Source organism: Streptomyces sp. NBC_01431, from assembly GCF_036231355.1.
In the GTDB taxonomy this organism is placed as follows: domain Bacteria; phylum Actinomycetota; class Actinomycetes; order Streptomycetales; family Streptomycetaceae; genus Streptomyces.
Genome location: NZ_CP109496.1, coordinates 1,718,528 through 1,833,870 on the forward strand (window position 1 = coordinate 1,718,528; position 115,343 = coordinate 1,833,870).

The 115,343-nt window shown below is 68.6% G+C and carries 105 protein-coding genes and 8 pseudogenes (1 of these 113 cut by a window edge); 50 read left to right on the forward strand and 63 right to left on the reverse strand.

What is annotated here, in order from left to right; all coding sequences use genetic code 11:
• The 3 genes from OG522_RS08040 to OG522_RS08055 all read right to left on the reverse strand — a co-directional run.
• A protein-coding gene (locus OG522_RS08040; protein WP_329462248.1) for a hypothetical protein crosses the window boundary here: on the reverse strand, positions 1–86 show its 5' portion. The gene continues 481 nt to the left of window position 1, outside the view; 86 of the gene's 567 nt are visible here — the first part of the coding sequence; its start codon is at positions 84–86; its stop codon lies off the left edge, out of view.
• Positions 87–1,317: 1,231 nt separating this feature from the next.
• Positions 1,318–1,977: a hypothetical protein gene (locus OG522_RS08050; protein WP_329462249.1), complete on the reverse strand. Its 660-nt coding sequence runs from the start codon at positions 1,975–1,977 to the stop codon at positions 1,318–1,320.
• A 717-nt stretch (positions 1,978–2,694) separates the two neighbouring features.
• Positions 2,695–3,318, reverse strand: coding sequence for a response regulator transcription factor (locus OG522_RS08055; RefSeq protein ID WP_329462250.1), 624 nt, complete (start codon positions 3,316–3,318; stop codon positions 2,695–2,697).
• A gap of 621 nt (positions 3,319–3,939) precedes the next feature.
• On the opposite strand from OG522_RS08055, the gene OG522_RS08060 reads away from it, so the two are divergent.
• The gene (locus tag OG522_RS08060; protein ID WP_329462251.1) at positions 3,940–4,590 is read left to right on the forward strand and encodes a TMEM175 family protein; all 651 of its coding nucleotides are present in this window, start codon (positions 3,940–3,942) and stop codon (positions 4,588–4,590) included.
• 221 nt (positions 4,591–4,811) lie between these two features.
• On the opposite strand, the gene OG522_RS08065 is transcribed toward OG522_RS08060, so the two are convergent.
• The gene (locus OG522_RS08065) at positions 4,812–5,444 is read right to left on the reverse strand and encodes a helix-turn-helix transcriptional regulator (protein ID WP_329462252.1); all 633 of its coding nucleotides are present in this window, start codon (positions 5,442–5,444) and stop codon (positions 4,812–4,814) included.
• 405 nt (positions 5,445–5,849) lie between these two features.
• Between OG522_RS08065 and OG522_RS08070 the strand changes: the two genes are divergently transcribed.
• The gene (locus OG522_RS08070) at positions 5,850–7,115 is read left to right on the forward strand and encodes a PucR family transcriptional regulator (RefSeq protein WP_329462253.1); all 1,266 of its coding nucleotides are present in this window, start codon (positions 5,850–5,852) and stop codon (positions 7,113–7,115) included.
• A gap of 723 nt (positions 7,116–7,838) precedes the next feature.
• Here the strand turns inward: OG522_RS08070 and OG522_RS08075 are convergent.
• Together OG522_RS08075 and OG522_RS08080 are read right to left on the reverse strand one after the other, a co-directional pair.
• Positions 7,839–8,381: a PadR family transcriptional regulator gene (locus OG522_RS08075; RefSeq protein ID WP_329462254.1), complete on the reverse strand. Its 543-nt coding sequence runs from the start codon at positions 8,379–8,381 to the stop codon at positions 7,839–7,841.
• A gap of 423 nt (positions 8,382–8,804) precedes the next feature.
• A complete protein-coding gene (locus OG522_RS08080; RefSeq protein ID WP_329462255.1) occupies positions 8,805–9,104 on the reverse strand; it encodes a hypothetical protein in 300 nt (99 codons plus the stop codon).
• Positions 9,105–9,263: 159 nt separating this feature from the next.
• Here OG522_RS08080 and OG522_RS08085 point away from each other — a divergent pair, with 159 nt between their 5' ends.
• Together OG522_RS08085 and OG522_RS08090 are read left to right on the forward strand one after the other, a co-directional pair.
• On the forward strand, positions 9,264–9,623 hold the full coding sequence (locus OG522_RS08085) for a PadR family transcriptional regulator (protein WP_329462256.1): 360 nt from the start codon (positions 9,264–9,266) through the stop codon (positions 9,621–9,623).
• 252 nt (positions 9,624–9,875) lie between these two features.
• Positions 9,876–10,868 (forward strand): hypothetical protein, encoded by a 993-nt coding sequence (locus OG522_RS08090; RefSeq protein ID WP_329462257.1) that lies wholly within the window; start codon positions 9,876–9,878, stop codon positions 10,866–10,868.
• Positions 10,869–10,910: 42 nt separating this feature from the next.
• Here the strand turns inward: OG522_RS08090 and OG522_RS08095 are convergent.
• Positions 10,911–11,216: pseudogene (locus OG522_RS08095) on the reverse strand (IS5/IS1182 family transposase); the annotation flags it as partial.
• A 474-nt stretch (positions 11,217–11,690) separates the two neighbouring features.
• On the opposite strand from OG522_RS08095, the gene OG522_RS08100 reads away from it, so the two are divergent.
• Positions 11,691–13,694, forward strand: coding sequence for an aldehyde dehydrogenase family protein (locus OG522_RS08100; protein ID WP_329462258.1), 2,004 nt, complete (start codon positions 11,691–11,693; stop codon positions 13,692–13,694).
• Here the strand turns inward: OG522_RS08100 and OG522_RS08105 are convergent.
• A complete protein-coding gene (locus OG522_RS08105; RefSeq protein ID WP_443074672.1) occupies positions 13,616–13,906 on the reverse strand; it encodes a transposase domain-containing protein in 291 nt (96 codons plus the stop codon). The two genes, OG522_RS08100 and OG522_RS08105, sit on opposite strands and share 79 nt — an antisense overlap.
• A 631-nt stretch (positions 13,907–14,537) precedes the next feature.
• On the opposite strand from OG522_RS08105, the gene OG522_RS08110 reads away from it, so the two are divergent.
• Positions 14,538–16,106, forward strand: coding sequence for an MFS transporter (locus tag OG522_RS08110; protein WP_329462259.1), 1,569 nt, complete (start codon positions 14,538–14,540; stop codon positions 16,104–16,106).
• A gap of 131 nt (positions 16,107–16,237) precedes the next feature.
• Here OG522_RS08110 and OG522_RS08115 read toward each other — a convergent pair whose 3' ends face one another.
• On the reverse strand, positions 16,238–16,411 hold the full coding sequence (locus OG522_RS08115) for a hypothetical protein (protein WP_329462260.1): 174 nt from the start codon (positions 16,409–16,411) through the stop codon (positions 16,238–16,240).
• 582 nt (positions 16,412–16,993) lie between these two features.
• A complete protein-coding gene (locus OG522_RS08120; RefSeq protein ID WP_329462261.1) occupies positions 16,994–18,103 on the reverse strand; it encodes an IS110 family transposase in 1,110 nt (369 codons plus the stop codon).
• Positions 18,104–18,517: 414 nt separating this feature from the next.
• Here OG522_RS08120 and OG522_RS08125 point away from each other — a divergent pair.
• Positions 18,518–18,982, forward strand: a pseudogene (locus tag OG522_RS08125) (restriction endonuclease); the annotation flags it as partial.
• Positions 18,983–19,409: 427 nt separating this feature from the next.
• Here OG522_RS08125 and OG522_RS41225 read toward each other — a convergent pair.
• Entirely contained in the window at positions 19,410–19,565 is a 156-nt protein-coding gene (locus OG522_RS41225) for a hypothetical protein (protein ID WP_443074673.1), read from the reverse strand.
• A 705-nt stretch (positions 19,566–20,270) separates the two neighbouring features.
• Here OG522_RS41225 and OG522_RS08135 point away from each other — a divergent pair.
• Positions 20,271–20,597: a hypothetical protein gene (locus tag OG522_RS08135; protein ID WP_329462262.1), complete on the forward strand. Its 327-nt coding sequence runs from the start codon at positions 20,271–20,273 to the stop codon at positions 20,595–20,597.
• 51 nt (positions 20,598–20,648) lie between these two features.
• Here the strand turns inward: OG522_RS08135 and OG522_RS08140 are convergent, their stop codons facing one another.
• The 5 genes and pseudogenes from OG522_RS08140 to OG522_RS08160 all read right to left on the reverse strand — a co-directional run.
• Entirely contained in the window at positions 20,649–21,596 is a 948-nt protein-coding gene (locus OG522_RS08140) for a sporulation-delaying protein SdpB family protein (RefSeq protein ID WP_329462263.1), read from the reverse strand.
• A 29-nt stretch (positions 21,597–21,625) separates the two neighbouring features.
• Positions 21,626–22,171, reverse strand: coding sequence for an SdpA family antimicrobial peptide system protein (locus OG522_RS08145; RefSeq protein ID WP_329462264.1), 546 nt, complete (start codon positions 22,169–22,171; stop codon positions 21,626–21,628).
• Between the two features lie 159 nt (positions 22,172–22,330).
• Complete coding sequence (locus OG522_RS08150) at positions 22,331–22,990, reverse strand: hypothetical protein (RefSeq protein ID WP_329462265.1); 660 nt, start codon at positions 22,988–22,990, stop codon at positions 22,331–22,333.
• A 206-nt stretch (positions 22,991–23,196) separates the two neighbouring features.
• Positions 23,197–23,577: an SdpI family protein gene (locus OG522_RS08155; protein WP_329462266.1), complete on the reverse strand. Its 381-nt coding sequence runs from the start codon at positions 23,575–23,577 to the stop codon at positions 23,197–23,199.
• 379 nt (positions 23,578–23,956) lie between these two features.
• A pseudogene (locus OG522_RS08160) lies at positions 23,957–25,204 on the reverse strand (sensor histidine kinase); the annotation flags it as partial.
• A 161-nt stretch (positions 25,205–25,365) separates the two neighbouring features.
• Here OG522_RS08160 and OG522_RS08165 point away from each other — a divergent pair.
• Complete coding sequence (locus OG522_RS08165) at positions 25,366–27,240, forward strand: RICIN domain-containing protein (protein ID WP_329462267.1); 1,875 nt, start codon at positions 25,366–25,368, stop codon at positions 27,238–27,240.
• A gap of 98 nt (positions 27,241–27,338) precedes the next feature.
• Here OG522_RS08165 and OG522_RS08170 read toward each other — a convergent pair whose 3' ends face one another.
• Both OG522_RS08170 and OG522_RS08175 read right to left on the reverse strand, forming a co-directional pair.
• Complete coding sequence (locus tag OG522_RS08170) at positions 27,339–27,806, reverse strand: hypothetical protein (protein WP_329462268.1); 468 nt, start codon at positions 27,804–27,806, stop codon at positions 27,339–27,341.
• A 132-nt stretch (positions 27,807–27,938) separates the two neighbouring features.
• Positions 27,939–28,064, reverse strand: coding sequence for a hypothetical protein (locus OG522_RS08175; RefSeq protein ID WP_329462269.1), 126 nt, complete (start codon positions 28,062–28,064; stop codon positions 27,939–27,941).
• 202 nt (positions 28,065–28,266) lie between these two features.
• Here OG522_RS08175 and OG522_RS08180 point away from each other — a divergent pair, with 202 nt between their 5' ends.
• From OG522_RS08180 to OG522_RS41230, 4 genes are all read left to right on the forward strand, one after another.
• Positions 28,267–30,069, forward strand: a complete 1,803-nt coding sequence (locus OG522_RS08180) for a hypothetical protein (RefSeq protein ID WP_329462270.1) — start codon at positions 28,267–28,269, stop codon at positions 30,067–30,069.
• Positions 30,070–30,094: 25 nt separating this feature from the next.
• Positions 30,095–31,189, forward strand: a complete 1,095-nt coding sequence (locus tag OG522_RS08185) for an IS630 family transposase (RefSeq protein WP_329460845.1) — start codon at positions 30,095–30,097, stop codon at positions 31,187–31,189.
• 114 nt (positions 31,190–31,303) lie between these two features.
• Positions 31,304–32,611 carry a tetratricopeptide repeat protein gene (locus tag OG522_RS08190; RefSeq protein ID WP_329462271.1) on the forward strand — a complete coding sequence of 436 codons (1,308 nt, stop codon included), beginning with the start codon at positions 31,304–31,306 and terminating at the stop codon, positions 32,609–32,611.
• Between the two features lie 725 nt (positions 32,612–33,336).
• Positions 33,337–33,903, forward strand: a complete 567-nt coding sequence (locus OG522_RS41230; protein WP_443074822.1) for an SMI1/KNR4 family protein — start codon at positions 33,337–33,339, stop codon at positions 33,901–33,903.
• A 442-nt stretch (positions 33,904–34,345) separates the two neighbouring features.
• Here OG522_RS41230 and OG522_RS08195 read toward each other — a convergent pair whose 3' ends face one another.
• Positions 34,346–36,043, reverse strand: coding sequence for an IS701 family transposase (locus tag OG522_RS08195; protein ID WP_329462272.1), 1,698 nt, complete (start codon positions 36,041–36,043; stop codon positions 34,346–34,348).
• Between the two features lie 249 nt (positions 36,044–36,292).
• On the opposite strand from OG522_RS08195, the gene OG522_RS08200 reads away from it, so the two are divergent.
• The 5 genes and pseudogenes from OG522_RS08200 to OG522_RS08220 all read left to right on the forward strand — a co-directional run.
• A complete protein-coding gene (locus OG522_RS08200) occupies positions 36,293–36,607 on the forward strand; it encodes a trypco2 family protein (RefSeq protein WP_329462273.1) in 315 nt (104 codons plus the stop codon).
• Between the two features lies 1 nt (position 36,608).
• Entirely contained in the window at positions 36,609–38,771 is a 2,163-nt protein-coding gene (locus OG522_RS08205) for a VMAP-C domain-containing protein (RefSeq protein WP_329462274.1), read from the forward strand.
• Entirely contained in the window at positions 38,768–39,778 is a 1,011-nt protein-coding gene (locus tag OG522_RS08210) for an AAA family ATPase (protein WP_329462275.1), read from the forward strand. The genes OG522_RS08205 and OG522_RS08210 overlap by 4 nt, the downstream gene beginning before the upstream one ends.
• Positions 39,779–39,794: 16 nt before the next feature.
• Positions 39,795–44,252 (forward strand): NaeI family type II restriction endonuclease, encoded by a 4,458-nt coding sequence (locus OG522_RS08215; RefSeq protein WP_329462276.1) that lies wholly within the window; start codon positions 39,795–39,797, stop codon positions 44,250–44,252.
• 624 nt (positions 44,253–44,876) lie between these two features.
• Positions 44,877–45,014 (forward strand): annotated as a pseudogene (locus OG522_RS08220) (transposase); the annotation flags it as partial.
• A gap of 43 nt (positions 45,015–45,057) precedes the next feature.
• Here OG522_RS08220 and OG522_RS08225 read toward each other — a convergent pair.
• Positions 45,058–45,381, reverse strand: a pseudogene (locus tag OG522_RS08225) (transposase); the annotation flags it as partial.
• Between the two features lie 379 nt (positions 45,382–45,760).
• Between OG522_RS08225 and OG522_RS08230 the strand changes: the two are divergent.
• The 6 genes and pseudogenes from OG522_RS08230 (at position 45,761) to OG522_RS08255 (ending at position 50,765) form a co-directional block, all read left to right on the forward strand.
• A complete protein-coding gene (locus OG522_RS08230; RefSeq protein WP_329462277.1) occupies positions 45,761–45,919 on the forward strand; it encodes a hypothetical protein in 159 nt (52 codons plus the stop codon).
• A 158-nt stretch (positions 45,920–46,077) separates the two neighbouring features.
• Positions 46,078–46,437 (forward strand): hypothetical protein, encoded by a 360-nt coding sequence (locus OG522_RS08235; RefSeq protein WP_329462278.1) that lies wholly within the window; start codon positions 46,078–46,080, stop codon positions 46,435–46,437.
• A gap of 212 nt (positions 46,438–46,649) precedes the next feature.
• Entirely contained in the window at positions 46,650–47,717 is a 1,068-nt protein-coding gene (locus OG522_RS08240) for a PD-(D/E)XK nuclease family protein (protein WP_329462279.1), read from the forward strand.
• A 53-nt stretch (positions 47,718–47,770) separates the two neighbouring features.
• Positions 47,771–48,148, forward strand: a complete 378-nt coding sequence (locus OG522_RS08245; RefSeq protein ID WP_329462280.1) for a hypothetical protein — start codon at positions 47,771–47,773, stop codon at positions 48,146–48,148.
• A 972-nt stretch (positions 48,149–49,120) separates the two neighbouring features.
• Positions 49,121–49,447, forward strand: a pseudogene (locus OG522_RS08250) (transposase); the annotation flags it as partial.
• Positions 49,448–49,748: 301 nt separating this feature from the next.
• Positions 49,749–50,765, forward strand: a complete 1,017-nt coding sequence (locus OG522_RS08255) for an acyltransferase family protein (RefSeq protein ID WP_443074674.1) — start codon at positions 49,749–49,751, stop codon at positions 50,763–50,765.
• A gap of 141 nt (positions 50,766–50,906) precedes the next feature.
• Here the strand turns inward: OG522_RS08255 and OG522_RS08260 are convergent, their stop codons facing one another.
• Together OG522_RS08260 and OG522_RS08265 are read right to left on the reverse strand one after the other, a co-directional pair.
• Positions 50,907–51,737 (reverse strand): FG-GAP repeat domain-containing protein, encoded by an 831-nt coding sequence (locus OG522_RS08260; RefSeq protein WP_329462282.1) that lies wholly within the window; start codon positions 51,735–51,737, stop codon positions 50,907–50,909.
• Entirely contained in the window at positions 51,622–52,539 is a 918-nt protein-coding gene (locus tag OG522_RS08265) for an FG-GAP-like repeat-containing protein (protein ID WP_329462283.1), read from the reverse strand. Before OG522_RS08265 ends, OG522_RS08260 begins: the two co-directional genes overlap by 116 nt.
• Before the next feature lie 152 nt (positions 52,540–52,691).
• Between OG522_RS08265 and OG522_RS08270 the strand changes: the two are divergent.
• Positions 52,692–53,624: pseudogene (locus OG522_RS08270) on the forward strand (IS701 family transposase); the annotation flags it as partial.
• 34 nt (positions 53,625–53,658) lie between these two features.
• Entirely contained in the window at positions 53,659–53,901 is a 243-nt protein-coding gene (locus tag OG522_RS41235) for a transposase (RefSeq protein ID WP_443074823.1), read from the forward strand.
• A gap of 29 nt (positions 53,902–53,930) precedes the next feature.
• On the opposite strand, the gene OG522_RS41240 is transcribed toward OG522_RS41235, so the two are convergent.
• Both OG522_RS41240 and OG522_RS08275 read right to left on the reverse strand, forming a co-directional pair.
• Positions 53,931–54,275, reverse strand: a complete 345-nt coding sequence (locus OG522_RS41240; RefSeq protein ID WP_443074824.1) for a bulb-type lectin domain-containing protein — start codon at positions 54,273–54,275, stop codon at positions 53,931–53,933.
• Complete coding sequence (locus OG522_RS08275; RefSeq protein WP_329462284.1) at positions 54,260–55,042, reverse strand: FG-GAP repeat domain-containing protein; 783 nt, start codon at positions 55,040–55,042, stop codon at positions 54,260–54,262. The genes OG522_RS41240 and OG522_RS08275 overlap by 16 nt, the downstream gene beginning before the upstream one ends.
• Before the next feature lie 298 nt (positions 55,043–55,340).
• Here OG522_RS08275 and OG522_RS08280 point away from each other — a divergent pair, with 298 nt between their 5' ends.
• Positions 55,341–55,829 (forward strand): hypothetical protein, encoded by a 489-nt coding sequence (locus tag OG522_RS08280; protein ID WP_329462285.1) that lies wholly within the window; start codon positions 55,341–55,343, stop codon positions 55,827–55,829.
• A gap of 456 nt (positions 55,830–56,285) precedes the next feature.
• Entirely contained in the window at positions 56,286–57,011 is a 726-nt protein-coding gene (locus OG522_RS08285; RefSeq protein WP_329462286.1) for an RNaseH domain-containing protein, read from the forward strand.
• A 207-nt stretch (positions 57,012–57,218) separates the two neighbouring features.
• Here the strand turns inward: OG522_RS08285 and OG522_RS08290 are convergent, their stop codons facing one another.
• The 3 genes from OG522_RS08290 to OG522_RS08300 all read right to left on the reverse strand — a co-directional run bounded on the left by OG522_RS08290 (position 57,219) and on the right by OG522_RS08300 (position 59,439).
• Entirely contained in the window at positions 57,219–57,857 is a 639-nt protein-coding gene (locus OG522_RS08290) for a transposase (RefSeq protein ID WP_329467516.1), read from the reverse strand.
• 149 nt (positions 57,858–58,006) lie between these two features.
• Positions 58,007–59,101, reverse strand: a complete 1,095-nt coding sequence (locus tag OG522_RS08295; RefSeq protein WP_329460845.1) for an IS630 family transposase — start codon at positions 59,099–59,101, stop codon at positions 58,007–58,009.
• 44 nt (positions 59,102–59,145) lie between these two features.
• Entirely contained in the window at positions 59,146–59,439 is a 294-nt protein-coding gene (locus OG522_RS08300; protein WP_329462287.1) for an IS110 family transposase, read from the reverse strand.
• 419 nt (positions 59,440–59,858) lie between these two features.
• Between OG522_RS08300 and OG522_RS08305 the strand changes: the two genes are divergently transcribed.
• Entirely contained in the window at positions 59,859–61,082 is a 1,224-nt protein-coding gene (locus tag OG522_RS08305) for a hypothetical protein (RefSeq protein WP_329462288.1), read from the forward strand.
• Between the two features lie 406 nt (positions 61,083–61,488).
• Here OG522_RS08305 and OG522_RS08310 read toward each other — a convergent pair whose 3' ends face one another.
• The 5 genes from OG522_RS08310 to OG522_RS08330 all read right to left on the reverse strand — a co-directional run bounded on the left by OG522_RS08310 (position 61,489) and on the right by OG522_RS08330 (position 65,137).
• A complete protein-coding gene (locus OG522_RS08310) occupies positions 61,489–61,788 on the reverse strand; it encodes a tyrosine-type recombinase/integrase (protein WP_329462289.1) in 300 nt (99 codons plus the stop codon).
• 68 nt (positions 61,789–61,856) lie between these two features.
• Positions 61,857–62,093, reverse strand: coding sequence for a hypothetical protein (locus tag OG522_RS08315; RefSeq protein ID WP_329462290.1), 237 nt, complete (start codon positions 62,091–62,093; stop codon positions 61,857–61,859).
• Positions 62,081–62,698, reverse strand: coding sequence for an Arm DNA-binding domain-containing protein (locus OG522_RS08320; RefSeq protein WP_329462291.1), 618 nt, complete (start codon positions 62,696–62,698; stop codon positions 62,081–62,083). The genes OG522_RS08315 and OG522_RS08320 overlap by 13 nt, the downstream gene beginning before the upstream one ends.
• A 762-nt stretch (positions 62,699–63,460) precedes the next feature.
• Entirely contained in the window at positions 63,461–63,952 is a 492-nt protein-coding gene (locus tag OG522_RS08325; RefSeq protein WP_329462292.1) for a hypothetical protein, read from the reverse strand.
• Between the two features lie 351 nt (positions 63,953–64,303).
• Complete coding sequence (locus OG522_RS08330) at positions 64,304–65,137, reverse strand: transposase family protein (protein ID WP_329462293.1); 834 nt, start codon at positions 65,135–65,137, stop codon at positions 64,304–64,306.
• Positions 65,138–65,241: 104 nt separating this feature from the next.
• Between OG522_RS08330 and OG522_RS08335 the strand changes: the two genes are divergently transcribed.
• Positions 65,242–66,297, forward strand: coding sequence for a protein kinase family protein (locus OG522_RS08335; RefSeq protein ID WP_329462294.1), 1,056 nt, complete (start codon positions 65,242–65,244; stop codon positions 66,295–66,297).
• 14 nt (positions 66,298–66,311) lie between these two features.
• On the opposite strand, the gene OG522_RS08340 is transcribed toward OG522_RS08335, so the two are convergent.
• The 5 genes from OG522_RS08340 to OG522_RS08360 form a co-directional block, all read right to left on the reverse strand.
• A complete protein-coding gene (locus tag OG522_RS08340) occupies positions 66,312–66,764 on the reverse strand; it encodes a hypothetical protein (protein WP_329462295.1) in 453 nt (150 codons plus the stop codon).
• A 71-nt stretch (positions 66,765–66,835) separates the two neighbouring features.
• Entirely contained in the window at positions 66,836–67,807 is a 972-nt protein-coding gene (locus OG522_RS08345; protein WP_329462296.1) for a hypothetical protein, read from the reverse strand.
• Positions 67,808–67,817: 10 nt separating this feature from the next.
• Positions 67,818–68,198, reverse strand: coding sequence for a hypothetical protein (locus OG522_RS08350; RefSeq protein ID WP_329462297.1), 381 nt, complete (start codon positions 68,196–68,198; stop codon positions 67,818–67,820).
• Between the two features lie 246 nt (positions 68,199–68,444).
• Positions 68,445–68,777: a hypothetical protein gene (locus OG522_RS08355; RefSeq protein ID WP_329462298.1), complete on the reverse strand. Its 333-nt coding sequence runs from the start codon at positions 68,775–68,777 to the stop codon at positions 68,445–68,447.
• A 28-nt stretch (positions 68,778–68,805) separates the two neighbouring features.
• Positions 68,806–69,528, reverse strand: coding sequence for an outer membrane protein assembly factor BamB family protein (locus OG522_RS08360; RefSeq protein WP_329462299.1), 723 nt, complete (start codon positions 69,526–69,528; stop codon positions 68,806–68,808).
• A gap of 336 nt (positions 69,529–69,864) precedes the next feature.
• Here OG522_RS08360 and OG522_RS08365 point away from each other — a divergent pair, with 336 nt between their 5' ends.
• On the forward strand, positions 69,865–70,014 hold the full coding sequence (locus tag OG522_RS08365) for a hypothetical protein (protein WP_329462300.1): 150 nt from the start codon (positions 69,865–69,867) through the stop codon (positions 70,012–70,014).
• A gap of 88 nt (positions 70,015–70,102) precedes the next feature.
• Positions 70,103–70,270, forward strand: coding sequence for a hypothetical protein (locus OG522_RS08370; protein ID WP_329462301.1), 168 nt, complete (start codon positions 70,103–70,105; stop codon positions 70,268–70,270).
• Positions 70,271–70,596: 326 nt separating this feature from the next.
• On the opposite strand, the gene OG522_RS08375 is transcribed toward OG522_RS08370, so the two are convergent.
• Positions 70,597–71,736, reverse strand: a complete 1,140-nt coding sequence (locus tag OG522_RS08375; protein ID WP_329462302.1) for a HoxN/HupN/NixA family nickel/cobalt transporter — start codon at positions 71,734–71,736, stop codon at positions 70,597–70,599.
• Between the two features lie 211 nt (positions 71,737–71,947).
• Between OG522_RS08375 and OG522_RS08380 the strand changes: the two genes are divergently transcribed.
• Both OG522_RS08380 and OG522_RS08385 read left to right on the forward strand, forming a co-directional pair.
• Entirely contained in the window at positions 71,948–72,277 is a 330-nt protein-coding gene (locus tag OG522_RS08380) for a hypothetical protein (protein WP_443074675.1), read from the forward strand.
• A complete protein-coding gene (locus tag OG522_RS08385) occupies positions 72,277–72,846 on the forward strand; it encodes a GNAT family N-acetyltransferase (RefSeq protein ID WP_329462303.1) in 570 nt (189 codons plus the stop codon). The genes OG522_RS08380 and OG522_RS08385 overlap by 1 nt, the downstream gene beginning before the upstream one ends.
• A 64-nt stretch (positions 72,847–72,910) precedes the next feature.
• Here OG522_RS08385 and OG522_RS08390 read toward each other — a convergent pair whose 3' ends face one another.
• Positions 72,911–73,504 carry a sigma-70 family RNA polymerase sigma factor gene (locus OG522_RS08390; protein ID WP_329462304.1) on the reverse strand — a complete coding sequence of 198 codons (594 nt, stop codon included), beginning with the start codon at positions 73,502–73,504 and terminating at the stop codon, positions 72,911–72,913.
• Between the two features lie 155 nt (positions 73,505–73,659).
• Positions 73,660–74,511 carry a hypothetical protein gene (locus OG522_RS08395; protein WP_329462305.1) on the reverse strand — a complete coding sequence of 284 codons (852 nt, stop codon included), beginning with the start codon at positions 74,509–74,511 and terminating at the stop codon, positions 73,660–73,662.
• Positions 74,512–74,771: 260 nt separating this feature from the next.
• On the opposite strand from OG522_RS08395, the gene OG522_RS08400 reads away from it, so the two are divergent.
• Positions 74,772–75,935 carry an MFS transporter gene (locus tag OG522_RS08400; RefSeq protein ID WP_329462306.1) on the forward strand — a complete coding sequence of 388 codons (1,164 nt, stop codon included), beginning with the start codon at positions 74,772–74,774 and terminating at the stop codon, positions 75,933–75,935.
• Between the two features lie 150 nt (positions 75,936–76,085).
• Entirely contained in the window at positions 76,086–77,096 is a 1,011-nt protein-coding gene (locus OG522_RS08405) for a sugar ABC transporter permease (protein ID WP_329462307.1), read from the forward strand.
• On the opposite strand, the gene OG522_RS08410 is transcribed toward OG522_RS08405, so the two are convergent.
• Complete coding sequence (locus OG522_RS08410) at positions 77,093–78,229, reverse strand: acyl-CoA dehydrogenase family protein (protein WP_329462308.1); 1,137 nt, start codon at positions 78,227–78,229, stop codon at positions 77,093–77,095. The genes OG522_RS08405 and OG522_RS08410 overlap by 4 nt on opposite strands.
• Before the next feature lie 187 nt (positions 78,230–78,416).
• Between OG522_RS08410 and OG522_RS08415 the strand changes: the two genes are divergently transcribed.
• Both OG522_RS08415 and OG522_RS08420 read left to right on the forward strand, forming a co-directional pair.
• A complete protein-coding gene (locus OG522_RS08415) occupies positions 78,417–80,171 on the forward strand; it encodes a CoA transferase (RefSeq protein ID WP_329462309.1) in 1,755 nt (584 codons plus the stop codon).
• On the forward strand, positions 80,168–81,832 hold the full coding sequence (locus OG522_RS08420; RefSeq protein ID WP_329462310.1) for a class I adenylate-forming enzyme family protein: 1,665 nt from the start codon (positions 80,168–80,170) through the stop codon (positions 81,830–81,832). Before OG522_RS08415 ends, OG522_RS08420 begins: the two co-directional genes overlap by 4 nt.
• A gap of 61 nt (positions 81,833–81,893) precedes the next feature.
• On the opposite strand, the gene OG522_RS08425 is transcribed toward OG522_RS08420, so the two are convergent.
• From OG522_RS08425 to OG522_RS08475, 11 genes and pseudogenes are all read right to left on the reverse strand, one after another.
• Positions 81,894–82,715, reverse strand: a complete 822-nt coding sequence (locus OG522_RS08425; protein ID WP_329462311.1) for a metal ABC transporter solute-binding protein, Zn/Mn family — start codon at positions 82,713–82,715, stop codon at positions 81,894–81,896.
• Positions 82,673–83,539 (reverse strand): metal ABC transporter permease, encoded by an 867-nt coding sequence (locus OG522_RS08430; RefSeq protein ID WP_329462312.1) that lies wholly within the window; start codon positions 83,537–83,539, stop codon positions 82,673–82,675. Before OG522_RS08430 ends, OG522_RS08425 begins: the two co-directional genes overlap by 43 nt.
• A 174-nt stretch (positions 83,540–83,713) precedes the next feature.
• Positions 83,714–84,388: a metal ABC transporter ATP-binding protein gene (locus OG522_RS08435; RefSeq protein ID WP_329462313.1), complete on the reverse strand. Its 675-nt coding sequence runs from the start codon at positions 84,386–84,388 to the stop codon at positions 83,714–83,716.
• Positions 84,389–84,460: 72 nt separating this feature from the next.
• Positions 84,461–85,102, reverse strand: a complete 642-nt coding sequence (locus tag OG522_RS08440; protein WP_443074676.1) for a DJ-1/PfpI family protein — start codon at positions 85,100–85,102, stop codon at positions 84,461–84,463.
• 160 nt (positions 85,103–85,262) lie between these two features.
• Positions 85,263–85,820 (reverse strand): copper chaperone PCu(A)C, encoded by a 558-nt coding sequence (locus tag OG522_RS08445; RefSeq protein WP_329462315.1) that lies wholly within the window; start codon positions 85,818–85,820, stop codon positions 85,263–85,265.
• Positions 85,817–88,015 (reverse strand): heavy metal translocating P-type ATPase, encoded by a 2,199-nt coding sequence (locus OG522_RS08450; RefSeq protein WP_329467517.1) that lies wholly within the window; start codon positions 88,013–88,015, stop codon positions 85,817–85,819. The genes OG522_RS08445 and OG522_RS08450 overlap by 4 nt, the downstream gene beginning before the upstream one ends.
• Before the next feature lie 86 nt (positions 88,016–88,101).
• Positions 88,102–88,326 carry a hypothetical protein gene (locus tag OG522_RS08455; protein WP_443074677.1) on the reverse strand — a complete coding sequence of 75 codons (225 nt, stop codon included), beginning with the start codon at positions 88,324–88,326 and terminating at the stop codon, positions 88,102–88,104.
• 210 nt (positions 88,327–88,536) lie between these two features.
• Complete coding sequence (locus OG522_RS08460; protein ID WP_329462317.1) at positions 88,537–89,280, reverse strand: YcnI family protein; 744 nt, start codon at positions 89,278–89,280, stop codon at positions 88,537–88,539.
• A gap of 35 nt (positions 89,281–89,315) precedes the next feature.
• Positions 89,316–89,897, reverse strand: a complete 582-nt coding sequence (locus OG522_RS08465) for a hypothetical protein (RefSeq protein WP_329462318.1) — start codon at positions 89,895–89,897, stop codon at positions 89,316–89,318.
• A gap of 41 nt (positions 89,898–89,938) precedes the next feature.
• On the reverse strand, positions 89,939–90,163 hold the full coding sequence (locus OG522_RS08470; protein WP_329462319.1) for a heavy-metal-associated domain-containing protein: 225 nt from the start codon (positions 90,161–90,163) through the stop codon (positions 89,939–89,941).
• Positions 90,164–90,548: 385 nt separating this feature from the next.
• Positions 90,549–91,115, reverse strand: a pseudogene (locus OG522_RS08475) (IS701 family transposase); the annotation flags it as partial.
• Positions 91,116–91,130: 15 nt separating this feature from the next.
• Here OG522_RS08475 and OG522_RS08480 point away from each other — a divergent pair.
• The 7 genes from OG522_RS08480 (at position 91,131) to OG522_RS08510 (ending at position 97,986) form a co-directional block, all read left to right on the forward strand.
• The gene (locus tag OG522_RS08480; protein ID WP_329462320.1) at positions 91,131–91,358 is read left to right on the forward strand and encodes a hypothetical protein; all 228 of its coding nucleotides are present in this window, start codon (positions 91,131–91,133) and stop codon (positions 91,356–91,358) included.
• The gene (locus OG522_RS08485) at positions 91,342–91,479 is read left to right on the forward strand and encodes a hypothetical protein (RefSeq protein WP_329462321.1); all 138 of its coding nucleotides are present in this window, start codon (positions 91,342–91,344) and stop codon (positions 91,477–91,479) included. The genes OG522_RS08480 and OG522_RS08485 overlap by 17 nt, the downstream gene beginning before the upstream one ends.
• Before the next feature lie 863 nt (positions 91,480–92,342).
• Positions 92,343–93,635: a helix-turn-helix domain-containing protein gene (locus tag OG522_RS08490; RefSeq protein WP_329462322.1), complete on the forward strand. Its 1,293-nt coding sequence runs from the start codon at positions 92,343–92,345 to the stop codon at positions 93,633–93,635.
• A 13-nt stretch (positions 93,636–93,648) separates the two neighbouring features.
• Entirely contained in the window at positions 93,649–94,407 is a 759-nt protein-coding gene (locus OG522_RS08495) for a toll/interleukin-1 receptor domain-containing protein (RefSeq protein ID WP_329462323.1), read from the forward strand.
• Positions 94,404–96,419, forward strand: a complete 2,016-nt coding sequence (locus OG522_RS08500; RefSeq protein WP_329462324.1) for a hypothetical protein — start codon at positions 94,404–94,406, stop codon at positions 96,417–96,419. The genes OG522_RS08495 and OG522_RS08500 overlap by 4 nt, the downstream gene beginning before the upstream one ends.
• A complete protein-coding gene (locus OG522_RS08505; protein WP_329462325.1) occupies positions 96,416–97,492 on the forward strand; it encodes a hypothetical protein in 1,077 nt (358 codons plus the stop codon). The genes OG522_RS08500 and OG522_RS08505 overlap by 4 nt, the downstream gene beginning before the upstream one ends.
• 44 nt (positions 97,493–97,536) lie before the next feature.
• Complete coding sequence (locus OG522_RS08510; RefSeq protein WP_329462326.1) at positions 97,537–97,986, forward strand: hypothetical protein; 450 nt, start codon at positions 97,537–97,539, stop codon at positions 97,984–97,986.
• A gap of 544 nt (positions 97,987–98,530) precedes the next feature.
• On the opposite strand, the gene OG522_RS08520 is transcribed toward OG522_RS08510, so the two are convergent.
• From OG522_RS08520 to OG522_RS08560, 9 genes are read right to left on the reverse strand one after another with little or no spacing between them, the layout of a single operon-like run.
• Entirely contained in the window at positions 98,531–99,166 is a 636-nt protein-coding gene (locus tag OG522_RS08520) for a LutC/YkgG family protein (protein ID WP_329462327.1), read from the reverse strand.
• Positions 99,163–100,662 carry a LutB/LldF family L-lactate oxidation iron-sulfur protein gene (locus OG522_RS08525; protein ID WP_329462328.1) on the reverse strand — a complete coding sequence of 500 codons (1,500 nt, stop codon included), beginning with the start codon at positions 100,660–100,662 and terminating at the stop codon, positions 99,163–99,165. Before OG522_RS08525 ends, OG522_RS08520 begins: the two co-directional genes overlap by 4 nt.
• Positions 100,659–101,399, reverse strand: a complete 741-nt coding sequence (locus OG522_RS08530) for a (Fe-S)-binding protein (protein WP_329462329.1) — start codon at positions 101,397–101,399, stop codon at positions 100,659–100,661. Before OG522_RS08530 ends, OG522_RS08525 begins: the two co-directional genes overlap by 4 nt.
• Positions 101,390–102,298: an amidohydrolase family protein gene (locus OG522_RS08535; RefSeq protein WP_329462330.1), complete on the reverse strand. Its 909-nt coding sequence runs from the start codon at positions 102,296–102,298 to the stop codon at positions 101,390–101,392. The genes OG522_RS08530 and OG522_RS08535 overlap by 10 nt, the downstream gene beginning before the upstream one ends.
• The gene (locus tag OG522_RS08540; RefSeq protein ID WP_329462331.1) at positions 102,295–102,606 is read right to left on the reverse strand and encodes an L-rhamnose mutarotase; all 312 of its coding nucleotides are present in this window, start codon (positions 102,604–102,606) and stop codon (positions 102,295–102,297) included. The genes OG522_RS08535 and OG522_RS08540 overlap by 4 nt, the downstream gene beginning before the upstream one ends.
• The gene (locus OG522_RS08545; RefSeq protein WP_329462332.1) at positions 102,603–103,631 is read right to left on the reverse strand and encodes an aldo/keto reductase; all 1,029 of its coding nucleotides are present in this window, start codon (positions 103,629–103,631) and stop codon (positions 102,603–102,605) included. The genes OG522_RS08540 and OG522_RS08545 overlap by 4 nt, the downstream gene beginning before the upstream one ends.
• Positions 103,628–104,386: an SDR family NAD(P)-dependent oxidoreductase gene (locus tag OG522_RS08550; RefSeq protein ID WP_329462333.1), complete on the reverse strand. Its 759-nt coding sequence runs from the start codon at positions 104,384–104,386 to the stop codon at positions 103,628–103,630. Before OG522_RS08550 ends, OG522_RS08545 begins: the two co-directional genes overlap by 4 nt.
• Positions 104,383–105,720: an L-fuconate dehydratase gene (locus tag OG522_RS08555; RefSeq protein WP_329462334.1), complete on the reverse strand. Its 1,338-nt coding sequence runs from the start codon at positions 105,718–105,720 to the stop codon at positions 104,383–104,385. Before OG522_RS08555 ends, OG522_RS08550 begins: the two co-directional genes overlap by 4 nt.
• A 13-nt stretch (positions 105,721–105,733) precedes the next feature.
• On the reverse strand, positions 105,734–106,585 hold the full coding sequence (locus tag OG522_RS08560) for a fumarylacetoacetate hydrolase family protein (RefSeq protein WP_329462335.1): 852 nt from the start codon (positions 106,583–106,585) through the stop codon (positions 105,734–105,736).
• An 854-nt stretch (positions 106,586–107,439) separates the two neighbouring features.
• Between OG522_RS08560 and OG522_RS08565 the strand changes: the two genes are divergently transcribed.
• The 4 genes from OG522_RS08565 to OG522_RS08580 all read left to right on the forward strand — a co-directional run bounded on the left by OG522_RS08565 (position 107,440) and on the right by OG522_RS08580 (position 112,142).
• Complete coding sequence (locus OG522_RS08565) at positions 107,440–108,480, forward strand: sugar ABC transporter substrate-binding protein (RefSeq protein WP_329462336.1); 1,041 nt, start codon at positions 107,440–107,442, stop codon at positions 108,478–108,480.
• Positions 108,481–108,693: 213 nt separating this feature from the next.
• The gene (locus OG522_RS08570) at positions 108,694–110,307 is read left to right on the forward strand and encodes a sugar ABC transporter ATP-binding protein (RefSeq protein WP_329462337.1); all 1,614 of its coding nucleotides are present in this window, start codon (positions 108,694–108,696) and stop codon (positions 110,305–110,307) included.
• 2 nt (positions 110,308–110,309) lie between these two features.
• On the forward strand, positions 110,310–111,353 hold the full coding sequence (locus OG522_RS08575) for an ABC transporter permease (protein ID WP_329462338.1): 1,044 nt from the start codon (positions 110,310–110,312) through the stop codon (positions 111,351–111,353).
• 87 nt (positions 111,354–111,440) lie between these two features.
• Positions 111,441–112,142: a FadR/GntR family transcriptional regulator gene (locus tag OG522_RS08580; RefSeq protein WP_329462339.1), complete on the forward strand. Its 702-nt coding sequence runs from the start codon at positions 111,441–111,443 to the stop codon at positions 112,140–112,142.
• A 126-nt stretch (positions 112,143–112,268) separates the two neighbouring features.
• Here OG522_RS08580 and OG522_RS08585 read toward each other — a convergent pair whose 3' ends face one another.
• On the reverse strand, positions 112,269–112,484 hold the full coding sequence (locus OG522_RS08585; protein ID WP_329462340.1) for a DUF6243 family protein: 216 nt from the start codon (positions 112,482–112,484) through the stop codon (positions 112,269–112,271).
• Between the two features lie 525 nt (positions 112,485–113,009).
• Between OG522_RS08585 and OG522_RS08590 the strand changes: the two genes are divergently transcribed.
• Positions 113,010–114,698 (forward strand): purine-cytosine permease family protein, encoded by a 1,689-nt coding sequence (locus OG522_RS08590; protein ID WP_329462341.1) that lies wholly within the window; start codon positions 113,010–113,012, stop codon positions 114,696–114,698.
• Positions 114,699–114,952: 254 nt separating this feature from the next.
• On the opposite strand, the gene OG522_RS08595 is transcribed toward OG522_RS08590, so the two are convergent.
• Positions 114,953–115,138: a hypothetical protein gene (locus OG522_RS08595; RefSeq protein ID WP_329462342.1), complete on the reverse strand. Its 186-nt coding sequence runs from the start codon at positions 115,136–115,138 to the stop codon at positions 114,953–114,955.
• Positions 115,139–115,343 lie beyond the last annotated feature (205 nt).

Below are 115,343 nucleotides of genomic sequence, written 5' to 3' on the forward strand. Positions count from 1 at the left end.
AGGGCACCCAGAGATGCCCACTGCCATCCAAAAGCGGACATCCCACCAAAAGCCACCCAGGGAAGAAATCCCTTAGCGAATTGCATTTCATTCCTTATTTGTTCAAGAGAGCCGATGACGTTTCTGCTCCGGCGAACGGAGATCTGCTGCCGAGGTGGGCGATCCTGACCCACCGCCGTTCCGCATCTCCTGAACGAAGTCGGCCAGCTGTTCATCGTGGGCTTCGAATGTCACATCACCTTTGTTGCACGGTGCGGCACGGCCGATCCCGCCACCGAAGCGCGTAACCGCTGGGTTCATCCGGACTGCGGTCCCGGGATGAGGAGACCACTCGCCGCCACGGCCGCCCGGGGTTCCCGGCGACCGTCACCGTTTCCGGCCGAACATGAAAGTTCAATGCCACCCGTGGCGGAAATCAGAATACGATCCCGAAAGCAGCGAGTGCCGAAAGAACAGCGGACTCCCCGAGTGGCGATACCGTTTGCCGAAACTGATCTGACGCCGGAACAACAATAGACCGATCGACGGAAGAGTCGCGCCACCCTTGGGCCTTTCGGCCTCTCTTATATGCCCTTTGGTGCATCCATGCACATGTTCTCCAATTCTTCTCCGCGCTATGGGCCGGAGAAAGGGATACGACCCCCGCCCGCCCTTCTCGCGCATGGGTGTCCGCAGCGGTCCAAGCGGTCGTATGAGGCGTCGAGAGCACCGCCTCGGGGGTGGGCCGGAGCGCGGAGATTCGGCGCGGTGATCGTGACGTGAGGCGGCCTGAAGGCGATGGGGCGTTCCAGGTGGTGGCGCGCGTAGCGGGTGGTCGCGATCCGATCCCCGGAACCCGCCCTGGAGAAGAAACGGTTGATGTGGGTCTTCACGGTGTTCGCGCTCAACTACCGCTCGCCGACGAGGAATCGAAGGCTGCGAGTCCAGCCGCAGCGCTGTGCGGCACGCGCGCGATACGCAACTGGTCGGCGTCCTGAGGGCTGTCCCGTAATCCTTGGTGGATCAGCGCCCACCAGGGATTACGGAGCAGCCGGCCCTGAGGCCAGACAGGCGCGCGCACCGGCAGGCAGCGTCCGAAGAACCGAAGCGTCATCGGCATACGTAGTACGCACCACCACCAGCGCATCCGGATGCTCCGCAACCCGCCGCCTCGTGGCCTCGACCCCGTCCGTCACCGGCATGTCAGATCCAGCAAGATCGCATCCGGCCCATGCTCGGCGACCATGGCGTTTTCCTCGGGTCAGGGGTGCCGTGAATGTCCGTCAACGAGACCTCACGCGCCGCGTGGTGAGGGTGCCGGCCTCACCATCGCCGTCCTCATCGCCAGTCGTTGTACCTGCGTGCCCGGCGCTGCTGCCTGCGGCTGCGAAGAGAGTCCAGTCCGTCGCCCTGTGGGTAACGGGTGTACGGCGGCGGCTGGTCGGCGCCGTACACCCGCCCGGGAGGCTGATTGTCCAGCGGCGGAGGGGTGAATCGCTGCGCCATCTGATCCGGGAACGTCCGACCGTCCCGCTCCGGGGCGAACTCCATGCCGGAGGACAGCAGGCGTGGGACGAGAACGGCGGCCTGGCCGAGCCGGTTGATACCAAGTGCCAGGAAGATGGTCGCCGAGGACGCCGCCACCTTCGCGTCGAGTGTGTGCGCGATGGCTGTTAGGCCCAGGCGCGTGACCACCAGCAGCGCCCACAACCACAGCCCGGCGGCAGGCATGCGGGCCCACGTCACACCGCCCCGCGGTTCCAGCCGGGTCATCGCACCCTGCCCTGCTCCGATGCCCGCGGCAAGCAATCCGCCGGCGACGAGGCACGTGACGTCGGTGGAGGTCGGATGCTCATGCCTCAGCAGAGCGAGGCCGATCACCGTCAGGACGACCGGCAGCACCATCAGTCGCCGGCCCGTGAGCGCTTCTCCCCGCAACTGACGTGCGATGACGGCTACGACGATGACTATCGCCACCAGGATCACGATGTAGCTCATACTTCTTCCTGTCCGTGGGTTGGAATTGGTGTCACCGAGGGCGGACCGGACCCCGAGGAGCGGGCTGACCAGTGGCGGGCGTCCACGGCCAACCGGAAGGGCGATTCGGCCGGTGTGCTCGGATGCGACGCCGCGCCGGCACCGGCAGCCTCACTTCGGGCGGTGACTCCTGGTGCCGGGCGTGGTGCCATCGGGGCCCGCGTAGGCCGCCCGCTCACACCCGATGTCGCCCGTTCCACTGCCTGGAGGTCGTCGCCACCCTCGCGGGACTGCTGCTCGGCTTGCCGACGGCGGGACAGACGACGGTGTACGACAGGCCGCACACCGGCCGGCCCGTCAGCCGGGCCGAGTGGGCCTACGCGTTCCTGTGGATCGTCGCGGTGGGGGCCCGTGCTGCGTTCTCCTACGGCTCCGTCCACTGGTTCCACGATGAGCTGGAACGGTGCATGGTCGACAACTGCGTGGCCGCAGCCGGCATCGCCGACTCTCTGCTGCTGATGGCTGTGGCCATGACACTCACCCGCACCGTCAGTCTCCCGGGCCGCGTCTCCGCTGTCCGCCACCGCGCTTTCGGACACCCTGTGGCGTGCCGGGGTACCAGCCTGTCTCCCGAGCAACGACGGTCGGCCGCAGCGGCGTTCCACATGTCTGGCCGACGGAACGTCATCCTCGGCGAAGACCGCCTTCGAACTGATTCGAGCCAGCCCGACGCCCGCATCAGAGAGCGCCAGATCGCATCGCGTAAGCGATGGCGTGGGCACGGTTGCGCAACCCCAGGCGGTCCATCATTCCCGCCAGGACGTTCTTGATGGTGCGGTCCGAGTAATTCAAGGCGTCCGCCACCTCCGCGGTGTCGAGGCCCTCGGCGAGCAGTTTCAGGACCACCACCTCGCGTTCCTTCAGCCGAGCCATGCAGAGGCCTTGCGACTCCTGAGGCCCGTCCCGGAGGGTTCTGATCTGATCCATCAACGACCGTACGAGCACGTCGGGCGGCTCGGCCCGTCTCTTCCGGCTGTCCAGCACGGCCTGAAGCACGCTCTCCATGCCGGCCTGCGAGCGCGGCACGAAGCCCACCAGTCCGTACCGCACAGCCCGCAGCATCCTGGCCTCGCTGATGCCGTCAGCACTGAGCACGATCCACGTCCGCGACCTCGATGGCGCGGCCGACAACCGCCGCATCGACATGAGTGTTTCGTCTGTGACCTGAGTGGCGAACATCGCGACCACTTCGGCCTCTGAGGGACGACCGGACGCGACAAGTCTCACCTGGCCGCACGCTTGGAAGTACGCCTGGGCCCCTTCACAAGTGATCGGGTCGCTGGCAAGCACCGCCAAGGGCATTCCAGCCATGGTGTCCCCCCTACGTGGCGCTGCGCATTCCCTCAAGCCTCCGCCACGCACTACACCCTGGATCACGTTCAAACTCCTTGGCCGCTTCATCCATGCCGACGGATTCGACTGCCACGGGACCGGGCAGCACCTGCATCACATCCATAGCCGGAAGCCTACATGTAAGTTTCGACAGGTGAAGTATGGCACTTCTCGAGACATCTTCGGGACCCGTGGCGCGGCACCACGACCGGCGGTCCCCGACGGGCGGAACGGGCGGCGGACTGCCCCGACGCAACCTTGAGCACCTCTCGACCAGAGTCCACGCACTCGCGGCCCCCGCCTCCCGGCATGGCAGGCATCGATCACCCCCGAACCGGCTCCCGGTGCCGTTCCACAGCCGCGAAGACGCCGACCGCCGAACTCCTGACACCCCGATTGGGAGAATCTCCGCAACTTCATCACGAAACACGCTACGAAATTGACATGTCGAGACCGACAAGTGCAAAGTCCCTTCGAGCGACGGCCAGAACGACCCCGAGCGACCACGCTTCGGGCCGTACGCCGCGCTTTCCCTGCACCGAGGCAAGGCCCTCATGGGCTGAGCACGGAGAAGAACGAGGAGCCCTGCCAGTGAGACCTCTGCACGGAATCGACGTCGAGCGGGTACGAGCGTTCGCCGACGCCGTCTTCGCCATTGCCATCACGCTCCTCGCGCTGGAAATAAGCGTCCCGGAGGACCTGCCTTCCGCCGAACTGGGGCATGCCCTCAAGGAAACACTCCCGTCCGTCGCCGGCTACCTGCTGAGTTTCGCCGTCGTCGGGGCGCTGTGGATCTCCCATCACCGCCTGTTCCGGGCAGCGGAACAGTTGGACGGCCCGCTGATGTACCTCGACCTGGCGCTGATGGCCCTCGTCGCCGCACTGCCGTTTCCCACGAAGCTCATCACCAGGTACCACAGCAACCCGTTCGCAACCTCGCTGTACGCCGGCACGATCGCCTTGTCCGCTCTGCTCATCACGGTGATGGCGCTGTGGCTCCGCAGGCACCCGGCATTGCGCAGCCCCGAGGCCCCGCACGAACTGATCACCAAGCCGCTCCACAGCGCGGTGGGTGTCACAGTCATCTTCGGAAGTTCACTGCCGGTGGCCCTGATCTCGCCCGACGCGGCGGAGTACTGGTGGGTCGGGCTGGCCATCCCCGTCCGACTCTGTCTCGCATGGCGCCACAGCAGGACGGCCAAGCACGCGGCGGCGATGCCGCCCTTCCGCCCCAACGGCTGACTACTGGCGCGACTGGGCCCGGCCGGCCACAGCCGTGACCTCCACGGGCCCATTCCGCCGACGTCCGACCAGGAAGAGGATGCCGAGGGACGCAGACGGAGGTCACACGACAGCCCCCGAAGCCGCCGAAAACCCCTCCGGACGCCGGGGTGACAAGGGCTGGGCGGACTTTCGTCGTGCTCGTGCAACGAGCGTCGCGGCAGGTCGCACTTCGCGACGCATCAGATCACACCGGCTCGCATCGCGTACACGATGGCCTGGGTCCGATTGCGCAGGCCGAGGCGGAACAGAAGCCCGGCCAGGATGTTCTTGATGGTGCGCTGCGAGTAGTTCAGCTGCCGTGCGACTGTCGCGGTGTCCATCCCCTCGGCCAGAAGCCTGAGAACCTCGATCTCCCGGTCCTTGAAACCGGCTATGTTCAGGCCGCACGGTTCCAGAATGTCCTCCTGCAATCTCCTCACCTGGTCGATCAAGGACTTGACGAGTACGTCCGGGAACTGGACCCCTCCCTCCCGACTCCTCAGTACGGCCCGGAGAACCTGGTCCATACACCCCTGCGAGCGAGGCACGAAGCCGACGAGGCCGAATCGGACGGCACGTATCAGCTCCACCTCACTGATGTGGTCCGCGACCAGCACGAACTTCATCACCGGCTTCGCCGCCTGTTCCACAAGGTGACGCATGGCCGCCAAGGTGTCCTCGGCCACCTGATGGGCGAAGAGAACAGTGACATCGGCATCAGCCACTACACCGGGCGGGAGCAGTCTCACCAAGCCGCTCGCACGGAACCAGGAACACACTCCGTCGCGCGTGACCGGGTCACTGGCAACGACAGTCAGCGCTGGTGGCGGCACGGCTTCTCCCCTTGTCCGGTTCCATGCCGTTCCACGGGACCGTGCTTGCGATCCCGTCCGCTCCGGAAGCGCCGGCATGGCTGCTCACTGCCTGAACGGTATGCGGCATCAGAGCCAGGCATCATGTCGCCGACGCACAGAAGTCAGGCCAGTCGGTGTCAAGTCCCCACCGACCAGACCCCATAGAGGGCGTGAAGGCATGCCTCCACGGAACGACAAGCCGGGTCGGCCCACGGTGTCCCGGCCCCATGGAGACAAAGCACCTGGACCAGGCTCTACCGGCTCAGACCCTCGCACGCCAGCCCGGCTTTGCATCAGGGACGACTGAATTGACTCATCCAGAGGAATATTAATATTCTATTTTCAACATGTCGGCTCAATAGTATTGGATATGAGGTGTCGACGGTGGGCGCGTGCGCTGACGCAGAGTTGCTCAAGGAAGCATGCGGACCGAAGGTGGCGCCCGGTACGCGGGACTTCGGGATCACCTGGATCGATCGGCTCTGCAACGAGATCACCAGCGAGATCACCAAGGACGTGTTTCCTACCCGACAGGGCAGCGTGCCGTTCCACAACGGGCTCAGGCGTTTCGTCCGGACGAACGTGCTGTCGGTCGCGAAGGCCCACAACGTCGCGTCCCCTCCCATGGAGGATGTCACGAGCCAGGTCCGCGACTTCGGCGTATGGGTCGCCGAGCAGGGGTTTTCCGTGGTCTGCATACGGCAGGCCTACTGGACCGGCACGCGCGAACTCATCGACCGGTGGGGCAGGATGGGCTGGCCCGGGCTTGCACCGGACCCTGCCGCCAACGGCGGGCGCATCGCGGTGTCGGGCGAGATGGTCTCGCGGGTGGCATTCTGCGCCTTCGACTTTGCCGAGCGCGCCATGCGCGAGTCGGTGCTCGCCCACCAGGAGGCCACGGCTGGCCTCCCCCTCGGTGGGGATCTACGCCGACGTGACGTGATCACCACGATCCTCGCCACCGACGACGGGCGCGTGAACCCGGCCTGGGACGCCACGCTCGGCTACCGGTTGGGCGGCACCCACATCGGCCTGCTCATCAATGCGACCGACCGCGCACACGCCGAGAAGGTCCTTCAGCGCGCGAAGACCGCCACCTCGGCACGCGAGCACCTGTTGCTGCCGCCGTTCGCGACCCACTGGACCGCCTGGCTGGGATACCGGAAAGCAGTCTCGGTGGGCGTCTTGGACACCCTACGCCGGACGCTGCTGGGGTCGGATACGCAGACGGCGATGGGCAGGCCCCGACCGGGGGTCGCGGGATTTCGCGCGAGCCATCGTGAAGCCGTGCGAGCCGAGGACATCCGCGAGAAGTTCAATGACGCACCCCGCTGTCTGTCCTTCCACGACCTCTCGCTGGAGGACCTGTTGTTGCACGATCCGCCTTCCGCCGCCGTGTTCGTCCGGGACGAGCTGGGCCCACTCGCGGACCGTACCAATCGAGCGGCTCGCATGCGGGAGACCCTCTCCGTCTGGTTGTCCTGCGGCACGCACACGGCGACGGCGGCCAGACTCAGCATCCACGAGAACACCGTCCGGCTGCGGCTGAACACGGTCACCGAAATGCTGGGTGCCGGGTACCTCGAACGGAAGGCGGAACTGCTCGTCGCCCTCCGCCTCTGCGATGTGTTGACCGCTCCACGACCGTGACCTGCGCGCCACGCCGAATACCGACGCGTCCCTCTGTGCAGCAGGCTGCCCCGACCGGCCAGCCACTCCGCCTTGCAGCGGTGCCTGCGAGGTGTCAGCTCCCGCGTGCTGCGCCCTTCGCATGCAAGGAAAGCCGGTGCCCGAAGCCAGGAGGCATCTCCCTTGGACGGGCGCCACCGGGTCCGGAGTGCGCGGTCCCTGACGACGGCCGTGCTGGGCTTCGTCAGCCGACTCCGGCAGTCGGGCAGGTACCGGAAGGTGTCTGGTGCTCGTTGTCCTGGCAGCATGTGATCGACATGCTCTCGGGGCTTGGCCGACTCCTCCGACCGACAGCCCGGGCCCCCGCAGGTGTCACAGCCGCCGCAGGGCGGCCCTCCGAGAGCTGCCGGCCTGTCCCTCATCGCTGCCGCGAGGGAATCACGCGAGGGTTCGGTCGCCGTCGCCGCCAGGCATACCAGCGAGGAATCCCAGCACCTTTGACGATTGCCAGCAGCGCGGGCACGCGCATGCGTTCACCCAAGGGTGCCTCCTTTCCCGGGGCGTGCGTCCTTCCCTCTCACAGCCTCGGCAACGTTCTCGTGTCGAGCGGACACTGACAGCGCGCCACCGCAGATCGTTGCCTCGCTGTCGGTGCGGGTCCTCCTTGCGGAGTGTCCTGTCGCCAGGAAGATCCGCCCACTCGGGCTTTCCGAGTGTGCCCTGTGCGAGAGCTGGGCGAGATCATCAGGCCGAACGAGCCGTGCGGCGCCGGTTCAGGTGATCGAGGGCCCACAGCGCCCAGTCGTACATAGCCTGGTACTGCCGCAGGCCAAACTCAGCCGCCAACTGCCCCAGCACCTCACGGCCGTCGGGCGGCTCGGCCTCCCGCCTGGATCGGTGTTCCCGAAGTGCGGAGACATTCTGTTCGGCATACTCGATGACGCCGCGCAGCGCGGTGGCCGCCTCCTCCGGCTCCAGCGCCTCCAGGAGGAACATGCGCAAAACCTGCTCGTTGCGTACGACTCCCTGTCCCCAGGGCGCCTGTAGCCACGCTCGCAGTTCCTCGCGCCCCTTGGCTGTCACCTCGTATGTCTTTCGCCGGCGAGGGCCTTCTTGAGCGACTTCGACAAGGCCGCGTTCAGCCATGCGAACGAGCTCCGGATACACACTCGGGTGTGCAGCCTGCCAGGCCCACCGCCCGATGTCCCCCTCGAACTCCTTCGTCAGCTCGTACCCGCTGGCGGGCTCCACCGCCAGCAGCCCCAGTAGTGCCTGTGTGAGTGACATGTCATTACTTTACATGTCACTCTCGAAGTCTCCACGGCCGCCTCGTCGCAGAGGTCGGGATCCCACCGAAGGCTGAGGCTTCGCGAAACAGGCATGGCGCCGGGCGCGGACCATGTCTACCAGGCGCTCAGACCGCAAAGTCCCGCCCGGAGAAACCGGCAGCCACACCTGCGGCCGGGACGGACGAAGGGCTCAGCTCCTCGACAGGCAATCACTGACATGTCAATAGCTGTAGAACATCACGAACGCCCGTACCGGACCGGTGCGCGGCACAGGAAGTCCCCAGACCGGCGGCCACACCCGTCCCGTGCCCGGCCGGCCTCGGGACCCCACCCCACAGCGGCCTCATGCACCGTGTCGGCCGAGTTTTCCGTACCCGATGCGCGCCCAGCGCTGCGTACGCACGACGCGCCGTCACGTCGATCAGGCCGCCGGAGTCCGGGACCGGCGCTCGCACTCACTGGAGCCGTCCGCCGTTCCGGCCGGGCCGCCGACCTGCGCGACGGCCCGGAGCGCCCAGCCCTCCTCCATGGCGCGCAACCGCAGCCCGTACTCCAGGGCAAGCCGACCACCGGCACTGAACGGGGCGCCGTCGTCCCAGTCGATCGACGCTTCGATGTCGACAAGTGCCGCACGCTGCTTGGCGGCGATCTCGGCTTGCCGAGCGAGGCGTTGGACGACCTGTTCCCGTGGGAGCAGCCCGAAGAAGACCTTCAGGAGCATCTCGTGGCGTGTTTCGGGAATCCCGTCTGCTCGTCGAACTCGCCATCGATGGCGGTGTCCTGCCGAACGCCACCGCCAGCCTCGACCCGGGGCGGGCCAAGTGGGCGCTTATCGCGTTACTATACTGGCAACATGTAGACTGCGACATACGCTAGAGGTGTGACCCTCAGATATGCAGTGATGGGCCTGCTCATGGACCATCCCGGCAGTGGTTACGACCTGATGAAGCGCTTCCGGCGCTCGCTCGGCAACGTCCGGGTCGCTTCACAGGGCCAGGTCTACGGCGAGCTGAATCGCCTTGCCGATGCCGGGGTGATTGAGGCCACTTCGGAAGGTCCCCGCGGTCGCCAGGAGTACGCCCTCACCTCGCCGGGCGAGGCGGACCTGCTGAGATGGCTCGCCCGTACGGAAGGCAGAAAGCCGCAAGCACGGTTCTTCCACCGCCCGCCCGCCCCGGTCGGCGGTCAGGGTCACACCACGCCGACAACCAGCAGGCGCCTTCCAAGTCACTGCCGTTGAGGCCGGCCCGGTCGAGCGAGACCCCGATCACGGATAGCACCCCCTCGCACTCCCACGCGCGCAACCTTCCCACACAAGTAAGTATTGACATGTAGAAGTCGACATGTGCAGGATCAGGGCGACGACGGAGCGGCGCATGCCTGCCAACCGCCGCATGGGGCACGGGGATACGGGCCAGGAGCCTTCCCATCGCCACCCACCCCCGAACAACTCACGTGCACAAGAGAACACACACCGCAGAAGGAGAAACCCATGGCGATGCCCCGGGGCCTGACACGGCCCACGCTGACAGGCAAACCACGCAAGGCGGCCGTCGCGGCCCTGCTGACGGCCCTCGCCGTCCTGGGCCCCATGGGCATGCAGCCGGCAGCCGCGACCGAGGGCGACTGGCAGCTCTTCGGCGACCCCCACGCGCGAACGCCCGACACGCCCGCCGGGGCCGACACCGCCTCCGTGATGCGGGGCGAGGACAACAGGATCTGGTGGTCGCCGGGCGGGGCCAACCCCGCGCGGCCCATTCCCGGCGATTGGCGGACGAGCGACGCACCCGCCGCAGTCATACACGACAGCCGGCTGTTCGTCTTCATCCGCGGCAACGACCACCGCCTGTACTACGCCCAACTGACCGACACAGGCCGGAATCTGTGGACCAGTTGGACTGCAGTTCCGCAGTCAAACGCCCTCGGCACTCCCTCGGTAGTCAGCACCGGCGACCAGTTGTCGGTGTTCTACACGAACAGCAACCACCAAATCGTGTGGAGCCTGTACCACTCGTCGGCACCGACGGGCTGGGAATTCCTCAACCGTGCCGTGCCGGGGAATGCGACGACCGACTCCTCTCCGGCGGCCGTGGCCTACTCTCCGGGCCAGGAGAACCTCGCCGTCTTCCACCGTGGCACCGACAACCACATCTACCGGCAGAACTACTACGGGGCCAGCGAGCTGTGGGACAACCGCTGGACGCGCGTCGGCGGCGCCATCACCCACTCGCAGCCCGCTGCCGCCGTCAGCGGAACCCTGTCCGACACCATCGTGCTCGCGGTGCGGGGTGACGACAACTATCCCTGGGTGACGACGATCGAGGCCGGCCGGACCACATACGACTGGCACCCGCTCCACGGCGCGCAGCTCACCCCCCACGCGCCCTCCCTGTGGCCATCGCTCGCCCGGACCTACATCTACCTTGCCATCTCGGCCGCCACGCAGATCGGCCATGACATCCCGCTGTACAAGCGAGTGAACTAGGGCGCGTATCGAGTTCCTCCGGTTGGCGGTGTAGTCCCTCTACTCCGAGATGACTGCCTTGCTTCCGCGTTTGCGCAGATGGGCCCGGTTACCGGGGGACGATTAGGCATCGTCCCCGGCGACCGCGTCCGGCCAGGTGCGGGGCGGCCGACGGGCCCGCGGACCCGTACCTTCTTGAGCACGGGGGATGAATTGCGGTCCGTCCGCGGTCTGTCGCACAGTCAGGACGGACACCAACGGGCGACGCTTCCGGTCGGCGGCCGAGTGCGCCTTGCTGGTCTGCCCGCCCCTGGAGCGTCCGAGGAGGGCAGCCTTCAGCCGAAGTTCGCGTCGACGCCGGATGTGTCGTCACTCTTTCCGCCGGACGGTTCGCGGAACGCCTATACAGAAGACCCTGACCAGGGGCTCCGTTTCCGTCGGCCGGTGTTCCGTTGCGGGATCCCCTTACGGAACACCTCGGCAGGTCGATTGTCGGCGCTGTCATTGAGCGGGCAGTCGCCATGCCCCCCACGCACGAACGGTAAGCAGCAGCCAGCTCGCCTCTCACCTCTGAATGGATTTGGGTAGCCCCGACCAGGCAGGCTCAACCGGGGATTGGTGGAGGATTGAGCTTTAAGGTCACTCAAGAGCCCTCAGTTCATCTGCTGCGTTGCGCGGCGAGGTAAGCGCCCTTACTCACTGTGGGCCGCAATCGACTTCGACCGCGCCCTCATCACCGTTTCGACGAGAGCCCCGTCAGTGCACCGTCTCAACCATTTAGGACTTCAAGCCTCCGGCCCGCGCGGCCGGACCTCAACCATTGCCAAGCCTGGAGCATCACTCATGACCTCCGTTCTGTTCGTCGTCACCGGCGCCACCCACTGGACCCTGGCCGACGGCACCGCGCACCCCACCGGCTTCTGGGCCGAGGAACTCGCCGAGCCGCACCGGATCTTCAGCGAGGCGGGCTACCTGATCACCGTCGCCACCCCCGGCGGTGTCGCTGCCCCGGTCGACCAGGGCAGCCTGAGCTCCACCGTCAACGGCGGCCAGCCCCGGGCCGACCGCCTCGCCACCTACCTGGAGAGCATCGGCGAGGTGCTGACACATCCGGCCGTGCTGGCGGAGGTCGACCCGGACGACTACGACCTGGTGTTCTACCCGGGCGGCCACGGCCCGATGGAGGACCTGGCGGTGGACGAGGACTCCGGCCGGATCCTCACCCGCACCCTGGAGTCGGGTCGGCCGGTGGGCGTGGTCTGTCACGCACTCGCCTCGCTGCTCACCGCCCGCCACGAGGACGGCACTTGGCTGTTCGCCGGCTACCGGATGACCGCCTTCAGCAACGCCGAGGAGACCGCGGTCGGCCTCGCCGAGAAGGCCCGCTGGCTGCTCCAGGACCGCCTGGTCGAGCTCGGCGCCGACTTCGTGGCAGGCGCGCCGTTCACCCCGCACACCGTCGTCGACCGCAACCTCTACACCGGCCAGAACCCCGGCTCCTCTGCCGAGCTGGCCCGGCTGCTGGTCCGGGCCGCCGCCACAGACCCGGCTGACGTGGTGGCGCGGCTGCGCGGCGCCTTCGACACCGGGCGGACCAGGCCGCCGGCCTGGCGACTGGCCCAGCTGGGCGCCCTGCGTACGCTGCTCACCGAGCAGTCCACGGAGTTCATGGCCGCGCTCCACGCCGACCTGGGCAAGGGCGATACCCAGGCGTACGGCGAGGTCAGCTTCCTGCTGAACGAGGTGGACCACACGGTGGCGCACCTGGAGGAGTGGCTGGCCCCGCGCCCCGCCGCCGTCCCGGCCGCCTTCCAGCCCGCCGAGGCCCGGGTGGTCCGCGACCCGCTCGGCGTGGTGCTGCTCATCGCGCCGTGGAACTACCCGCTGCACCTCGCCCTGGCCCCGATGGTAGGCGCCCTGGCGGCCGGCAACACCGTGCTGCTCAAGCCCAGCGAGATGGCCCCGGCGACCTCGGCAGCACTGGCCCGGCTGCTGCCGCGCTACCTCGACCGGGAGGCCGTCGCTGTGGTCGAGGGCGCCGTGCCGGAGACCACGGCGCTGCTGGAACAGCGATTCGACCACATCTTCTACACCGGCAACGGCGCCGTCGGACGGATCGTCATGGCGGCCGCCGCCAAGCACCTCACCCCGGTCACCCTCGAACTCGGCGGCAAGAGCCCCGCGGTGGTCGAGCCGGGCGCCGACCTTGCGGTCACCTCGGAGCGGATCGCCCGCGGCAAGTTCCAGAACGCCGGCCAGACCTGTGTGGCCCCCGACTACATCCTCGCGATCGGCGACACAGCCGCCGCGCTGGAAACGGAACTGACCGCCGCCGTCCAGACGTTGTACGGCCCGGACCCGGCGGCCAGCTCCGAGTACGGCCAGGTCATCAACGAGCGCCACCACGACCGGCTCACCGCGCTGATAAGCGACGGCCGCCTGGTCACCGGCGGCGCGCACGACCGGGCCACGCGCTACATCGAGCCGACCGTCCTCGCCGACGTCCCCCCCGAGGCACCGGTGATGCGGGAGGAGATCTTCGGGCCGGTTCTGCCGATCATCTCCGTGCCCGACCTCGACGCAGCGATCGCCTTCATCAACGAGCGGGACAAGCCGCTCGCGCTGTACGCCTTCACCACCTCAGAGCAGACCAAGCAGCGGCTGACTCGGGAGACTTCCTCCGGCGGCCTCGTTTTCGGCCTGACCATCTCCCACCTGTCCGTCCCCGAGCTGCCGTTCGGCGGCGTGGGTGAGAGCGGCATCGGCCGCTACCACGGTGAGTACTCCGTCGAAACGTTCAGCCACCTCAAGGCGGTACTGGACAAGCCGCTGACCAGCACTAAATAGACCACCACCCGCGGCGGCAGCCGATTACGCCGCCCCCCCCGCCCGCACTGGGCAACCACCCGGTCCACCGACTCCGGCGGAAACGTACGCGTCAACAGCCCGACCGTGATCCGGTCCCACAACCGCTCATCCGTCGCCGGCTCGGCCTGCCCAGGGCGTGGCGCCCAAGCGCCTCCTGGACGCCCCGCTGCCAGCCGAGCTCCTGCTGTCACTGGTATTGAGGCCAAGTGGCCGGCTCCGGAAGTACTTCGAGGATTGACTCTAAGTCAGCTCCCGAACAACGGACAGGGGGCACCCATGCCGCATGAGTCCGTGCGGGTTCAACTCAGCAGCAGGCTTCGCAGATACCCTTGAGCCAGTCACGGATTACGCCTCTCCACTCCGGTGTGAACGCAGCTTCCGATTCGGCTTCACAGCGGTCGACTGCGATGCGGGTTTCCAGGCGTGCCCGCCCGGATTCGGTGACATGAATCTGGTGACCGCGCCGATCGGTCGGATTCGGGCGCCGCTCGATCACGCCCTCCAGTTCGAGACTACCGAGCATCTCATTGGCGGCTCGCCGAGAGCTTGCTACTTCCCGGACGACGTCCGAGGCCGACAGCCCAGGCTGTGCCTCGCCAATAGCAGGGTGGCGTACTGCGGGGTCGACAGCTCAAATGCCTTGAGTTCTGCGGCAACTGCAGACCGCATGTTCAGCCAGACCTTGCGGACCATGAAGGTCAGCGACCCGACCGCATCCTGAATGGGGATCCGACGCCCAGCCTTCGTCAGGGATCGTCAAGAGCCTGACGAGTACGCCATGACCCAATCGTCAGGTTCTTGACGATCGAATCGAAAGTTCCCATGACGACGCCTCCGACGTTGCCGAAGTCCAGGCAGCAGTTGATCCTCGCCGTACTCCTGTTGTCCTCGCTGCTGATCTGGCTGGACAACACCATCCTCACCACCGCCTTCGAGACCCTCGCCGATCCGGTCCGCGGACTGGGCGCCAGCCCCGCCCAGTTGCAGTGGGCCACCGGCTCGTACACCTTGGTCTTCGCCACCTTGATGTTCACCTCTGGCGCCCTGGGCGATCGCTTCGGACACCGGAACGTGCTCGTCACCGGGATGGCGGTCTTCGCCGGCGCCTCGGTGTGGGCGGCGTACGCGGGCGACGCGGACCAACTGATTGCCGCTCGGGCCGCGATGGGCGTGGGGAGCGCGCTGATCATGCCCGCGCAGATGGCCATCCTCATGTGGACCTTCAGCGGTCCCGCCCGGGCGACCGCGATCGGCATCTCCTCGGCGTCCGCCGGTGTCGGAGTCGCCGCGGGGCCGCTGCTGGCCGGCGTCCTCCTCGGCCACTTCTGGTGGGGCTCGATCTTCCTGGTCAACATCCCGATCGCGGTGCTGTCGCTGATCGGAATCGCCACGCTGGTCCCGAACTTCCACAGCCCCACCCCGCGTCCGCTGGACCCGGCCGGGCTGCTGCTGTCGATCAGCGGGCTCGCCTTCCTGGCCTACGGGCTGATCCACGCGGGGCAGGTGGTCTCCTGGAACTCGGTGTCGATCTGGGGCACGATCGCCGTCGGAGTGGTCCTGCTGGCCGGCTTCGTGCTCGCCGAACTGCGCCACCGGCAGCCCAGCTTCGACCCCCGGCTGCTCGCCCAGCGCATGTTCGGCCTCGCCAACGCGGCGCTCGGGCTACTGCTGTTTGCCATGACCGCCGCCAGCTTCTACAGCGCCTTCTACCTGCAGGGCGCACGCGACTTCTCGCCGCTGCAAGCGGGCCTGGCGTTCGCCCCGAGCGCGCTCGGGACGATTGCCGGGGCGCCGCTCGGCGTCCGGCTGGCCCGCCGCTGGACGCTCCGCGTGGTCACCGCGACGGCGCTGACCACGGCGGGGCTGGCAATGGGCTGCAACATGCTCTTCAGGCTGCACACCCCGCTGATCTTCAACGAGATCGCCTACAGTATCCAGGGCCTGTCGATCGGCATGGTGATCGGCCCGGTGACGGGGGGACTCATGAGCGCCCTGCCGTTGGAACGGGCCGGCGCCGGGTCGGCCGTCATCAACACCGCGCGACAGGCTGGCAGCCTGCTCGGAATCGCGATAGGTGGCACGATCATGTCGATCGCTTACCGGCACGCGATCGAAGGCTCCCTGCATGAGTACGCCGGCCCGGTGCAGGATCAGGCGCGGGTATCCGCGGAACAGGCCCGGCGCACTGCCACGGCGATCCACCAGCCCGCCTTGGCGCACGCCGCCGATGACGCGTTCATCCACGCCATGCACGTCAGCGCGTTCTGGACCATGCTGATCGCACTCTCCGGAGCGGTCCTGCTGGCGACCGCCTTGCGTCCTACCAGAAAGCCCACCGCGGTGCCCCCGGAGTGTGGAAGATTGCCGGACATGGCCGCCGGTGGGCAGTAGGGAGCCCTCATGGCGGTCGCTACCGGCATGATAGAAGGCGAAACCGCATCTGCTGAGGGTCCGTCGTAACGCAGACGCGTCAGCTCTACCACCTCTCGGCTGGCCAGTTCTCCTCCACATGGGCGACGCCCCTACGGTGGCGGATGTCCAGCCATCCGGGAGCAGCGGGACAGGGCATTGCGCAGCGCGGGATCCCAGGCCGCCGACCAGCCGGAGATGACCAGATTGTAGTCGGCGAAGATGCGGCCCAGGATCTCGTCGACCGCCGGATCGTACGGGCTGAGTCCTTCCGGGGTGTTGAGCATGCCGGTGGGGTGGAGGTCCAGGCCGGGTAATTGGCGTTTACACAGGTCACGCAAGGCGTGTTGACGGGTTCTCGACGTGGGTTAACGGAACACGTTGGTCCAGGCAGTCATCCAGGACAGCTTGTCCCGCAAGGGGCTCCGTTGCTTGTTCATTGTGTCTCGCCGTCGCCGCTGACGGCCGTCACCCGTGCGGTGACTGAGGCCGCGGGCCGGTTCGCTCCCGGACATCTGGGAGAACCGACGCCGATCATGCCGTTGGAGCAAAACGGCGAGCGTCGAGGATGCCGCCCAGGCGTTCGGCTTGTCGAGGTGGAAAAGCTGCGACCTTGTCCGCCGTGACGAATTCCCATGCCGCGCGCTCTGTCGATGGGCTGCAGCGCCCGCGTCGTCACGTCTCGCTCCTCCGCGTACTCGAGCGCGGCAAGCCAGAGTACAACAGAGCCCCGATCGTCATGCCCCACTGCACAACGACGCCCCATCGGAGCCGGCGGGGCGTCGCCCATCAGGTCTACGCCTACGCGGGACACCCGCCGGAGCATGCCGACAGAGGTCCTCACGTGTCACGAGCGATCACAGACGCCCCTATAACGGGGGGTCGGTCGAGACCGTCCTGACCAGGTTGAAGACCTCGCGGGCGGCATATCGCTTGAGGCATCGGATGATCTCACGCCGAGTCTTGCCCTCCCGGGTGCGGCGTTCGTAGTACGCCTGGGTGCGCGGGTCGTGGCGCAGCCGGGTGAACACGATGCGGTGCAGAGCGGCATTCGCCTGCCGGTCGCCACCATGGTTGAGCCGCCGCGAGCTCCGACCACCCGAGGAGTACTCGATGGGGCTCACTCCGCACAGCGCGGCGAAAGACGCCTCAGTGCTCAGCCGCTCGGGATTGTCGCCCATGGTGATCAGGAGCGTGGCAGCGGAGTCCGGGCCGATACCCACCGGCGCGAGCAGCTGCGGGGCATGGCGCTCAACGAGCCCGGTCAATCGCTGATTCAGCTCATCGATCTGCCCGGTGAGCTGCTCGATGCGCTGAGCCAGCATGCTCAGCGTCATGAGAGTGGCCTCAGCTACAGGGTCCTCATCGCTCTCGCCGGCCTCGCCCTCGCGCGGGCTGAGGCGTGCGCAGGTGCGGAACAGTTCGCGGTTGCCCAAGCCGGACAGCCGTTCCCGCAGGGCTGGGTCGGCTACGACCAGGACGGCCTTGAGCTGGTTGATCGCCTGAGTGCGGGCCTTGACCGCAGAATCCTTGGCGATTTTGAACATCCGGGCGCTCTGCACCGGGCCGTCGCCGGTCTTGGCGCGGGCCCTGGCGCGACCGCTGAGCACGGCCCGCGCGGCGGCCTGTGCGTCGAGCGGGTCCGACTTCCCGAGCAGTCGACGAGCCGAGCGGTCGGGCCGGTTCACCTCGAACACCACGACCTGCTGTGCCAGCAGGTAGCGGGACAATCCCGCGCCGAAGGTACCGGTGCCCTCCACCCCGACCCGCCGCACCGTCCCTAACTTGCGAGCCCAGGCGAGCAGCCGACGGTAGCCGACCGCCGTGGCCGGAAAGGACTTGATGCCCAGGATCTGACCCAGTGGGCCGACCACCGCGGCGACATGAACCTCGCCGTGCGTGTCCACACCCAGGACAACCTCGCCCCGAGCGGGCGGGCCCGTGCTGGTGGAAGAGGTGCTGCGCTGTCTGGTCGTCATGCTGGTCCGCCTCCCGCGTGGTGATGTGCTGGGTGGCTGGCACCTGCCGGGTCGGGCGGTCTGAACCGTGATGGCGCCTGAAAGACAGCAAGGCCCCTATGGGGACACGCCCTGTGGCTCGGTGACAGCAAGCACCATCCGCAACGGCAGTCGACATGCCTGTGACAAGACACTTCGGTCAAAAAAGTCATGAGTCAGCCCCCCCCGAACGGTGCTACGCAACCGTCCCACTGCCCCCGGCACAACCGCATGCCCCGACCGCTCCCGGGAGACTTCGTCCGAACCGGCACCGAACCTGCTCTGGACGGGATAACGATGAGTTGACTCCTCGTCCGCCCGTGATTGGCATTGACGGACTGCCCAGTGGCTCGCCCTACCGGCTGACCCTCGCCCGGCTTCCTCCCGCTCTTCCACCGTCGCGACCGTGCGCGCCGGGCGGCTCTGTCCTTCCGAGCGGATCAGCTCGACGCCATAGACGATCGCGCCTTCGAGGAGGCGCTGCGCGACCTGATGATCCGTGATGGCTGGCGCGCGCGGCGGGTTGGAGGAGGTGGCGACCAGGCCGCCGACGTGATAGCCGAGCACCCGCTTCTTGGACGTGCGGTGCTCCAGGCCAAGCACACCCGCACCGGGGCCAAGGTCGGCGCTCCCGCCCTGTACGCGGTCAACGGTACCGCCGGGCCCGTTCACGGCGCACAGCATGCGGTGGTCGTGACCAACGGGGACTTCACCCGCGACGCGCGTGCCTGGGGTGCGCGCCACCACATCCATCTGGTCGACCGCGAACGGCTGCACCAGTGGGCCCAGGACGGTGCCGCGCTGCACGAACTGCTCTCCCTGCCTACCCGTACGCGCCGCACGCCTCGCCGCGCCGCCTGATCCCACAGCCTCGTTTCGGCTCTTCAACTCGCCCCGGAGGGTGGTCGTGTTCGACGCGGACGGCCGTCTCGACCGTTTCTCAAAACACTGCTCTGCGGCGTCTTCGCCCTCGCACTCGGCAAAATGCTGTGGGCGTGGCTGACCGGCACAGCCGTGGTGTGGATACTCAACGGACCCTGGGCATGGCTCACCGGCCATCCATGGTGGGCCGCCCTCATCGGCGCCAGCGCGCTGGTGATACTCGTAGGCGCGGCTAATAGGACTCCGTTAGGTCTGTCTTGATCTTGGTGTGTATGGCTTGCGGGGCAGTGGGTGGTGGCAGGTTGTGCGGATACCGGCCCAATATCTCAGTACGTCCTGGAGGAGATCGAGGACGCGGTAGAGCGTGAGGTCGGCGTGGGCGCTTTCGGGGAGAGCCTTTGTTCTGTCAGGAGGCGTGGGTGGCGGTCACCAGGGAGACGTGGTGGTGCCAGCCCGGCCAGGAACGCCCCTCGAAGTGGTCCAGTCCCAGGCCGTGTTTGAGTTCTCGGTAGTGGTGTTCGATGCGCCGGCGTAGTTTCGCCCGGCCGACCAGGTCCTGCAACGGAGTGTCGGTCGGCAGGTTGGAGAACCAGTACTCGGTGGGTGCTTGTGCATCTCGGGGCCACTCGGTCAGCAGTCACAGGTCCGGCAGGACGCCGTCCCACCAGCCCTGTCCGACCGAGGCTCGGGCCCGCAGGGGCCGCGGGCTATGGAGTTGCCCGCCGGGCGAACCCGCAGCGCCGCGAACTGCGAGCGCATCAGGCCGCGGGAGTCCTGGCCAGGTGATGTCGGTGAAGGCGTCGTGTCCCAGGCCGGTGGCGTGGGCGACCACGGACGGCGGGGTCTGACGGAAGGGGGCTGGGACCAGCAGGCGTTGCTTGCCTTGCGGGCAGGGGCCTCGGGTGCCGAGCCGAACGGATGGGCGGTGACGTCGGCGCGGATGGAGAGCACATAGCCCGGGCCACGCTCAGAAAGCGCCGTCCGCAGATTCGCGTTGGTCCCGGAGGCGGCGTCGGCGAGCCCGACACGGGGCGGTTAGGCCCCAGAGGGTGAGGTCGTCGAGGATGTCCAGGGCAAGCCGCCGCTTCTCGCGGTGCCCGATGTCGGCCGGTACTTTGCATGCCGTACGGCGCTCGGCATCGTCGGCCCGCACACTCAACATGCTCCCGAACCCGTCCAGCCAGGAAGACCTCACGGAGTCTTACCAATACGGAATTCCTCCCCCTGCTGGCGTATGAGTTGCCGGGCTGATTGCTAGGATCAACTCATGCATGATCAAGGGGCAGTTGTCTCGGTCAATGTCACACCGTCGCTCGTCGCCATGTGGTTTCACCGGCTGTTCACCCATCCCGTGGTCGAGATCGACGGGCAGGAACAGGCCACGCGATGGGGCACCACGGAAATAACGGTCGCGCCGGGCGAGCAACGCATGAGCGTGTTCTTCCGCTATCGCAGGCAGCACCATACGCGTCTCGCCGAGACCACCCGGGAATTCTCCACCGATTCGGACGTAAGGCGTGTGGACATCACCGCGAGGCTCGGCCCGCGCAATGGGAGCAGGTTCTGCATAGGCACACCGGCGGTGCACCGGTAAAGGTGAAAACGCCCGTCCCAACCGACGGGCGTTTTCACGTACTTGGCAACGTCACGGGACGGCGGCGACCGTGGGCCGCGCACCGCATGTCGCGCACTGCGGCACTTCCGGCTCGGCCGGTGGTACGCCCGGCGCCCGCTCCGGCCGGGCCCACTCCGGCGTCGCGCAGACGATCGCGGAGCCGATCATCACCACCGCGAAGCTCCACAGGCCCATCGTGAGGATGATCGAACCGTGCAAGACGATGTCCATCACCATTCCGGCCTTGCGTCGGCGGTCGGATGACAGCACACACACGCCGATGGCGATCTCGATGAGCAGCGCACCCCAGGTCAGGGCGGTAACGACGGGGGCGCTTCTGGACATCCACAGAAACAGCGAGTCCCACGGCTGTCCCACGCCGAACATGTTGTCGCGCAGGAAGTAGTACTCGGCGGTGCCGTTGGCCCAGTCAGCCACGCCGAACTTGCTGACGGCGCTGTCGAGGTACAGGTAGGCGATCTGCACCCGTATGGCCAGGAAGGCGACGAAGGACACCGTCCGCCATGAAGGTGTCTGTTCCTGGACCGGCTGCTGCCAGTGCCAGGTACGGCCGTCGGCCAGAGCGATGGGAATCATCAGCAGGCTCATGATCATGCCTATCGACTCGCCGCCGTCGGGCACTGCGATGCTGACCGCGACCGAGTACGAGGCCCACGCATGGGGAATGGCCGTCCAGCGAGGGCGGTAGCCACTGGCGACCACCACCAAGATGGCGATCAACAGCCACCGTCTCGGCTCCATGCCCAGCGCGTCACCGCCGAGGCACAGTGCCGACGCACCGCGGACGGAATCGCAGCGGGGGTATTCCCCCATGGCGACGACCGGCACGAGCAGTGCCTTGACCGGAGTCAGCAACAGCACGCTCAACTGGGCCAGCGCGATGACGGTGCGCCCCACACCGAACCAGCGGGACCGCAGATCGTGCCGCGCGGTGCGCCTGGCCAACCGGTCGGCCATTTCCTGTACGGAATTCCTTACGGCGGGCATCACTTGCATCGGACGTCCAGGTGCACGATCCGCAGCACGCGTTTTTCGTAGGAAACCTGGTTGCGGAAGCTCCACGGCACCGTCTTCTCCTGGGTGAGGTACGAATCACCGCACACGGTCGGCACCGGACTGGTGTTGTCCACCTTCACCGCCAGTTTCCTGGACGCCTCCTTCATGCAGTCGTCCAGATAGCCCCCGCAGTCGGACCAGTGCCCGGTCGCCGCCGCGTTGAAGAAACCCAGCTCGGGCCCTTGTGCGCGCTGCGTACGCGACAGCCCGAACACGTTCGAGGGATTGCCCTGCGGCGTGTGCAACAGGTTCCGGGGAGAGCCGTCGGCGCCCAGCGCGTAGGCGCCGGTCTGCTCGGACTGGGGATTCCGGGTGAAGAACGCCCAGTTCTCCGGAGTCAGGATGTTCAGGGCCGACCGGGCGCCCTTGGAGTGCCGGCTGCTCAGCGCATTGCTCGGCAGGGTGTAGAAGAGCGCGGCGGCCAGGTAGCCGAAGACCACCAGGCAGGCGACGGAGAACAGGGCAAGTTGGCGCATCGATCCGGTCCGGGGCTCCCCCGGTCTCGAATGCGTGTCGGTGGACGTGCTGGCCATATGGGCGCGATCCCTATGCGGTGCGGAAAGGTGTCGGATGCGTCACCGGAGGCTCTGCCGCGCCGCTCCGGTAGCGAATACGGCGCGGCAGAGCGGTCGTTGTCAGAGGGCCGCCGCCACGGCGGAGACCATGTTGTCGGCGTCCAGGCTGTTGGGCTGGCTCATGTCGAAGCCGTAGCTCACGGCGGCCGGGACCACCACGAGCGTGACGACGGCCTCGGTCGCCCCGGCCACGTTCGCGTAACCGATGGCGTTGATGGCGCCCACGGCGTTGATCTCGATCGCGATGTAGGCGTCGTGCCAGAACCAGCCGTTGGCGCGGTTCGGGCTCTTCATGGCCGGCGACTTGTGCTGGGTCATGAAGGTCTTGAGGTCATCGTTGAGCCGCTCCATGCCGGCCTTGGCCTGGAACGGGTCGTTGATCTGGACCGCGACTGTCACCTTGTCGTGGAAGTCCTTGTCGACCGCCTTGAGGTCCTTGGTGAACACCGCGATCTGCTCAAGCGTCACCTGGCTGGTCTGGGGGGACCGGCGCGACCGGATCTGCTTGGCCAGGTCCGGGTGCTCGTCCGCCGCCTTGCCCTTGGCGAAGACGAGGAGACCGACGATGTCGTCGTCGGAGTACTTGACGTGGTGCGCAGCCGGCTTGACCGCGGTGCGGACGGCCACCGGGGCGGCGGAGGCGGACGCGGAACCGTAGGCGACGCCGACGGTCAGCACCGCTGCCACGCAGGCGAGCGCACCGGTCTTCTTCAGATTCATGGGGAGTACCTTCGAATAGTCGTTGTATGCGTGCTCTGCCGTTTCCGGGCAGGCGACATCCACGCTCCGGTCACGGCAAGCCAGACGGAGCGCGGTCGGCTTGAGTGATGGCGGCGGGGCCGCAGGAGCCGAACGGGCACCCCCGGCAGCGGCGTTGGAGCCCGGTGGCGGAGATCCTCACCGCCACCGGAGCAGGTGGGGCGGGCTCAGACCGGCCGGTGACGCTCGCGGCGGGCCGCGGAATTGGCCGCGGCGGCGGACGAGGTGGCGATCGCCAAGTCAAGGGCGCCACTCACCGCCACAATCACCGCGAACCCCCAGAACGGCCCTTCGGCAAGGGCATTGACCAGCGAAGCGATCGCGGCCCCGGCCAGCACCGGTACGAGGCGCACATAGCGCCGTCGGGCCTCGCGCTGACCGGCCCTCCAGGACGAGTCGTCGCCGAGCGTTTCCCTCGTCCGTACACCCACGAACGGATTCCTGGGGAGCGTGCCGTTGCGGCTCTTGCGGGCGATGGTCAATACGCCCACGGATACCGCCACATAGATGACGGCGAGAACGGTCCCCACCACGAGATGGGTATTCATAAGCGTCGAACTCATTTCCCCCGGCTGAGCCCACTGGTGCTGTTACTTGAGCATCCTTGCACCCCAGTTCGAGGCGGACAACGCCGAGTTGATCGATTTAACGGCGCCCTAACCTCTCCCCCTTTTCCGCCCTGAGCGGCACGGCCAGCGATCGCCGGCAAGATTGTCGGCGAGCTGGCTCTCCTTGGCGGCGCCGACAACCAGGACGATCGGGCCGGTCACACCGCACAGGGTCCGGCTGGTACGGCCCGCTGCAGACGACGTCCGTTCGCGCTCTCAGCATCGTGGCCGGCTCGACACTGGAGTCGGCCGGTGCGCAACAAGCCCCCGCGCAGGGGAGATCCTCGAAACCGCACAGGAGGTGCCAGGCGTGCGAGACCTACGACGTGGTGATCGGCGACAGGTCCGGGCTCACGCGCGACTGGTCGGCCGTCTGTTGCAGTGTGATGACCATGGTCATGCCGCCGCCCGGGGTGTCCTCGGCGGTCAGCGTGCCGCCCATCGCTTCGGCGAAGCCGCGGGCCACCGCGAGGCCGAGGCCGACTCCGGCGCCGCGCGGGGCGTCACCGTAGCGCTGGAACGGCGCGAAGATGCGGTCCTTGGCCTCGTCGGGGACGCCAGGGCCCTGGTCAGCGACGCGGACTTCGACCCGGTCGGCCATGGCGCTCGCGGACACCAACACCCGCTCGCCGAGCGGGCTGTACTTGACCGCGTTCTCCACGACGTTGGCCACCGCGCGCTCCAGCAGCCCCGCGTCGACCGCCACCATCGGGAGATCCTCCGGGATGTCGAGGACCACGCTGTCCTCGGGGACGCCGCCCAGTGCCATCGGGATGACCTCGTCGAGGTCTGTCTCGCGAATGATCGGTGTGACCGTTCCGGTCTGGAGGCGGGACATGTCGAGAAGGTTGCCCACCAGGTGGTCGAGGCGGTCCGCGCCCAGCTCAATGCCCGCCAGGAGTTCGGCCTCGTCCTCCTGCGACCAGTCGACGTCGTCGGAGCGGAGGGACGTCACGGACGCCTTGATGGAGGCCAGCGGGGTGCGCAGGTCATGGCTGACAGCGGCGAGCAGCGCGGTGCGGATGCGGTCGCCCTCGGCATAAAGGCGTGCCTGGTCGGCCTCCTCCTGGAGCCGCCGGCGGTCGAGGACGACGACGGCCTGCGCGGCGAACGCGCCCAGGACGCGGCGGTCCTCGGCAGGCAGTACGCGTCCGGAGAGGGCGAGGGCCATGTGGTCGCCGACCGGCATGTCCACATCGGCGTCCTCGGGGCGGGGCACGGGGTGGGGCCCGACGCTGCCCGCGCAGTTCCACGGGCCGGTGTCGTTCTCCCGCTCCAGGAGGGCGACGGACTCCATGGCGAAGGTTTCACGGACGCGTTCCAGGAGGGCGTCCAGGCTGGTCTCGCCGCGCAGCACGCTGCCCGCCAGGAACGAAAGGATCTCCGACTCCGCGCGCAGCCGGGCCGCCTGCTGCGTGCGCCGGGCAGCGACGTCGACCACCGAGGCCACCGACACCGCCACGAGCACGAAGATGACGATGGCGACGATGTTCTTCGGGTCGTAGACCGTCAACTCGTGCACAGGCGGGGTGAAGTACCAGTTGATGAGCAGCGACCCGACCGCGCCCTCGACCTGGCTGGCAGTCGCCCCGCACGGACATCGGTCACTGTTCTCACTTTTCCAGCCATTCGAGACCATTCCGAGTTCGAACTAACACTCGAATCAGGTAGATCTTGCTCCCTACTTGGCGTCCAGAATCCACGGGCGTCATCTGAAGGGGGTACGTCATGCCTGCAAGAACCCTGCGGCGTCACACTGTTCGAATACGGGCCGTGGCGCTGCTGGTCGCCGCCGTTTTGATCCCACTGGCTGTTCCGGCGGCCGCAGCCGATGGCACTCCGGATCTGACCACGGCCACCCTGGTGCTGCCACCTGGCGCCGCGGCGCCCACCATCGCCGATCTCCAGGATGCGTCCGCCCGCAAGCGGCTGGAGCGCGCCGCGCAGGCTGCCCAGCAGTCGCAGACCGCTCGGGAGACGACCGGGCCGGCCGCCAGGGGCGCCGCGGTCGCCGACACGCCCTCGGCCGTAGCCCCGCCGCCGTCGGCGCGCCGTTCGGTGAGAGCGATGGCGGTCCAGTACCCGGAACCGGCGCGCACGATGACGATGGCCGAGTGCAAGGGCCAACTGGGCGGGGACACGCAGTTCTATCTCAAGTCCCGGTTCGCCGTGTGCAGCGGGAAGCAGGTCACGGTCATTTGGAAGCGCAAGAACTCCAACGCGCCTGTCGGGGCCAGCACGTTCAAGCTGTATGTGGTCGGCACGGTTCCGCAGGAGGCTGATCGCAGCATCCACTTCGACTACTACTTCACCGACTTCGCCAAGAGCGGGACGACGGAGACCAGCGGGCAGGTCCATCTGGTGAAGGGAGATCTCCCGCAGATCTGGCCGGCCGCCGCGCAGCCGATGTTCGGAGGCAACCTGCCGACTACCTATATGAGTTGGGACCAGCTTTCTCAGGGCGGTGGCGCCACGTTCCAGCACACCGTGCGTTTCGCGCCGGGCCAGGGCACTGGAGCGGGTGCTGCCGACGTGGTGTTCGCGGTGTACCAGCCAGTGCTCACCTCACTGCTCCCTCAGGGATGGGACAACGGCAGGGGCGGCCAGGACCTTCCCGATGTCAAACCGTTCATGCTGGCCCCGCGCTGGGACTCGGCCTCCTATCTCCGTAACTCAACCGGCTCCGGCAACCCCGCGAACAAGGGCGGAGCAGCCTTCAGCTACCTGGCCACGCTGAACTACAGCGCCCAGGCCGGAGCGCCCGAGCAGGCCGTGGCCCAGCACATCCAGTTGGCGTTCACCAACCCGACGGCGACCAAGCCCCTCAACGCGCTGAAGAAGATCCCCGGCAACAGTGCCGACCACTCGCTGCATCGGCTCTACCTCGATCAGAAGCGCCGGGACCGCAACCGTGCAGTGGCCGTGCGCGAATGCACCCGCTACTGGGGGCCCAACTACACCGATGGCGGCAAGGAATGCGACGAGTTCCCCTTCGCCACCACCTACGAAGGCTCCGCATTGGAGGAGTACGACGTACACGCCGAGAAGCTGAACTACTCGGCCATGCCGCTGGACGGCACCCAGAACGGCGCCGCTGGCAACCTGCTGAGCGGCTTCTACACCAGTAACCGCATCATCGACGGCCTGGAAGACGGCTTCACGGTCAGCATCACCGGCAGCGCAGCGGAGCGCCGCGGCCTGCTGACCAATCAGAACAGCAACAAGTGCCTGGAAATCGATGGCTCCAGCGCCGCCAATGGGGCTCGCGCTCAGCAGTGGGACTGCAACGGCCAGCCGGGCGCTGTGTGGGTGACGAAACCGACCTCCGACGGCTCCTACGTGAACCTCGTCAACGCCAGCAGCGGGAAATGCCTGGAGGTGGCCGACTCCCGCAAGGACAACGGCGCCCCCGTTCAGCAGTGGGACTGCGCCGGTGTCACCACCCAGGAGTGGGAGCTGCAAGGCACCCCGGACAGCCGCATCCTGAGGAATGTCAACAGCGGCAAGATCCTCGAAATCGACAACTCCAGCACCGCGAACGGCGCGCGGGTCCAGCAGTGGGACAACGTGGGCCAGCCGTCCGGCAAGTGGCGCGAGAGCTGACCGCAAGCCCCTCACCCCACGGAAGCGACTAACGGCGCAGGCTTCCCAGGGCCTAAGCGTCGGTGCGGCCCGCAGCAATCGGGCCGCACCGGCACTCCTCAGATTTCTTGGGGCCAGAACTCCACCAGGTATCGCTCCACCCCGTGGGCAACACCCTCGGTCCGCGTGATCCGTTCCACCTCGGCACGGCCCGAGCAGGAAACCCTCACCCGCCACCGTCCTCCCCCTTCGGCAAGGGTGATCACGTCCTTGGCGCGCCCCAGGGTCAGCGTCCAGACGGCGACTTCGCCTGTTGTGGTCTCGAAGTCGACCTCACCCTGCTCATCCCACACGCTGCCGTCGTCCAAAGGCGGCTCCGCGTCCCAGACCTTCACCGAGACGGCGGCCGTGTGCGTGTGACCGGCGCTGAACAGATCGAAGCGCCGAACATGGGGGTTGAGGAACACCCCCCACTCGTGACCGTCATTGAACGGGACAGGCACCGCGCTGTCGTCGGACTCCTGAAAGCAGAACCCGCGGTACGCGACTTCAACATCAAGGGCCTGCTGTCGCACCAGGTTTGCCACGCTCACGCCTCCGTACAGAATTTCGCAGGACTGCTCGATCCTATGCCGCAACTGCGAGCCGTCGCGGAGCAGATCGCCCCCGCCGCGGCCGTAGCCCGCATCGCATCAAGTTCTGCCCTGCCTGATGTGCGGTCAGAGCAATTCGTGGAGTCGGTCAAGGAGGAAACGGACGATGCCGGAAGCCAGGCCGCGGACGGCCGCGCTGAGCAGGATCTCGCGCAGCCGTATGTGTCGGGCCTCTGAAGTGGATTGGGGCATGGTGATGTCCTGACGTCGAGTCGGGCGGGACAGCCGGCCGGCTTGGGTATCACCTTCAGGGCCCCGGGGTGCCTCCCACTGAGTTGCGATGGATGTCGAATGCTCGCTGTGGTTTCCGCAGTCCAGAGACGCATCACGAACGAGGCGGGCACGATAGTGCGATGAGACGCGACGGGAGAGTAGGGGTCCGGGTGGTGGGGGGATGACGACAGCCAAGCGACTTATTCCTCGACCGGTACTGCCGCCCGGCCCGCTGCGGACGCTGAAGACGTTGCTCTATGAGGCGTACGTCGCCGCCGGGGCACCGACCCTGGACGAGATAGCAAGAGCTGTGGCCGCGGATGACCGGCTGACCGGTAATCCGTCCCGGGACACGGTCAACCGGCTGATCGGCGAGGCGACGGTTCCCCCTAAGCAGGCGGACGTAGTCGCCCTTGTCACAGTGCTTACCGGGATGAGCGGTGGCGACGCCGAGCAAGCAGGCCGCGACGCGGCCGCACTCTGGACGCGAATACAGCTGACCGAGCGTCTGGGCAGGCCCATCAAGGGGCTCGATGCGTATGACCTAGAGGTACATCACGCCATCACGGTGGACGGCGCCACAGGGCTCCCCACCTATGTGGAGCGCATACACGACATCGAGCTGCGCCGTCTGGCCGCTGAAGCCGCTGCCGGAGCGAGCCGTTTGGCGATGTTGGTCGGTACATCATCGACCGGCAAGACCCGTGCCTGCTTCGAAGTCATCCAGCGCCTGCCAGACGACTGGCGACTGTGGCACCCCATCGACCCGGAACGCCCTCAGGCAGCACTCGCCGATCTCCCCAGGGTCGGCCCGAAGACAGTGGTCTGGCTCAACGAGGCTCACCACTATCTTTTGCATCCGCAGCACGGGGAACCCATTGCTGCGGGCATTCGTACGCTGCTCAGCGATGCAAGCCGGGCTCCCGTCCTGATCCTGGGGACCATTTGGCCGGGTGCCGGCTACTACGAAGATCTTCGGATCACACCGCCACCCGGCTCACCAGATCCGCATGCGCAGGCTCGTGTGCTGTTGACGGGGCGGGTGCTCAACGTTCCATCCTCGTTCGCCCCTTCCGAGGTCTCAGGGCTACAGAAATTGGGGGACCCGCGTCTCGCCGCCGCTGCGGCTTCCGCAGAAGACGGGCAGATCACCCAATACTTGGCGGCCGGCTTCGAGCTGATGGATATGTACGCGGCAGCACCCCCGGGGCCCAGGGCGCTACTCGACGCGGGAATGGATGCCCGGAGGATCGGTCATCCCATCAATCTACCTGTCGCGTTTCTCGCTCTGGCCGCCGAGGCGTATCTAACCGATAGCGAGTGGGATCTCCTACCAGACAATTGGCTTGAGCTGACTTTGGCTCAGCTGACAAAGCCGGTGAAGGGTGCTCGTGGGCCCCTGCATCCCCAACGGCGTCGTCGAGGTGCTTCCATTGCCACGAATGGTCAGGCGTATCGGCTCGCGGACTTTCTTGAGGCGCACGGGCGCATTTCACGCCGCCTCGCCCCCATCCCTGAGCTCTTTTGGCAAGCGGCACTACACAGCTGCGAGGGTGAAGCTGCTCAAGCGCTCGCCAGAGCAGCAGAAGATCGCAGCCTCATGGAGGTGGCTTGCCATCTGTGGGCGAAGTCTGGGGCTTTGGCCGAAGTCGGCAGGATTCTAGAGGAGGAGCTTGATCGCAAAGAGGAGGCACGGGTCTGGTTCGATCGGGCGGCCGAGGAGGGGGACCCTCAGGGTTGTGTGCACCGAGGAAGCCGTTTGGCCATGGAGGGGCACGTACAAGAAGCCATTAGCTGGTACGAGCGGGCCCTTCCAACAGCACGCCCATATCTCCTGCTGAGCTTTGGCGATCGACTCGCGCAGGAGGGCCACATAGACGCGGCCCTTCAGTGGTTCGAGCGACTCGCCGCATCGGGCCGCGCCGAAGCCGTTCTCATCGCAGCAGACTGGCTAGTGTCTCGTGATTCCGTCGGCATTACTTGATCTTGTGTGGCTCGTTGCTCCTGGCATGGAGCTTTCCGTGGAACAGGCCGCCGAGTTGCGGGAGTTGGCGAACAGTCGGGACGTGCCCGCCGATGTGGCCACCCGGGCCCGGATCGTGCTGTGGTCCGGTGAGGGGCGCCGGCGCAAGGACATTGCCGAACTGCTCGGGGTGTCATTGCCGACCGTGGATCGCTGGAGGACCCGTTACGCCGAGCGCGGGCTCGCCGGCCTGGAGGGCGACTGTCCGGGCGGGGCGCGCGAGCAGGTGCCGACGCGGGTCCGGGCGCGGGTGATCGCATTGACGCGCATGACGCCGCCGGTCGGCACCGGTCTTTCGCATTGGTCGACGCGGGAGTTGGCGAAGTATCTGAAGCGGACCGAGAACGTCACCGTGTCCTGGCACTACATCGCAAAGGTCTGGCGCGAGGAGAACCTCAAACCGCATCGCAAGGGCACCTTCAAGATTTCGAAGGATCCCGCGTTCGCGGACAAGGTCGCTGATGTCGTCGGCCTCTACCTGGCTCCGCCCGGTGGCGCGGTGGTGCTCTCGGTGGATGAGAAGACGCAGATCCAGGCGCTGGACCGGACCCAGCCGGTGCTGCCGGTGACCTTCGCAGCCACCGAGAAGCGCACCCACGACTATGTCCGGCACGGCACCACGAACCTGTTCGCCGCACTCAACGTCGCCACGGGCGAAGTGACCGGCGAGTGCAGGCCGAGCCGGAACGCCGTGAACTTCCTGGCCTTCCTCAAGAAGGTGGTGAAACCGCATGCGGACAAGGAGATTCATGTCGTCCTGGACAACCTCTCCACGCACACCACGCCGGAGGTGAAGGCATGGCTGACCAACAATCAGCACGTCCACTTCCACTTCACCCCCGTCGGCTCTTCCTGGATCAACCAGATCGAGACCTGGTTCGGAATCCTGACCCGCCAGTCGATCCGCCGCGGCACATTCTCCAGCGTGAACGTCCTGATCAAGCAGATCCGCGACTACATCGACTCCTGGAACTCCGAGGCCAAACCCTTCACTTGGACCGCAACCACCGACGAGATCCTCACGAAGGTCCGACTCGTCCAGACCAGCATCAAGAAGCTCGTCGCAAACAACTCCAAGTGACACAAACGGGATCACGAGACACTAGCCTCGGCGCGGCGGCACGATGAAGCACTGGCATGGTACGAACGCGCCAGACTTTCTGAAGATCCGCTGGCGGCCGCGAAGGCAGAAGACTTGGCCGCCCAAATTCGCCGGGACCGATTGGCCCAACGACGCCAGCGCGGGAAGCCGCGCATCCAGCACCTCGAAGATGCACTTTCACGTCACCTGAAGGTCATGTCGCGCGAAGCCCTAATGCGACAGGGCGCCGAACTCGCACGCACCGGCCAAGTAGAGGAAGCCCTGGCTTTCTTCGAGAGTGCGACCAAGCCTGGTGAGCCGAGCAGCCAAACGGAAGTGGGCAAAGTGCTGGCCGACGCTGGGCACCTGGAAGAAAGCCTCGTTTGGTTCGAACGTGCCGCCCAGACCGGCGACCAGCACGCACTCCGGGCAGCAGGCACCTATCTCGCGGATGCGAAACGTCTGGATGACGCCCTGGCATGGTTCGACCGCGCCGCCGCGTCCAACGACACCCGAGCACTTCGATCAGCTGGTGAAGCCCTCGCTGCTGCCGGCCGCTTAGATGACGCCTTGGTGTGGTTCGACCGCGCCGCCGCACGCGGGGATGCACTGTCTACCGTCATGGCCGCAGATTGGTTGCAAGCAGCCGGACGCACGACACAGGCGCTGGCCAGCCTTGAGTCCAGCGATTCGGGCCAAGACCACTACGCGGCACGGGCGATCGCGCGGCAACTGGCCGATGCCGGACGAATCGACGAGGCTCTTCCATGGTTCGACCGCGCTGCCGCCCTCGGAGATGCAACAGCTTTGCGCACGGCCGCGCTTCGCTTGGTCAGTGCCGGACGATCGGATGAGGCGGTTGCATGGTTGGAACGCGCTGCAGATTCGGGAGACGCTGACGCCCTCGGCGAGCTGATCGAGCTACTGCTACGAGACAACCGTATGGACGAAGCCTGGCCATGGGCCGATCGAGCTGTCTCAGCAGGCCGCGCACGAGTCCTGAACGATATTGCACACCAGTTGGTTGTTCTTGGTCGGGAAGAAGAAGCACTCGCTTGGTTCAAGCGTGCCATTGCTGGCGGTGACGTCCACGGCTTCAGGCAGACTGCGGAGCGGCTGTCGGGTCATAACCGCCTGAACGAGTCGCTTCTCTGGTACGAACGTGCGGCCTGCCACGGCGATGTCGAGGCGCTGACCAGGGCCGGCTCGGCACTCGACCTTGCGGGCCGACCAAGTGAGGCGCTCGACTGGCTACAGCGTGGTGCTGTTGCTGGACACGACGACCGCGGTGCCGCAGTGGCGGCACTCCTCAGGATGGGGCAGACACACCGGGCAAATCAGCTACGACTCTTTGGACGAGGCTTCGACGGTCAACCTGCCGCGCCCTGGCGACTCGACAGCGGTTCGGATGCCATGCCCTGACAGCATCGACTCACCGCACAGGAAGCAGCAGCCATTTCGCATCCAACCGTCGTACCCCGATCCATATGGGGCAGCGGAGCACGCTGTTGTATGGGCTCGACCGATAGGGGAGGTACGGGGCTCGAAACCCCCGCGAGGGACGTCGGAACCGAAGTTCCGCATATGCGGCCGCCGAGGCAGTCCCTACAGAGGAAGAGACGGTGTGGGGGGCCAGTAGCCAAGGCAAGGTCAGCAACTGACCGCCACGGGTTGCAGCGCACCGCGCAACGTTGACCCCCGCCGAGACGAGCCGACGGGGGTCCACATCAGTCACAGCGATCACACGAATGTCACGAACAGCGTCGACGCACCTGAACCACAAGGCCCCAATCAGGGCAAACACTCCCGCCCTGGACCACGTAGACGCCATAATACGCCTTCTCCCACCTGATTGCGAGTGGGACCAATCGTGACGGAAGTCCAGGAATCTACGTAAATGAAGTCATCCCCAATATGATCTACAGTCCTAAATTTAATTACTGGAGGAATGTCGGGCTGGCTTCGAAGAATGGTTTGCCTGAACCCACTGCAGGTATGGGATAATGTCGCATTAGGGGCCTTCTCGTGGCCGGGCCCAAGCGCCCCTGATGTGATGTCTCCATGGAACCGTGAATCGAGGGTTTGACGTGAATTCAGTCAGTGACGAGCTGGAGCGAGTGCTCGTGGCGCGCCCTCAGTCGGGTGACATGCTCGACTGGGCAGAGATTAAAGCAAACTATGGCACCGATTTCCCTACTGACTACAAGGAGTTTGTCTCCTCGTACGGTAGCGGTACGATCGATGAGAGCCTGACCGTTCGGATCCCCGGGGGAAGGGCCCCGAGCGCGCCGCAAGGGGGTTGGAAATATGTCGGACGCTTCCCCGAGCGAACGGTTAGAAATCCGGCCATGCAGGAGTGGCGATATGCTGCGCCAGCAGATCGATACCCGCTTGATCGAATGCTGATTTGGGGAGAGACTTCATCAGCCGACATTCTATGTTGGGTGGCAGTTGATGTGAATCCTGACCGGTGGCCGGTTGCGGTGTGGGCGCGTCATGTCGGTGGCTGGTCAACGTATGAATGCGGAATGGTGCAATTCTTGACAGGGATTCTTACTGCGAGGCTCCCGGAATGCCCAGTAAGTGACGATGCATTGTGGGGTGCCGCTCCTGCGCGCTTTCTTCATGCGCGTGAGGAGATGCGGCTCAGGGAGGCGGGCCTCGACCCGGACACGGGGGAGCCTGATCCGTATGCGGGCGAAGTGTTTGATTAGCGGGCCCGTGCTGTAGTTTCAAGCTGTCCAATGGCCCTTCAAGATTACTATGGAGTCGGGTTTCCCGCTGATTACAGGGAGTTCACGGAATCTTTTGGAGAAGGGCCGTTCAACGAGGACGGAATCATGGTGCCGATTCCTCGGAGCAACCTGGCCAGCAATGGCGGAATCATCGGCTCCCAGATGACACCGTAGCTTCTCCCGATATGCACAACTGGGCACGAGCGGAACTCGCTGGAACCAGCGCCTGAAAGTGGCATCTCCGGGCTGCTCGCCTGCCGGGAGAATGCGCCCACTGGTGGGGCGCCCTCGGCCAGCACCGCTCGCTGGTCGGCCACGGGTTAGCCGACGCGGCTGGAGCAGGTGTATCTGGCCGTGAACTGGCGAATCGTTCATGCGACGCAGGGGAGGCCGGGTTCGGGCGGCTCCGACGACGTCACAGTCAGGCGAGGGAGGAGCCTTCGGCTCGGAGTGCTTGTTCGGCAGTGGCAGCGATGCGCTTGACGTGCTCGCGTAGTCGGTGGAGTTCCGCGGCCTGCTGCCGGCTCCGCAGAGTTTGGGCGAGGGCGGCGAGGACGGTCTCCTGCCCCGAGTGCGCGTGCCGCGCGGTGAAGCAAGGCGATGTCCAGCTCGAAGGAGCATATCGCCTCCGTGACGACCGCCGGCGGGGGCGTGGGACGGGGGCGGGGTGGGCGGCGGCGTGCCGGCGCATCCCTGGGTGCCGGTAGGGAAGCAACAGTCGGCGGGGATTCCGGTGTGACCGTGTCGAGGAGCCGAGTACTACAGCCGGAGATCTTGAGGGTCGGTGATCGGTGGGGTCGGCTGGTGGTGGGCCCAGGCACGTAGGTGGGGTGGGAGAGGATCGCCGCGGCGTCGGTAGTGGCTGACCATGGCGCGGGTCTGGTGGAGGCGGCGCCAGAACTGGCGGTCGTGCTCTGGGCTTTTCCGGGACGGGATCCGCTTCCGGCTCCGGCTCGGAGAAATCCGCGCGTTGGACGGCGAGGAAGGCGGTAGCGAGCATGCAGGCGGTGACGTGCCGGTGCCAGGGGGTCCACTTGCGGACCTGGTACTGCGCGAGCCCGACGAGCTGCTTGTTGATCTCGTTGTCCTCCTCGATCTGCCAGCGGCCTCCGGCCCGGGCGATGATCTCGGAGACGGTGGTGTCGGCGGGCGCGTGGACCAGGAAGTAGGCGATCTCACGGTGGAGTTCACCGTCCTTCCCGCGGCGGTTGGGATGCAGGGATCTGCGCAGGACGAGCCAGTGGGCGAAGCCCTCGGCGGGCTTCTCTTCTTTGACCTCGATGGCGAACGCGGTCCAGTCGTAGAGCCGTTCACCCTTGGATCCGAAACCGCAGGAGCGGCGTTCCCACTGGTCACGGGCCTTGGCGTAGTGGAGCAGGTCGTCGGCGCGCTTCACCGCCGGGTGGCGGGGTTTGCCCGGCGGGCCGTCCAGCGGGAGATCGACGGGGACGCCGAGGACGTAGGGCAGGGCCCGCTCGTGGCAGAAGGCCCGCAGCTGCGGGTCGCGTCCGTATCCGGCGTCAGCCAGGATCCAGGCGAAGGGGACAGCGGCGGCCAGGGCGTCAGTGAGCATGGCGATGGCCAGCTCAGGCTTGGTGGACAATGCGACCTCGTCGGGGATGCCGGCCGCCCGGCACCGCTCGCGGTCGGACGTCCATTCCTCGGGCACGTACAGGCGGCGGTCGATGAAGGCGTGTCCGGCGTCGGTGGCGTAGGTGAGCATGACCATGGTCTGGCAGTTGCGGACATCCCCGGTCAGGCCGCAGTGCTGGAAGGCCACCCCCACCGACTTGGTGCCCTTCTTCTGGGCCTGGGTGTCGTCGATGACCAGCGAGGAATCCGCGTCACCGAGGTGGTCCACGACGTAGCCGCGCACCACGTCCCGCAGCAGGCCAGTGCCCCACACCGACCCGTTGAGCAGCCACTGCATCCGGTCCGCTGTCGCATGCCCGGCCCGCTTCGAAAGCGTCCAGCCGTTCTTCTTCGGCAACTCCGCCAGCAGACCGTCGATGAACTGCGCGAACACCACCCGCGGCTCCGGCCGGTTGAACAAATACCCCAACGAGCCGGTCAGCACCGTCAGTTCGTCACGCCACTCGGCTATCACCTCAGCCGTCACATCCTGCATCATGCCCGGTCAACGACAACCCCCAGGCAACGTCACAAGATTTCCGGCTGTAGTACTTGGGGGTGGAGGCGCTCAACGGATCCTCCTGCTCGGTGGACTTCTTCTCGCGCGATGGCACGCGGTGGGCGGCTCCTTCCACAAGTCATTATCCGTGAACGAGGTTTGAAGTGTCTCGCGAGCGTTGTACCGTACCGGCGACCCACTGTTTTTCTGATTTGCTTGAACCGGGGCGGGGCGAAGTTGTCGACTATCGGTCTGGCCGCAGCTATCGAGGAGCTGCGGCAGGAGCTGTACGAGGCGCAGCGGCTAGGCGCCAACCAGCAGTTTGCCTTCGGCGTCGAAGAGGCGGCGCTGGAGCTGCAGCTCGAACTGTGCAAGTCCGCCAAGGGAGACGGCAAGCTTTCCTTCGGCGTGGTTGCGGTCGGCGCAGGGGGCGAACAATCCACCGTCCGTACCCACAAGCTGGTGCTGAAGCTATCGGTCAAGGACCGGGCCCTCGGAGGCGCGCGCCCTGAGATCGGCGACGATGAGTTCGGGTCGCTGGACGAGGAGTGACATGGATCCGCGCAGACTAGCGCTGATCCGCAGCGGGGACACCGGCGAGGGGCGCCTCACCGTCGGCTCCGGCTATCTGATCGCCCCGCGGCTCGTGCTGACCGCCCGCCATGTGCTGGAGGACCGCGACACGGGAACGCTATGGCCAGTCATCACCGTACGGGTAGGCCACCACCTCGACGGCGAAAGGACGCGCGTGGACGCGGAGCTGCTCTGGGCCCACCCGGACGGACTGGACGTCGCGCTGCTGTGCCTTGACCGCGAGATCGATCCGCCCGGCTCCGTCCGCTGGGGCTGCCCCGCGGGCACCGCGCCGCTGCCGTACGAGGGCCTCGGCTATCCCTGGGCAGCCAAAGGGGAGATCCGGGCGCCGGAGCACCTGCGCGGTGTCCTGCCGGTCCTCTCCGGAGGCAAGGATCGCTACGTCCTCGACCAAGGACCGGCCCCCACCGCCCGCACCGATGGCGGGAACGCCTGGGGCGGGGCCTCGGGCGCGGCGATCTTCTGCGGCGGCCACCTCGTCGGCGTCGTGACCGAGGAGGACCACGCCTACGGAGCCCGCCGGCTGATCGCCCTGCCGGTGTCCTCCTTCGCTGGTGACGTCGGGTTCGTGTCCCACATCGAGGAGCAAACCGGTCGGTCTCCCGAGCTGAGTGCGATCGGCGCGTCCCTGCCCGAGGCCAGGCCCGCCGCCGAGCGCACGCCCGCTGAGCGCGAACTGGAGAAGCTGCTCGCACCGTTGTTCTCGCACCCCGGCGTCCGTGTCGATCACGCCCGGGCCCTGGCGCGCGAACTGGGCTACGAGGCCGAGGGCTACGAGCCCACCGCTGCCGACCTCGTGGCACTCCTCATGACGCATCCCCGGGCGCTCGCGTCTCTCGGCGAAGCCCTCGCGAGCAGCGCGCAAGGGACGACCCGCGCCGCTCTGACTCATCTGTTCTCGTGGGCCAGGACACTCGACTGCGGGTCGCTGCTCTCCGTGAACGAGTACGACGCCCTGATCGGCCTGCTGCGCCGGGTCTGCGAGAAGCAGCCAGCGCTGCTGCCCCGAACAGCCGCTGAGGCGCTGCGGTACGTCGTTCTTCCAGAGATCCTCACCCGTCCGCAGCTCGGCGAGGACGACGTTTGCGGCGTGGTCGAGGGCTTGGAGGATCTGTCCGACGGTGTGAGCGGCCCCGAGGGCGCCCCGCCGGTGCCAGCGTTGCTGCGGCTCGTCGAGTACGTGGCGGCGGCCGCAGCTTACGGTCTGAGCGACGACCTACGCGCGTGGTCGGGGACGACTGCCCGGCGGCTCGGTATCCACGCAGGGGCCCTGGGCGAGCGGCGTGCGGATGCCGCCCAGTGGGCGAAGCGCGGAGTGTCGCCGGTGTCGCGGGTTGTGGTGGAGCTGGCACACGACCCCGCCGCGTCGGATGACCGGTATTGGGTCCGGATTCTGCTTGTTCGCAACGATGGTTCGTACCGCGTGCTCAAGGAGGCAGAGTCGGAGCCCAAGACCCCGGAGGAGGCAGCGAGCAGCCTGAGCGAGGCGGTCTTCACTGCGGCCCAGGAGCCGGGGCAGGGTGACCATGTGCCGTGGGTGACCGTCGTGGTTGACCGGGCGGGGCTCGACTTGGCCGTCGACGAATGGGAGCCCGGAGCGCTCGACGACATCCTTCCGGCGTGGCCGATCGGAGCGGACTACCGCGTCTCCCTGAGCTGCCCGGAACTCAGTGACCGGAGGCCGGAACGCGAAGGCGATCAGGAACGCCGGTGGAAGAACGGACGCGCGTCGGTGCTCGTCACCAGCCGGACCTCCGGCGACGCCAGGCAGCTCGTGAATCTGCTGAAGACCAAGCATCGTGATACCGCGCGGGTGGTCCTCCACGGCCCCGCTGACGAGCGCCGGTCCTGGTTGCTGACATGTCTCGTCCTCGGCGTTCCGGTTGTGCTGTGGGACCGTGAGGCCATCGACTACGAAGACGCAGGAAGACTGGAGATCCTAGCTCCCACCGGCGACCTGGAGGGGCTTCCCGAGCGGGTCCGAGACTTCCGAAGCGACTCGGCGGCTTGCCCGGCTGAGCGGCAGGCACGGCCCTCCCTCGTGTGGGAACCGGAAGGCCGTCTCCCGCGGACTGAGTCGCTTCAACTGAGTGACCCTTGGAGAGGATCGCACGCGTCATGACCATCTCAGAGCCCCTGGCTGGTACAAACCCTCAGCGTTCATCCTCCGACAGCGGAGGCGACGACTGGTGGCTGTTCCGCGGTGACGGCGAGCGCCGTGAGGTACCGTTCCCCGCTGCACCCCCGTGGCGCCGGTTCGACCGGCAGGAGACCGTCACCGGTGACAGGGTTCCGTACCCGCGGCCCTACCTCATCGGCTCCGACGAGGTGGAGGTGGTGAACGCGGCGCTCCACCTGCGCCGGCCCCTCCTGGTGACCGGGCAGCCCGGTACGGGCAAGTCCTCACTGGCTCACGCCATCGCTCACGAACTCGCGCTCGGCCGCGTCCTGCAGTGGCCAGTGAACAGCCGCTCAACTCTTCAGGACGCCCTATACCACTACGACGCCGTTGGTCGGCTGCGCGAGGCGACCCTGCGGCGCGACGCGGACGGCACGGAACCAGACATCGGCCATTACATTCGGCTCGGCCCTCTGGGCAACGCGCTTGTGCCCCGGGAGCGCCCCCGCGCGCTGCTCATCGACGAGCTTGACAAGGGTGACGTCGACCTGCCCAACGACCTGCTGACCGTCTTCGAGGAGGGTGAGTTCGCCATCTCCGAACTCACCCGGCTGCCCGCGACCGACGCACCGGTACACGTTCGGACCGACGACCCGGATGAGACCGCCCCGGTCACGCGCGGCCGCGTGCGCTGCGGTGAGTTCCCGGTCGTGGTCATTACCAGCAACGGCGAAAGGGAATTCCCGCCCGCCTTCCTGCGGCGCTGCGTCCGCCTCGATCTCCCCGAGCCTGACGAGCGGCGGCTTCGGGAGATCGTCGCCGCGCACCTCGGTCCCGACGCCCTCGACGACACCGACGACCTGCTTCGGGAGTTCCTCGAACGCCGCGCCGAGGGCGAACTGGCCACCGATCAGCTACTCAACGCCGTCTTCCTCCGCAAGGGTGGCGTGAACCTTGACGCGGCTTCCCTCCTCCAAGGCGTCCTGCACCGTCTCGGCGGAGCCGTGTGACGCCGTGATCTCGCGCGTGACGAAGGTTTTGGCCGAGAGCGGGGCGGAACTCTCCCACGAGGAACTCCTCGACGCCATGTGGCTCGCCGGGAAGCTACCTCGGGACTCCGGGCCCCTGGCGCGCTCCGCCGGCGCGGCCGCTGCGACCTCGGAGCGGCACGGCGAGCCCCACCACGACGGGCCGACTGTGCCAGCAGCCGAGACCGCGGAGCCCGCACCAAAGCCGACCGCTGCGGAGTCTACGAGGAAGCGATCCGCGCGCCCGCTCCTGGCCTCGGCGCAGCCCAGTCTCGACGGCGACGTGCAGGCGCCCGCCGGCCTGTCACCGGCGGTCGCCGTGCGCGCCCCGGACAGCAGTACCCTCGGCGTCGGGCAGCTCCGGCTTGGCAAATCCCTCCGGCCGCTGCGGCAGCGCTTCCCTGAGCGGCGCCAGCAGGAACTCGACGTCACACGGACCGTCGCTGCCATCGCTGACACAGGCGTGCCCGAGACCGTCACCCGTGCGGTGCGCACCCGCTGGCTGTCCCTGGCCCTCGTAGTTGACGACGGCGTCTCCATGGTCCTCTGGCAGCGGCTCGCCGCCGACGTCCGGGCGCTGATGGAACGTGCCGGGGCTTTCCGAGACGTGCGTGTGTACGGACTCGACACGCGCAGCGGCACTCCGTCCCTGCGGACCAGCCCGTACCGTCACCGCGGTCGGCTCTTGACGCCGGAGGCTCTGTGCGACCCGACTGGCAACACCCTGGTCCTAGTCGTCAGCGACGGTGTGGGCGAAGCCTGGCGGGACGGCGGGATGCGCCAGGCGACGGACCGCTGGGGACGTTGCGGTCCCACCGCGATCATCCAGGCACTGCCGTCCCGGCTCTGGGCGAGCACCGGCATCGGCGCACGGCGCTGGCAGGTCACCACCCATCGCCGCGGCGGCCCCACCCGCGCCTGGCACGTCACCGACCCTGACCTGCCGCCGGACCTCGTCCGCTTCGACTCCGTACCCATCCCGGTCCTCGCGCCGACCCCTGCGGCCGTCGCCGACTGGGCGCGGCTCGTCGCCTCACCCGGCAGCACAGCGCTCCTGCCGCTGTGGGACGCCAGCCATCCCGATTCCAACCGGACCGTGGCTGACGCCCGGGACGGCGACGCCGACGAAGCGGTACTCCGCTTCAGGGAGGCCGCGTCCGCCAACGCGTATCGGCTCGCGGCCCACGTGGCGGCCGTCGTCCCCGCCACACCGCCCGTGATGCGCCTGGTGCAGACCGCCCTCGGGCCACCGACAGACATCGGCCACCTCATGGAGGTGTTCCTGGGGGGCTTGATGCACGAGCTCGACGCCGACGGGGCGGATCGTCTGCCGCACCACCGACGGTTCGACTTCACGGACGACGCCCGGCAGGTTCTCCTCAGCGCCGTCTCCCCGAGGGAACTGCTGCGCACCGCCGAGGCCGTGACGCGGCGCATTGAGGCCGCCGTCGGCCGCGCCCCGGTCTTCCCGGCATGGGTCGGGCACCCGGACGGCCCGGCCGCCATCGACGACACCGGGCGCTCCTTCGGCTGGCTTCGCGAGCAGGTGCTAACGCGGCTCGGCATCCCGTCCGCCGATACCGGGCCGGAGCGGCTCCGTGTCCCCGGGGGTGAGACCGAGGATTCCGCCGGGTCCCGGGACGCAGCAGCTGCCTGGGCTGACGAGGCGTACAACGACGCCCCGGGTGAGACCCTGCCAGTCGGCTGGGTGGAGCTCCTGCTGGAGGACCCGGTACGGCTCGGTCGGTTCCGGCTCCGTGCACGCAGTGCCCACGGTTGGCCCCACCTGACGATGTACCTGGCCGAGGACGAGGACGGCACCATCGCCACGGTCCGGGCGCCAGTCATGCTGTATACCCGCGAGCCGGGAACCGCGCTGGACCTCGTCCGGACGGAAGCCGAATGCCTGACGCGCATGCAGGGCACGCACGTCCCCGCACTCCTCGGCGCGGCGGCGAACACCACAGAGGAGCTGCCGTGGGTCGCGGCGAGCTGCGTCCACTGCCGCGCAGACGCCCCGTCCTCACCGCCCGCACCAAACTTGCGCACCGTCCTCGACGAACACGGGGGAACGGTCCCGGAGGAGCTTTTCTTGCGGATCGGGCTGGGCCTGACGCAAGGCGTTGCCCTCGCCCACTCCCGGGGGCTCGTGCACGGCTCGCTCTCGCCCCTGGCCGTTCTCGTGACCGACCGCGACGTCCGGCTGGTCGGCTGGGCGACGGCGACGGTCGACGGAGTCGACAGCGCTCACCGCGACGTGCTGCCCCTCAGCGACACCTACCTGGAGGCGGACGACGGCGGGCGGTCGCTCACGCCGCAGAGCGATGTGTACGCCGTCGGGGCGCTGCTGCTGGCCCTTCTCTCGGGACGGTGGAGCGACCCGAAGGCCGACAACTCGGAACATGGCCCCTTGACCAACTCCGGGATCAGCCCGGCGCTCCTGCGGTCTCTTTGGCGTTGTCTAGAATACGACCCCACCCGCAGACCCTCCGCCGCCGATCTGGCCGAGGCGTTCGCCCTTGGCTCCGGAGGTCCGACGGCCGACCGAGCGTCGGCAGGGGAGTTCCCCGTCGCGGTGCCGGGCGAGAACACCGCGGGGGTAAGCCGACCGCACGGGGAGCCCTTGGCCGTGGTTTCCGAGGAGCCCGGACGGAAGCTAAGCCGTGATCCGGGCATCCCCGCCGACGAGGTGGGAATGTTGGTCGAGGGACGCTACCGGCTGACCCGGCGGCGGCACGTCGGAACGACGTCAACCACTTGGCGGGCGACGGATGAGCTACAGGGCCGGGCGGTCGCTCTCAAGCTCTTCGACGCACCTAGGCCGGGCACGGGGTCCGGAGAAGAGGATTTCCTCGCCGCTGCGGAGCGGCTGGCCGCGCTCGACATTCAGGGAATGGTGCAGGTCAGCGGCTACGGGTTGCACGATGGTCGTCCGTACTTTGTGACGGATGCTGTTGACGGCGAGGACTTGGGGCAACTGCTGAACTTTGCACCTGGCGCTCTGCCCTTAGAAAAGATTAGAGAAATTGGCGGGCAGATCGCGGGGATGCTCGCCGAGCTCCATCGTAACGAGCTGCTTCACCTGGACCTCAGCCCCTCAGCCGTAATGTTGCGCCGTGACGGGCGGGTACTTGTGACCGATCCCGGTCTGTGTGTCCGCCGCCTGCCGCGCATCGACCTGGGTAGGCACATACGGCCCACCCCCAGTCCCTTCCGGCTCCTGCCTCCCTACCGGTCGTACGAGGAGTTCATCGAGAACGTCGCCGTCGACCACCGAAGCGACCTGTACTCACTGGGCTGTCTGCTACACGCCATGGCCACCGGCGCCGCGCCCGCTGTGGCCGTGCTCACCAGACGCGAAGCAGAGGTCCACCGGCGCTCGCATCCCCAACCGGAACTGCCCTCTGGCTTCCCTCCCGAGCTCGAAGCGCTAGTCAGGGACCTTCTAGCGATCAACCCCGAGGATCGGCCGGCCAACGCGGCCGAGGTGCTGGAAAGGCTCACGAGTGCGGGTGCAGACGATGAGGAGCTCATCGCGGCCTACCGTGCAGTGCGGGATGTGGACCTGGCCGGTACACGTATGGGGCGGGTCCTGCGGGATGCCATCGACGAGGTGCTGAACGGTGAGGTGACGGGTCGATACGACTTGAAGCACCTGACCAGGGCAGAGCAGGCGCACCTCGGAAGCCTGGTAAACATTGCGATCCAGCGTGAGTTTGTCTTCGCGGACGGTCATGCGATGGACTTCAGCATCGCCGGCGTCGATGTTGACTGCCGTTTCAGCCTCACATTCGGCGGCTGGACGCTCCCTCACGGGACGCTGGGTCACATCTGCCTTCTAGTCTGGGCTGACGACCATCTGAGCCGGTGGAGTGTCGGCCTGCTCCGCGTCAAAGAGGAGTGGCTCAACACTGGGCGCAACCGGGACCTGAGAGCCACGCTCAAATCCGGGCACCGCGACAAGATTCTCTGGCTCTGGCGGGACGCCGAGCTCTCGGAGAACATCCTGCTGCACATGGCCAGCACCGACCTCGAGGCAGTTTTCGGGAATAGGTCCGGTCAGGGGCGACTCAACGAACTGTTCCGGCGCGCCCAGGGGCGCCGAATCGGACGCAACGCGGTCCGCACCGTGGTTCAGCAGAAGGACTATATGAAGCGCATCCGCGGGAACGGCGGATCCCGCTCAGCACTTCGGGAGGAGGGAATCATCATCATGGGCGACTACGATGCACACCGACACATCGCCCGTCAGCTCGGCCTTCCCGCCCCCCGGGAAGGAGAGTTCGTCAGCGCGCGGGTCGTACCGGCTCTGCCTGGGATCGGCAAGCCTCTCGCGGAGATGGATGGCCGGCTGTGGTCTCTGGCCTCTCCGGAAGACCCTGTGCACCACGCGCCGGCGCTTCCTTCACATTCGGCAGCAAGCAGTGATCATGTGGACGGGCCCCGCCGGAGGTGATGTGGGCCTCATCGCCCTACCGCCGTACAGCCGGGGGCGCACGGCAGTCGTCGCGAAGTCCACGCTGCTGCCGAGGACGACGCTGGTCGTGAGTGACGCCAGCGAGCACGAACGACGGGTGCGCGACCTGCCGGGACCGAGACACGGATCGAACGTGGCTCGATCCGTCCAGTCCAGAACCAATTGGTCTACGGCAGGCAGATACCCATGCTTTCGCCACTGCCCTGGGGACTATTTGGGGACCACACGGTGCTCGCGACCCTGAACAGCACGCGCGGGGACGCACCTTCTGCACCCTGTTTCTGCCCGATGTATGCAGGTAGTTCCCATGGTCCTCACTCCTGGGGTCAAGGGGGTCGCACGTTCAAATCCTGTCGTCCCGACAACGTTTCATGCAGGTCGGATGCAGTGTGCTCAGAAGCGAGAGGACGGCCCGCGACGTTCTCCGTGGCCGGGTGGTCGAAGCGCGATCACTCTCCATCGTGAAAGGCACACATGCCTATAGTGCTTGGTCAAGTTCGTTCGGCGGTGGCGTGTCTTCTTGATCGGTCGTGTCGTTGATCGTGTGTGCTGGGTGGGGAGTTGGCCGCGGTCCGGTGTGATCTGGAGGACTTCGCGGCGGAGATGTTCGAACCGTTCGGGCGGGTGGATCAGCGCCGGTGGGGTGCCGTCTATCTGCGAGGGCTGCTGCTGGAGGGCGGGCGCAAGTCGGTGGAACCGATGGCCGCCCGCCTGGGCGAGGACGGCAACCGGCAGGGGGTCTGTCCAGTCAACGGCTGATCTTGGTTGTTGAGGTTCAGGCAGTGTCACGGGGCACCTTCACCTCGACAGGCCCGACGTCGGTCAACACCGTCTTCGAACGGGTGTCGTTACGGGAGTTGCCGCTGTTCCGGCCTGCTGCGTCGTACTTGTCATAGCCGACGTGATCGGTGATCTCGCCCTCCAGGGCGGACTCGAGCACCCGCTTGGTCAGCTGCTGCAACAGCCCTCCCTCACCGGTCAACTGCAGCCCGTCCGTCCGGGCGCGGTCGACCAGCATCGAGATCAACTGCTCGTCCGACACGGCCTCCGCGGCCGACTCAACGACCGACTCCTCCACGGCCTCGTGCTCGGTGATGCTCTCGCTCATATCAGGCGTCTCCTTGATCATCGGATCCGCCGTCTATTGGACACTCCCGTTCCAGGCCTGGTCACGAGCGGGCTGGCCGTGGTAGCTCCCGCCGGCCCCGTGGTCGACCGGCGCGAAGCACTCCGTGACCGTCTCCGATTCCTCGGCCTCGATGCTGCCCCTCTCCGTATCAGCGGTCTGCGCGTGGTCCTCACCGACCGCTGCAACATGGCCTGCACGTACTGCTTCGTCGATACGAACTCCGGCAAGCCGACATGACGAAGGTGGAACTGGCCGCGGGGCTGGAGTTCCTGTTCGAGCAGAACGCCGGGCAGGATGAGGTGTCCATCCAGTGGTTCGGCGGCGAGCCGACCATCCGCTTCGACGCGCGGAGTGAACCATGGCAGCAACCCGCCGTACGCGCTGCGTGCTCAGAATCCACTTCCACCTGGCCGAACAAGGAGCAGGCGAGGCCGTGTTCGCGCAGCTGCTGACACTGGGCGAGGACATCACCCCGCGCTACCAGCCGCACCCCCAGACATCGTCGACGCCGAACTGACCGGTTAGGTCCAGCTTCAGGATGTGTCTCATTCTGTCCGAACGGCGGGGAGTTGGCGTGTTCAGCCTGGTAGGCTCCGCGCCCTCGATGTGAGTCGGGGGACGCTCATGGACTAATTCTTCACGGCGGCGGACAAGGTTCGCCGCCACCTGCCAGCCGTGCCCGGCATCGACCCGGATGTGGTCGACCTGGTGACGCGGCCCGGTGCGCTGCCGGAGGGGACTCCGTTCTTCCTCGGGCCAGACATGCGCCCCAGAGAGCCGCTGACGTCGTACTTCTTCGATCTGTCGAAGTACGTCGGGGCGGTGAGCCTGCGCGACTACGCGTACGACCTCATGGCGCTCGAGGACTTTCTGGGGCGGGTGCTTGATCCGCCGACCGATCTGCTCTTGGCGACGGAGGAGGATCTGGTCGGCTTCCGCCGCTACCGCACGGCGTTGCAGCCGTCGCCGGCCCCGCGACGTGGAAGCGGAACCACGTCGCTGCCGATCTCCCCAGCCCGATCCTCGCCGACGTGACCGAGACGCACCGCCACACCGCACTCCGCTGGGTCGTCGCCTACGCCCGACGCGACTGGGCCGAGTAACTCGCAGCCCGAGCCGCGGACAAGGCTCACGAACGGCACAAGAAGGGAGACAGCGCATGGTCGGAATAACCCCCTGCCGCCAGGCATGCGCGAGCCGTGAAGTGGTAGTCCCCTCGTCAGCAACGCTTCCAGGAGCCGATTCCCTTGACACAGACGCAGTCCCCGCTGATCCACCTGGTGGCCTCGATCGAGACCAACCCCATGTTCGCGATGTCGCTGGGCGGCAAGGAGCTGTTCGACAGCAACCTGCTGGCTTGGTTCGTTCAACACCATCCGGAAGCGGCCGACGCGCTGCTGCAGACATGGACTGATACTGCAGCGCGGAGCCCAGTCACGGTCGTGCGCGAATGGAAGAACACAGACCTCGTCCTGCGCTCCGACGATTGCATGCTGGTCATCGAGAACAAGGCATTCGCTCTGCCCGATGAGAGCCAGCTGGATCGCTACGCCACCAAGTTGACCAACGACATGGGCGACGCATCCGCTTTGGTTCTGCTGAGCCTGACCGCTCCGACTTGGCCGACACACACGTACACCACTCCCACCGGCCACATGTGGACGTGGCGCAGCTACCTCGATCTTGCAGCCGTGCTGAGGAGTGCACAGCCTGCCGTTACCCGCCGCGACCCCTACGCCGGAGCCACGTTGGAACGCTGGCTGGGTCTGCTCGGCGATCTAGGGGCACTCGTGTCCACTGTCGGCTGCCCCAGCCCGGAAGAACCGCTGATGCTTCCCAAGGAGCAGCGCTCGTTGCTGACTACGGCTCGGCTCGACGCTCCCGTTCAGAAGATGCGGTGTCAGGCAGTGGCCGCCCTGCTACGCGCGCGTGGCGTCGCGGCCGAAGCCAAACTGACGAACGGCACGGGACTCGTGGAGTGGTTCACGCCGGGCCCGGGGCTGCGGCTGGGATGGCAACTCCAGGGCGAACAGTTCAGGCTGGCCGCCATTGTGCCCCAAGAGCACCCGGGGTTTGGACGAAACGCCGCGGCCCGCCTAGCCCGTCAGGATGCAGCACACGAGTACCTCCGTTTCTTCCGCTTCGACGCTCTACCGACCTCGGAGCCCGTCCGGCCGGCTGACGGTGGGTGGCTGAGGTTCGACCCGAGCTTTGTCTATCGCTACGTGCCGATGTCCGGCGTGACCATGGATCAGATAGTGACGGCCGGTACTGAACTCACCCGCCAGGCCCAGCTCGCCTTGGCGGCTGCCTGACACCTTCTGGATCCATGTTCCCCCGAGGAGCAAGGAAGCCGCAGGGGAGAATAGTGCACGGTCGGAATAACCCTCTCCCGCCAGTAGTCCAAGAGCTCCAGCGCGGTGCGCTCGCCGAACACTTCGGCACACCAGCGGTCCGGTCCCTGAAGCACAAGGGCGAGGCGGCGCCCGCCGAGAGGCTGTGGTGGATCACCGAGCCTGTCGCCCAGGCGATCGCCGTGCTGGAGGCGCTCTCCTGGCACCCCACCCACCTGTTCGCCATCGCCTGCCTTCCCCCACGCCACACCGGCCGGCAGCCCGCGGGCCGACGGGGAATCCGCGCGGAGGAGCGCCTCGACTTCTTCATCGCCCACGTCAACGCCCACCGCCACAACACCGGCCTCACGGAGATCCCGCCCGATACGGCCCATCGGGGTGAGCGGAAGTGAGCGGCGGCGGCCGACTCACTCAACCTGTCACCGGATCTGGTGAAGGGTGACAATAGCCTTCCGGCACTCGAACCGGGGCGAGGGACCCGTACATTAGCCGCGCGTGAGACGCGGGTCGAGGGATCCCTCCGCGTTGCTCGTGTGGGCGTAGGGGCGCAGAGTTGTAAGTGTGGGTCGAAGCACCGGTTGGCGTCTGTCGATCACCCGCCACGTCCTCGCCGACGGCCCGCGTGCCGCTGGAGCCATGGTTGGTCTGTTCGCCTGGCCCATGGGATGGGAGATGGGCGACCCCTGACGGGGGTTGGGATGACCTCGGAATCGAAGTTGCGGCCTGCGCCTCTCACTCTCGCGCTCCTCGTCGCCGCGGGCCTTGGCCTGGTAGCGGTTCAGCTTCTTGGGCGGAGTCTGCAGGAGGGCAGTGCTGCTCTCCTTGCCCTCGGGACTGATGGCCGCCGCCACAGGGGTCGCGGCCAGCGGTTATGCGGTGTATCAGGGCGGGTTGGCGCCTCGGCCCAACGACCTTCGGGCCTCCGGAAGGGCGTGATCTTCGGAGTACTTGCGGATTTCTCGGAGGTCGGCCTCGTCTGGCTCGCAGTCGTCTTCGCTGTCGACGGCCGACCAGGACCGGCGTGGCTCGCGGGAGGGTTGGCGCTGGTGGTCCTGGTGATCTGGACAGCCCTGGTCATCCGGGACAACAGGATGAACGCTCAAGAGAGAGTCGTCGTCGTGGTCGGGGTCGCTCTGTCAAGCGCCGCCTTCGGCTGGCTGTTTGTCCGCCTGGCCGGAAATGACCAGCCCCTGCCGCCGGGCTCACGGCCGGGCCAGCGACCCTCGCCGTGATCACGCTCACCTACCGCTTGCGCAGTGAGGACGACCTGGACGGATTGCCCGACTGGGGGCTCACCTTGCTCTTCACGGCAGGTCTGGGCGCGGCCGCGGCCGTCCTCGCTGTTGACGGTCGTTCCGTCTCAGCTCCTGGCCAAGGTCACCGCCGCCTGCCCCGAGATAACTCAACTGGCCACCAATGTCCGGGACTTCGACTCACTCCTTACGCCGCACGCCGGCAACGCCGACGCGCTTGTGAGCTGGATCGCCCAGGTCCGAGCGGCCGACCTGCCCCAGCTGCATGCCTTTACCCGGGGCCTGGACCGGGACATCGACGCCGTGATCGCCGGACTCACGCTTCCGTACAGCAACGGCCCCACCGAGGGCGTCAACACCAAGACCAAACGGATCGCGCGCCAGATGCACGGGCGAGCCGGCTTCACGCTCCTCCGGCATCGCATCCTCCTCGGATGACAGCGCTCTCCGTCACCACCGGAAGTGAGACAGGGCCGTTTAATTGACACTCCCCACCCCCCGCGCTCTCGGAGGCATGGGGGCGATGTGTGGGAAGTGTGTGGAGGCTCTTATGCTCTGGGGCGTTCAGGTAGGCCGTAGCTCCTCCTGGCTGGTGGGCGCTCGTGAAGCCCCGGTACATGTCTCAGGCGGAGGTTTCAGCGTGCTCGACCATGATGTCCCAGCGATAGCCGCGCGGCGGGCGCAGGCGGGACACCGAAGGCGGCCCCCAAGCGCGTCTGGGCCGGCTCGTTCGGGGCGGGTGTTCGCCTTGGACGGACTGCGGCTGATGGCGGCGTTGTCGGTGTTGGCGTACCACTACACGGCGCGGGTCGGCAGCTGGCCCAAGAAGCCCGAGGCGGTCTTCCCTGCGGTGTTCCCGGTCACGGCTTACGGCTGGCTCGGGGTGCATCTGTTCTTCCTGATCAGCGGCTTTGTGATCTGTATGAGCTGCTGGGGTAAGCCGCTGCGGGACTTCTTCGTCTCACGCGTGGTGCGCCTGTATCCGGCGTACTGGTTCGGGGTGCTTGCCACCACGGTGACTCTGGCGGTGTTCCCGAAGGGGAACCGACACCTGCCGTGGACCGATGTCCTCACCAACCTGACCATGCTGCAGGAGCCGCTCGGGGTGCCGTCGGCGGACGGGGCGTACTGGTCGCTCTTCGCCGAACTCCGCTTCTACCTGCTGTTCGCGGTGGTCGCCTGGTGGGGGCTGACCTACCGCAGGGTGCTGGCCTTCTGCTGCCTGTGGGCGACCGCCAGCATGCTGTTCGCCAAGGCCGGGCCGGGGCCGCTGCGGCTGTTGGTGATGCCCGAGTACAGCTGGTACTTCATCGCGGGCATCGCCTTCTACCTGATGTACCACTTCCGCCCGAACCTGATGCTCACTGGCATCGTGCTGCTCTGCTTCGGAGCGGGCCTGCCCGCCACCCTGAAGATGTGGCGCAGCACCGAGGCCTACGTCGGCCGCCTCGTACCCGCCTGGCCCGTCGTCCTCATCCTCGCGGCGTCCTTCGCGCTGCTCGCCCTCGTCGCGACGGGACGGTTGTCGTGGGTTCGGTGGCGCTGGCTGACCTATGCGGGCGCTGTCACCTACCCGCTCTACCTCATGCACCAGATGATCGGCTGGGAACTCTTCCATACCTTCTCGCCCGGCGTCCCGACCTACCCACTCCTCGCTCTGGTCACCACAGGCCTGGTTCTGCTGGCGTGGCTGGTGCACCGGTTCGTCGAGCGTCCCCTCAGCCGGAGGCTGAAGCAGGGGCTCGCGCAGGTCTGAATTTGATGCACCGTCGCAAGGCCCGGGCTCGGCCTCGCTTCGACGGGTGCGGCGGTCTTTCGCAGGACTTGATCCTCTTACGCCGATGGCCTCGTGCGGAGCAGGTGCTCCGCACGAGGCCATCGGCTTTAGCTGGGCTGGTTAGTTGTAGGGGCGGATGACGTTGGCTTCGTTGAGGTTCCAGCCGGTGGGGGTGGTCCAGCTGCCGACGCCGGCGTTGAAGGTGCCGCTGTTGTCGGTCTTGGCTGTGAAGGTGAACATGCGGACGCTGCCGTCGGGATAGCCGTAGAGGGAGGCGAGGTCGTCGCGGCCGTCGCCGTCGAAGTCTCCGGTGACGAGCTTGCTCCGGTTCACGTCCCACCATCCGGCGGGCATGTTCAGCGCGGGTATGGGTTTGGCGAATTCGCCGGTGTGGCTGCCGCTGGCGATCATGGTGTGGAGGCCGTCGTGGCCGTCGGCGTAGTCGTACCAGGCGACCACGTCGTCGATGCCGTCGCCGTTGAAGTCGCCGGCCTGGATGGTGGTGCGGTTCCAGTCGCCCCAGCCGGTGGCGGTGTCGCCCCAGGACTGGATGCTGGCCTGGAAGGCGCCGGTGGGCGTGGCGGCGAAGGTGTGCATCTTCACCGAGCCATCCGGATACCCGTACAGGGCAGCGATGTCGTCACGCCCGTCACCGTTGAAGTCACCGGTGACCAGCTTGCTCTTGTTGATGTCCCAGTTGCCAGCGTTCATGTAGTACGAGTCGAAGGGCGGATTGAAGCCGCCACGCACGTCGGCGGTGAAGGTGAACAGCCGGTCGCTGCCGTCGGCATAGGAGTACCAGGCGGCCAGGTCATCTCGCCCGTCTCCGTTGAAGTCACCCGACTCCAGCTTGAGGTCGTTGGCCCACCAGCCACTCGGGCTCGACCACGACTCGATGAGCGGGGTCTGGTAGGTGCCGTCGGGCTTGCTGAGCGCGGTGAACAGCTTCACCTATGCCGTCGCCGTTGAAGTCGCCGGCCTGGATGGTGGTGCGGTTCCAGTCGCCCCAGCCGGTGGCGGTGTCGCCCCAGGACTGGATGCTGGCCTGGAAGGCGCCGGTGGGCGTGGCGGCGAAGGTGTGCATCTTCACCGAGCCATCCGGATACCCGTACAGGGCAGCGATGTCGTCACGCCCGTCACCGTTGAAGTCACCGGTGACCAGCTTGCTCTTGTTGATGTCCCAGTTGCCAGCGTTCATGTAGTACGAGTCGAAGGGCGGATTGAAGCCGCCACGCACGTCGGCGGTGAAGGTGAACAGCCGGTCGCTGCCGTCGGCATAGGAGTACCAGGCGGCCAGGTCATCTCGCCCGTCTCCGTTGAAGTCACCCGACTCCAGCTTGAGGTCGTTGGCCCACCAGCCACTCGGGCTCGACCACGACTCGATGAGCGGGGTCTGGTAGGTGCCGTCGGGCTTGCTGAGCGCGGTGAACAGCTTCACCTTGCCGCCGCCGTAGTCGTACAGGAACGCCACGTCGCCGCGGCCGTCGCCGTTGTAGTCGCCGGTCGCGAACCGCGCCTTGGTGGCGTCGAAGTACCCGTTGGGGAAGACGGCACCCTCGAACGGGGCCTTGAACGTGCCGTCCGAGTTGGTGAGCAGGGCGTGGAGGGCATCGTGGCCGTCGGCGTAGTTGTACCAGTCGGCGACGTCACTGCGCCCGTCGCCGTTGTAATCGTGCCGGATGGCGGTACCGCTGGACCACAGCGCCTGGCCCTTGGCGTTGTAGATGACGAGGTTGCCACGGTCCTGGAGCATGGCGTAGCCATCGGACAGGTGTTCCGGCTTTAGTGCTTGGTCAAGTTCGTTCGGCGGTGGCGTGTCTTCTTGATCGGTCGTGTCGTTGATCGTGTGTGCTGGGTGGGGAGTTGGCCGCGGTCCGGTGTGATCTGGAGGACTTCGCGGCGGAGATGTTCGAACCGTTCGGGCGGGTGGATCAGCGCCGGTGGGGTGCCGTCTACCTGCGAGGGCTGCTGCTGGAGGGCGGGCGCAAGTCGGTGGAACCGATGGCCGCCCGCCTGGGCGAGGACGGCAACCGGCAGGCGCTGGCCCACTTCATCACGTCCAGCCCGTGGGACGCGGCGCACGTGCGGGCCCGGCTCGCGTGGCGGATGCAGCCGGTCGTCAGACCGACGGTGCTGGTCATCGACGACACCGGGTTCCTCAAGGACGGGGACGCGTCCGCGTGTGTGTCTCGGCAGTACACGGGGACGGCGGGCAAGGTCACCAACTGCCAGGCGGGAGTGTCGCTGCACCTGGCGTCCGACAACGCGTCGGCGGCGGTGAACTGGCGTCTGTTCCTGCCCGAGAGCTGGGATCCGGCGTCGCCGAAGGCCAATGCGGCCAAGGTGGCCCGGCGTGGCAGGTGCGGTATCCCGGCCGGAGTGGGGCATGTCGAAAAGTGGCAGCTGGCCCTCGACATGGTCGACGAGACGCGGTCCTGGGGTCTTGATGTCCCCCTGGTCATCGCGGACGGCGGCTATGGGGATACCGCCGCCTTCCGCCTCGGCCTGGAGGGCCGCGGGCTCGACTACGTGGTGGGCATCTCGACCACGACCACCGCGCAGCCTGGGGACGCACAGCTGTGCATCCCGGCCTGTTCCGGCCGGGGCCGACGAGCGGGGCCGGCCTACCCAGAAGCGGCGAAGACGGTGAAGAGTCTGGTCCTTGCGGCGGGGAAACGGGCTGCGCGGCCGGTGCAGTGGCGCGAGGGCTCGCGGCCCGGGACCGGCCGCAGCGGGCACAAACGTATGTACTCCCGCTTCGTGGCCCTGCGGATCCGGCCCGCCGGACGTGAGATCCGCAAAGCCACGGCCGGGGGCGAGTTTGCCGGTGCGCTGGCTGCTGGCCGAATGGCCGGCCGACCAGGACGAACCAGTGCAGTTCTGGCTGTCCAACCTGCCCGAGACCACCCCACTGGCCACCCTCGTCCGCACCGCGAAGCTCCGCTGGCGCATCGAGAACGACTACCGCGAGATGAAACAGGCCCTGGGCCTGGCCCACTTCGAGGGCCGCACCTGGCCCGGCTGGCACCACCACGTCACCCTCGTCTCCGTCGCCCACGCCTTCTGCACCCTCCAGCGACTGACCCGGTCCCCAAAAGAGACGGCGTCGGCCTGAGCCTCTACCGAGTCGTCCGCGAACTGCAGTTACTCCTCGCAGCCTGGACCGGCGCCTGCCCCACCTGTCACCGCAACATCCCCGACCCCGCACCAACCTGACCAAGCACTACTAGTCGCTTGGTTGGTGCTCCACAGGGACGTTGAGTCATCACCCGGCTTGTTGACGGTGATGTTGCCGTCGCTCTGGATGAGGGCGGTGGCTCCTGCGTTTCCGCTGGTGTTGGTGGACCAGATCACCTTGTTGGCGTTGGAGGTGATGGTGAGGTTTCCGTCGGCCTGCATGGTCAGCTTGGCCGAATTGGAGGTGATCGACTGTCCTGAGGTGAGGCGGGTGCCGGGAGTGATGCGCCGGCCGCCTACAGAGCCGTCGATGGTGAACGGCTGACTGAACCGGTGAAGTCATTGCCGGTGGCCTGGCCGGGCCATCCGGTTACGGTGTTGTCCGCCTTCCGGCCCCACAGGTCGGCGATGCCGTCACCGGGATTGCTTCCCTTCGCGTTCCCGTCTCCGTCGAAGTCGCCGGAGGATCCGATGACGGGGTAGTCGCTCTTCTTGAGGGTGAGCCCAGTAAGTTTGGTGCGGTGTGAGGCGATACCCCAGGTGGCCGCGTTGAGAACGCCATTGGGATCGTCTTCGCCGTAGGCGCGATAGAGGTCGCCGGTGTCGTCCTTGCGCATGAGTAGATCGGGCAGGCCGTCCTTGTTGAGGTCGCCGGGGCTGACGAGGGTGAACTGGTCCCAGTCGGTGCCACCCACCAGCACAGGGTGGCTGCGGCCGTGCGTCAGCAGGTCTGATCGGTCGCCGAAGTAAAGCCAAAGCTGATTGCCTTCCTTGACGAGGACATCGGGCTTGCTGTCACTGTTGAAGTCGCCGGTGAGGATCTGGTCGGCATCCGACCAGTGGTCATCGGTGACTCCCTTGCAGAGGCCCGATGTTGTGGGCGTCGGGCACGTGACCTTGAGGTCGAAGGAGCTGTACCCGTCCCGATTGATGAGACCTCGGCCGCTGTTGGGATAGACCCGCAGAACGTTTCGCTGAGCGACATCGCTGTGCTCGAGCGAGATTAGGTCATTCTTGCCGTCCTGCCCCCAGCCGCCGCTGGCTGCGACTTGCTGGCCTGGGAAGGCGCCGCCGCCCATTCGGCGGCTATTGCGCAGAGGGAAACGTCTGTTTCGCTCTGGGGGGAGACGCCTCTAGAATAGAGTTCACCAAGGCCTACCAGGTCAAGGGATCTTCCGATCAATTGAAACTGGGGCATAATCCGGTGTGCGTCAGGTGTCAAGAAGACTACGCCCCCTTCCGCTCGTTCTTCGAAGAAGGCACCAAGATGCAAGAGGGCGGACAGATGGCCGACTAAATGAAGATCCCCACGTACGCGGGGCTGCTGGCACATATTGCGAGCAGCCCCGCATCAGCCACTATTCACAGGAGTCGAATATGCCTAACGACCGATTGATTCGATCGGTGATTTCCGCGAGCGGAATCTCGCAGATCCGGTGCGAGTGTGGTCGCTGGGCAGACCACGCTGTGGAAGAATTTCTCAACATGCTGGGACAGGATCCAGATAGCCTCCTGCGGAAGAACTGGATGGAGGGACACGTACTCATTAGTGCATTCTTCATGCCATCCGCGCCCGCGGTAGCCAAGATCATGATGGCCGCTCTAGCTGGCGAACACGACACACTACGGCGCGAGATCCTGCTGGACTCCATCCTGGGTCTTTCGGATAGCGATTCTCCGGAGTATCTTCAGGAATGCCAGAGCATTATTTCCCGTGGCGTCTGGATCTTCATCGAAGAGGCCTCTTCCGGCCGTTCCCGAGCCTGCGCTTCTTACGCTTTCGAGATTCTTCAGTGCCTCGAAGAGAGCGAGTGGGTGCAGATGCTGCAAAATGATTACAGCGACGATATTCCCATGCGCAGCTAAAATCGCCGCCGCTAGGGAAGCATTAGATCCCAGACAGATTCTACCGATGCGTACTCATTCCACAGGTGCTTATACCGTGGGGGGGGCTCGCATAGCCGAGCGGAGCCAACCCCGGGGCAGACAACCCTCGGCCGGGAGAGGCCGAAGGCCCCCGCCTTGAAGCGGGGGCCTTCTTCCATGCCGAGGTCCAGCACCTCCCTACACCCTCAGGGCTTCGGCGTTGTCGCGTGACGCCCTGCCCAGGAACCGACCTGCGCGCGAGCGACATCGAACGCGCCGCGTCCTCAGCTCTCGACGCGCTGCGCCAGCTCGGCTACCTCCCCGACCTGCCTCAACCACCCGGCATCACTGGGCCGTTCGAATTGGTCACCTTCTGGATGCCGCCCGCACCGGGCAACCAGTGCGTCCCCATGATCCTGCGCGCCCGCCCCCGGGATCCCGCCCACCGCACAGCTCATGCCCACCCGCGCCAGCAGCTACGAACCCGAAATCCCCTTCACCCAGCTGCCCGAGGCCCTCACTGCCCAACGTGGCCGCATCAACGCCTACCGTGATCGCCCCGCGCTCGTCGACTTCCTCCGCCAGGCGCTCGCCCCGGATACCACCACCGACCGGATCTTCCTCGCCCGGTCCGCCGCCCTGCGCCAGCGCGACATCTGGCCCTGGCTCCAGGACACCTACCTCACCCCCGCAGCGGTCCATGCACCCCGCACCCGCCTGGGCCATCTCGAAACCGCCCCCGCCCCGCGCAAGCCCAAAGACCTGCCCGGCCTGCGCATCATCCGGCTGCGCGAGGCAGCCGACCGAAACGCCGTCGCCCACCTGTTCGGTGTCCCCTTCGACGAAGAGACCCAGCAACGCACCCCCGGCAACGGACGCTTCAGCGGACTCGTCCAGCTCAGCGACACCGTCTTCTACGGGCTCAACCCGCGCCCGGACCAGAACCAGACCCCGCTCAAGATCACCAAACTCGACCCCTCACAGCCCCAGAACGCCACCTGGTCCGTACACAACCCTCGCCCCCTGGAGATCGTCACGGCATTCCTTCAAGACGGAGACGACCCGGCCGAACTCGCCATGTACGTACAGGTCCTGAGGCGCTCCGTCCTGCATGCCGCCAACGACACGGTCTGGCCGTGGCTCATTCACTGCGCCGACCTCATGACCGAGTACCTCGTCTAGCGCCTCCGCAGACCGATCACCGCGGCCGTTCGCTTCACAGGCAAGACGCAGGCAGCGGTGCCACGCCACCGACCCTTCCATCACGCGTCAATGAACACGCATCGCAGTCTCGGCCGCTGAGCGGCCGGGACTGCCGGACAGCGCCTACACGTTGGATGCCACCTTCATGAGGGTAAGGCGTCGGCAGTTGAGCCCGCTCAATGTCCCCTATCGGCTGATGGTGATCAATCGATAGATCTCACGGGCGACGTACCGCTTCAAGCAGCGGATGATCTCGCGCCGGGTCTTGCCCTCCGCCACACGTCGCTCGTAGTACGCCTGGGTACGCGAATCCCAGCGCAGCCGAGTGAGCACAATGCGGTGCAGGGCAGCATTCGCCTGCCGGTTTCCGCCGCGGTTTAGCCGACGGTGCTGCCGGCTGCCCGACGAATATTCGACAGGGCTTGCCCCGCACAACGCCGCGAACGAAGCCTCGCCTCGCATGCGCTCGCTGTTGTCACCCAGGGCCGTCAACAACACCGCCGCACTGTGAGGGCCGACTCCAACAGAGTCCAGGAGGCGGGGGTAGTGCGCCCCGATCAAGTTCGCCAGGCGCTGCTCCAACACTCGCGCTTGTACACCGAGCTGCTCGATGCGCTCGGCCAGCACCCGCACCGTGAACCTCGTCGCCCGCACCACCGGATCCGTTTCTTCACCGCCTTCGGGCAACTGCAGGCAAGCGAGGATCAGCCCGCGGCGCGAAAGGCTCCTCAACTCGTCCCGGAGGGCTGGGTCGGCCGTGACCAAGAGGGCCTTGAGCTGGTTCACGGCCTGCCGTTTGGCACTCACCGCGGAATCCTTCGCCATCAGGTACAAGCGGGCAATCTCGACCCGGCCGCTCCCAGACTTCACCGGGGACTGCGCACGGCCACTGAGTACAGAGCGGGCAGCAGTCACTGCATCGCCCTCGTCCGACTTGCTCCGTCGGCGCCTAGTGTCTCGTGATCCCGTTTGTGTCACTTGGAGTTGTTTGCGACGAGCTTCTTGATGCTGGTCTGGACGAGTCGGACCTTCGTGAGGATCTCGTCGGTGGTTGCGGTCCAAGTGAAGGGTTTGGCCTCGGAGTTCCAGGAGTCGATGTAGTCGCGGATCTGCTTGATCAGGACGTTCACGCTGGAGAATGTGCCGCGGCGGATCGACTGGCGGGTCAGGATTCCGAACCAGGTCTCGATCTGGTTGATCCAGGAAGAGCCGACGGGGGTGAAGTGGAAGTGGACGTGCTGATTGTTGGTCAGCCATGCCTTCACCTCCGGCGTGGTGTGCGTGGAGAGGTTGTCCAGGACGACATGAATCTCCTTGTCCGCATGCGGTTTCACCACCTTCTTGAGGAAGGCCAGGAAGTTCACGGCGTTCCGGCTCGGCCTGCACTCGCCGGTCACTTCGCCCGTGGCGACGTTGAGTGCGGCGAACAGGTTCGTGGTGCCGTGCCGGACATAGTCGTGGGTGCGCTTCTCGGTGGCTGCGAAGGTCACCGGCAGCACCGGCTGGGTCCGGTCCAGCGCCTGGATCTGCGTCTTCTCATCCACCGAGAGCACCACCGCGCCACCGGGCGGAGCCAGGTAGAGGCCGACGACATCAGCGACCTTGTCCGCGAACGCGGGATCCTTCGAAATCTTGAAGGTGCCCTTGCGATGCGGTTTGAGGTTCTCCTCGCGCCAGACCTTTGCGATGTAGTGCCAGGACACGGTGACGTTCTCGGTCCGCTTCAGATACTTCGCCAACTCCCGCGTCGACCAATGCGAAAGACCGGTGCCGACCGGCGGCGTCATGCGCGTCAATGCGATCACCCGCGCCCGGACCCGCGTCGGCACCTGCTCGCGCGCCCCGCCCGGACAGTCGCCCTCCAGGCCGGCGAGCCCGCGCTCGGCGTAACGGGTCCTCCAGCGATCCACGGTCGGCAATGACACCCCGAGCAGTTCGGCAATGTCCTTGCGCCGGCGCCCCTCACCGGACCACAGCACGATCCGGGCCCGGGTGGCCACATCGGCGGGCACGTCCCGACTGTTCGCCAACTCCCGCAACTCGGCGGCCTGTTCCACGGAAAGCTCCATGCCAGGAGCAACGAGCCACACAAGATCAAGTAATGCCGACGGAATCACGAGACACTAGCTGCACGGCCAGGTCCGGGAGCCTCCACGACCGCAATGCCTACAGAGAGCAGAAATCGAGACAGCGCCGCTCCGTAGTTGCCCGAGCTTTCCACCCCGGCCCGCCGCACCGCACCGTGACCCCGGGCCCACTCGGCGAGGTCTCGATAGCCAATCGCTGTGGTCGGGAAGCGTTCAACTGCCAAGACCTGCCCCACCGTCGACACCACAGCCGCCACGTGGACATCACGATGCGAGTCGACCCCGAGCACCACCTCATCCGCACGCACAGAGGGGTACACCGCCGGGTGGAAATTTCGCGAACCAATCGTTCATCCACCTCCCACGGCAGCCAATCCTCAGCCTCACCGCCGGCCCGGAGAGCGGTCACAAGTGACACGGTGCAGAAAACGCCCGCATTGCAATGCTCTAGACACGCTCGCCCGGTCCAGCGTCTGAGCACACTGCCTCGCCCCGCGTCGACACAGGATGGTTAGGACACGTCGGTCAGAGAAGTCAAGAGCCAGTCCACGGTGCAGCAGCAGTGTCGGACGTCATGCTGTTCAACGGCGGGACGCTCTATTCCTTCGTGCCACCACGCGCCGCAGCGGACACGTCAGCGCATTCCAATGCGCCCCGCGTGAACGCCGGCTGAGCCCCGATTGTCAGAACCTCCCCGTAGCGTTGTGAGTCCTACTCGTGGCAGCTGTGGGGAGCACCCATGGACGACGACCTCCAGATCGACAGCGACGAAGAGCTCTTCCGTAACCCCGTCTACTACGAACCGGCCGGCCGCAACCTCGACTTGGACCGCCCCGACCTCGGTGTCCCGCAAGGCGAAGACCTCCTGAAGGTGCTCCTGCGCATGCGAGGACGCGTCCCCGTCGAAAAGCGCGGACTGATCTGCCCCGACTGCCGGGACATTCGCGGCCGACGTGTCGCCATGTACCTCGTCCAGCGTGACGGCGTATGGCTCGCCTCCCACTACCGCAAACCCGGAGACAAGCCCATCAGCCACGAGTCCGACGAGCACCTCGCGCGCAAGGAACGCGTTGCGAAGGATTCCGAAGATCACGGCTTCCACGCCGATATCGAGTCGCAGACCGCCGACGGACACGCCCGCCTCGACGTACGCATCAATGGCGCCAACGGCATCGTCCTGGGCTACGAGCCTCAGCTGAGCGCCCAGACAGCCCGCGGAATGCGTGCACGGGAGGGGTTCCGGCGCCGCAGCGGTGTTCAGTCGGTCTGGGACTTCGCCGACCCTGACCACGCAGGCATCGGCACCGTCCCGTACGTCCGCACACCCAATCTGCCGGCCTCCGTCATCCGTGTACAGAAGAACCCCATCGCGGTCCAAGACGGCAACTTCGTCCTGGAGGAAGGCCAGTGCAGCCAAAACGGCGCGCTCACCCGGTGTCCTGAGAAACCCTACGACCCGGAGAACCCCACCGATACCGGGTACTGCGGGGGCTGGCACCGCGTCCTCATGCCCGCCCATCAGTCGGGCACCTTCACCGGCGAAGGTGGCCTGACCCTCACTCGTTTCATCGTGGAAGCGGCGGCCGGTGAGCGGATCCCGTTCCAACGGAGCGGTCACCACGGTTGGCTCCCCGCACAGCAGTGGCAGCAATACATCGAGGCGAACGGGACCACCCTGGACTCCAAGGAGCTCCAGCCATCCATACGACGAAGAGACCGTCGCGACAGGTGCACCGAGGACCGGCCCGCCTCCGAAGCACGGGCTGAACCGAAGCAAAGACGCGGCAGCCGCTCGATCATCCTCGAGTCCCGCCCCCGGGAAACCGAGGCCGTCAGGGTTCCACGCGACGCGATGGGCCAAGTGATCCCGCTCTGCCGCTTCGGCTGCGGCCAACCCGCAAGCCTTCCAGGACCAGAAGGACTGCCCGAGCACTTCTCGTGCCGCAGGAAGAATGAGGCGTGATCGACAGCAAACGACTGACTGAGCAACGTACGTCAGCGCGTGCCAGATGATGGCGAACGTCGAACCATGCCAGATCCCGCCGCTCATCGATCATTGGCGCTAAGGATCACGTCATCTCGGCCCCACAACGAAGACCCCCGTCGATACAGCCGACGGGGGTCAATGTCAGTCACAGCAATCACAGCCGTGTCACCAACACCGTTGACGCGCCCGGACAGCAAGATCCCAACTCGGTCAAACACTCCCAACCTGGACCACATGGACGCCACAAGACGCCTTCGCCCACCTGTGCCATGTTGTCGCGAGGGAGGGGCCCAGAACCAGAACTGGAGCGTCTTCTGGCCCGTCAACGCGGTATTGCAAGGTATTCGCAGTCGTCTCACTCACCCGACCACGCTCCCACGTCTCACATTTCTCTCACGACAGGGGTCGGGAGACCGGTCAGACCGCTCCAGGCATCCGCCGCCGAGCGGAGGTCTTCCACGTCCGGCTTCACGTACCAGCGCTTCGTCATCCTGACGTCAGCGTGCCCCGCCCAGCGGGCGAGAAGGTGGTCAGGAACCCCACGGTTCGCCAGGTAGGTGAAGCAACTCGCGCGGGCGTCGTACAAACGAACCCGCCGCAGCGCGTTACCGGCCATGACCTTGTACGCCTGCTCGCGCAACTGCCGCACGTCGAGCGGTGCCCCGAACTCGTCCACCAGCACATACCCGCTGGTCTCATATACCCGCCCCGCCGCCAGCTTCTCCGCCGCCTGAGCGGCCTTGAAGCCCCTCAGGGCTTCTCAATGACGGGATCAGGCAGCGGAAGGCTCCGCTCGCCGGCGAGCGACTTCGCGTCCTTCTCCACCACGATCTTGTTCCCCATCAATGTGCGGGTGTTGGCAACGACCAGGGTGGCTTGGTCCAGATCCAGATCGGCCCAACGCATGCCGCACACCTCTGCCGGGCGCAGACCCATCAACGACAGGAGGAAAGGGGCGTACAGCCGGTGGCCCTTCACGGCGAGCACGAAGGCATGGACCTCCGCGACACCCCAGGTGGCACCTCGGCCTTGGCCTGGCGCTCGGCCTTACGCACCTTCCGGGGGATAGTAATTTCCTGGGCGACATTCACCGCGACCAGGCGCCGTGTCACGGCCCGGTTGAGTGCCTCCTTCAGCCGCGTGAGGGACATCTCCACCGAGGTGACCCCCAGCCCAGGCCCGGCCTTCGTAGCGCGTACCCGGCCCTCACGAAGCGCCCACAGCATCCACGCCTCGACATCGTCCTCGGTGAGCTCTTGAAGCCGAATGTGCCCAAGCCTGCCCCGGACACGGTCCAGGGTCACCCTGTAGGCGGAGATCGTTGACTCTTCCAGGTCCTCCGCCTTCTTCGCGAGCCACTGATCGAGCCACTCGTTCACGGTCATCTTGTGGCGTGGCACCAGCGCCCCTTCGTGACGCCGCACCGTGATACGCGCATACTCGGCCTTCGCCTCCCTGAGCGTCCCGAAGGTACGGGTCAACTGCTTGCGCTTCCCCGTGGCCGGATGGGTCCCGACGTCGACCACAAATCGGTACCGGATCTGCCCCTTCGCGTTCGGCGGCAGCTTCTTGATCGGATCAGACAGGATCACTCACTCTCCTTGGGGGCGTGGAAACTCCACATCAGCGAAAGCATCCGCTGTATTTCAGCGAGCGCCGCGATCACCAGGGCAGCAGACAACGCTGTCCTCCCCGTCCGGGGTTTACGGCGCTGTCCGCTTCGTCCACCACGGCTCCGCTGCCAAGCACAGCCGAGTGCGAACACCCTCAATAGTCGGGACGATCCCCGGTTTCGGTAACCGGGGATCGTCTGCTATGTAGCGCCTCGCAAGGCGAGAGCTCGTCCGTCACGGCTACACCGACTGCCCTCGGGGGCCACCCTGTCGAACCGAGGTCAGGGGCACTCGACGAGCGACAATGATCACCGGCGAGCTGGTCGGAAGTGCAGGTCCTCGACACATTCCAGAACACCGACAATGCGGGCGACAGTCCGCGTTGCCGCTCCGCAATGCAACGCTCAACCTCACCCACGCGTGTACTTCAGCGCGGTTGCACTGCTACGCGCTCAGCGATCCGACCGTGATCGTCTCGCGACTGCCGACACTTTCGTGAAGCGCGGCTGTCTCCCTCCTGCGCACCGATGGGGCTGGGCTCCCAACAACAGCAACTTGACGGGGCTGATCGGTGGACTCCTCGCCCATCATGGAGGGGTTGGGCCGCCAAACGACGTCGCACGCCAGTAGCGCTCGTACGGCTGGGGTACGGCTGGCGCTCGCGGGGGTGGTGCAAGGTGATCGGCAAATGGGTGCCGGGGTTCGGTGTCAGGTCGCTACGGTCGCCTTGTGGGGTGTCGTTCAGCCTTCGGATGCCATGGCTGCCGTGGCCGCGGCCAGGATGCGGTGCAGGACGGGGACTGGGATGGCCGGGTCGGTGACTGCAGTGGCTGCCGTGTCGCGGTTGTGCAGCAGCCCGGCCAGGACGCGGGCCGGCAGCCGCGGACTGCGTATCGCGGTCCCGCGGACGTAGGCCGCCGGGTCGTTCAGCAGGCGCGCTGCGTCGGCCGGTGACAGCCGGGGGTCCTCGGCCGCGCGGCCACGCACCTCGGCCTCAGGGTCGCGGGCCAGGCGCGCGACGTCGGCCGGGGTGGACTCCGGATCGTCCAGAGCCAGGCGGCGCATCCGCCCGCTGCGGTCGTCGGCGTAGCGCAGCAAGCCCGTGCAGGGGAAGTTGGGGTGGCTGCGGGGGCGGTGGGGGTGGCTGAGGCTGCCGTTCCACCAGCGCCAGACCTCCAGCAGCAGGTCGGCCGGCGCGTCGTCGCATGATTCGGCGAGGAACAGGCGGACCACCCGTCCTGCTCCCGCGCCAGACACTCCACGACGTCCGGTGGGAGATGTTGGGCGCGGGCCACGCTGCGGCGGATGAGCGGATGGGACGACGCGGCCAGGCGGCGCATCGCGTCGGGGTCGCCGTGCAGGTCCGCGACCCAGGGCAGGGTGTGCGACGCCAACGTCGGGTCGAAGTCGTAGCGCACTGCAGCTCGTTGCTCCTCGGTGAGGTCGGGGCGGAGCGCCACCGTGGAGCGGATGTCGCCCAGTGAGCCTCCGCCAACCTGAAGAAGCAGGTCAGAGGTCTGGTGTGACTGGTCCTCGGCATACTCCGGCTGGTCGTGGGTGGCAGTCTGCGGCGTAGATCGTCTGTCAGCGGTTGACTTCGAGGTTCGTCAACACGAGCAGCGCCCTCAGGAGGTGGGTGGCACGGGCAGGATCGGTACGGAGTTTGGTGAGGACCCGCCAGTTCTTCAGGTGGGCGAATCCGTGTTCGACCGGTGCGCGTCCCGTGGCGAGGACCTGATTGGCGTCCTTCTGGCCGGAAGTGAGCTTGTGGGTGCGGCTGGCCATGAAGCCGGTGACGATCACAGGGTCGAGCACGTCGTTGTCCAGTCCGCGGAATCCGAGGTCCGCGAGGGCACCGAGGCCGGCGGCTCGCAGGTGGGCCACGACGTGGTCGTGGCGGGCGGCGGTGATGTCGTGAGTGCGGCCGGGGCGGGCGGCGGATATCCAGATCAGGCGGCCTCCCTCGTCGGTCAGGGCGAGGAAGTGCAGGCCGTGGTTACGGTGTTTGCCGGAGTAGTTCCGCCGGTCTGCCTTGCCGGTGCGACGCTGGGTGCGGATGAGGGTGCCGTCGATCAGGACAACCTCCCCACCCCGATTAACGACCTTCTTCAGGGCGCGGTCCAGTCGTGGGGCCTGCGCTGCGAGCAGGGTGATCAGTTCGTCGCGCCAGCGGCGGACGGTGGACTCGGACACGTCGTTGCCGCCAGCCATGTCGGCCAAACGCTGGTCGTGCCGCAGCACGGCCAAGACGATCACCGCGATCCTTCCGGGCGGCAGGATCCGCCACCTGGACCGGATCACCTTCAGATGGCGTCGTAGTAGCCCGGCGAGGAGGCTGACGGTGCGCGTGGACAGCGGTAGACGACACTGGTAAGTGAGTGCGCAGGATTTGTCGGCAGGCTCTTCGGTTTTCGTCACACAGCCTCAACGGCATCCGGAGGGCTCCCAGTTACGCCACATCTCGCCGGCCCCGACGTGGGAGAGTGACCTTTGGTGTGGAGGCGTGAGTGAAGGGCCCTGATATGTCCCGCGATGCTCGTCTGGCCGCCCACGGCGCCGTTTCCACCTCGCTGGCGCTGCGCAGTGACCACGGTCTGCGCGAGTTCGTCGACGCCGGCGCACCGCTGGGGTCAGGCATCGGCGGGAAGACGGTTCTGCTGGAGGTCGAGGGAAGCCAGGTCTTCGTCAAGCAGGTACGGCTGACCGATCTGGAGCGACGGCCGGAGCATGTCCACTCCACCGCGAATCTGTTCGGACTCCCGACCTTCTGCCACTACGGCATCGGTACCATCGGCGCCCCGGGGTTCGGGGCCTGGCGGGAGCTGGCCGCACACACCATGACGACGAACTGGGTGATCGCCGGAGACCACGAGGGCTTTCCCCTGATGTACCACTGGCGGGTGCTCCCCGACTCTGGCCAGCCGCTTCCCGAGGAACTAGCCGATGTGGACCGAGCTGTCGCCTACTGGGGAGGCGGACCAGCGGTACGCCGACGGATCGAAGCCCTCCAGCAGTCCACGGCAAGCCTCGTGCTGTTCCTGGAGTACATCCCGCAGAACCTGCACGGCTGGCTGGGCGTCCAGATGGGGGCTGGCGACGAGGCGGTCGAGCGGGCCTGCGCCATGGTCGATGACGAGCTGAAAGCCGGAATCGCGTTCATGAACGACCGCGGGCTTCTGCACTTCGATGCCCACTTCGAGAACATCCTCACCGACGGCCACCGGCTCTTCTTCACCGACTACGGCCTCGCGGTCTCCTCACGCTTCGACCTCACACGGGACGAGGCCGTCTTCTTCGACCAGCACCGCACCTACGACCAGTGCTACGCCGTCACCCACCTGGTGAACTGGCTGGCCGTCGCTCTCTACGGGTACACACCGGAAGAACGCAAGGCGTTTGTGAATACGTGCGCCCAAGGGATGCCCCCGCAGGGGGTTCCCGCGTCGATCGCGTCGCTCCTTGTCCGTTACGCACCGGTCGCCGCGGTGATGGGGAACTTCTATCGCGAGTTTCAGCAGGAGAGCCGAGCAGCTCCCCATCCGCTGGCAACGATCTGTCGGATGGAGCGAAGTACGTGATCACCTGCACCCGGTCACAGACGGGTGGCGAACCGGCCGTCGGGTAGTTTCCGCAGCCAGCCGCGGTCGACGAGTCTGACCAGCTTCCCGCGCAGCGGTTCCAGCCTGGCCCGGACGCTGACGTCCACTCCCAGCAACTCGCCGACCTGCCGAGCCATGACCGGTCCCGCGGCCTGCCGCACGGTGGCGAGAATGCGCTGGTAGTCCGGCGGGAGCAGGCTCTCCTCCACATCGGAGGTGCGGTGTGGGATCAGCATGACCGCCCGTCCGCCCACCTGCGCGGGCACCGGCGAGGCCGAGACGCGCTCATCAGCGATCTGTTCGCTCACCCGCTCAAGGACCCGTTCGGCGACGGCGAGTTCGTCTCGCTCGGCCCGTACCTCCGTCAGCTGCTTGGCCAGCCGTTCTTCGAGTTGGTCCAGTTCCGCGCGTCGCGCGGTGATCCGTTCCAGCAGCTCGGGATCCATGCACGGATCGTAAATGGCCGCCTGACCCCAGCGAGCAGAAACCAGCGAAACGTCCGGCTCCGTCAGATGATCTACTCCGCAGACAGCCGCCCACGACCAGCGTGAGCACTTCGAGAGCCGGTCACACCAGACCGCTGACCTGGGACTTCAAGTTGGCGGAGGCTCAGTGGGTCCTGTGCCAGGACGGCGACGGTGTGCGCGCCCAGCCCCGGGTTGGCGGCCAGCGCCCGGCGCACGTCCGCATCGCTGTCCCGGACCAACTCCGCCTCCAACTCGGGCTCGAAGCCGCACCGTTCGAGTGCATGCCGCTGGGCGAGCAGCGCGGCGAAGACCTCGCGGGGCATGGGGGTGCCGGTGTGGTGGGCGAGCAGCGCCGCCGCTGGCACCGCGTTGTCGGTGTCGGCCAGCAGCCGCCCCTGCAGCGGCGCGGTGAGGTCCTCCCACCAGGTGCAGGCTGCCGTCCGTACCCGGGCATCGGCGTCGGCCGCGAGGCTGGGGAGGTGAAGTGCGGGGAGCCTCGGGAGTTCGGCGGCCAGGGCGCGGGACGGCCCGGCGAGGAGGTCGTCGTGCAGATCCGCGGGAAGGTCGGCGCCCCAGGCGCAGGCATGCTCCGCCCACAGCGCACGCCGCCTCGGCGACGGTTCGGCGCGGACCAGGCGTACCCACTGCTCGGACGTGACCTTGGGCCGAAAGGTATCGGCGGGCCTGGAACGTACCCGCGGATCGGGATGCGCCATGGCGGCGTCGAGGACGGCGGGCCGATCGCAACCGTGCAGGAACCCCTCGTACACATCCAACAGCCGGATCAGCAATTCGTCCGGTGCGGCCGGATTGGACCCGATCCCCTCCGCCCAGTGCAGAGGCCACGCAGGCTGGCTGGGCACCGCCGCCCATACCGCGCCGCGCTCGACCTCCGTCTCGCGCCCGGCCGCCACGGCGGCCGCCTCCAGCCGCTCCGACAGGCGGTCAAGGGCCGTCACCCGAGTCCCGTCCGCACATGGCACCTCCGCCAGCAACACCTGCCCGTCGAGGGGGAGCGCCACGAACCCGGGGTCACCGGTCAGCCCCGGCACGCCACCGACGACGTGGCGGAACCCGGGTCCACCAGGAGTCGTTACCGCCGATCCGATGACCCAGGATGGCCACCAGGAACTCGCCGTCAGCATCGCAAAGGCGGCGCCACCACGCGGCGTCGAGCCCTTCTCGGGTTGCGCTGTCCGGCGCCGCAATCCCCCGTGCGTTTCGCCAGGCGGCCTCCGGCGGGAACAGGCTGCCCGGGTGCACATCCTCGACGACCATGAGTCCGGCGCGGACGAGTAGTTCCTGGAGTCCCTTTCGGTGCTGCACCCGTTCATGATCCCCGCCGGCTCGCGGCGGGACAAGGCCCTCAGCCCGCATCGACGCCCATGCCGGGGTCAGCTCGGTCTCGAACACGCGCGCCTAATAGGCCAGGCATGACAGCATCCGTTGCCGACCTGCAAGTGGAGTCCGGGCAGCGCACGTCTTCGCCCTCAACGCCTCGGCCCTCACCACCAACCGCCTGCTGTTGGCCATCCTTGAGCAGCGCCAGCAGACCGACGGCACGGTCGCCCGTCACGGAGGCGCTGCGGTGCCAGGATGCGGCCGCGGGACTCATCGCCTGAGGCCCGAGGTCACCTCCCGCTCCTGGATCTACCGCTCCTAGTTGTCGACAACGTAGACCTTCTCTCCGACCATCAGCGGCGCATCGGCCGGCCCCTTGATGTACGGACCGCGCCAGATCACACGGTGCTCCTGAGCGCTGGGATACCACTGCCGCACCTTGTGCATCCGCACCGGCCAGCGGTGGTGGTACACCCGTGCTCGGGCAGCCTCTGTCTGCTCTCCAGTGCGTGGAGCCGGAACTTGTCGGGCCAGGCGGATCACCCGCACTTCCGGGTCGTAGGGCTCACCGACCTGGCCGATCCCAGCCGAAGACTCGGTGGGGTGAGTGACCGTCACCCCCTGCACGGACAACCGCCAGAACGCGAACATGTACCGGCAGGCGAAGTCGTCGTAGTGTCTACGATCTGCTCTCCACCGCCCCACTCACCCACCTCGGGAACCGGTTCAGTGTTCGGATCACCGCCCGACCGAGCACTCCAGGACTCGACCGTCGACGGTTCCCCGCGAGCACATGGCCTCGGGCCACCGCGGCCAGGGACAGTGCAATCGTCGGCGTTCCGTCGACCGCAAGGTCCATGCGCCATCGCAGCGAGCCGTCGTCGGCATCCAGTGCCACCAGGGCTCCGGAGTTATCGGCCACGTAGACCGTGTCCTCATCGGTGTCCAGGGCGGTGGCGGGGTGATCGGTGCGGTACTCCCATTGCACAGCGCCGCTCAGGGATCGCCGTATGACATAGGCGCCACCCGGTTGAAGCCCGTAGATGTCGTGGACTGTGCCGGCGCAGACCAGGGACTGCCCCAACTCGACTGCCGGACCGCCGAAATGATGTTCCTCCGGCACCCAAGAGTGTGGAAAGAGCCGGCGCAGCGTCCCGTCAGCCCCCAGAGCGGTGACCCACTTGTCCCGGTGAGACTTGGCTGGGTCAGTGCCTACCAAGGCGTGGGGGCGGCTCGCGCGCCGGACCGTGAACGGGTGGTTGAACACGTCGAAGGGGCCGACCTCCGCTCCGGGCACCGGGCCGTCGAGATCGAACAGCAGCAGGCGTGCGGGACGCTTCCGGCGATCACCCAGCGGCCTCAGGACCATCGTGTCTGCACCCGGGACGAGAACCGCGAACACGTCCGGGCTCAGGGTCTACCAGCACCTGCCCGGTATCGGTCGCGATCCGCGCGATGCGCGGTGCGGGAGTCTCCCAGCGTCTTCCCGACCAGCTACTGCGGCGTTCGCCATTGACCCACACCGATGCGCCGTCGGGAGACAGGACCAACTGCCGGCCGTCTTCCTCCTCCTCGACCGCCCACTGCCGCCCTGAGGCGGTGCACGACCGACCGCCGTCCCGGGGCGAGGGACGGCCGCAGCCCATGATCCCCCCAAGCGACGGCGCACCCCATGGATTTCCTGCCCCCCTCAGCCGGACCCGCCTCGCAGGCGAGCCAGTTCAGGTGTGACCCGATCGTGCGGCAGACCCATCCGGCTCCCGACGCCTACGCCCTGCCCGGCCGCCCCGGAACCCCTGGGTCGGTGGTGGTCACCCGTGGCATGCTCCGCGCGCTGCCCGCCGACAAACGGCAGGTACTGCTCGCCCGCGCCCGCGCGCCCACCTGACCCACCGCCACCACCACACCAGCGCCCTCCAACTGGCCGCCGCTGCTACCCGCTCCTCGCCCGGCTGCGCGACGAGGCGGCCTTCCAGATGGAACGCTGGGCCGACGAAAGCGTCGCCCACGCGGTCAACAACCGCCCGCTGCCAGCCCGTTCCCTGGCCCGCGCCGCCCTCGCCGCCGCCCACGCCGCCCGCGCTCAAGGATCAAGCGTCGCCCTCGCCTACCTGTGGCACAAGGTCACCGCCCGACGTCGGTGACATCGCCATACTCACCGCGGCCCATCCCCGGATCACAGCCGAGAAGGTATGACCGGTAGCGCCCTTTACGGCGCGGCGGCCGTCCGCGTCTTCCCTTCGGGACGGCTGTAGCGTGCCCGTGTGCCTGAGTGGACGGCGACCACGGCACCGGACTCTATGGCTCGGACCGCGAGGACGACGGGGCGCCGCACCGATGCCGTCCGTGCTCCCGACGCGCTGAAAGCCGAGCAGTCGACGCGCCTGCCGGGGCCATCATCTGCCGCCTGGGGCGCCGGGAACAGACGGAGCCGACCGGCGCCGACCGGGGGGCCAAGAGCAGCCGCATCTCACTCGGCTTCCTGGCGCGCAGGCGTCAGGCCGGCCGTCCACTTCTCCTCGATGCGGCCCAGCTTCCACACCATCATGGCAACGAGCCACGTCGCGAAGAAGAGGCCGACGATGACGAACCCGATGACGTTGAGGTCGAGCCCGCCGATCCAGTTCCAGAACGCGCCGTGCAGGTCGAGCTTGTCGGCGAGCAGGCCTAGGAGTTCGACGGTGCCGATGATGAGGGCGACGGCCACCGACAGGCCGGTGATGGTGAGGTTGTAGTAGACCTTGCGGACCGGCTTGGAGAAGGCCCAGCCGTACGCGAAGTTCATGAACGAGCCGTCGATGGTGTCGAGCAGCGACATCCCGGCGGCGAACAGGACCGGCAGGCACAGGATCGCGTACCAGGGGAGCCCGGACGCGGCGCCCGAGCCCGCGAGCACCAGCAGCGCGATCTCCGTGGCGGTGTCGAAGCCGAGGCCGAAGAGCAGCCCCATCGGATACATCTTCCAGGGCTTGTCGACCGACTTCATCAGTCGGCCGAGCAGCCGGTTCATGAAACCTCGGTTGTTCAGCTGCTCCTCCAGCGCCGCCTCGTCGAAGTCCCCGGCGCGCATCTTGCGGAAGACCTTCCAAATACCCACCAGGATCAGAAGGTTGATGCCCGCGATGAGGTAGAGGAAGACCCCGGACACGGTGGTGCCGATCAGGCCCGTGACGTTGTGCAGCTGCGAGTTGTCGTCGCGGACCGGGTCGGCGAGGGCTTTGACACTGAGGGACAGCAGGAAGGCCAGGCCGAAGACGACCGAGGAGTGGCCGAGCGAGAACCAGAAGCCCACCGACAGCGGACGTCGTCCCTCGTTCATGAGTTTGCGGGTGGTGTTGTCGATGGCCGCGATGTGGTCGGCGTCGAAGGCGTGGCGCATGCCGAGCGTGTAGGCGGTGACCCCGATGCCGACACCGAACGACTTCGTCCCGATGCTGTAGTGCTCCGGCGCGACGATCGCCACCAGCGTGAACCAGCCGATGACGTGCAACGCCAGGATGAACGCGCCCATCCCGCCGAGCCGGGCCCATTCCTGGCGCGTCATGGACGCCCGCAGACGGCGCAGCCGGGGTCGGGACACAGGCGGTGCGGACGTGGGGGTGACGGTCATGCTGGTGCTGCTCTCTGCTGTGCGGACGGGCCGGATCCAGCCAATTGCACACATGCCGCAACTGCAACCATCCGGCAGTAAAGCCGGGTCAAGGGTCGACCTTGGCGCCAGGCGTCTCACCTGCCCCGGGACCACTGCGGGTGACCACGCACAGTCCACTTGCCTATGTAATGTTATTGCAACTCATACGCAATAAGAAGGCGTGGTCCGCGTGGACGGTTCCGTAATGCTGCTGGGCAGCGAGTCCTCGTCCGACGAGACGTGCACCGAGCTCGTCACTGACGAGCGGCGGCACGTGGCCGCCGACACCCTGGAGCACGGCCCGCTGCCCGATCCGTGCAGGGGCCTGATCGTGTCCGGCGGGCACACCTCGCTGCTTCTCGTACGCAACCTGACGCGCGACCCGATCGTCCACCTTGGCGATGCTTTGGACGACGCGGCCGACGCGTGCCTCGACAACGTCGCCCGTGTCTACAGGCCGCCCCACCCGTACCCCAGGGGCGCCGAGGGGTCGATGGACGCCGCCGCCCAAGACGCGTAATGGCACTGCTCGTCCGCCCGGCACCGGGTGAGCTGCTGTCGTTCGCCGACGGGTTACGCCAGGTGTACACCGAGGCGTTCACAGCGCACCCCTGGCAGGAGGACGAGGCGGGGGCCGATCTCTACCTGGCGCGGCTGGCCCGCGACATCGTACGTCCCGGGTTCACCGCGGCGCTCGCTCTCGACGGGGACACTGTGCTGGGCTTCGCCACCGCCTGGACGACTCCCGACACCTTCCCGTCCGACCGCTGCTATCCGCAGGTCTCGGCGGCTCTCGGCCCGGACCGCACCGCCGACTGGCTGTGCGGCAGCCGCGAAGTCGACGAACTCGCCGTCGCCGGACGGGCACGCGGCATCGGTCTGGGAGCGCGACTGCTCGACACCGTCACCATCGACAGACCCGACGGCCAGTGCTGGCTCCTGACTTCCGTCCACGCCGAGGCCGCCATGCGCTTCTACCGCGGCCTCGGATGGACCCAGGCCACCCACCCCGCGCCCGGCGGAGCCGGGATCGCCGCCTTCCTCGGCCCCCGCCACCCGGCCCGCACCGCCGCCACCCCCGCACTCTGAACGCCTGGCTGGCACGGCGCGGGCGGCCCGGCTGAGGCCGGGCCGCCCGCGCCTCGTCGCTCCGTCAGGCCGCGACACCCACCAGGGCGGGCCGCTCGGCGTCTCGCAGTCGCTCGATCAGTGCCGCGCGGGCCCGGTTGACCCGTGAACGGACCGTCCCCACCGGGCAGTTGCTCATCTGCGCCGCGTCGGCGTAGGGCAGCCCGAGCAGTTGGGTGAGGACGAAGGCTTCGCGGCGCTCGTCGGGCAGGGCGGCCAGGAGGTCGGCGAGGACGATGCCGTCGTCGAAGCCGGGCAGGCCCTGGGGCTGGGCGCGTTCGACGGCCGACTGCCAGTCGTCCGTGTCGGAGAGCCGGGGCCGCGCCGCGGCGTACCGGAGGCTGTCGACCACCGTACGGCGGGCGATGGACAGCAGCCAGGTGCGGGCCGAGGAACGGCCCTCGAATCGGTGCAGGCTGCCGAGCGCCCGCAGGAACGTGTCCTGCGTCAGGTCGTCGGCGGCCTGCGGATCGGCGCCGAGGTACGTGACGTACCGGCGTACGTCGCGTTGGAGCGCGCGGATGAAGTGCTCGACGGCTTCGGGGTCGCCGCCACGGGCGGCGAGCGCCCAGGCCGTTATCGACTCGTCGCGCGAGCAAGGCAGGGCAGGAGTGGTCACCTGGTGTCCTTCTCGGGATTCCGGGATCCGGACCGGCCGTTGCGTCGGCGGGTCCGGTGAGGGGGTACGGCCGCGCGGAAGAATGCGCGGGCGATGCCCGAGGGCGCCGGGAGGACTGACTTGTCCGTCACGCGGCCTCGGGAAACCAGCTGTCGTCAGATGACAGCGGTCCCCACGGGCGGACCCCGAGAAGTGATGGCGTGCGCGAGGAAGAGCTGGCGCAGGACGTCCGCGGTGCGGCGACGGCGGGAGGGTGTGCGCGGCTGCTGGGGCGGCGCCGGAACGACGAGTACGAGCCGGAGCGGGGCGACGAACCAGCCGGCCAGCGCCCGCAGGATACGGAAGGCGGCGCGCTCGCCGTAGGCGAGCCACAGCCCGCTGAGCAGCGCGGCCAGCAGGTGGGCGGCCAGCATGCCGATCGATGACATGCCCGCCATGTCGTGGCCCATGGACCCCATCGACCCCATGTGGCCCAGACCCATGTGAGACATGTGGTCCATGGGAGCCGTGGAATCCATTGCTCCCATGCCGTGAGCCATCGAGGCCGCCGACATGTGCGTGGACGACATAGATGACATGGACATGTGGTCCATGTCCGGCGGCGCCGAATGAAGTCGGCTGCCGAGCCCGGCGTCGGTGACCATCCGCACCGCGTCGGCCTCGGGCAGTGGACCGGCGCTCGACGAGCCGCAGAGCAGGTACTGCGCCCACTGCTGGGCGAAGGACGCCCCACCCGGCAGCGCGGGCCGCACCATGGCCTGGGCCAGGGCGAAGGAAGAGTGCAGGACGGCCTGCGCGGCCACGGTCGCCGACATGACCAGGGCGAACCCGCGTTCCCTCCCGGCCAGGCACCACCCCGTGCCTCCGGTGGCGAGGGCTCCGGCGGTCAGGGCCCACCAGGGCACCGAAGTGCCGGACATCAACGCGTGCCCCATGACCGCGAGCAGCACGCAGACGGCCGCGAACATCGCGGCCCGAATCGTGCGGCAATACCCTCCGGCAGTCATGGCGGGCTCATCTTTGCACCCGCGTCTTGAGCTTCACCCCCGGGTGCGCAAATTGAGCAGCGACCTCCGCCGATCCGCCCGCTGTGATCCAGGGCACATCAACGGGCCGGAACCCGCTGAGCGTTCGGGCCGACTTCTGAGGGAGCTTCGGCGGCGGACGCATTACGACGGGACGGGACGAGGGGTCAGTGATGGCGGCTGTTGGTGGGGGCGTGGGAGGGAACGAGGGCATTCGGGGCCCGGGGGCGGCGACCGGCGCCATGACCGCGTTGCTGACGTCGGCGATGGCGTTCTCCATGCTCCAACTGTTCCTGCTCGGCGCGCTCGGCCCCCGCCTCACGAACGAACTGCATGTCTCGCCCACCGTGCTCGGCCTGACGACGACCGTCGGCTTCGCCGCCGCCGCCGTCCTGTCCCCGCTCGGCGGACGCGTGGTGGACCGGGTGGGCCCACGCCGCTGCCTCGTCGCCCTCCTGCTCGCGTCCGCCGCGGCACTGGCGCTGATCGGATCAGCTCCGAGTACAGGGTTCCTACTCGTGGCGGTCACCCTCGGCGGGCTGCCGCAGGCCCTGGCCAACCCCGCCACCAACAAGGCGATCCTCGCCGCCGTACCGCCCGCCCGGCGCGGGTCGGTGACCGGTATGAAGCAGTCGGGAGTACAGCTCGGCGCCTTCGCGGCGGGGCTGCCGCTCGCGGCGCTCGCCGGGGTCGCCGGATGGCGGGGCGCGGTATGGACGGCGGCCGTTGCCGCGCTGGTCGCGGCGGCGTGGGCTTCCCGCACGCTGCCCGCCGATCCGCCTGCGAAGTCCACGCCCGCCGTGTGGATTCCGAGGGGCACCATCGCCTGGCTGTCGGCGTTCTCGCTGCTCCTCGGGTGCGGGATCGCCTCGGTGAACACCTACCTGTCACTGTACGGCGCGCGGCGGCTCGGCCTCGGGCCCACGGCCGCCGGCACGCTGGTGGCGGTCCTCGGCATCGCCGGGATCGCGGGCCGGATCGGCTGGTCGAAGGTGGCGGGACGGCCCGGCCGCGCCGTGTGGCTGCCGGGCGGACTGGCAGCCGGAGCGGTCGCGGCCGCCCTGCTGCTCTCGGCTTCGCGGTACGCGCACCCGCTGGTCTGGGCAGGGGCGGTGGCCGTGGGCGTGTTCGCGGTGGCCGCCAACGCGGTGTCGATGGTCCTCGTCCTGCAGCGCGCGGAGCCGGGCCGGGCCGGACAGGACTCGGCGCTCGTCTCGGCCGGGTTCTTCACGGGGTTTGCGATCGGGCCGACGGCCTTCGGGCTGCTGGCGGAAGCCGGACGGTACGGATCGGGCTGGCTCCTGGTGGCCGCCGAGTTCGCCGGGGCCGCTGCCGTCGCCCTGGTGTGGGCGGTCCGCGAGCACCGGCCGGCGGAGGATCGGGACGGGTCGGAGGTACGACCTTGACGGCACTGGCGCTCTCGCCCGATCCGCCCGGGGCACGAGGTTGACGTCCATTTCCCTCGATCCGCCGGAGGCACGCGATGTCCGCCCTCTCCAATCCGTTCGGAGTACGCAGATGACAGCCCTGGCCGTCGATCCGTCCGAGGTACGACCGTGACCCCACTCCCCCTCGGCCCGCCACGCACCCCGGCCTGGGCCAGCCCCGCGCTGGACGCGCTCCTCGATCGGGTCGCCGTCACCCGTACCGAAGCCGGCGACCGCTTCCCGCTGTTCGCCGACCCGGACAGCGGCGTGTGGACGACGACCGGGCGCGGCTCGTGGACCGGCGGGTTCTGGGCCGGGCTGCTGTGGCTGCGCGCCAAGCGCTCGGGAGGGATCGCCGATCTGGCGTCCGCTCGGGCCTGCACGCAGCGGCTCACGCGCTGGTCAGGTGCCGATACCGCCGCCCGCGGGCTGATCCTCTGGTACGGCACGGTCTGCGCGGAGCCGGAACAGCGGGACGCGATCCGTGCCGAGGCGGCCCGCGCCTGTCTCGGCTCCTTCGAGCGGGAGTTGGGAATCGTGCCATGGGGCTCCGCCTTCGGCGGGCCACGCCTGGTGGCCCGGGTGGATGGGGTACCCGGCATGGTGCCCCTGCTCGCGACCATGGACCCCGACGCGGCGCGCTGCCACCTCCGCACCCACCTCCGGCTCTGCCTCGACGACAGGCCACCGCACTGGTCGTGGCAGCACATCCCGGGGACCGGCTGGACCGCCCTCACCGATCCGCACTCCGGCTGGAGCCGGGGCCCGGCCTGGCTGCTGCTCGCGGCCGCCGAGGCCGTACGCCATGCAGACGAGCCCGAACTCGGCTATCTGGTGGCCGAGTTGACCAACGAGCGTCTGGTCCCGTTGGCGGATGCGGCACAGGCCCACGGGCCCGTCGACACGTCCGCGGCGGCGATCACGGCGCTTGCGCTGCTCACCCTCGGCCGGACCGAACGCGCCCTGCCCATCCTTGAGCGGCTGGTCGAGGAGCACCTCACGGTCACCGGCCGCCTGCTCGACGGCTGTTACGACCTCCAGGGCGGAACAGCCGTCCGGCACGAGCTGGTCTGGGGGACCTTCTTCCTGACGTACGCGCTCGCGCTGCTCACCGGCCTGGCCGGGCCCGAGGACCTCTAGCCCCGATGGTCCGGGCCGGTGCGCAGTACCCGCCGGGCGACGGACGTGATGTGCAGTTCGTCGGGGCCGTCGAGGATGCGGGCCGCGCGTCCGGTGCGGAACAGCGAGGGCAGCGGCGTGTCGGGGCCGAGTCCCTCGGCCCCGTACACCTGGATCGCCGAGTCGGTGACCTGCTGGAGCATGCGGGCCGCGGCCACCTTGGCCAGGCCGACCTCCACGTGGGCGCCGAGTCCGGCGTCGAGGCGGGCCACAGCGTCGTGGACGAGCGGGCGGGTGGTGCGCAGGGCCAGCAGCGCCTCGAAGACGTGGAGCTGGACGAGTTGGAGGTCGCCGAGCCTTCCTCGGGAGGTGGTGCGGGTGCGGGCCCGCTGCCGCAGGAGCTCGAAGGCGCGCTGCGCCTGGCCGAGCCAGCGAAGACATCGCAGGGTGCGGCCCAGTTGAAGGCGTTCGCCGGCGACCGCGAGGGCGGTGCCGGGCGTGCCGATCACGTGGTCGGCGTCGACCACCACCTCATCGAGCTCGATCTCCCACTGGCCGCCGGCGCCGAGGACGGGCAGTTCCCGTACGAGGCGGAAGCCGGGCGAGGTGGTGGGGACGAGGAAGAGGGACAGTCCGGCGCGATCGCCCGGCGCGCCGTCCGTGCGGGCGAGCACGGTGACGAGGTCCGCGTCGGCGGCGCCGCTGGTGAACCACTTGCGGCCGCTGACCCGCCAGGTGCCGCCGTCCCCGGGCCTGGCCCGGGTTGCGGTGAGGGAGGGGTCGCTTCCGGGGACGTCGGGTTCGGTCATGGCGTAGCAGGCCCGGAGTTCTCCGGCGACCAGTCGTTTGGGGTGCAGGGTTCGCACCCTCGGGCTGCCGTGGCGCCACAGCATTCCCACGTCGAGGAGCGGTGCGGAGCCCAGGGCCGACGGGCCGTGGTCGCTGGCGCCTTCGGCCTCGGCGATGTGGGCGTAGTGGCGCAGTGGGAGCCCTTGGCCGCCTAGTTCCACGGGCAGCGGCAGAGCCCACAGACCTGCCTCCTTGGCCGCCTGGTGAAGCGTGCCCAGGACAGCGGCGGCATCCGGTCCGCCGCCGTCGAGCACCGCCTCGTGCGGGACCACCCGGTCCCGTATGAACGCGGCCACACGATCCATCAACTCCCTTATATCCATAGGCGCTTCGGGCCGTCCGTACAGTTCTGTCACTCTGCTCTCCGCCACTTTTCTCCACGCTCCCGGGAACCCGTACGAACGGCCGTCCGACTGCCTCTCCGTGGAACAGGTCGGGGGCGATCGCCTTCGGGTTCCCGCGCGTGAGGAAACGCGTCTGGAAAGGAGAGGCATGGCGACACCAGCCATCCAACGGACGACCGGGCCGCTCGACGGGCTGCGCCTGGAGACTTCCGGGCCGCCGGGGCCTGCCGATCAGCTCGTCGCGGACCATCTGCGGCTCCTCGGCGCCGAGGGCCCGGACGGTCCTGGCGCTGGCCTCACCCTGACCGGCGGCGACTTCGCTCCCCTTACCGCGCGCACGGCATGGGGCACCGCGCCCGGTGTCACCGACGAGGCCACCGCGCAGGCCGCCACCGGCATCATGGCGGTGCACGGCCGCCGCGACGGGGCCCCGCGCGGGCTCGCCGTGGACTACGCGGCCACCGCGACCGGCCTGCTCGCCGTCCAGGGGCTCCTCGCCGGGCTGCTCGCGCAAACCCGGGGCGGGTCGTTCACCACGGTGGACGTCACGGCCGAGCGGGCCGGGCTACTCGCCGTTTCCCAGTACCTGGCCGCCGACGGAGCAGAGGAAGGCGAAGCAGTCGAACTCGGCCCGGGCGGGCCTCCGTTCACCGCCGCCGACGGCACGCTCTTCGAGCTGGAAACCCTCGACCCCGGCGCGTGGGCGGCGTTCTGGCGGGCGCTCGGCGCGCCCGAGGAGGCGATACGCAGAGGGTGGCGGCCGTTCCAGTTCCGGTACGCCACGGCCTGCGCGCCCTTTCCACCCGCACTGCACGACGTGACGCGTGCCAGTTCCTGGGAGCGCATCGCGTACGCCGCCGACTCCTCCGGCGCCGAGGTGTGCCCGCTACGGTCCCTGGCAGCGCGGGCCCGCGAGTACGACGGGGCGGCGCCCTGGCAGCTCACACCGTACGAGGTCGCGCACTCCTCCAGCGCGCAGGCGCGCAAGGCGCCGCTTTCCGGGCTGACGGTCCTGGAGGCCGGGCGCCGCATCCAGGCCCCGCTCGCCGCGCACCTGCTCGGCCTGCTCGGCGCGGACGTCGTCCGCATCGAGCCGCCGGGCGGCGACCCGCTGCGGGGCATGCCGCCCGCGTGTTCCGGGGTCTCGGCCCGGTGGCTAGCCCTCAACCGGGGGAAGGCGGCCGTAGAGCTGGACATCAAGTCCACCGGGGACCGGGAGCGGCTGCGCGCCATGGCGGCCGAGGCCGATGTGTTCCTGCACAACTGGGCGCCCGGAAAGGCCGACCAACTCGGGCTGGAACGGGAACAGTTGGCCGCCGCCAATCCCTCGCTCGTCTACGCGTACACGAGCGGCTGGGCCGATCGGCTACCGGGGGCGCCGATGGGGACCGACTTCATGGTCCAGGCCCGCGCGGGAGTCGGCGAGGCGGCGCGGCCCGCCGGAGAGCCGCCCGCGCCGTCCCTGATGACGCTCCTCGACGTGCTCGGCGGGCTGCTCGGCGCCGAGGCGGTGCTGGCGGGCCTGTTGCTGCGCGAACGCACCGGACAGGGCGTGCGGGTGGACTCGTCGCTACTCGGTGCCGCCGATGTCCTCACGGCGCCCGCCCGGGACCGGATCGCCCGGGGGCTTGATCCGCGCCGCCCGGCCGGATTCCGCCGCCCTCTGGCGACCCGCGACGGCTGGGTCGCGCCCGCCGACGCCTGCGCCGCCGAGGCGAGCACGTACGACCTGCGCGAACTGCCCACGGCGGACGCCCTGGAGCTGCTGCGCAGGCACGGCCTGGCCGCGACCGCCGTCACCACCGATCTCTCCGAGCTGCACCACGACCCGCGCTTCGCCGGCTCGATCAGCCGGGACACCCACGGCGCCCCGGCCGTTCCCGACCCCTGGAGATTCGCATGACCGTCCTTCTGCACGATCTACTGCCCGCCGAACTGCGCCGCTCCTGGGCCGTCGACGGCACCTGCCCCGACCTCGACCTCTACAGCCTGTACCGGTCCCACCAGATCGCCGACCCGCACCGCACGTCCGTCATCGACGCCAAGGGCGCGCTCTGTTACACCGCACTGGACCGCAAGGTGCGATGTCTGGCCGCCGGGCTTTCCGGGCTCGGCATACGCCCCGGCGATGTGGTCGGCGTACAGCTGCCCAACGGTCGGAACACGGTGATCGCCGAGCTCGGGCTGGCCGCGCTCGGCGCGATCGCGCTGCCCTTCCCGACAGGGCGCGGAGACCGCGAGGCCGTCTCGCTGCTCGCCCGGTCCGAGGCCGTCGCGGTCATCGCCGCGGCCGATCACCGCGGCAACCACCACGCGGCCGACCTGCTCGCCCGTGCCGGAGAACTCCCCCACCTGCTTACGGTGGTCGCCGTCGGACCGGGTGCCATACCCGAAGGAGCCGTGCCCTGGGCCGAGTTGCTGCGGTCCGACCCCACGGCGTACGTACCGGCCCGCCCCGACCCCGATGCCGCCGCGCGGATCCTGGTCTCGTCCGGGTCCGAGGCTGAGCCCAAGATGGTGGCGTACTCGCACAACGCCCTGGCCGGCGGGCGCGGCAACTTCCTCGCGTCGCTGATGAAGGACGGGGAGCCGCCGCGCTGTCTGTTCCTGGTGCCGCTGGGCTCCGCGTTCGGCAGCAGCGGCACGGCGGTCGCGCTGGCCCGGCACGGCGGCACGCTCGTGCTGCTCGACCACTTCACGCCCGAAGGCGCGCTGGATGCGCTCGTCGCTCACCGGCCAACGCACGTCTTGGGCGTACCGACCATGATCCGGATGATGCTCGACCGGCTCGCCGAGCGCGGGCGGTGGGAGTTCACCGCCCCCACGGCGCTGGTCGTCGGCGGCTCGCCGCTGGACGAGGCCACCGCCGAAGAGGCGCGCCGCGCGTTCGGCTGCCCCGTGGTGAACCTCTACGGGTCGGCCGACGGCGTCAACTGCCATACGGGGCTGGTGAACGAGCCGGTACGGGGCGAGGGACCCGGCGTGCTCGCGGGCCGTCCGGACCGGCGGGTCGCCGACATCCGCATCGCGGTTCCCGGCAGGGACGGGGACGGCATGCAGGAGGCTCCGCGGGGCTCGGTCGGCGAGATCGTCGCCCGTGGCCCGATGACCCCGCTGTGCTACGTCGCCGCGCCCGAGCTCGATGCCCGCTATCGCACGGCCGACGGCTGGGTGCGCACCGGGGACCTCGGACGGATGGAGGAGGACGGCACCCTGCGGATCGTCGGACGGCTCAAGGACGTGGTGATCCGGGGCGGCGCCAACATCAGTCCCGCCGAGGTGGAGCTCGAACTCGCCACGCATCCGGACGTACGGGACGTGGTGTGCGTCGGCGTGCCCGATCCGCTGATGGGCGAGCGGCTCGCGGCCTGCGTGGTGCCGCGCGGCGGGAAGCGGCCCGCTCTCGGCGAACTGTCCGCGCACCTCGACGCACGCGGCCTGGAGCGCCGCAAGCACCCCGAACTCCTGCTACTGGTGGATGAGTTGCCTCTGACTCCGGCGGGAAAGCCCGACCGGAACGCGTTGCGGGAGCGATGCGCGGCGACCGAGCCTTTGGCCGTGTGACAGATGTGGCGGGGCCGTCCGATAAGGATTCGGACGGCCCCCGCCATGGTCGGCGTCCGGGTCAGGAGCCGGACATCCCCTTCTTCACGACGGCCGCCGCGTCCTTGTAGACGGCCAGCAGGTTGAGGTCCTTGTCCGGGTAGTTGACGACCTCGATCTGCTTGGCGCCGGAGTCCGGGAGCACAGTGCCGGTTGTCATGTGGACGTTGTCCAGGACCAGGGCGGGCTTCTTCCTCGACAGCTCGGCCAGCTGCTGCGCCGTCACCGCGTCGGGCCCGTACGTGCCGACGACCTGCGCGCCCGCCATCTTCGCCGACCAGGTGGAGAACACCTGGGCCACGACTACGGGCGCCTTGCCGCCGGGCCACGCGGCCTTCAAGTCCTTCTGGAGTGTGCCGTATTCGGCGTCGAAGGAGGTCTTCCACCGGGCGGCGGCGTCCTGCGTGCCGAAGAGCTTGCCGAGACGCGCGACCTCCGCCGTCGCCTTGCCAGTGTCGTTGTCGAGGTTCACCTCGACCAGCTTCGCCTTCGAACCGGCGGCTTCCTTGATCTTCGCGGCGTACGGTTCGAACGGCGCGTACAGCACGAAGTCGGCGGCCGCGACGGCCGCGAGGTCGGACGGCTTCGGGTCGTAGTCGGGTGCGTGGTGCACCGACTGCGGGACGATGACCTTGACGTCCTTTGCGCCAGCGGCCTTGGCAAAGGCGCCTTCCCAGGTAGTGGTGGCGACCACGACCGGCGCGCTCGTCTGCTTGCCGTCGGACGACGGGGCGGCGCTCTTGCCGGAGTCGCCGCTTGAGCCGCATCCGGCGGTGGCCAGGACGAGGGCCGCGCCGAGGCTCAGTGCGAGGAGGGAAGGGATACGGACGCGCGGGTGCGCCATGAGCTGATTCTCCGTTCGGGGACGAGGTGGACGGCGAGGACCAGGGCCCCCGCGGTCAGGACGAGCACGGGGCCGGGCGGCAGGTCGAGGCGGAGCGCGACGAGGAAGCCGGTCGCGTTCACGACGAAGCCGATGCCGACCGCCCAGGCGGTGATGGACGTGAGGGAGGCGCCCAGGCGGCGGGCGGCGAGTGCGGGCAGTAGGGTCAGCGCGTCGACGAGCAGGGCGCCGGTGAGTTTGATGGCTCCGGCGACCGCCACGGCGACCAAGACCAGGAGCAGCAGGGTCAGCCGGTCGACCCGTACGCCGGAACTGATGGCGAGTTCCCGGTCGTACAGGAGCAGTCCGAGATCCCGGCGCCGCCACCAGAACAGGCCCGGTACGGCGACGGCCAGGCTGCCGAGCACCCACAGGTCGGGGTTGCCCACCGACAGGATCGAGCCCCACAACAGGGCGAAGGCGCCTGAGGCGTTGACCCCGGAGACCGCCAGGACCAGGAGCGCGGCCGCGATGGCCAGACTCATCAGCAGACCCATCGCGCCCGATAGGCCGTCCGGGGTGCGCGCGAGCGGGGCCACCGCCCCTCCCGCGAGGGCGCAGGCGACCAGGGCGCAGAGCATCGGGTCAAGGCCGGTCAGCAGGCCGACGGCGATGCCGAGCAGCGCGACGTGCATCATGGCGAACCGCACCGGCATGATGTCGAGTCCGACGATCACCACGCCGACAACGGGCAGGCCGACGGCCGCCAACAGCAGTGCGGCACCGGCCCGTTGGACGGGCAGGAGCTGAAGGAGCTGACCGAGGTCGGCAGCGGCGAGGTTCACAGGTCCTCACCTTCGTCGCGCCTGGGGCCGGTGGCGACCGGAGCCTGCCACGGCAGAGGTGCCGCGATCTGGGGCAGGGCCCGGATCACCGGACACCACCTGCCCCGCCCATCGGCCCGCTGGGGACCGGAGCCTCCCGCAGCAGAAGTGCTGCCCTCTCGGGCATGGCTGGGATCACCGGACATCACCCGCCCCGGTCCTGGGCCCGGTGGCGGCCGGTGCCTCCCGCAATCGCCCCGCGGCCATCTCAAGAACGCGGTCGCAGCGGTCGGCGAGCGCCCGGTCGTGCGTCACCACGACGACGGTCACCGGCAGGGAGAGCAGCACGTCGGCCGCCTCCTCTTGGCCGGAGAAGTCGAGGGCGGCCGTGGGTTCGTCGGCGAGGACCACCCCTGCCCCGGCCGCGACGCAGCCGACCGCGCGGGCCAGGTACATGCGCTGGAGCTGGCCGCCGGACAGGGTGTGCAGCGGCCGGTCCGCGAGCGGGCCGACCCCCAGATTGTGTGCCGCCTCGCCGGCCTCGGTGGCGGCCCCGCTGCTCGCGAGCAACTCCCGGGCCAGGAGCGGGAACCGGCCGGCGGCGGGCTTCTGCGGCACCCAGGCGCAGGCCCGCCGCCGCCAGGCCCACTCCGCCGCGCTGCGGGTGTCCCGGCCGCCGACCAGGATCCGGCCTACCGCCTGGCGGTGCAGGCCGAGCACGGCCCGGATCAGCGTGGTCTTGCCCGACCCGTTGGTGCCGGTGATCGCGACCCGTTCGCCCGCCGCGATGTCGAGGTCCACGTCGCACACGGCGTCCACCCGGCCATGACGGCACGCGACCCCACGCAGCCGTACGTCCAACCCGTCCATCCCCACCTCCTTGTTCTCGACAGGAGTCGGGCGGAAGGTGCGAATAGTTCCCACGGGTTGGCAGCAAACGCTCTAACGTGCGGCGTCGGCGAGTAGTTTCAGAGCCAGCTTCTGGAGTTCCTCCCCGGCCTTCTCCGGGCTGCCGGTGTCGTACGGCGGGTCGGGGTCGTACTCGACGGCGAGCTGCATCGCCTGCGCCACCTCTTCGCCGGACAGGCGGGCTGCGAGATGCAGGCCCATGTCGAGCCCCGCGGAGACACCGGCCGCCGTAATGATCTTCCCGGCCTCGACGAAGCGGCCTGGCGCATAGATCGCACCGGCGTCCTTGAGGAACGGGCGTGATGCCCAGTACGTGGTGGCCGGCAGGCCCCGCAGCAGTCCGGCGGCGCCCAGGATCAGCGAGCCGGTACACACGGATGTGGTCCACGTGGTGTGCTGGTGGATGCGGCGGATCCAGTCGTGGACCGCGGTGTCCCTCATCATCGCCACCGTCCCGCGGTTGCCGCCGCCGGGCACCAACAGCACGTCGGCACGCCGGACTTCGTCCAGGGCGCGTTCGGCCACGAGGGTCAGCTGCCCGGTATCGGTACGGACCGGGCCGGACTGCTTGGCCACCATCGTCACGCGGGTTCTCGGCAGCCTGCACAGCACCTCGTACGGCCCCACCGCGTCCAGCGCGGTGAACCCGTCGTAGAGCAGCACGGCGACACTCAACACTCCATGTTCCGCGGCCCGGGCCTGGCCGCCTGCTCCGACGGTGGCCGCAAGCCCCAGCCCTCCGGCCACCGCGGTCCGCAACACCCCTCGACGACCCTGCCCCTGCCCATCGCCCATCGCTCAACTCCCCTTGTTGTCACGGACGTTACGGTCGACGTCACTCCTCAGCAGTCGGATTAAGCTCCGCGACGGTTCCCAGCGGGGAGGGGGTCAGCCGGGTGCCGGGGCTGATCACCACGGCCTCGACCGTGATGCTTGCGCCGCGTTCGAAGTGCAGGACGAACGGCACCCGGTCGCCCGCGCGCCACCGCGCGTCCCCTCGCACCATGACGTCCGTGCCGCCGGGTGCCATGTCCAGTGCCGCACCGGCCGGGAGGGTGACCGAGTCCAGCACGGCCATGGACCCTGCCCGGCCGTCTGCCGTGCGGCGCTCGCGCGCGAGCATGCCGGCGCCCGCCACCGAGGAAGTGACCTTGGTCAACCGGTCGGCGGAGCCTCCCTTGTTGGAGATCCGGAAGAAGACGGCCGTCTCGCGCGTCTGGCCGTTCGGGAGGAAGACGCGCCCGTCCGACACCTCGATGCGGGCCGGGGTTCCGGCAAGACTCGCGCCGGTCCAGGAGGTGAGGCCGCCCAGAGCGAGTGCGCAGGCCGCCACGGGTACGAGGGCGGCGGCGACACCGTCGGCGAGCGCGGGCCGCCACGGGCGGGCGGTCATCGCCTGCCTCCCCTCGGGGCCCGCCGCGGCTGCCAGGTACGCAGGCGCAGGCTGTTGCCGACCACGAGGAGCGAACTGGCCGACATCGCGACGGCGGCCACCATGGGATCGAGCAGGCCGACGGCCGCGAGCGGCAGGGTGACGGCGTTGTAGCCGAAGGCCCAGACGAGGTTGACGCGGATGGTGCCCAGCGTCCGCCGGGCCAGCAGGACAGCGTCCGCGACCGCCTCGATGCCACCGCGCACCAGCGTCACATCGGCAGCCCCGATGGCCACGTCCGTACCGCCCCCCATGGCGACGCCGAGGTCGGCGCCGGCCAGCGCGGCGGCGTCGTTCACGCCGTCACCGATGACCGCCACCCGATGTCCGCCCTCTCTCAACTCCCTTACCAGATCGGCCTTCTGCTCCGGAGAGCACCGGGCACGTACGTCGCTGATACCGAGGTGGTCCGCGACAGCGCGGGCGGTCGCTTCCCGGTCGCCCGTGGCCAGGACCGGGCGCACACCGAGCCGCCGGAGCCGGTCGACGGCCCGGTAGCTGCCGGGCCGCACCAGGTCACCGGCCTCGATGACGGCCTCGGGTACGCCGTCGACCTTGACCAGGACGGCGGTGTGCGCGGCGGCCTCGGCCTCGGCGAGCGCGACACCCAGCGGGCCGCCCAACTCCTCTGGTGGCGTGCTGACGTCGACCCGCCGCCCCTCGACCCGCCCACTGACGCCGCGCCCCACCATGGCCTGGAAGTCGGCCACCTCGGGCAAGAGCCGCTCCGGCAGCGCGCGTTGGGCATGTTGGGTGATCGCTCTGCCCAAGGGGTGTTCCGAGCCCTGCTCGACGGCTCCGGCGAGCCGCAGCGCAGCCTCCTTGCCGATGCCGTCCGGTGCCGCCGTGACCCGGGCGACCATCATGTGGCCGGAAGTGAGCGTGCCGGTCTTGTCCAGGACGACGGTGTCGATGTGCCGCAGCGCCTCCAGCGCCTGCGGCCCGCTGACCAGCACGCCGAGCTGGGCGCCGCGCCCGGTGGCCGCCATCAGCGCGGTGGGGGTGGCAAGTCCGAGGGCGCAGGGGCAGGCGACGACCAGGACCGCCACGCTCGCGGTGATCGCCGCCTGGGGGTCCGCTCCCGCGCCGAGCCAGAAGCCGAGCACGGTCACGACCAGCGCGAGGACCGCCGGCACGAAGACCCCGGCGACCGTGTCGGCGAGGCGCTGAGCGCGGGCCTTGCCCGCCTGCGCCTCGGTGACGAGGCGGGTGATCCGTGCGAGTTGGGTACCGGCGCCGACGGCGGTGGCCCTGACGAGCAGCAGCCCGCCCGCGTTGACCGCGCCGCCGACCACCGCCGAGCCGGGCCCGACCTCGACCGGCTCGCTCTCACCCGTCACCAGCGACAGGTCCATGGCGGAGCTGCCCTCCACGACCACCCCGTCGGTCGCGGCCCTCTCCCCCGGCCGCACCACAAATTCCTGACTAACCGTCAACTGTGAGATGGGGATGAGGCGTTCACGACCCCACTCCCGCACCGAGACGTCGTTGGCGGCGAGGTTGGCGAGGGAGCGCAGGGCGGCTCCGGTGCCATACCTGGCGCGCGCCTCCAGGAACCGTCCGGTCAGCACGAACAGCGGAACGCCGACGGCGGCCTCCAAGTACAGGTGCGTCGTGCCGTCGTCGGCGGAGGGCACCAGGCTGAACGCCATGCGCATGCCCGGCGCGCCCGCGCCGCCTAGGAAGAGCGCGTACGCCGACCAGCCGAAGGACGCGACCACGCCGAGGGAGACGAGGGTGTCCATGGTCGCGGCGGAATGCCGCAGCCCACGCAGGGCGCGGACGTGGAAGGGCCATGCTCCCCACACCGCGACCGGCGCGGCGAGCATGAAGCAGAGCCACTGCCAGTTGCGGAACTGCGCTGCGGGCACCATCGAGAGCACGAGGACGGGCAGCGCGAGCACCGCGCCCACCACGAGCCGGTCCCGCTCCACATGCGCCCGCACGGCCTCGGACCGCTCCTCTTCCGGTGCGGGCGGAGCCGGGACCTCGGCTGTGTATCCCGCCCCCTCGACGGCCGCGACCAGTTCGTCGGCGGCAACTCCCGGCGGGTGGCTGACCCGCGCCCGCCCGGTGGCCAGGTTCACGGTCGCACTCACGCCGTCGATCCGACCGAGCCGCTTCTCGATACGCTTCACGCAGGCCGCGCAGGTCATGCCGCCGATGACCAGGTCAGTGGCCACGGATTCGCCGGAGGCTTCGGGGGCGCCGAAGGCACCGGATCCGCCGGAGGTTTCCGGGGTCATCGTCCGCCACCTCCGTGCATGCCACCCATGCCACCCATGTCCCTCATGCCACCGCCCTCGCGCTGCGGCGCCGGGCTGTCGCCGGAGCCGGTCCCGCTGTGGCGCATGCCGGGTGCGACCGGGCCGACCGCGCCCCCGATCTCGTACGAAACCCAGAAGATCAGCGCGAGCAGAAGCAGGAATCCGCACAGCGCGGGCGGCGGCGCGAAACGACGCGACACAGGCAGGGCGCGGGGACGAGGCTGTTGTGGTTGTGCCATCACCGTTCTCCCGAAGTCGTGCGGTGGCGGCGGTGCTCCGGCACCGCGCACCGTTCGAGCAGTCGGCCCGTCGGGGGCGCGGGTTCCGGGCCGCCCGGGTGGTGTGGGTCACAGGAGCGCGGTGGTCCGCCCCGTCACCGGTTCTCCGGGACGGGGCGGACCACCGTCGGGTCAGACCTGTGGCGACCGGCGTCCGCGACGGATCGCGATCACGGCGGCGGCCAGGCCCAGCACGCCGACGACCAGGCCCGCGATGCCCAGCCCCCGGGCCGTGCCGTCACTGGACGACGCAGTGGCTGCCTTGGGGGCGGCGGGCGAGACGCTCGGGGATGCGGCCGCCTCTCCGCTGTCTCCGGTCGTCGCCTTGGTGAGGCTCAGGACCGGCGCCGGGTTCGCCGGTTCGGGCTGGCCCTGCTTCGCCTCGTCGATCCAGCGGACCGTCTTGCCGTCGGAGTAGGTCTGCAGGGTCTTGAAGGACAACTGGTCGGTGTCGTCGGGCAGCTGGCCGAACGCGACGTTGAAGTCCTGGTACTGCCCGGGATCGATCTTGCCGCCGGTCCAGGTGATCTCCGAGGCGGCCTCGGTGATGGTGCCGTCGTCGGTCTTGACGGGAGTCTTGAGCTTGGCGGTTGTCACCTGGGCGGTCCAGCCCGGCGTCTGAGTGACCAGGACTCCCAGCATGGGGTGGTCGGTGGGCACGAAGACCTGGACCTTCGTGGTACTCGCGTTGTCCTCCTCGTTCGGGACGCGGAAGGTCAGGACGCCGTCCGTGGCGCCCTTCGCGTAGCTGCCGGGGTGGACGGTCACGTGCGCGAAGGCCACACCGGCGGCGGCCAGGACGCCAGCCGAGGCCAGCGCGGCCGCGAGTCCGGTCCGGCGCAGGGCACGCCGAAGGAAGGTGCGTATGGGGATCATGAGCGGAGCTCCGAAGGGGAGAAGTCGGGTTGGGGTCAGCGCGTGTACGACAGCGCCGCCGGCGGCCCCCGACGGGACACGGCGTACCGGAGCAGCACCTGCCTCAGCGCCTGCGGGCCCGCCCCCGAGCCTCGTATCGGCCCACGGCGCGCGGGGGCCGGCAGCACATCCGTCCCGGCCCGCCACCAAGCCGCGAGGCCGGGTACCAACGTCACGGCCCTGCGCAGCAGGGACCAGACGGCCGCTTCCCCACGCCGCAGCCACCAGGACGCCACCAGCGCCGCCGCCGTATGGGCCGCGACAGCATGGGGCGTCACCGCATGGGCGTGCGCCATCCGCATGCCGTGCATGGCCATCGCGGTACGGGGCCGGGTCGCCTCGTAGGCGAAGTGCAGGCCCGCCTGGGCGGCGAGGGTCGCGCTCCCGATCCCCGCCAGTGAACGCTCCCGGCCCCCGAGCAGGAAGCCGAGGACGAAGATCCCGAGGAATCCGATACCGTCCGCCCACAGCGGCGGCAGCTCCCCCATCGCCAGGCCATGCCCCCCGACGGCAAGCAGCACGCACATCGCGGCGAACACCGCCGCGCGCACGCCTCGTACCGTCACGGAGACACTCATAGTGGCCGCATCCTCCCACGCACTACCGGCAACCAGGCCCCTCAGTCGGCGTCCGCCTCCACGACGCCGTAACCGGCCTCCGCGATCGCGGCACACACCTTCGCATCGTCGACATCGGCCCCTTCCACAGCGTCGACCACGACCGTACGGGTCGCCAGGTCCACAGCGACCTCACGGACGCCCGCCACCGCGGAGACCTTGTCCGTTACGCCTCCGGCGCAGTGACCGCAGCTCATTCCCGTGACGGTGTAGCTCTTACGACCCATCGAGTCAGCTCCTCGTGCAGGTGGGGCATCCGATCCGTTACGGGATGGAGTACGCAACGGCAGACGGCCCGGTTCACCGCCGACAAGCGTGGACTCGGGTGCGATTTTGGCGTGGGGTCTTGATCGTGAGGCCGCAGGCCCGTGCCTGGAGCACGAGGAGACCGACGGGTACGGCGACGGCTGGAAGGCCCTTGAGGTCGAGCCTCTGTCGATCGCAGCGACGGCAAGAGCGTGCTCTTCGCCGCGGTCCCGCCTCCGCGGATGGAGCTCCTAGTAGGGCTTGGTCAGGTTGGTGCAGCGTCGGGGATGTTGCGGTGACAGGTGGGGCAGGCGCCGGTCCAGAGTGCGAGGAGTAACTGCAGTTCGCGGACGACTCGGTAGAGGCTCAGGCCGACGCCGTCTCTTTTGGGGACCGGGTCAGCCGCTGGAGGGTGCAGAAGGCATGGGCGACCGAGACGAGGGTGACGTGGTGGTGCCAGCCTGGCCAGGTGCCGCCCTCGAAGTGGGCCAGGCCCAATGTCTGTTTCATCTCGCGGTAGTCGTTCTCGATGTGCCAGCCGAGCTTCGCGGTGCGGACCCGGACCGGCAGCGGCGTGTTCTCGGGCAGGTTGGACAACCAGAACTGCACGGGCTCGTCTGAGGTGGCGGGCCATTCGGCCAGCAGCCGGCGCACCGGCAGTTCGGCACCGGCCGCGGCTTTGCGGATCTCGCGTCCGGCGGGCCGGATCCGTAGGGCCACGAAGCGGGAGTACATGCGCTTCAGTCCGCTGCGGCCGCTGCCGGGCCGCGAGCCCTCCCTCCGCTGTACCGGCCGCGCGGCCTGCCTGCCGGCCGCGATGACCAGGCTCTTCACCGTCTTCGCCGACTCCAGGTAGGCCGGCTCCGGCCGGCGGCCCCGACCGGTGTAAGCCGGGGTGCACGTCCGGGCGTCCTCGGGCTGGGCAGTCTGTGTGACGAGGACGGCCATGTGGCCGAGCAGATCAACGGCGCACTGGAAATGGACGGAGCCCAGTATCTCGTGGAAATCAAGTGGCGGGGTGAACCCGTCGAGATCAACGCAATGGGTCGCCACCTCGTTCGGGTCTACGGACGTTCGGAAGTTCGTGCGTTGTTTCATATCGGCCTCCGGGTTCACCGGGCCGGCGATCAAGGAAAGCGAGCGGGCACTGAACCAGCGAGTGATCGTTCTCGGTGAACTACGAGAACTCGTCCTCCTACTCGAACAGGAAGGTGAAGTCGCACACTGGCTGCGCGAGAAGGTCCGCATCGCTCAGCTCGACCGGCGCCCCCTCATCGTGCTGGGCACCGGCTTCTGAATCACCGCTTACCCGAAACTAATACTTCACGTGCGTGTGCGTCCGGTCGCTGCGCCAGCCACCGTCGGTGCGGGGCGCGGACCTCAGCCGCTATGACACCTGGCCGTCCGGGGCTGACCTACAGCTGACCAGGCCGGGAGCAGTCCCGATTGGGCAGACGGGCACACCTGAACGCCTAAGCGGCACGAGCCCCCGGGAGGGAGTCGAGCAGGTGATCTGGGGCAACGCCCGACCACAGGAAGCAAGGCAAAGCGAACTCGCCAGGATCCGGGCCGAGCCTATCGAGCGGCTGGCTCACTGGCCCAGGCCGACCACGAAGGACCCCGCGAGAACAAGCCGACGGGGTCCACAGCAGTCACAGCGATCACACGCGTGTCACCAACAGCGCCGACGCACCTGAAACACAGGGCCCTGACCAGGCCAAACACTCCCGACCTAGACCACGTAGACGCCAGAAGACGGCTTCGCCCACCTGTGCCAGGTGGTACCCAGTGAGGGACCCAGGACCAGGACCGGGGCGTCTTCTGGCCCGTCAGAGCGGTATTGCAGGGTGTTCGGTGGTGTCTCACTCACGCCCCAGACCCTCTCACGTCTCACGAGATCTCACACGGCCCGGGGAATCCGGCGGGTCTCGCCCCCTCCTGGCTCGCATGCCCTCCCAGTCACTGCGCCGCGGAGGATCCCTTTTCGGCACGACTTCCAGGTAGTCCGGTTCTCCGGTCCTCCCTGCCGCGCATGTCGCGTTCCCATGCCGGAGAAGGAAACGGGAAACAGCATCGATCGCCTTGTCCGCCCCGGCCCGACTGCCGCACGCTTTCGTGCAGCGCCGACTCTGCCGAAGGCGGGAGGAGTTGGAGGTTTCCGTGCCACAGCCGTCCACCGGGTTCGGCGAGGAGTTGAGGAAGCGGCGTCTGGAGGCAGGGCTCAGCCTCACCGCCCTGTCCGGCTCCGTGCACTACAGCAAGGCGCAGTTGAGCAAGGTGGAGCGGGGCCTGAAGGCCCCCAGCCGTGACCTCGCCCGCCTGTGCGACGCCACCCTCGGAGCCGGTGGGGCCCTGCTGGCCCTGCTCGCACCAGAGACCACCGACCCACCCGTCGATCCGGCGCCGGGCCATGTCTACGAGGAGGACTGGATCATGCACTTGTCGCCGGACGGACCGAACACCTTCCAGCCCTTGAGCCGACGGGAAGTCATGGGCGCCGGTGCAGCTTCACTGATGGCGTGGCGGTCCGACAGCGCGGGCCCGGCCTCGCCGGCCGCGGGCGCGGAAATGCTGGAAGCCTCCCGCTCGCTGTTCACCCACTACCGCAGACTCGGCCAGACGGTGGCGCCCGGTCTGCTCCTGCCCGTTCTGATCGCACAGACCCATACCCTGCGGGAACTGTCCGCCCACTGTGACAGCGGCACCCGTCGCCACCTGCTGGCCCTCGGCTCCCGGTACGCCGAATACGTCGGCTGGCTGGTGCAGGAGACCGGAGACGAGCGGGCGGCTCTGTGGTGGACGCAGCGCGCGGTCGATCTGGCGGCCGCCGGCGGCGACCGGGCACTGGCGGGTTACGCGCTGGTCCGCCGAGCCCTGATCACGCTGTACCGGGACGACGCCGAGCAGACGGTCGCTCTGGCCCGTCGCGCGCAGAGCAGGGCCCTGCCCCCGCGGATCCGTGGGCTCGCCGCACAGCGCGAAGCCCAGGGCCACGCCCTTGCGGGTGACCACCGGGCCTGTCTGGACGCCCTGGACCGCGCGCGTGCACTTCTTTCTCTCCAGGACGAAGGGACCGACGAGCCGGTGATCGGCACCATGCACCTTCCCGATCCGGTCGGCATGGTCACCGGCTGGTGCCTGGTCGATCTCGGGCGGCCGCGCGAGGCGAGCGAGGAACTGGACCGACAACTCGCCCTGGTCGGCGGGAACGCGGTCCGCACCCAGGTCAGGTACGGCGTCCGCCGCGCACTCGCCTACGCGTCGGCCGGCGAGATCGACCACGCCTGCGACCTGGCGGCGCCCCTGCTCGACGGGGTGGAGGCCGTGGGTTCCGCCACGGTCACGACCGACCTGAGGCGGCTCGCCCGCGCCCTGGCGCGCCACGCGAACCATTCCTCCGTACGCCGACTGGGACCGCGACTCGGCACGTTGTCGCGCCCGTCCACCATCTGAAGGAGTCACTGGCATGCCCCATGTGTTCATCAACTACCGCACCGGCGACGGCGAGCGGACCGCTGCCCTCCTCGACCAGGAGCTGTCACGTCGCTTCGGCCAGGACCGCGTCTTCCGCGCGTCCAGGTCCATCGCCCCAGGGCACGCCTACCCCGAAGTTCTCCTGACCGCGTTACGCCACAGCTCCGTGCTGCTGGCCATCGTAGGACCGGACTGGACGAACTTCCGCAGGCGGCTTCAGGATCCCGACGACTGGGTGCGCAAGGAGATCGAGGCCGCGTTCGAGTGCGGGCTCATCGTCGTTCCCGTTCTGGACGGCCGCAAGACCGATCGGCTGAGCAAAGCGGCCCTGCCCCCGGAGCTGGCGCGGCTCGCCGATCTGCAGTCCGTACCGTTCGACAGCACCCACGACACCGAGGCCGGCGTCCGGCGTATCGGTGATCTGATCGCCGAGCTGGTGCCCGAGCTGCGGGACCTGATCGAGCCCGGCGAGCCGTCGCCGGCGTCGACCACCGTGCACAACTCGATCGGGGATGTGAGCGGAACGTCCGTCCAAGCGGGCGACTTCAGCGGTGACGTCGGCGGCACGATCGTGAAGAACTCCCACGGCACGGTCCACACGGGAAGCGGCAGCGTCTACAACAACTCACGCCATGTGTCGGGCGACCGCTACATCTCGGGCACCGGGACGACGTACACCGAGGGCGACCACCAAGGGGACGTCCACCAGCGGTTCGGGGAGCCGGAGCGGCCCCAGGACGACCGACGGTGAGCGCAGAACACACCACCCGGGTCGAGAGCACACGGGGCGTCACGCACACGGGCGACGGCCACATCTACGTCAACCTCGGCGCCGCTGCCCACGAACCCCGAAAGCCGGTCTTCCGGCAGCTTCCCGATGACCAACTGCGCTGGATGCGAAGGGTGTTGGTCGCTCCGGTCAACATGGGAAGGGCCCGCACGACGCTTGAGGAGACGGGCACCGTCATCCTCGACGGTGCTCCCGGCAGCGGCCGCTCGGCCACGGCTCGCGTACTGTTGCGCGAACACCACCGTCCCGGCGGGGCCTTCCGCGAACTCCTGCAAGACGAGCGGGACGAGCTGCCGCTGCACGACCCGGCTTTCGTCGACCCAGGCGACCGGCTGCTGCTCGACCTGTCCACCGCGAAGGCCGGTCTGTGGCATGCGGCGCGGGGCAACCTGCCCGCCCTGCGCCAGACGGTGCACGAGCGGCGGGCTCATCTCGTCGTCGTCATGCCGCACGACGGGGCCCTCGATCCCGACCTCCAGCACTACCGTGTCGAGATCGGACCACCGACCTTCCCCATGGAGGTTCTCAGACGCCACCTGCGCGCCCACGGCGTGCCGTGCGAGCAGTTTCTACGGAACGACGTCACCGTCGACGAGTTCCTGAGCGAACGCAAACCCATGCGGGAGATCGCCGACTTCGCCGACCGCATACGCCGGGCCCGCGAAACGGCCGGGCCCGGCGAGGGGTTCCCTGAGTGGTGCGCGGCCGCGAAACGTGCGCGCGCCGGGCGCCGCGCCGAAGTCGCAGACCGCGTCGCCGGTTTGCCCGACGCCTCCCAACGCGCCCTGATGATCGCCGTGTCCATGCTCCACGGCGCGCACGCCGACGTCGTCCACCGGGCGGCCGCGCTTCTGCTGAGCACGGTCGGGGCCCCCGAGGAGGGGACTCCGCTCCTCCAGCGCAAGGACCTCGCCCAGCGGCTGTCGGAGATCTCGGCCCGCTCCTGGCCGGACGGTCGCGTGCGATTCACCGAGCTGGACTACGACTCCGCCGTTCGCGCCCACTTCTGGGACCACATGCCCGACCTGCGGCCCCACCTCGGCGCGTGGGCCGCGCGGGTCATCGAGTCGAGCGACCCGCATCTCGTGCCGGACGTCCGCGACGGACTGGTGGCCCGGCTGGCGGGTGAGTACCTGCGGACCGGGCGGGCGGACGCGCTCGCCGCCCTCGCCGAACGGTGGAGCGCGCAGGGAGCGGGCAGAGCCCGGTCGGAGGCCGCGGTCCAGGCGCTCACCTGCGGTCTCGCGGACCCCGCTCATGGCAGGGACTTCCGCGAACGGATCTACCAGTGGTGCGCGTACCGCCGGCTGACCGGTGAGTTCGCCCAGGTGCTGGTCCAGGTCTGCGCCGACGTCCTCGCGCTGGACCATCCGGACCACGCCCTCATCCGGCTGCACCATCTCGCCCGGCGTGAACGCGGCACGGCCCATGCGCTGCAGCCCCTGTGCGACCTGGTGGCCGGCAGCCGACGGCTGCGCCGAAGGCTGCTCGACCGGCTGGCACGCGGCGACCTCGCACCGACCGACCTGGCCATCTTTCTGCGCGTCAGCGATCCAGAGCCGCTCACGGACCGCTCCGCCACCACCCGCGCGCTGGTCGACGAGGACGGGGTGCGACGCTCACTGATCACGTGCTGGCGCGCCGTGCTGATCCACGCGGTGTCGCGGCCGGAAGGACGACGCGTGGCACCACGGGCAGAGATACAGAGCTGGCTGCACTGGGCGGCCGAGGGCGCCGGTGACAGGGGGGAGGTCCTCCTCGACCTGCTGGTCGCTGCCGCCGACCGATGCGGGGAGGACCGGGGCGCGGCGTTCGCCGCGTTGTACGCGTCCGCGCGCCAGGCGGAGTGCGCTTCTCCGGGCGCCGGTGCCCACTCCGCCGAGACGACCGACCTGTTGCTCCACAAGATCGGCGTGGCACAGAACCTCGGTCCTGCCACCCCGTCGGCATCGGCCAGAGGGGGTCGATCATGACGACCGCACGCAAGACGACGACCGTGTTCCTCACTATTCTGTGCGGCCTGCTGCTGACCATCGTCGGCCTGGTGCAGCGATGGCCCGGCTGGACCTGGCCTACGCTGGCCGCGCTTCTTCTCGTGCTGCCCGCGGTAACCTTCCGGGTGGCCTCGCAGCGCCGCGGCCCGGTGCCGGTCAGCTTCGAGGAGCAGCTCACGGCCGCCCCGGTGGAGCGGACCGAGTACCGCGTCAACCGAGTCGCGCTCCCGAGCCTCTGGGACGACTACCACTTCGTCTTCTCGGCGACCGTGCGGTGGTGCTTCCCCGACGGTCCGGGGCGCGGCACGGTCGTCAACCCGGCCGGCCTCGCCGTCGATGCGGTCCTCAGCCGGGCCCGCGCGATTGCCGAGAAGCGGGAACCCGGCGACACCTCGCTCCTTGAGCACGAACTCGGCGGCGCCCTCAGCCGCATGTGCCCGGATTCCACGGGCCACCTCCGGGCGATGGCGGAGGACATCAGCCTCACGTTGCCCGACGAGGACCAGGAGCGTCTGGACCGACTCGCCGACGTACGCAAGGACGAGGCGGTCTGGGAGCACCAGCGCAAGTACGAGCAGAGCAGGCGCCGGTATCTGGGCGAGGATGTCCTCAAGGACACCGGCAGCGCCGTCGTGTGGTGGCTCACCAAGAACGACGAGCACGTGGCGAAGACCGTGGCCGACCTCCCCTTGCTGGCGCAACTGACCTCCGCTGCCAACGACACCGACATCCCCGAGCGCCTGCTTGAGATGCTGCCGAACCGGCCGGGAGGACCCGGGAGGCCGGACATCGGCACGGAGTCTGCCGATCTCCCGGCCCGTGAGCCCTCGGCTGCGGACCACCTGTCGGGGTTCTTCGAGGCTATGGGCTTCACGGAGGACGACGACCGGCGGGCGATGCTGGCCCGACAGTTCTCGCAGCTCATCGAGCAGCACAACCGCCACGAGACAGCAGAGGACCTCCTACGCCGATTTGATCCGCCGAGGCCTCCCGCCCCCGAGACCGGAGCGGAACCGGCCCCCGGCCCCGGGCCGCCGGCCGAGACGGCTTGACCGCCGACCGGGACATTTCATTCCTGCGCATCCAGGAGGACACGATGGACGCCGAACTGGCCGCAATGGCGGCATCGGGAGCCACCACCCTGGTCTCCCTCATGGTCACTGATTCCTGGACTCACGCCCGCGCACTGATGGGCCGGTTCCTGGCACGTGCGGGCGCGGACACCACCGCGATCACCGGTCTGGACGACGCGCGTGCGCGGCTACTCCTCACCGGCACCGCGGCGGACGAGCGCGCCGCGTCCGGCATCGCGGCCGAGTGGCAGATCCGTCTCTGCGGGCTGGTGGAAACCGGGGCGCTCACCGGCGAGGACCTGAGTGCTCTCGGAGCGTCGCTGCGCCGACTGACGGCCTCCGCAGCGGGCCGCCCGGCAACGGTGCACAACACCGTCTCCGGCGGCACCCAGCACGGTCCGATCGTCCAGGCCGGCACCGTCACCGGCCTGGCCTTCCCGCCCGGTCCGTCCCCGCGCGGGGAACAGGGCTGAAGACCGGCCCGGGTGTCCTGTCGACGCCGGGCTCCCAACCTCTTACGCCGCCTGCCGTCCTTCACTGGTGGTCGGTCCGCGAACGGACGGGCCTGCCGCGGGACCCCTCCCATCGCCGAAGGCGGCTACCTGGGCACCGGCCTGCTCATCCGGCACCCAGACGACGGGGCCGGACCCACCTCAGCCGCAACGGGAAGCCGAGAACTCCACCCACTGCCGGGTGCGAGCGTCTCACACCGCCGGGGTGGAGCTGGCCGGCCTCGTCCCGCTCCGACGGCGGGTCCCCCGCCGCCGGAACCCGCGGGCCGGCGGCGGGCGCACGCCCCGGCCCCGGAGCCTCCACGACGCCGCTGCCCTGCGACGGCAGATACCGGAACGGCCCCGCCCCCGCAGGCGCCGGAGCCTACTGCTCCGGCATACCGAATAGCGTCCAACTTGGCTGCCTGGTAAGCGAGTTGGTGACACCCCGTCGCCGTGGCCGGGAAGCGCTCGATGCCCGGAGTCCCGGCCACGCCGCGAAGCCGTACGGTGCCGGCGCCGTCCGCTACGCGTCCTCCACCACGACGATGTCCAGCGTCCTGGGCCCGTGCACGCCCTCGACGCGGTCCAGTTCGATGTCGCTGGTGGCCGAGGGGCCGGAGACCAGGGTGAGCGGCCGGTTCGGATCGAGCAGGCGCAGTGCCTCGGGTACGTCGGGAGCGATCTGGTCCGCCCGAACCACGCAGATGTGCTGGTCCGGAAGCAGGGTCAGGACCCGCCGGCCCTGGCCCGGACCGTGGTCGAGGGCCACGGTGCCGGTGACGGCGACGGCGGTGGCGACGGTGGTGACCACGGCGTCCGCCGCGTCGAGTTGTCCGACGGTCAGCGGCGGGACATCCGCCAGCAGGGACCAGGGTCCCGCCGGGACCAGGTCCTCGGGAAAACCCGGCGGCACCACCAGGGAGCGTGTTCCGGTGCGGGCCAGCGCGCGGGCGACGGCCGCCGCGGCACCGGCCGACGGAACCCGGACCACCGTGGCGCGGTACTCGGCGGCACGCCGCGCGAACAACCCGACGACATCCGGTCCCGCGTGGTCGACACGACGACCGTGCGAAAGGGGCGAGGCGTCGGGGCTCTCGGAACCGGGAACGCCGGACAGCGCTCCCCGAATCGCGCTCAGGACAGAATCACGGTCGTTCATCGCCGTCCCTTCCCCTCCGCCGTCGTACGGCTGTCCCCGTTCGTGGGTGTTCTCGTACGGAGCCACCAGGCGCGCAGGGACTCGCGGGCCGGTACCGGGGTGTCCCGAGTGGCGGACCAGCGGGCGAACGGGCCGGGCAGGGCACCGATCCGGCCGTCCCGGGCCACCAGCCGGGACCCGAAGGCGGCCAGTCGCTGTACGGCGGCCAGCCGCCGCGGTGAGTTCAGCACGGCAGCCGCGGCCTTCATGACGATCGCCTCGGATGTGGGGAGCAGCCGGTCACGGCGCTCGGCCTCCACGGCCTCGGCGCGCAGATGGACCAGCACCTCAGGGATGTTGATCTTCACGGGGCAGGCGTCGTAGCAGGCGCCGCACAGGGTCGAGGCGAAGGGAAGCGAGGCCGCGTTCTCGACGCCGACGAGCTGCGGGGTCAGAACGGCGCCGATTGGCCCGGGGTAGACGGAACCGTAGGCGTGGCCTCCCGTGCGCTCGTACACCGGGCAGACGTTGAGGCACGCCGAGCAGCGGATGCAGGCGAGGGCCTGGCGGCCCACCTCGTCGGCGAGAGTGGCGGTGCGGCCGTTGTCGAGCAGCACCAGGTGGAAGTTCCGGGGGCCGTCGCCGTCGGTGATGCCCGTCCACAGCGAGGTGTACGGGTTCATCCGCTCGCCGGTCGACGAGCGGGGCAGGAGCTGGAGGAACACGTCCAGGTCGGCGAAGGACGGCAGGACCTTCTCGATGCCCATGACGGTGATCAGGGTCTCCGGCAGGGTCAGGCACATCCGTCCGTTGCCCTCCGACTCCACGACCACGACCGTTCCGGTGTCGGCCGTCGCGAAGTTGGCGCCGGAGACGGCGACTTTGGCCCGCAGGAACTTCTCCCGCAGGTGGAGCCGGGCCGCCTCGGCGAGGTCGCGGGGCTCGGTGGTGAGTCCTTCGGGAGCCGGCGCGCCCCACTCGCCCATCTCCCGCCGGAAGATCTCGCGGATCTCGGAGCGATTGCGGTGGATGGCGGGCACCAGGATGTGCGACGGCCGGTCGCCGCCCAACTGCACGATGAGTTCGGCGAGATCGGTCTCGTAGGCGCGGATGCCCGCGTCCGCGAGCGCCTCGTTGAGACCGATCTCCTGGGTCGCCATCGACTTGACCTTGACGACCTCGCTCTCGCCGGTCGCCTTCACCAGGCAAGTGACGATGCGGTTGGCCTCGGCGGCGTCCGCCGCCCAGTGCACGACTCCGCCCGCGGCCGTGACCGCCTTCTCCAGCCGCAGCAGATGGTGGTCGAGGTGGCGCAGGGTGTGGCGCTTGATCGTTGCCGCCGTCTCCCGCAGTTCCTCCCAGTCCTCCAGTTCGGCGGCGACCGCCAGCCGCCTGTCCCGGATGGTGGCGGTCGCACGGCGCAGGTTCGCTCGCAGCTGGGGGTCGGCGAGCGCGGTGCGCGCCGCCTCGGGGAAGGCCGGTGTGCCCAGCCATACGACGTTGTCCGCACCGCTCATCGCACGTCCCCTTCCGTGGCCGCCAGGATCTCGGCCAGGTGCATCGTGCCGACGCCGGTACGGAGCCGGGACAGGCCGCCGCCGATGTGCGTGAGGCAGGAGTTGTCGCCCGCGCACAGGAACTCGGCGCCGGTGTCCTGCACATGGCGCATCTTGTCGGCGAGCATGGCGTTGGACACGTCGGAGTTCTTCAGCGCGAAGGTGCCGCCGAAGCCGCAACAGGACTCGGCGTCGGGCAGCTCGACCAGGTCGATGCCCTTCACCGCGCGCAGCAGTCTGAGCGGCCGGTCGCCGACGCGGAGCATGCGCAGCGAGTGGCAGGTCGGATGGTAGGTGACGCGGTGGGGAAAGTGCGCGCCCACATCGGTGACGCCGAGGACGTCGACCAGGAGTTCCGACAGCTCGTACACCGTCGGCACCACCTGCTCGACCGCCTCGGCGAGGGCGGCGTCGCCGTACTGGGCCGCCACCACTCGGTGGTGGTCGCGCACCATGCCGACGCAGGACCCGGAGGGCGCGACGACGGCGTCGTAGCCCGCGAAGGTCTCGGCGAAACGGCGGACCATGGGCAGGGGCTCGGGGCGGTAGCCGGTGTTGAAGTGCAGCTGGCCGCAGCAGGTCTGCCCGGTCGGGAACTCCACCGTGTGGCCGAGGCGTTCCAGCAGTGTGGTCACGGCGCGACCGGTGCCGGGGAACATCGTGTCGTTGAAGCAGGTGATGAAGAGGGCTATGCGCATGGGGGTTCCTGAGGCAGGGCCGGGCCTGCGGTGACGGCCAGGTCGTAGGTCCGCACGGCCGTGCCGGTGAAGAGGTCGTGACGCTCGGCGGGGCCGAGTCCGGCTGTCAGTTCGTGTGCGACGGCGATCACCTCGGAGTACGTGGCGGCGAGCTTGCAGACGGGCCAGTCGGAGCCGAACATCAGCCGCCCGGGGCCGAAGGCGTCGAGCACCGTGTCGGCGTAAGGTGCGAGGTCCTCGATCGTCCAGGAGCCCCAGTCGGCTTCGGTGACCATGCCGGAGAGTTTGCAGACGGTATTGGGCAGGGCGGCCAGGCGCCGGATCCGCTCGGCCCAGGGGGCGAGTTCACCGGACACGATGGGGGGCTTGCCGAGGTGGTCGAGGACGAAGGTGAGGCCCGGCAGGCGCTGTGCCGCCTCGACGGCGGACGCCAGCTGGTGCGGCTTCACCACCAGGTCGTAGACGAGCCCCGCATCGGCGAGCGCGGAAAGGCCGCGCAGTACCTCGGGGCGTACGAGCCAGCGCGGGTCCGGCTCGCTCTGCACCTGGTGGCGCATACCCACCAGGCGCTCCCCTCCAGGACCCGCGCGCAGCCCCGCGAGGGTCTCGGCGATGTCGGGGGCGCTCAGGTCGGTCCAGCCGACGACCCCGGCGACCAGGTCGCTGTCGGCGGCCAGGGCCAGGAACTCCGGTGTCTCCTGCGCCACGGTGACCGTCTGCACCAGCACGGTGGCGGTGACCCCGGCCGCGCGGGCCTCGGGCGCCAGGTCGTCGAGGGTGAAGTCGCGTCGCAGCTGGGCGAGTTCGGCTCCGCTGATCCAGTCCTGGTCGCGGACGGACAGGTCCCACACATGGTGGTGGGCGTCCACGATGCCGAGCCCGCTCTCCGCTCCGGTCACAGTTCCCACGCCACCGGCAGCGAGGCTTCCGCGCCCTGCTCGGAGTAGTCGTGGGCGACGTCGAGCAGGGCGGCCATCCGGGCCTGCCAGGCGATGTTGACGGGCAGCTTGTCGAGTTCGGCGATCATCGCCTGGTAATCCTCGACCTCCAGCACGTGGAACAGGTCCGTGCCGCTGCGCCAGATCGTCCACGAACTCACCCCGGCGGCGCGGATGGCGGCGGTGAGTTCCTCGGGCACCTCCCGGTGCGCGGCCTCGTACTCCTCGATGCGGTCGGCGCGGACCTTGGTGTGCAGGGCGACCTTCATGACGGCTCCTTCGACGGCATGGCCTCCCCGATCGGTGTGGCCGCGGGGACGGGGGTGTCCGGGTTCAGCAGGCCCTCGGCGCGCAGTTCGTCCCACAGGGTGTCCGGAATCGGACGCCGCAACTGCTCCACCGTGTCGCGCACCTCGTGAGGCGAACGCGCGCCGGTCAGGACGCTCGCGACCGCGCGATGGCCGAACGGGAAGCGCAGTGCGGCGGCCCGCAACGGCACCCCGTGACGTTCGCACACCGCCCGCAGCCGCAGTGCCCGGTCGAGCACCGGACGCGGAGCCGGTGCGTAGTCGTACGTGGCGCCGGGCCGGGGGGCCGTCAGCAACCCGGAGTTGAACACGCCACCGATGATCACGCTCCGGCCCCGGGCGGCCGCCTCCGGGAGCAGTTCGGTGAGCGAGTCCTGTTCCAGGAGGGTGTAGCGGCCGGCCAGCAGCACCGTGTCGATGTCGGTCTCGCGCAGGAAGCGGGCGGGCAGGGCGGACTGGTTCATCCCGACGCCGATCGCCCCGATCACGCCTTCGGCGCGCAGCCGCTCCAGCGCCGGGTACGCCTCGCGCAACGCTTGGTCGGCATGGTCGTCCGGGTCGTGCAGCAGGACGATGTCGATCCGGTCGAGGCCGAGGCGTTCCAGGCTGGCCTCCAGGGAGCGCAGCACTCCGTCGGCGCTGAAGTCCCAGACGCGGCGGTGCGTGGCGGGGACGGCGAAGCCGTTCGCGAGGTCGTCGTGGGCGCCGCCCTGCGGGTCCGGTACGAGAAGTCGGCCCACCTTGCTGGAGAGGGTGTAGCTGTCGCGGGGCCGGTCGCGCAGCGCGGCGCCGAGCCGCCGTTCCGACAGGCCGAGACCGTAGTGGGGTGCGGTGTCGAAAGTGCGGATGCCGACGGTCCAGGCAGCCTCCACCGTGGCGTGGGCGGCCTCGTCGGTGACCGGGTGGAAGAGGTTGCCGAGGGCGGCGCAGCCCAGCGCCAGTGCCGAGACCGGTACCGCGCTGCCACCCAGCGTGGTGGTCCTCACGACCGGTCCACCGGCCGCAGCCGCAGTCCCTGCATGCCGCCGTCCACCGCGAGCGCGGTGCCGGTGACGGACGCCGCGGCCGGACTCGCCAGGTAGACGATGGCGGCGGCGACCTCGTCGGCGGTGACCAGGCGCCCCAGGGGCTGGCGAGCGTTGAGGGCCGCGCGCTCCGCCTCGGGATCGTCGGCCGCGTCCAGCAGCCGGGTGACCCATGGGGTGTCGGCGGTGCCGGGGTTGACGCAGTTGACGCGGATGCCCTCGCGGATGTGGTCGGCTGCCATGGCGAGAGTCAGCGAGAGGACCGCGCCCTTGCTGGCGCAGTACAGGGCGCGCTGCGGCAGGCCCGCGGTGGCGCCGATGGAGCAGGTGTTGACGATGGCCGCGTGGGGCGAGCGCCGCAGGTGGGGCAGGGCGGCACGGGTCGTGCGCACCATGCCGAGGACGTTGACGTCCATGACCCGGTGCCACTGCTCGTCCGGGTTGTCCTCGACGGTGCCCACCGCGCCGATGCCCGCGTTGTTCACGAGGATGTCCAGGCCGCCGAGCCGCTCGGCGGCCTCTTCCAGCGCGGCGCGCACGGATACGTCGTCGCTGACGTCGGCCCTCAGGCCGATCAGGGGTGCGCTGACGCCGCCCGGATCGAGGTCGAGCACGGCGACCGTCGCGCCCCGCGCCACCAGTGCGCGGGCCGTGGCGAGCCCGATGCCGGACGCGCCCCCGGTGACGACGGCCCTGAGCCCGGTCAGATCGGTCATGCCAACTCCTCCTGTCCAGCGAGGTCGGCGGCCCAGAAGGCGCCGTCCGGGTAGCGGTATTCGGCGAGCGACTCGGGGTACATGGTGGCGGAGAAGCCCGAGGCCATGGGCGCCGTGTAGTGACCATCGCGTATCACCACGGGCGCGGTGAAGTGCTCATGGAGGTGGTCGACGAACTCGATGACGCGGTCCTCGGTCGTGCCGGACAGCGCCAGGTAGTCGAACATCGACAGGTGCTGCACCAGCTCGCACAGACCCACTCCGCCGGCGTGCGGGCACACCGGCACCCCGAACTTCGCGGCGAGCAGGAGGATCGCGAGGTTCTCGTTGACGCCGCCGACCCTGGCCGCGTCGATCTGGAGGATGTCGATGGCGCCGGCCTGGAGGAGCTGCTTGAACACGACGCGGTTCTGCACGTGTTCGCCGGTGGCGACCTTCGCGGGGTGGACGCCCCGGCGGACGGCGGCGTGGCCGAGGATGTCGTCGGGGCTCGTGGGCTCCTCGATCCAGTACGGGTCGAACTCGGCGAGTGCGTTGGTCCATTCGACCGCCTCATCGACGTTCCAGCGCTGGTTGGCGTCGATGGCGATGCGGATCTCCTCGCCGACGGCGGCGCGGGCGGTGCGCATGCGGCGGACATCGTCGGCGAGGTCGGCGCCGACCTTGAGCTTGATCTGGGTGAAGCCGTCGGCGACGGCCTGCTTGGCCAGCCGGGTGAGTTTCTCGTCGGAGTAGCCGAGCCAGCCCGGCGAGGTGGTGTAGCCGGGGTAGCCGCGCTCCAGCAGCACGACTTCGCGCTCCGCGAGCCCGGTGCGGCCCTCGCGCAGCAGCCGCAGCGCTTCCTCGGGGGTGAGGGCGTCGGCGATGTAGCGGAAGTCGACCTGGGAGACCAGCCATTCGGGCTCGGCGTGGGCGAGCAGCCGCCACAGGGGCTGCCCGGCGCACTTGGCGGCGAGATCCCACACGGCGTTGACGACGGCCCCGATGGCCATGTGCATCACGCCCTTCTCGGGGCCGAGCCAGCGCAGTTGGCTGTCCCCGATCAGGTCGCGGCTCAGCGTGCCCGGGTCGGCGCACAGATCCGCGACGAGACGGCCCACCACGTGGGGCCGCAGGGCGTTGATCGCGGCGACCTGGATGTCGTTGCCGCGGCCGATGGTGAAGGTGAAACCGTGCCCTTCGATGCCGTCTGCGGCGTCGGTGCGCAGCACGACGTAGGCGGCGGAGTAGTCGGGGTCCGGGTTCATCGCGTCCGAGCCGTCCAGCTCCCGCGAGGTGGGGAACCGGACGTCGTAGGTGTCAACGGCGGTGATCCGGGCGGAGGTTGTAGTCAAGGAGTGCTGCCTTTCACGCTCGGGCGAAGCTCTGGCGCTGGCTGCCGAGTCCGTCGACGGAGAGCTCGACGGTGTCGCCGGGGCGCAGGAAGGGAGTGCCGGGAAGGCCCAGAGCCACGCCCGCGGGCGTCCCGGTGTTGATCACGTCGCCCGGTTCAAGGACCATGTACTGGCTCAGGTACGACACGATGTGGTCGACCGGGAAGATCATGTCGGCGGTGTGGCCGTCCTGCCGCTTCACGCCGTTGACGCTCAGGCGCAGACCCAGGTTCTGGGGGTCGCCGACCTCGTCGGCGGTGACCAGCCACGGACCCATCGGGTTGAAGGTCTCGCAGGACTTGCCCAGGTCCCACTGCGAGGAGTACTCCAGCTGGAACTCGCGCTCCGAGACGTCATGGCTGATCGCATAGCCCGCGATCACGGCCCGCGCGGCCTCGGGACCGTCGAGATAGCGGGCCCGCCGTCCGATGACGACCGCCAGCTCGACCTCCCAGTCGGTTTTGACCGAGCCGCGCGGGATGAGCACCTCGTCGAACGGGCCGACGACCGTGCCCGGGTCCTTCATGAACACCACCGGACGCGGAGGGATCGCCGCGCCGGTCTCGGCGGCGTGGTCGCGGTAGTTCAGCCCGACGCAGACGATCTTGCCGGGGCGTGTGACGGGGGCGCCGATCCGCAGGCCATGGGCGTCGAGTTCGGGCAGTCCGCCTGCCTCGACGGCCGCGCGGGCCCGGTCCATTCCCCCGGAGGCAAGGAAGGCGCCGTCGATGTCCCGGGTCACAGAGGACAGGTCCAGCAGTCGGCCATCGTCGGTACGGACGGCGGGCCGCTCCTCACCGGGGGCGCCGACTCGTAGCAGTTTCACTGGGGGCTCCCTTGCCATGCGGATTTCGTCTGAGTGGGGGTCAGCCGTGGGGCTGAGTCGCCGGCGGTACGCCGGGCCGGACCCCTGTCGGCAGCTTCGCTCATCCTCAACACAGTCATCGGATGTATGGCGGCACAGTGACTTTAGATGCGGGGATCGCACCTGACAATGGATTCCTCGGATGAATTTCCTCAACCTGCCCCGGCATAACGCCCACATAGGCGCATTCGCCGCTGCCATGCCAGACCACGAGGTCTACCCACGACCCACCATCCGATGAATCCAAGAAAAACCTCAGCGCCGACTCCCCAGGTGAGAGCGAATGCTGACGGGGATTCACCGACCGTCCGCAGGGCTGCGGCTCCCGCCGGGACCCGCCCCTTGCGCCTGCACCCACCCGCCCACGCGGCCTCGTTGCCGAATCGTGAGCTGCCGCGGCGCATCATCCGTCACGTATCGGGACCACAACTTTGCAGGTCGTACGGGTGTCGGCGCGGAGTTCCGAGGCCGGAGGCGCCACGACGCCCCATCGGCACGAGGTCCCGTAAATCTGTGGCGGCGACCCCTTGTCAATGTCGGCAACGTCGCCGTAACGTCCTCGACGTCCGGGATACATCGGAGGAATGGTTTGACCGTCCAGTGCGCTCATTCGGCTCACATCCGTGCGGTCACTCCTCCTCCGCACCCCGGTCCCCGGCTGACCCTCATATCCGACCCTCAGGGCACGGTCCACGCGTCGCTTCGCGCCGGATCGGCAGCTGCCCGTCCAGCGACCTCGCCCTTCCCATCAGGCAGGTACGCCCTCCCACCGTCGCCCTGTGGCCCTGTGCCCCTGGTAAGGAGAGATCCCGGCCATGAAGCTCGCTCGCACCCACTCCACCGTCGCAGCCGCCACCGCCGTCCTCGCGGTACTGGCCCTCGCCACCGCGTGCAACCGCGAAAGCACCGGCTCGGGCGCCGGCAAGCCCACCATCGGTATCGACCTGCCGCGCTCCGACTCCGACTTCTGGAACTCCTACGCGCAATACATCGACAAGGACGTCAGGTCCGGCGGCATCAAGGCCCTGCCGGTCAGCGACTCCCAGAACGACGTCACCAAGCTGGTCGCCAACGTGCAGGTGTTCCAGAACATGGGCGCCAAGGCCGTCGTCATGGCCCCGCAGGACACCGGGGCCATCGCCTCCACCCTCGACACCCTCGCCTCCAAGAAGATCCCCGTCATCAGCGTCGACACCCGGCCCGACAAGGGCGACGTCTACATGGTGGTCCGCGCCGACAACCGGGCGTACGGCACTCAGGCCTGCGAGTTCCTCGGCAAGCAGCTGGGCGGCGAGGGCAAGGTCGCCGAGTTCGAGGGGGCGCTGGACTCCATCAACGGACGTGACCGCTCCGAGGCGTTCGCCGCCTGCATGAAGGCCAAGTTCCCGAAGATCCAGGTGTTCGAGCTGCCCACCGACTGGAAGGGCGATGTCGCCTCCGCCAAGCTACAGAGCCTGCTCGCCCAGCACCCCGACCTGAACGGCATCTACATGCAGGCGGGCGGTGTCTTCCTACAGCCGACCCTGGCGCTGCTTGAGCAGAAGGGCCTTCTCAAGCCGGCCGGCCAGAAGGGGCACATCTCCATCGTCTCCAACGACGGCATCCCGCAGGAGTTCGACGCCATCCGCAAGGGCCAGATCGACGCCACCCTCTCGCAACCCGCCGACCTCTACGCCAAGTACGCGCTGTACTACGCCAAGGCCGCGGCCGAGGGCAAGACCTTCCAGCCGGGCAAGACCGACCACAACTCCACCATCATCAAGCTCCCCAACGGCCTGGAGGACCAGCTGCCCGCCCCGCTGGTCACCAAGGACAACGTCAACGACAAGACCCTGTGGGGCAACAACGTCGGCTGACGACCGGCAGTTCCCGTCCGCCGCGTCGGCTGACGACCTGGCAGTTCCCGTCCGCCGCGTCGGGGAGGTCAGTCCCCCGCCGGGTGCGCGTGCCGCCTCCGCTCGAAGCGGCGCCCGCACCCGGGGGCGGCCCCGACGCCCCCCCCCCGCCCGCCCGGGTGCGCGCCCGCACCCTTCGGCCCCAACCTCCGTACACGAAGGACGGTATCCACCATGGCGGACACCGCGACCGCCCCAGCGACCGGTATCGGCACTCCGGCCCCGGTGGCCGAGGCGACCGGTATCAGCAAACGATTCGGCGCGACCGTCGCGCTGCGCGACGCACGCATCACCATCGCTCCGGGCGAGTCGCACGCCCTGGTCGGCCGCAACGGCGCCGGCAAGTCGACGCTCGTGTCCATCCTCACCGGCCTCCAGCAACCCGACACCGGCACCCTGCGCTTCTCCGGCGAACCGGCGCCCGCCGTCGGCGACATCGACGCCTGGCGCTCCCGGGTCGCCTGCGTCTACCAGCACTCCAACATCATCGGCGACCTGACCGTCGCCGAGAACCTGTTCCTGAACCGGCAGAGCGCGGGCGCCGTGCAGCCCATCCGCTGGAAACAACTGCGGCTGCGCGCCCAGGAGTTGCTCGGTGAGTACGACGTGGCCGTCGACCCCGCCGCGCGGGCGAAGGACCTGACCGTCGAGCAGCGGCAGTTCGTGGAGATCGCACGGGCCCTGTCGTTCGGCGCCCGCTTCATCATCCTCGACGAGCCGACAGCGAAGCTCGACGCCCGCGGCATCGGCCGCCTCTTCGACAAGCTCCGCGACCTCCAGCGGCAGGGTGTCGCCTTCCTCTTCATCTCCCACCACCTTCAGGAGGTGTACGACCTCTGCACCACGGTCACGGTCTACCGCGACGCGGGCCACATCCTCACCGCACCCGTCGCCGAACTCGGCCACCAGGCACTGGTGGAGGCCATGACCGGTGAGTCCGCCGCCGCGGTCACCGCGACCACCGGCGGGCCGTTGGTCTCGCCGTCCGACTCCATGGAGCTTCTGACGATCGACGGCCTGACACTGCCCGGCGCCTGCGAGGACGTCTCCCTCTCGGTCCGCTCCGGCGAACTCGTCGGGCTGGCCGGCGCCACGGCCAGCGGCAATGTGCAGGTGGGCGAGGCGATCGCCGGTCTGCACCGCGCCAGGGACGGGCGGATCAGGGTCGGTGACAAGGCCGTGCGCACCGGCAGTGTGCCGTCCGCGCTCGCCGCCGGAGTCGGTCTGGTCCCCGAGGACCGTCACCTCCAGGGCCTGGTCCGCAACCGCAGCGTGGCGGAGAACGCGACGCTGACCGTCACCGACCAGCTCGGCCCGTTCGGCACGGTACTGCCCGGCCGCATCAGGGAGTTCGCCGGGCGCATGATCCGGGACCTCGACATCAAGACCCCCGGAGCCGCCACCCCGGTCTCCGCCCTGTCCGGCGGAAACCAGCAGAAGGTCGTCGTCGCCCGAGCCCTGGCCACCGATCCGCACGTCCTGGTGGCCATCCGCCCGACCAACGGAGTGGACGTCAAGTCCAAGGAGTTCCTCCTCGGCAGGATCCGGCAGGTCGCGGACGGCGGCAAAGCCGCACTGATCGTCTCCGACGAGCTGGACGACCTGAAAATCTGTGACCGGGTCGTCGTCATGTTCCACGGGCGGGTGGTCGCCGAGTTCGAGCACGGCTGGAAGGACGAGGCCGTCGTCGCCGCCATCGAGGGCGTCGCCCGCGACGGGGCCCCCGCCACCGCATCCCCCACATCTGCCGCATCCGCCTCATCCGGCGCAGACGAGCACGGAAGGTAGTCATGTCCGCCACCACAGATCTCACCGAGCCCGCAGCGAACACGGCTGACCCGGCCGCCGCGGACGCCACGCGCCGCCCGGTCGCCCTCGGGCGCTTGCGTGAACTGTCCCTGGTCCCGGCGATCCTCGTCCTGGGCCTGATCGGGTTCATCGTCTCGCCGGCCTTCCTCACCGCCGACAACCTGATCGGTGTGGCTCAACAGTCCACAGAGCTCAGCCTGTTGGTGCTCGCCACGACCTTCATCCTGGTCGCCGGACGGATGGACCTGTCGCTGGAGTCCACCATCGGTGTGGCTCCCGTCATCGCGGTGTGGCTCGTGTTGCCGAGCAGCGGCGGCCGGTTCCACGGGCTCGGCCTCTTCCCCGAGTGGACGGCGGTGCCCCTCTGTCTGCTGGTCGGCGCGCTGATCGGTGCCGTCAACGGCTTCCTCATCCTCAAACTGCGCCTCAACGGTTTCATCGTCACGCTCGGCGCCCTGACCATGCTCCGCGGCCTGCAAGTCGCCCTCTCCGACGGCCAGTCCATCGTCGAACTGCCCTCCTCCTTCACCTACTTGGGAAGGGCGTCCTGGCTGGGCGTGCCCGCCGCCATCTGGGTGTGCGCGCTGCTCTTCGCCATCGGTGGGAGTGCGCTGGCCTGGCTCCGGCACGGCCGGGCGCTGTACGCGATCGGTGGCAACGCCGAGGCGGCGCGTACCGCGGGCATCCGCGTCGAACGCATCGTGTGGGCCGTCCTCATCCTCGGCAGCGTGCTCGCCGCGTTCGCCGGCATCCTCTACAGCGGTCACTACGGATCCATCTCCGCCACTCAGGGCAGCGGCTGGATCTTCCAGGTCTTCGCCGCGACCGTCATCGGCGGCGTCAGCCTGAACGGTGGCAAGGGCTCCGTGTTCGGCGCCCTGACCGGCGTCCTCACCCTCCAACTGGTCGTGAACGTCATGACACTGGCGGGCGTACCACCGCTGTGGAACCAGTTCCTCAACGGCGCGATCATCATCGTCGCCCTGGTCATCTCCCGCTTCGCCTCCGGCGAGAAGCAGGAATAGCCACGCGCCGCAAGCGGCTCCGTCGGCCCCGGGTCAGGTCCGGCGGAGCCGTCGCCCGGCACATCCCTGACTCAGAGAGGCACCCTCGTGGCACTGACCGACGATGCGATCGACAAGATCAAGGCAATGATCGTCGACGGCGAACTCGCGCCCGGCTCACGACTGCCCAAAGAAGAGACCCTCGCCGGGCAGCTCGGCCTGTCCCGGAACTCCCTGCGCGAGGCCGTCCGGGCGCTGACGGCGATGCGGATCCTGATCACCCGTCAGGGCGACGGTACGTACGTCTCCAGCCTGGAGCCCCATCTCCTGCTGGAAAGCCTCTCCTTCGCCGCCGACGTCTCCCAGGGCCACGCCGCTCTGCAACTGCTCCAGGTACGCCGGCTCCTTGAGCCGCAGGCGACCGGACTGGCCACCGCCCTGCTGAAGCCGGAGGACCTCCAGGAACTGCGCGACATCCTCGACCGGTCCCGGAGCGCCAGCACAGCCGAGGAGTTCGTCGCCCACGACATCGCCTTCCACCTCAGGATCGTCGAAGCGGTCGGCAACCCCGTACTGTCGATGCTGCTGGAAGTGCTCTCCACCCGCACGCAGCGGGTACGCATCGTCCGCGGCAGCCAGACCAGTCACGCCCTGAACAACGCTCACGACGACCACGAGCAGATCCTCAGCGCGCTCCGGTCACGCGACGCCCTGCTCGCCGTCTCCGCGGCGAACGTCCACATCACGGCGGTGGAGCAGTGGCTGGCCACCAGCCTGACCGACGCCCCGTTACGAACGGCCGAGGGCTGACCGCCCAGGCGCCGCGACCCACGGCGCTTCGTCAGCCCTGCGCGGTGTCGCCCGCGGCGGCGGTCGGCGCCCAGCTGGGACGGCCGCGGCGACCTGCGGGTGGCCGATCGGAGCCGAGCCGATTCGTCAGCTCTGTGCGGTGTCGTCGCCCGTCTGCCCGGCGCCCTCGGCTCCGCCAGTCTTCTCGCGCATCTTGCGCACCAGCTCCGCCTTCTGGTCGGCGGCACCCTGGCGGTCGAGGTTGCGGTGCGGACCGTTGTTCTGCCGTTCGGCGCGGGACAGCCTCTTGCGCTGGCCGCCGCCCATGCCCACGGGGTTGTTGATGTTCTTGCTCACGGTCACGGGTGCTCCGGTAATGATGCGAAGTGATCTACGGATTCATCGGTGGGGACGGGCACGGCGACATCGAAGGACGTCCGCAGGGGCCCATCACGCTCTCACTCGTGAATCGACGTCTGGAAGAGCATGACAAAGACGTTACCCCGTTCCGTCGGCCCCGCACGCCACGGAACCCGCCGGAGGGAGCCGAGCCAGCGGGGGCGCTGCATCGCCATTCCTGTCACGTCCCCATCACGAACCCCACGGATGCCCCCATAACGGGGCTGCTCCTATGACGCGGGGCGGCCCCCATGACGGCGGGCGGTGCACACCGTCCTGACCAGGTTGAAGACCTCGCGGGCGGCATATCCCCCGCCGGCCCGCGCTTCTCCCACAGGCTCTTCCTGGTCCTGGTCCTGCCCGACGGCACCCGACCCACCGCCGGACCGACCACCGCCGAAACGTCTCCTTCATGCAGGAAGTATTTAGGTGTAACGCCCACTGCCTACGGTCCCTCCAGTCCCCAACCCGCAGCAAGGAGGGCGTGGCGTGAGCACCGAACCAGGATTGGCAGAAGTCACCGCTCAGGAAACCGCGCAGGAAACCGCGCAGAAGCCGGAGTCCGCCGCAGCCGACCAGGCGGTCAAGGAGACGCTGGAGGACTACACCCTCCGTTTCGCGCCCCGCAGCTATCGCCGCTGGACCCCCCTGGTCGTCGCCACAACCGCCCTCGGCGGTATCGCCTACATGGCCGACTTCTCCATCGGCGCCGGCATCGGCCTGGCCCACGGCACCGGCAACGCACTGCTCGCCATCGCCGTGGCGGCCGTCGTCATCTTCATCACCGGATTCCCGCTCGCGTATTACGGCGCCCGCTACAACATCGACCTGGACCTGATCACCAGGGGTTCCGGCTTCGGCTACTACGGATCGGTGCTGACCAGCGTCATCTTCGCCAGCTTCACCTTCATCTTCTTCGCCCTCGAAGGCTCGATCATGGCCCAGGGACTGAAACTGGGCCTCGGACTACCGCTCTGGCTGGGCTACCTCGTCTCCACCCTCATGGTCATCCCGCTCGTCATCTACGGCATGAAGGCGCTCAGCAAGCTCCAGGTGTGGACCACCCCGATCTGGCTGCTGCTGATGGTCGGCCCGCTGGTCTACCTCGTCTCCACCGACCCCGGCACCGTCGACCACTTCCTCGCCTACGCGGGCACCGACGGCGACGGCGGCGTCAACACCGCCTCCGTGCTGCTCGGCGCCGGCGTGTGCCTGTCGTTGATCGCCCAGATCGGTGAGCAGATCGACTACCTGCGCTTCATGCCGCCCAAGACCGAGGCCAACAAGCGCACTTGGTGGACCGCCGTCATCATGGCGGGGCCCGGCTGGGTGGTACTCGGCGCGCTCAAGCAGGCCATCGGCGTCTTCCTCGCCGTCTACATCCTGGCCGAGGCCGGCCCCTCCGTAGCACCCGAGCCGATCCAGCAGTTCAAAGGCGCCTTCGACGCGATGATGCCGTCCTGGCTGGTGATCCCGCTGGCCGTCGCCCTCGTCGTGATCAGCCAGATCAAGATCAATGTGACGAACGCCTACTCCGGCTCCCTCGCCTGGACCAACTCCTTCACCCGGATCACCAAGCACTACCCCGGCCGGATGGTCTTCGTCCTGGTCAACCTCGGCTTCGCCCTGGCCCTGATGGAAGCCGACATGTTCAGCTTCCTCAACAGCATCCTGGGCTTCTACTCCAACTGCGCCATCGCCTGGGTCGTCACCGTCGCCACCGACATCGGCGTCAACAAGTACCTGCTGAAGCTCTCTCCCCACGCCCCCGAGTTCCGCCGGGGCATGCTCTACGCCGTCAACCCGGTGGGCGTGGTCGCCTTCGTCGCAGCCTCCGGCCTGTCCATCGCCATGTACTTCCACGCCCTCGGCGACACCCTCCAGCCGTACTCCCCCGTAGCGGCCGCCGCCATCGCCTTGGTCCTCACCCCGCTGATGGCGATCGCCACCAAGGGCAAGTACTACCTTCGCCGTACCGACGACGGCATGGACGAGCCGATGCTCGACGCCGACGGCAACCCCAGCGCCGCGACCTACGACTGCCACGTCTGCCACCAGCCCTACGAGCGCCCCGACCTGGCGGCCTGCGCCACGCACGACGCGGTGGTCTGCTCGCTGTGCCTGAGCACCGACACGGTCGGCGACCACGTACTACCCGCCGCACCTGCCATCCCGTAGCCCCCTCGATTTCAGCGACTGCTCCTGGGACCGGCATGTGAACTGTTCTGCATCATCACCCAACTACTCGGCGCGGGTGGGCAGTTGCGCCAATGGGGTGCAGCGTGGTGAGCAAGCTGAGCAGGCCGAAGGCCACCCCGATGCTCGACCTCGCGCCGGCGGTGGAATGGCGTACGCCCGCCGACGGCACGAGACGCGGGCGCGCGCCCCGAACGCAGGGTTCGGGGCGCGCGCCGTTCGGACCGGGGCCTCGGTCAGAGGATGTCCAGCAGGTTGTGCTCGTGGTAACCCCAGTGAGGGTGGTACCAGAAACCGTCGTCGTGGTCGTCGGCCGCTACGCGGGGCGCGGCCTGCGGGGCCGCCTGTGCGGACGCGGCGGCGGGGATGATGACGGTGGCGGAAAGCGCGACCACAACGGCGGCGCGTCGTATGAGGCTCACGATGAACTCCACAAGTCGGCGGACAGACCTGACAATCCAGACGCTAGCTCGAACGTGGCGCACTGTCGCGCTGAGTGGCCTAACGACTACTCCACGGGTGGAGCGGTCGTTCCCCACTCTGCGACTGTCCGGGATCTTCGGGGATGTTCGGGATGTCCGCCTGCTGCCCGCGATCTCGCGCGGCTCCCGCGAACCCCGGCCCCCA

What these genes read in the sequence shown, in the direction of transcription:
- OG522_RS08090 (WP_329462257.1), top strand. Translation starts at nt 9,876, where the DNA reads ATGGCGATGCCCCGGGGCCTGACACGGCCCACGCTGACAGGCAAACCA.
- OG522_RS08410 (WP_329462308.1), bottom strand. Translation starts at nt 78,229, where the DNA reads ATGGATCGTGTGGCCGCGTTCATACGGGACCGGGTGGTCCCGCACGAG.
- OG522_RS08495 (WP_329462323.1), top strand. Translation starts at nt 93,649, where the DNA reads ATGCCCCATGTGTTCATCAACTACCGCACCGGCGACGGCGAGCGGACC.
- OG522_RS08575 (WP_329462338.1), top strand. Translation starts at nt 110,310, where the DNA reads ATGTCCGCCACCACAGATCTCACCGAGCCCGCAGCGAACACGGCTGAC.
- OG522_RS08185 (WP_329460845.1), top strand. Translation starts at nt 30,095, where the DNA reads ATGGAGCTTTCCGTGGAACAGGCCGCCGAGTTGCGGGAGTTGGCGAAC.
- OG522_RS08285 (WP_329462286.1), top strand. Translation starts at nt 56,286, where the DNA reads ATGCCCACCCGCGCCAGCAGCTACGAACCCGAAATCCCCTTCACCCAG.
- OG522_RS08210 (WP_329462275.1), top strand. Translation starts at nt 38,768, where the DNA reads ATGACCATCTCAGAGCCCCTGGCTGGTACAAACCCTCAGCGTTCATCC.
- OG522_RS08400 (WP_329462306.1), top strand. Translation starts at nt 74,772, where the DNA reads ATGACCGCGTTGCTGACGTCGGCGATGGCGTTCTCCATGCTCCAACTG.
- OG522_RS08100 (WP_329462258.1), top strand. Translation starts at nt 11,691, where the DNA reads ATGACCTCCGTTCTGTTCGTCGTCACCGGCGCCACCCACTGGACCCTG.
- OG522_RS08565 (WP_329462336.1), top strand. Translation starts at nt 107,440, where the DNA reads ATGAAGCTCGCTCGCACCCACTCCACCGTCGCAGCCGCCACCGCCGTC.
- OG522_RS08525 (WP_329462328.1), bottom strand. Translation starts at nt 100,662, where the DNA reads ATGAGCGGTGCGGACAACGTCGTATGGCTGGGCACACCGGCCTTCCCC.
- OG522_RS08175 (WP_329462269.1), bottom strand. Translation starts at nt 28,064, where the DNA reads ATGCCCCAATCCACTTCAGAGGCCCGACACATACGGCTGCGCGAGATC.
- OG522_RS08460 (WP_329462317.1), bottom strand. Translation starts at nt 89,280, where the DNA reads ATGATCCCCATACGCACCTTCCTTCGGCGTGCCCTGCGCCGGACCGGA.
- OG522_RS08370 (WP_329462301.1), top strand. Translation starts at nt 70,103, where the DNA reads ATGGAACGCTGGGCCGACGAAAGCGTCGCCCACGCGGTCAACAACCGC.
- OG522_RS08290 (WP_329467516.1), bottom strand. Translation starts at nt 57,857, where the DNA reads ATGGCGAAGGATTCCGCGGTGAGTGCCAAACGGCAGGCCGTGAACCAG.
- OG522_RS08080 (WP_329462255.1), bottom strand. Translation starts at nt 9,104, where the DNA reads ATGCTCCTGAAGGTCTTCTTCGGGCTGCTCCCACGGGAACAGGTCGTC.
- OG522_RS08375 (WP_329462302.1), bottom strand. Translation starts at nt 71,736, where the DNA reads ATGACCGTCACCCCCACGTCCGCACCGCCTGTGTCCCGACCCCGGCTG.
- OG522_RS08540 (WP_329462331.1), bottom strand. Translation starts at nt 102,606, where the DNA reads ATGAAGGTCGCCCTGCACACCAAGGTCCGCGCCGACCGCATCGAGGAG.
- OG522_RS08205 (WP_329462274.1), top strand. Translation starts at nt 36,609, where the DNA reads ATGGATCCGCGCAGACTAGCGCTGATCCGCAGCGGGGACACCGGCGAG.
- OG522_RS08155 (WP_329462266.1), bottom strand. Translation starts at nt 23,577, where the DNA reads ATGAATACCCATCTCGTGGTGGGGACCGTTCTCGCCGTCATCTATGTG.
- OG522_RS08120 (WP_329462261.1), bottom strand. Translation starts at nt 18,103, where the DNA reads ATGACGACCAGACAGCGCAGCACCTCTTCCACCAGCACGGGCCCGCCC.
- OG522_RS08395 (WP_329462305.1), bottom strand. Translation starts at nt 74,511, where the DNA reads ATGACTGCCGGAGGGTATTGCCGCACGATTCGGGCCGCGATGTTCGCG.
- OG522_RS08450 (WP_329467517.1), bottom strand. Translation starts at nt 88,015, where the DNA reads ATGACCTGCGCGGCCTGCGTGAAGCGTATCGAGAAGCGGCTCGGTCGG.
- OG522_RS08355 (WP_329462298.1), bottom strand. Translation starts at nt 68,777, where the DNA reads ATGTTCGCGTTCTGGCGGTTGTCCGTGCAGGGGGTGACGGTCACTCAC.
- OG522_RS41230 (WP_443074822.1), top strand. Translation starts at nt 33,337, where the DNA reads ATGCTCGACTGGGCAGAGATTAAAGCAAACTATGGCACCGATTTCCCT.
- OG522_RS08385 (WP_329462303.1), top strand. Translation starts at nt 72,277, where the DNA reads ATGGCACTGCTCGTCCGCCCGGCACCGGGTGAGCTGCTGTCGTTCGCC.
- OG522_RS08150 (WP_329462265.1), bottom strand. Translation starts at nt 22,990, where the DNA reads ATGAATCTGAAGAAGACCGGTGCGCTCGCCTGCGTGGCAGCGGTGCTG.
- OG522_RS08145 (WP_329462264.1), bottom strand. Translation starts at nt 22,171, where the DNA reads ATGCGCCAACTTGCCCTGTTCTCCGTCGCCTGCCTGGTGGTCTTCGGC.
- OG522_RS08415 (WP_329462309.1), top strand. Translation starts at nt 78,417, where the DNA reads ATGGCGACACCAGCCATCCAACGGACGACCGGGCCGCTCGACGGGCTG.
- OG522_RS08280 (WP_329462285.1), top strand. Translation starts at nt 55,341, where the DNA reads ATGCCTAACGACCGATTGATTCGATCGGTGATTTCCGCGAGCGGAATC.
- OG522_RS08425 (WP_329462311.1), bottom strand. Translation starts at nt 82,715, where the DNA reads ATGGCGCACCCGCGCGTCCGTATCCCTTCCCTCCTCGCACTGAGCCTC.
- OG522_RS08570 (WP_329462337.1), top strand. Translation starts at nt 108,694, where the DNA reads ATGGCGGACACCGCGACCGCCCCAGCGACCGGTATCGGCACTCCGGCC.
- OG522_RS08265 (WP_329462283.1), bottom strand. Translation starts at nt 52,539, where the DNA reads ATGCTCCAGGACCGTGGCAACCTCGTCATCTACAACGCCAAGGGCCAG.
- OG522_RS08510 (WP_329462326.1), top strand. Translation starts at nt 97,537, where the DNA reads ATGGACGCCGAACTGGCCGCAATGGCGGCATCGGGAGCCACCACCCTG.
- OG522_RS08110 (WP_329462259.1), top strand. Translation starts at nt 14,538, where the DNA reads ATGACGACGCCTCCGACGTTGCCGAAGTCCAGGCAGCAGTTGATCCTC.
- OG522_RS08180 (WP_329462270.1), top strand. Translation starts at nt 28,267, where the DNA reads ATGACGACAGCCAAGCGACTTATTCCTCGACCGGTACTGCCGCCCGGC.
- OG522_RS08520 (WP_329462327.1), bottom strand. Translation starts at nt 99,166, where the DNA reads ATGAACGACCGTGATTCTGTCCTGAGCGCGATTCGGGGAGCGCTGTCC.
- OG522_RS08295 (WP_329460845.1), bottom strand. Translation starts at nt 59,101, where the DNA reads ATGGAGCTTTCCGTGGAACAGGCCGCCGAGTTGCGGGAGTTGGCGAAC.
- OG522_RS08165 (WP_329462267.1), top strand. Translation starts at nt 25,366, where the DNA reads ATGCCTGCAAGAACCCTGCGGCGTCACACTGTTCGAATACGGGCCGTG.
- OG522_RS08420 (WP_329462310.1), top strand. Translation starts at nt 80,168, where the DNA reads ATGACCGTCCTTCTGCACGATCTACTGCCCGCCGAACTGCGCCGCTCC.
- OG522_RS08230 (WP_329462277.1), top strand. Translation starts at nt 45,761, where the DNA reads ATGGCAGCAACCCGCCGTACGCGCTGCGTGCTCAGAATCCACTTCCAC.
- OG522_RS08115 (WP_329462260.1), bottom strand. Translation starts at nt 16,411, where the DNA reads ATGCTCAACACCCCGGAAGGACTCAGCCCGTACGATCCGGCGGTCGAC.
- OG522_RS08055 (WP_329462250.1), bottom strand. Translation starts at nt 3,318, where the DNA reads ATGCCCTTGGCGGTGCTTGCCAGCGACCCGATCACTTGTGAAGGGGCC.
- OG522_RS08135 (WP_329462262.1), top strand. Translation starts at nt 20,271, where the DNA reads ATGCATGATCAAGGGGCAGTTGTCTCGGTCAATGTCACACCGTCGCTC.
- OG522_RS08340 (WP_329462295.1), bottom strand. Translation starts at nt 66,764, where the DNA reads ATGGATCCCGAGCTGCTGGAACGGATCACCGCGCGACGCGCGGAACTG.
- OG522_RS08050 (WP_329462249.1), bottom strand. Translation starts at nt 1,977, where the DNA reads ATGAGCTACATCGTGATCCTGGTGGCGATAGTCATCGTCGTAGCCGTC.
- OG522_RS08445 (WP_329462315.1), bottom strand. Translation starts at nt 85,820, where the DNA reads ATGACCGCCCGCCCGTGGCGGCCCGCGCTCGCCGACGGTGTCGCCGCC.
- OG522_RS08530 (WP_329462329.1), bottom strand. Translation starts at nt 101,399, where the DNA reads ATGCGCATAGCCCTCTTCATCACCTGCTTCAACGACACGATGTTCCCC.
- OG522_RS08550 (WP_329462333.1), bottom strand. Translation starts at nt 104,386, where the DNA reads ATGACCGATCTGACCGGGCTCAGGGCCGTCGTCACCGGGGGCGCGTCC.
- OG522_RS08075 (WP_329462254.1), bottom strand. Translation starts at nt 8,381, where the DNA reads ATGTCACTCACACAGGCACTACTGGGGCTGCTGGCGGTGGAGCCCGCC.
- OG522_RS08275 (WP_329462284.1), bottom strand. Translation starts at nt 55,042, where the DNA reads ATGGGCGGCGGCGCCTTCCCAGGCCAGCAAGTCGCAGCCAGCGGCGGC.
- OG522_RS08465 (WP_329462318.1), bottom strand. Translation starts at nt 89,897, where the DNA reads ATGAGTGTCTCCGTGACGGTACGAGGCGTGCGCGCGGCGGTGTTCGCC.
- OG522_RS08335 (WP_329462294.1), top strand. Translation starts at nt 65,242, where the DNA reads ATGTCCCGCGATGCTCGTCTGGCCGCCCACGGCGCCGTTTCCACCTCG.
- OG522_RS08470 (WP_329462319.1), bottom strand. Translation starts at nt 90,163, where the DNA reads ATGGGTCGTAAGAGCTACACCGTCACGGGAATGAGCTGCGGTCACTGC.
- OG522_RS08505 (WP_329462325.1), top strand. Translation starts at nt 96,416, where the DNA reads ATGACGACCGCACGCAAGACGACGACCGTGTTCCTCACTATTCTGTGC.
- OG522_RS08305 (WP_329462288.1), top strand. Translation starts at nt 59,859, where the DNA reads ATGGACGACGACCTCCAGATCGACAGCGACGAAGAGCTCTTCCGTAAC.
- OG522_RS08435 (WP_329462313.1), bottom strand. Translation starts at nt 84,388, where the DNA reads ATGGACGGGTTGGACGTACGGCTGCGTGGGGTCGCGTGCCGTCATGGC.
- OG522_RS08140 (WP_329462263.1), bottom strand. Translation starts at nt 21,596, where the DNA reads ATGGCCGACCGGTTGGCCAGGCGCACCGCGCGGCACGATCTGCGGTCC.